This window comes from Marilutibacter spongiae (assembly GCF_014145325.1).
Lineage (GTDB): Bacteria > Pseudomonadota > Gammaproteobacteria > Xanthomonadales > Xanthomonadaceae > Marilutibacter > Marilutibacter spongiae.
Map to the genome: position 1 here is coordinate 1 of NZ_JACHTF010000019.1, position 81,946 is coordinate 81,946.

The 81,946-nt window shown below is 68.5% G+C and carries 59 protein-coding genes and 1 tRNA gene; 37 read left to right on the top strand and 23 right to left on the bottom strand.

Annotation, left to right across the window (positions count from 1 at the left end; genetic code table 11):
- Nucleotides 1-419: 419 nt before the first annotated feature.
- On the bottom strand, nucleotides 420-1,502 hold the full coding sequence (gene pyrC / locus H4F98_RS14575) for a dihydroorotase (RefSeq protein WP_182688570.1): 1,083 nt from the start codon (nucleotides 1,500-1,502) through the stop codon (nucleotides 420-422).
- 366 nt (nucleotides 1,503-1,868) lie between these two features.
- On the opposite strand from pyrC, the gene H4F98_RS14580 reads away from it, so the two are divergent.
- The gene (locus H4F98_RS14580) at nucleotides 1,869-2,378 is read left to right on the top strand and encodes a hypothetical protein (RefSeq protein WP_182688571.1); all 510 of its coding nucleotides are present in this window, start codon (nucleotides 1,869-1,871) and stop codon (nucleotides 2,376-2,378) included.
- A gap of 230 nt (nucleotides 2,379-2,608) precedes the next feature.
- Entirely contained in the window at nucleotides 2,609-3,652 is a 1,044-nt protein-coding gene (locus tag H4F98_RS14585; protein WP_182688572.1) for a hypothetical protein, read from the top strand.
- Between the two features lie 74 nt (nucleotides 3,653-3,726).
- On the opposite strand, the gene H4F98_RS14590 is transcribed toward H4F98_RS14585, so the two are convergent.
- From H4F98_RS14590 to H4F98_RS14610, 5 genes are all read right to left on the bottom strand, one after another.
- A complete protein-coding gene (locus H4F98_RS14590; protein WP_182688573.1) occupies nucleotides 3,727-4,095 on the bottom strand; it encodes a hypothetical protein in 369 nt (122 codons plus the stop codon).
- Nucleotides 4,096-4,240: 145 nt separating this feature from the next.
- On the bottom strand, nucleotides 4,241-4,912 hold the full coding sequence (locus H4F98_RS14595; RefSeq protein ID WP_182688574.1) for a DUF6988 family protein: 672 nt from the start codon (nucleotides 4,910-4,912) through the stop codon (nucleotides 4,241-4,243).
- Between the two features lie 136 nt (nucleotides 4,913-5,048).
- Complete coding sequence (locus tag H4F98_RS14600) at nucleotides 5,049-5,633, bottom strand: hypothetical protein (RefSeq protein ID WP_182688575.1); 585 nt, start codon at nucleotides 5,631-5,633, stop codon at nucleotides 5,049-5,051.
- Nucleotides 5,634-5,737: 104 nt separating this feature from the next.
- Nucleotides 5,738-7,015: a hypothetical protein gene (locus tag H4F98_RS14605; RefSeq protein ID WP_182688576.1), complete on the bottom strand. Its 1,278-nt coding sequence runs from the start codon at nucleotides 7,013-7,015 to the stop codon at nucleotides 5,738-5,740.
- Nucleotides 7,016-7,423: 408 nt separating this feature from the next.
- On the bottom strand, nucleotides 7,424-8,269 hold the full coding sequence (locus H4F98_RS14610; RefSeq protein ID WP_220479238.1) for an N-acyl homoserine lactonase family protein: 846 nt from the start codon (nucleotides 8,267-8,269) through the stop codon (nucleotides 7,424-7,426).
- 146 nt (nucleotides 8,270-8,415) lie between these two features.
- Here H4F98_RS14610 and H4F98_RS14615 point away from each other — a divergent pair, with 146 nt between their 5' ends.
- Nucleotides 8,416-9,345, top strand: coding sequence for an SOS response-associated peptidase family protein (locus H4F98_RS14615; protein WP_182688577.1), 930 nt, complete (start codon nucleotides 8,416-8,418; stop codon nucleotides 9,343-9,345).
- A gap of 131 nt (nucleotides 9,346-9,476) precedes the next feature.
- Here the strand turns inward: H4F98_RS14615 and H4F98_RS14620 are convergent, their stop codons facing one another.
- From H4F98_RS14620 to H4F98_RS14630, 3 genes are all read right to left on the bottom strand, one after another.
- Nucleotides 9,477-11,393 carry a UvrD-helicase domain-containing protein gene (locus H4F98_RS14620; protein ID WP_182688578.1) on the bottom strand — a complete coding sequence of 639 codons (1,917 nt, stop codon included), beginning with the start codon at nucleotides 11,391-11,393 and terminating at the stop codon, nucleotides 9,477-9,479.
- Entirely contained in the window at nucleotides 11,390-13,669 is a 2,280-nt protein-coding gene (locus tag H4F98_RS14625; protein WP_182688579.1) for an ATP-dependent nuclease, read from the bottom strand. Before H4F98_RS14625 ends, H4F98_RS14620 begins: the two co-directional genes overlap by 4 nt.
- 280 nt (nucleotides 13,670-13,949) lie before the next feature.
- Complete coding sequence (locus H4F98_RS14630; RefSeq protein ID WP_182688580.1) at nucleotides 13,950-17,729, bottom strand: methylmalonyl-CoA mutase family protein; 3,780 nt, start codon at nucleotides 17,727-17,729, stop codon at nucleotides 13,950-13,952.
- Between the two features lie 141 nt (nucleotides 17,730-17,870).
- On the opposite strand from H4F98_RS14630, the gene H4F98_RS14635 reads away from it, so the two are divergent.
- From H4F98_RS14635 to H4F98_RS14685, 11 genes are all read left to right on the top strand, one after another.
- The gene (locus H4F98_RS14635; protein ID WP_182688581.1) at nucleotides 17,871-19,118 is read left to right on the top strand and encodes a 2OG-Fe(II) oxygenase; all 1,248 of its coding nucleotides are present in this window, start codon (nucleotides 17,871-17,873) and stop codon (nucleotides 19,116-19,118) included.
- A gap of 405 nt (nucleotides 19,119-19,523) precedes the next feature.
- Nucleotides 19,524-20,627, top strand: coding sequence for a Glu/Leu/Phe/Val dehydrogenase (locus H4F98_RS14640; protein WP_182688582.1), 1,104 nt, complete (start codon nucleotides 19,524-19,526; stop codon nucleotides 20,625-20,627).
- 201 nt (nucleotides 20,628-20,828) lie between these two features.
- Complete coding sequence (locus H4F98_RS14645) at nucleotides 20,829-21,986, top strand: isovaleryl-CoA dehydrogenase (RefSeq protein ID WP_182688583.1); 1,158 nt, start codon at nucleotides 20,829-20,831, stop codon at nucleotides 21,984-21,986.
- Nucleotides 21,987-22,158: 172 nt separating this feature from the next.
- On the top strand, nucleotides 22,159-23,340 hold the full coding sequence (locus tag H4F98_RS14650; protein ID WP_182688584.1) for a thiolase family protein: 1,182 nt from the start codon (nucleotides 22,159-22,161) through the stop codon (nucleotides 23,338-23,340).
- 148 nt (nucleotides 23,341-23,488) lie between these two features.
- Nucleotides 23,489-23,866 carry a hypothetical protein gene (locus H4F98_RS14655; protein WP_182688585.1) on the top strand — a complete coding sequence of 126 codons (378 nt, stop codon included), beginning with the start codon at nucleotides 23,489-23,491 and terminating at the stop codon, nucleotides 23,864-23,866.
- A 173-nt stretch (nucleotides 23,867-24,039) separates the two neighbouring features.
- Complete coding sequence (locus H4F98_RS14660) at nucleotides 24,040-24,435, top strand: hypothetical protein (RefSeq protein WP_182688586.1); 396 nt, start codon at nucleotides 24,040-24,042, stop codon at nucleotides 24,433-24,435.
- A gap of 976 nt (nucleotides 24,436-25,411) precedes the next feature.
- Nucleotides 25,412-27,022, top strand: a complete 1,611-nt coding sequence (locus tag H4F98_RS14665; RefSeq protein ID WP_182688587.1) for a carboxyl transferase domain-containing protein — start codon at nucleotides 25,412-25,414, stop codon at nucleotides 27,020-27,022.
- Between the two features lie 53 nt (nucleotides 27,023-27,075).
- Nucleotides 27,076-28,764: a molecular chaperone HscC gene (locus H4F98_RS14670; RefSeq protein WP_182688588.1), complete on the top strand. Its 1,689-nt coding sequence runs from the start codon at nucleotides 27,076-27,078 to the stop codon at nucleotides 28,762-28,764.
- Complete coding sequence (locus H4F98_RS14675) at nucleotides 28,764-30,251, top strand: hypothetical protein (protein ID WP_182688589.1); 1,488 nt, start codon at nucleotides 28,764-28,766, stop codon at nucleotides 30,249-30,251. Before H4F98_RS14670 ends, H4F98_RS14675 begins: the two co-directional genes overlap by 1 nt.
- A gap of 172 nt (nucleotides 30,252-30,423) precedes the next feature.
- Nucleotides 30,424-30,978: a bactofilin family protein gene (locus H4F98_RS14680; protein WP_182688590.1), complete on the top strand. Its 555-nt coding sequence runs from the start codon at nucleotides 30,424-30,426 to the stop codon at nucleotides 30,976-30,978.
- The gene (locus tag H4F98_RS14685; RefSeq protein WP_141517590.1) at nucleotides 30,975-31,346 is read left to right on the top strand and encodes a hypothetical protein; all 372 of its coding nucleotides are present in this window, start codon (nucleotides 30,975-30,977) and stop codon (nucleotides 31,344-31,346) included. Before H4F98_RS14680 ends, H4F98_RS14685 begins: the two co-directional genes overlap by 4 nt.
- 1,146 nt (nucleotides 31,347-32,492) lie before the next feature.
- On the opposite strand, the gene H4F98_RS14690 is transcribed toward H4F98_RS14685, so the two are convergent.
- Nucleotides 32,493-32,582 (bottom strand) — tRNA-Ser (locus H4F98_RS14690).
- 52 nt (nucleotides 32,583-32,634) lie between these two features.
- Nucleotides 32,635-34,032, bottom strand: coding sequence for a class II fumarate hydratase (locus tag H4F98_RS14695; protein WP_182688591.1), 1,398 nt, complete (start codon nucleotides 34,030-34,032; stop codon nucleotides 32,635-32,637).
- 128 nt (nucleotides 34,033-34,160) lie between these two features.
- Here H4F98_RS14695 and purB point away from each other — a divergent pair, with 128 nt between their 5' ends.
- The 12 genes from purB (at nucleotide 34,161) to H4F98_RS14755 (ending at nucleotide 48,035) form a co-directional block, all read left to right on the top strand.
- Nucleotides 34,161-35,534: an adenylosuccinate lyase gene (purB, locus tag H4F98_RS14700; protein ID WP_182688592.1), complete on the top strand. Its 1,374-nt coding sequence runs from the start codon at nucleotides 34,161-34,163 to the stop codon at nucleotides 35,532-35,534.
- Between the two features lie 53 nt (nucleotides 35,535-35,587).
- Nucleotides 35,588-35,986, top strand: coding sequence for a VOC family protein (locus tag H4F98_RS14705; protein WP_182688593.1), 399 nt, complete (start codon nucleotides 35,588-35,590; stop codon nucleotides 35,984-35,986).
- On the top strand, nucleotides 35,983-37,224 hold the full coding sequence (locus tag H4F98_RS14710; RefSeq protein ID WP_182688594.1) for a cupin domain-containing protein: 1,242 nt from the start codon (nucleotides 35,983-35,985) through the stop codon (nucleotides 37,222-37,224). Before H4F98_RS14705 ends, H4F98_RS14710 begins: the two co-directional genes overlap by 4 nt.
- A 5-nt stretch (nucleotides 37,225-37,229) precedes the next feature.
- Nucleotides 37,230-38,138: a GNAT family N-acetyltransferase gene (locus tag H4F98_RS14715; protein WP_182688595.1), complete on the top strand. Its 909-nt coding sequence runs from the start codon at nucleotides 37,230-37,232 to the stop codon at nucleotides 38,136-38,138.
- 162 nt (nucleotides 38,139-38,300) lie between these two features.
- On the top strand, nucleotides 38,301-41,126 hold the full coding sequence (locus tag H4F98_RS14720; protein WP_182688596.1) for a 2-oxoglutarate dehydrogenase E1 component: 2,826 nt from the start codon (nucleotides 38,301-38,303) through the stop codon (nucleotides 41,124-41,126).
- Between the two features lie 70 nt (nucleotides 41,127-41,196).
- Nucleotides 41,197-42,420 (top strand): dihydrolipoyllysine-residue succinyltransferase, encoded by a 1,224-nt coding sequence (gene sucB / locus H4F98_RS14725; protein ID WP_182688597.1) that lies wholly within the window; start codon nucleotides 41,197-41,199, stop codon nucleotides 42,418-42,420.
- 186 nt (nucleotides 42,421-42,606) lie between these two features.
- On the top strand, nucleotides 42,607-44,049 hold the full coding sequence (gene lpdA / locus H4F98_RS14730) for a dihydrolipoyl dehydrogenase (protein WP_182688598.1): 1,443 nt from the start codon (nucleotides 42,607-42,609) through the stop codon (nucleotides 44,047-44,049).
- A 90-nt stretch (nucleotides 44,050-44,139) separates the two neighbouring features.
- Nucleotides 44,140-44,997, top strand: a complete 858-nt coding sequence (locus tag H4F98_RS14735) for a class I SAM-dependent methyltransferase (protein ID WP_182688599.1) — start codon at nucleotides 44,140-44,142, stop codon at nucleotides 44,995-44,997.
- The gene (locus H4F98_RS14740; protein WP_182688600.1) at nucleotides 44,994-45,593 is read left to right on the top strand and encodes an LOG family protein; all 600 of its coding nucleotides are present in this window, start codon (nucleotides 44,994-44,996) and stop codon (nucleotides 45,591-45,593) included. The genes H4F98_RS14735 and H4F98_RS14740 overlap by 4 nt, the downstream gene beginning before the upstream one ends.
- 203 nt (nucleotides 45,594-45,796) lie before the next feature.
- Nucleotides 45,797-46,315 (top strand): GIY-YIG nuclease family protein, encoded by a 519-nt coding sequence (locus H4F98_RS16995; protein ID WP_343064776.1) that lies wholly within the window; start codon nucleotides 45,797-45,799, stop codon nucleotides 46,313-46,315.
- Between the two features lie 266 nt (nucleotides 46,316-46,581).
- On the top strand, nucleotides 46,582-47,583 hold the full coding sequence (locus H4F98_RS14750) for an oxidoreductase (RefSeq protein WP_182688601.1): 1,002 nt from the start codon (nucleotides 46,582-46,584) through the stop codon (nucleotides 47,581-47,583).
- Between the two features lie 86 nt (nucleotides 47,584-47,669).
- The gene (locus tag H4F98_RS14755; protein ID WP_141518001.1) at nucleotides 47,670-48,035 is read left to right on the top strand and encodes a response regulator; all 366 of its coding nucleotides are present in this window, start codon (nucleotides 47,670-47,672) and stop codon (nucleotides 48,033-48,035) included.
- A gap of 67 nt (nucleotides 48,036-48,102) precedes the next feature.
- On the opposite strand, the gene H4F98_RS14760 is transcribed toward H4F98_RS14755, so the two are convergent.
- The gene (locus H4F98_RS14760) at nucleotides 48,103-49,014 is read right to left on the bottom strand and encodes a DnaJ C-terminal domain-containing protein (RefSeq protein ID WP_182688602.1); all 912 of its coding nucleotides are present in this window, start codon (nucleotides 49,012-49,014) and stop codon (nucleotides 48,103-48,105) included.
- Between the two features lie 245 nt (nucleotides 49,015-49,259).
- On the opposite strand from H4F98_RS14760, the gene H4F98_RS14765 reads away from it, so the two are divergent.
- Together H4F98_RS14765 and H4F98_RS14770 are read left to right on the top strand one after the other, a co-directional pair.
- Complete coding sequence (locus tag H4F98_RS14765) at nucleotides 49,260-49,739, top strand: peroxiredoxin (RefSeq protein WP_182688603.1); 480 nt, start codon at nucleotides 49,260-49,262, stop codon at nucleotides 49,737-49,739.
- Between the two features lie 3 nt (nucleotides 49,740-49,742).
- Nucleotides 49,743-50,237, top strand: a complete 495-nt coding sequence (locus H4F98_RS14770) for a GNAT family N-acetyltransferase (RefSeq protein ID WP_182688604.1) — start codon at nucleotides 49,743-49,745, stop codon at nucleotides 50,235-50,237.
- 13 nt (nucleotides 50,238-50,250) lie between these two features.
- Here H4F98_RS14770 and pbpC read toward each other — a convergent pair whose 3' ends face one another.
- A complete protein-coding gene (gene pbpC, locus H4F98_RS14775; protein ID WP_182688605.1) occupies nucleotides 50,251-52,617 on the bottom strand; it encodes a penicillin-binding protein 1C in 2,367 nt (788 codons plus the stop codon).
- Nucleotides 52,618-52,691: 74 nt separating this feature from the next.
- Nucleotides 52,692-57,641: an alpha-2-macroglobulin family protein gene (locus tag H4F98_RS14780; protein ID WP_182688606.1), complete on the bottom strand. Its 4,950-nt coding sequence runs from the start codon at nucleotides 57,639-57,641 to the stop codon at nucleotides 52,692-52,694.
- A gap of 139 nt (nucleotides 57,642-57,780) precedes the next feature.
- Here H4F98_RS14780 and H4F98_RS14785 point away from each other — a divergent pair, with 139 nt between their 5' ends.
- The 6 genes from H4F98_RS14785 (at nucleotide 57,781) to H4F98_RS14810 (ending at nucleotide 64,583) form a co-directional block, all read left to right on the top strand.
- The gene (locus tag H4F98_RS14785) at nucleotides 57,781-58,314 is read left to right on the top strand and encodes an ECF-type sigma factor (protein ID WP_182688607.1); all 534 of its coding nucleotides are present in this window, start codon (nucleotides 57,781-57,783) and stop codon (nucleotides 58,312-58,314) included.
- Between the two features lie 87 nt (nucleotides 58,315-58,401).
- Nucleotides 58,402-58,788 carry a hypothetical protein gene (locus tag H4F98_RS14790; RefSeq protein ID WP_182688608.1) on the top strand — a complete coding sequence of 129 codons (387 nt, stop codon included), beginning with the start codon at nucleotides 58,402-58,404 and terminating at the stop codon, nucleotides 58,786-58,788.
- 3 nt (nucleotides 58,789-58,791) lie between these two features.
- A complete protein-coding gene (locus tag H4F98_RS14795; protein ID WP_182688609.1) occupies nucleotides 58,792-61,539 on the top strand; it encodes a serine/threonine-protein kinase in 2,748 nt (915 codons plus the stop codon).
- 82 nt (nucleotides 61,540-61,621) lie between these two features.
- Nucleotides 61,622-62,743 carry an OmpA family protein gene (locus tag H4F98_RS14800; protein WP_182688610.1) on the top strand — a complete coding sequence of 374 codons (1,122 nt, stop codon included), beginning with the start codon at nucleotides 61,622-61,624 and terminating at the stop codon, nucleotides 62,741-62,743.
- Between the two features lie 56 nt (nucleotides 62,744-62,799).
- A complete protein-coding gene (locus tag H4F98_RS14805; RefSeq protein ID WP_182688611.1) occupies nucleotides 62,800-63,306 on the top strand; it encodes a hypothetical protein in 507 nt (168 codons plus the stop codon).
- Nucleotides 63,303-64,583 (top strand): hypothetical protein, encoded by a 1,281-nt coding sequence (locus H4F98_RS14810; RefSeq protein WP_182688612.1) that lies wholly within the window; start codon nucleotides 63,303-63,305, stop codon nucleotides 64,581-64,583. Before H4F98_RS14805 ends, H4F98_RS14810 begins: the two co-directional genes overlap by 4 nt.
- A 75-nt stretch (nucleotides 64,584-64,658) precedes the next feature.
- Here H4F98_RS14810 and gyrA read toward each other — a convergent pair whose 3' ends face one another.
- The 9 genes from gyrA to H4F98_RS14855 form a co-directional block, all read right to left on the bottom strand.
- A complete protein-coding gene (gene gyrA, locus H4F98_RS14815; protein WP_182688613.1) occupies nucleotides 64,659-67,289 on the bottom strand; it encodes a DNA gyrase subunit A in 2,631 nt (876 codons plus the stop codon).
- A gap of 235 nt (nucleotides 67,290-67,524) precedes the next feature.
- A complete protein-coding gene (gene mtnA / locus H4F98_RS14820; RefSeq protein ID WP_182688614.1) occupies nucleotides 67,525-68,583 on the bottom strand; it encodes an S-methyl-5-thioribose-1-phosphate isomerase in 1,059 nt (352 codons plus the stop codon).
- A gap of 35 nt (nucleotides 68,584-68,618) precedes the next feature.
- A complete protein-coding gene (locus H4F98_RS14825) occupies nucleotides 68,619-69,404 on the bottom strand; it encodes a DUF3011 domain-containing protein (protein ID WP_246373265.1) in 786 nt (261 codons plus the stop codon).
- Nucleotides 69,405-69,533: 129 nt separating this feature from the next.
- On the bottom strand, nucleotides 69,534-70,520 hold the full coding sequence (epmA, locus tag H4F98_RS14830; protein ID WP_182688615.1) for an EF-P lysine aminoacylase EpmA: 987 nt from the start codon (nucleotides 70,518-70,520) through the stop codon (nucleotides 69,534-69,536).
- Nucleotides 70,517-72,889, bottom strand: a complete 2,373-nt coding sequence (gene ligA / locus H4F98_RS14835) for an NAD-dependent DNA ligase LigA (protein ID WP_182688616.1) — start codon at nucleotides 72,887-72,889, stop codon at nucleotides 70,517-70,519. The genes epmA and ligA overlap by 4 nt, the downstream gene beginning before the upstream one ends.
- Before the next feature lie 70 nt (nucleotides 72,890-72,959).
- Nucleotides 72,960-73,694 (bottom strand): cell division protein ZipA, encoded by a 735-nt coding sequence (zipA, locus tag H4F98_RS14840; RefSeq protein ID WP_182688617.1) that lies wholly within the window; start codon nucleotides 73,692-73,694, stop codon nucleotides 72,960-72,962.
- Nucleotides 73,695-73,763: 69 nt separating this feature from the next.
- Nucleotides 73,764-77,267 (bottom strand): chromosome segregation protein SMC, encoded by a 3,504-nt coding sequence (gene smc / locus H4F98_RS14845; RefSeq protein ID WP_182688618.1) that lies wholly within the window; start codon nucleotides 77,265-77,267, stop codon nucleotides 73,764-73,766.
- 190 nt (nucleotides 77,268-77,457) lie between these two features.
- The gene (locus tag H4F98_RS14850; protein ID WP_182688619.1) at nucleotides 77,458-77,766 is read right to left on the bottom strand and encodes a BolA/IbaG family iron-sulfur metabolism protein; all 309 of its coding nucleotides are present in this window, start codon (nucleotides 77,764-77,766) and stop codon (nucleotides 77,458-77,460) included.
- Complete coding sequence (locus H4F98_RS14855) at nucleotides 77,763-78,062, bottom strand: YciI family protein (RefSeq protein ID WP_141519347.1); 300 nt, start codon at nucleotides 78,060-78,062, stop codon at nucleotides 77,763-77,765. The genes H4F98_RS14850 and H4F98_RS14855 overlap by 4 nt, the downstream gene beginning before the upstream one ends.
- A 529-nt stretch (nucleotides 78,063-78,591) precedes the next feature.
- Between H4F98_RS14855 and H4F98_RS14860 the strand changes: the two genes are divergently transcribed.
- From H4F98_RS14860 to H4F98_RS14870, 3 genes are all read left to right on the top strand, one after another.
- On the top strand, nucleotides 78,592-79,425 hold the full coding sequence (locus H4F98_RS14860) for a segregation and condensation protein A (protein WP_246373267.1): 834 nt from the start codon (nucleotides 78,592-78,594) through the stop codon (nucleotides 79,423-79,425).
- 76 nt (nucleotides 79,426-79,501) lie between these two features.
- Nucleotides 79,502-80,455: an SMC-Scp complex subunit ScpB gene (gene scpB / locus H4F98_RS14865; protein WP_425487611.1), complete on the top strand. Its 954-nt coding sequence runs from the start codon at nucleotides 79,502-79,504 to the stop codon at nucleotides 80,453-80,455.
- Nucleotides 80,452-81,946, top strand: a 1,495-nt coding sequence (locus tag H4F98_RS14870) for a pseudouridine synthase (RefSeq protein ID WP_182688621.1), incomplete at its 3' end; no start/stop codon positions are given. The genes scpB and H4F98_RS14870, both read left to right, overlap by 4 nt.

The window sequence follows — 81,946 nt, forward strand, 5'->3', positions numbered from 1 at the left end:
CGGCCTCGACCTCACGCAGGAAGCCGATGATCTGCTCTTCGGAAAAGCGCTTCTTCACGTCCAATCTCCTTACTCTGGGGAATTGGACTCCAGATCGCCGCGCTACTCAAAACCGGGGGGACGTCGCCTCCGCCTGATAGACGGGGAAACCTGTCGAGAACCGCCGGAAAGGGCCGAATTCTGGTTAACTCAAGGTCGATCGAGCGCTCGACGCTGAAATCCAGGCATCAGAGCGCTTTGATCAGACCTTCCCTAGAGCCTTTTGATCGGCTCAGGAAGAATGGGAGCAAGCAAATCTTCTACCGCCTCCGGGCCATTGCGACGTATTGGTCCAACGCTCCGCGATCCTCGAGGCCCGTGGCCTTCCCAATTCACCGGATAAATTAACCTGAATCCATTCTCGGTGCGGAACGCGCGTGTCAGGCCACCAGCTGCCAGCCCAGCGTTTCCCCGTGGGCCAGCGGGGCGATGTGGCGGTCGCCGTAGGGCAGCACGTCGGGGATCGTCCACTCGCCCTTGCGCAGGGTCACGGTGCCGGTGTTGCGCGGCAACCGGTAGAAGTCCGCGCCGAAATGGCTGGCGAAGCCTTCCAGGCGGTCCAGCTTGCCGGCGGCCTCGAACGCGGTCGCGTACAGCTCCAGCGCGTGCAGGCCGGTGTAGCAGCCGGCGCAGCCGCAGTCGGCTTCCTTGTCGCCGCGCGCGTGCGGGGCGGAGTCCGTGCCCAGGAAGAAGCGCGGATCGCCGCTGGTGGCGGCCTCCAGCAGCGCCTGGCGGTGCGTCTCGCGCTTGAGCACCGGCAGGCAGTAGTAATGCGGCCGCAGTCCGCCGGTGAACAGGGCATTGCGGTTGTACAGCAGGTGGTGCGCGGTGATCGTCGCGCCGATGTCGCCGCCCGAATCGCGCACGTAGTCGGCGGCATCGCGGGTGGTGATGTGCTCCAGCACCACGCGCAGGCCGGGGAAATCGCGGCGCAGCGGGGCCAGCACGGTTTCGATGAACACCCGCTCGCGGTCGAACACGTCGATGTCGCGGTCGGTCACCTCGCCATGGACCGCCAGCACCATGCCCAGTGCCTGCATGGCCTCCAACGCCGGATAGGCGCGCCTGGGGTCGGTGAGTCCGGAATCCGAATTGGTGGTCGCACCCGCCGGATACAGCTTGACCGCGTGCACGAAGCCGCTGGCGTGCGCGCGAAGGATTTCCTCGGCCGGCGTGTTGTCGGTGAGGTACAGCGTCATCAGCGGCTCGAAGTCCGAGCCCGCCGGCCGCGCGTCCAGGATCCGCTCCCGGTAGGCCGCGGCCAGCGCCGTGGTGGTCACCGGCGGCCGCAGGTTCGGCATGACGATGGCCCGGCGGAACTGCGCCGCCGTGTGCGGCAGCACCGCGGCCAGCTGCGCCCCATCGCGCAGGTGCAGGTGCCAGTCGTCGGGGCGGGCCAGCGTGAGGGTGGTGCCGGCAGGTGCCTGGGCGGGATCGGGAACGTGGTGGGCGAGCGAAGTCACGAGGGCGCGGATATCGGGGCGGCTGGGGCGCCTACCCTACCGCAGCGGCGGCGCTGGGTGCAGGGGGGCCATTTCCACGGGTCGCCGGCGCCTGGTGCGCGGCGCCGCTCGCCACTTCGGGGACAGATGAACCTGACCCCTTCCGGGCCGTTTCACAACGGCGTCGCGACCCCGTTCATCCGGTATGCGCATCCAGCCTCATCCTGCGCCGCGAAGGGGTGACGCGCTTGTCCGCCCTGCCGCAACCGTGGCGACACATCCGTCGTGAGCACGGCACGGCGACTCGTTCCCCTGCTGCTGTTCTCACTCCGGGCGTCGCGTCCGCCGCTGGCGGAGCCGGCCCGGACCCCATCCCGGAAAAACCCCATGCTCTGGAAGAACACGAAATGCGAGCTGCTGCTGAAGAACGCCCAGACCCTGGGCGTGACCGAACAGGGCGCGGCGTTGTACGACCTGGTCCAGCGCCTGCCGCCGGCGCCGGCCGAGATCCGCCCGCTGTTCGGGGCGGCCAGGCAGGTGCTGGTGCTCTACGCCGATCGCAAACGCTACAAGGCGCATATCGCGGCGATCCGCGACTACATGCTCAAGGGCAGCATCCGCTGCCGGTTCGACGCCCTGGAGCGCGCCCAAGACAGCGACGGTCCGTCGTTCACCCAGGCATTGATCCAGCTCACCAATGGTGAAGGGGATGCGCGCAGCATGCAGTTGTCGGGGTCCCCGATGGCAGGCCATTACCCGATCTGCCTGTTGCTGGATAGCGACGAGATCGACCTCTCCCGACCCCGCCAGGTCCTCGCGTTCTGCATCGGCGAACCGATTTCCGGTATCCGGACGCCCCGTCCCGGAGAAGCCCCGGCCGCCGCCGGGATCGCCTGAACCCAAGCCACGCATCCATCCGGATCGCTGTCGCCCGGGCCCCATGGCCACGCATCCATGCCATCGGGCTTGCACCCTTTCCATTCACAAGGAGACGCATCATGTTCGTAGCCAGGCATGGCCGTGGCATCAGCCGGATATCGGTGAGCGGTGCAGGGTATTGGCCGGCACACGGCCGCTGGTGGCCGGGGTCGCAGCAGGCGTCGAAGCGATGGATTTCCGTCTCGGTGATGCCCAGTACCAAGCTGCAGGACTACTGGGCATTCCAGCAGGAGCTGCTCGAGGTCTACCCCGCACGCGAGCTTCGCTTCGCGTGGCCGGACCTGCCGTCCAGCACCCGGACCGGCAAAGACAGCATCGCCGACGCCGTGGACGCGGGCACGAAGCTGTTCACGGACGAAATGGAACTGGGCGTCATCATCAGCGCAGCGAGCGAAGACACGCTCTTCATGTCCGACATCGAGTACCGGGACGCGCTGCTGCGAAAGATCGAGCTGTGGCGCGCAACCGGTGCCGGCGCCTTGTCGAGCCTGGTGGTACGGGGAAGCCAACGCCCCGCCTACGGGGAACCGGCGATGCAGGAACGCGTGGACGAGCGCTACCGCCAGGCATGCGGGATCCTCAAGGATGCCGACGTCGCGCTGTGGCTGGTGGCCGATCTCTACGGCGAGTCCAAACATGTCCTGGGCGGCCTGGACTTCAAGCTTTCCATGCAACCGTCCTGCCTGGTGGTGCAGCCGATCAAGCACTGGGCCGGGGTCACCCGCGAGACCCGGGAGGGGCTGGCCAGGCGGCTCAAGCACTTCGGCGGGCTGCTGCAACTGGTGCAACTGGAAGAAACGATGGCATTGATCGCCAACCATCGGCGAACTCCGGACACGCTCCAGGTCGGGACGGGCGGTCGCGACCTGTACGTCTACGACCCCGACGTGCCCGGCCTGGTGGAAAACCTGGGCAAGGAGCGGATCGAAGCGCTCAACGTCGGCATCGCCCGTTGGGTGCTGGGACCGTTCCTCAAGAACGACAAGCCCCATGATTTCTGGTGGACGCGCGTGGGCATGGGCGTGGGCATTGAGTTCTCCAGGCGCCTTGCCATCATGGACAAGGCGTCGCCCGTGTTCCAGGTGGATGCCTCGAACCCCAGGGAGTTCGAGCGGATGTCGGCCTATATCGACCGATCGAAACGCGGCTTCACCGACGCGGAACTGCGCCAATGGCTGATCGACCAACAGCTGCGGACGAACTACGATTTCAAGCAGCTGATGATCGAATGAGGGGTGAGGCGGCCCCGGTGCGCCTACCGGGGTAATGGGGCGCGTTGCCTGTCGGTCAATGCGCCCTGCGCGCCCTACTGCAGCGGCGCCAGCCGATCGGCCGCGTCCTGGCACACCACCACCCCACCCTCGCCCGTCGCTTGGCCCACGGCCTGCACGCGCATGCCGACCGCCAGCGCCTGCACGTCCACCGGCTCGGCCTTGCACAGGTTCCAGCGCGCCGGCAGCTCCACCCGGACCGCACCCCGTCCCGATACGTCCAGCTGAACGATGGCGTTGCCGTCATAGGCCCAGGGCTGCGTGTCGATGGAGGTGATGGTGCCTTCGACGCGCATCCGCCCAGCCTCCGGTCCCGACGTATCCGGTGCGGTGGCACAGGACGCCGCGACCAGCGCCACGACGAGCGCCAGGCTGGCGGGAAGGACGGGGGCGATACGAATCATCTGGCGCTCTCGCTGGGACGGGGGTCAGCGCGAGGGTACTTCATACGGTGTAGCGGTACGTGTTCACGGCCGAACTGATCGCGAACGAGCTGGAGGACCATCAAAGGAGCCGGATCTAATCAACCGTACTCAGTTCCCCACTATCCTACGGGCCTTCGTGTACTTCTATCGACGGCAAACAGTCGGCAAACTGGGCCTGCAGCGTAGGCAGCATCGGCGAACGCAAACCATGCGCCATACGCACGGCGTTGGTGGCGAGGAACAACATCCCGTTGGCATTGCGCAGCAGAGACCCTGCCTCCTTGTGCGGGAACGGCGCGAAGCTCTGCACCAAGGGGCGGATGCCGCCGTGGACATACGAGTGCATCGCTCGCCATGTCGCCTCCTTCATGGCCAAGAGGGGCGCGTGGATTTCAGCGGGATGTTGGACTGCGATCGCCTTTAGCATGGTCGCAACGTCGGGTCCCATTCGGGTCTCCCCACCCGATGCGAGGGCTGCATCATTCGGCGTCAAGAATTGCGTGATCCAGTCTTCATCAGCACCGCGCATCGACCATATGACGCGAAGCAGGGCCTCATAAGTGGGCCTCACCAGTGCGGCCGCCGAAACGTCCAGCTCGCGCTGCACCAGCACCAATTGAGCGACCACGTGGTGCCTGACGATGTTCGCGAAACCACGAATCACCAGCTCACGACGGCTCGACGGATCGGGCAGCTCATCCCATAACGGCTCCAAAGCGGTATGGAGGGCGCGGGTGCCGTAACGGATGGTGTCGAGGCGCCTCATGTCGTCCGTCGCGTCCGATTGCTCGCTCATGCTTGCCGTCCTGGTAGTCCAAGGCCAAAAATGGGGACCTGTTCAGTGCCCATAACAGGCGCAGGCGGAGGCGGAGGTAATCAACTTCACATAAATCCATCCGCCCCCCTTTTGTTGCCCTTGTTTGCCTGATCCCTTACGTCATCCCTAACCATCTACGGACCACCTTGTGAGCGTCGCGGAGATTGTCCCCGTACATCAGGGCACCCAGAGCAACTCCACCGCTCAGCAAAACATATGCCCATGCGATCCAAAGGGTCCTTCCATCGAAGCTTCCCGTCAAACACAAGTACGCGAGAAAAAGGGAGATCGAAGCTAACACGAAATACACGATGGCCAATACACGAATCAGCACCAAACGTGCTTTGACCGATCGTAGGATCTTCCGCCTCCAAAACAACTCGCCAGTTTCATCATCCATATCGATGAAGTCCCATGCGTTCGCAACTTCGAGTAGCGCTCGTCCAGGCTGTGGGCCGGACATCAACTGCCTAATCAGACTTGCGGGCAAGTAGGCGCCGAACACATGTCGAACCGAAACAGTGATCCAAAGATCAGTTTCGTCATTGCCGGCTCGGAACAGATCAAGAAAATCCTTACGATCCTGGCTCCTAGAACGCGAAAAACTGAAAAGCCCCTTCGCCAACGCCATCCCCACTGACACCACAATCAGCGGGACTATTAGTTTTCCATCCCCGATCTCAAGCAACTTTTCGATCATTTTTCAAACTCAGTCGGGCTTCCGCCCCTCATCAATGTCACTAAAACTGCAAGTGAACCGGACGTACTTCCCCGGATCATCTTTTCCTGCAGAGATGCACTTAACTAGGTATCTCCAGAGCTTCCATCACCGAGAGCATTTCGTTCTGACACCCCTAGCTCAGCTTCCTTCTGCATCGCCTCCGTTCCGACATCCACCGGGTCCGCTCGGGACTCCTTGATCTTCGGAGCCTGGGGCTGCCAGGCCTTCAAGTGCTGGCCCACCTGCTCGTAGAAGTCGGGGATGGCCTGTTCCAGATCGGCCACGAAATTCTTGCGCTGGGCGAAGCGGCCCGCAAGATCACGTGCGTAGACCACCTCGAAGGAAGACACGACCTTTCCGCTCTCCTCCGCCACCTCTGGGCGCTCGCGCAGGACCGTCAAGGGATGTTGCGTGCAGGCGCCCCTCCCGGGCCAGTAGAACCGGACATGCACGCTCTCGGGCTTGGACTTCGACAACTGACGTAGCAGCCAGGTCAACCTTGCCTTGGTCGACTTCCGGTCTCCGGGCGCCGCCACGCGCATCGACGCATAGACCGAACGCCTATTGAAGTCCACGGCCACCTCAATGGCAGCTGCCGTGTTTGGGACGGAGAAGATACTGCGCAGGCGGCACTCTTGAGCAAAGCGCTCAGCGTCCTCTTTTATTCTCAGCCCGGGATCCGCGACATGGGCTCTGGGAACCTTGACGGATACCTCCTCGCCAAGCTGCCGACTGAGGATCAAGCTCAGGTCCCGGGTCTCCTGATACCAGGCCCCCACGACCTCTTGCACATCACTGGACTTGGCCGACATCGTGCCTCCCGCCTGTACCGCATTGGCCACTGCGGTCCAAGCTGCGGGCATCTGGTCGAAACCCTTCACGCCAGCACTAGGATGACTGAGGAAACGAATCATCTCATTCAGGATCACGCGTTGCTCGCGGTCCCCGACGTCGCCATTCTCCAGATGAAGCGTGGCTTGCGTCAGTACATACATCCAAGACCAGTGCCAGAGACTCGCCTTCTTCAAGGAAGCACCGCTCAGTGCAACCGGGTGGTGACTCGGCAACGGGGCGAACTGGTTGGAGATGGTCAACAGCGCATCGATGCCATTGAGTCTGGCAAGTTCCAAATACGATTCGAGTTGTTGGGCGGTGAGATCGGTATTTCCCACCTTGGCCTCCACCAGCGCGGTCCATCTAGTAGCTCCGGAACGCAGCACCAGCAGCCCATCCGGTCGGACCTTCGCGTCGCCCCCTTTTTGCAGGACAACCTCTGTATAGGCCTCCAGCCGCGTTCGCGCTCCGGTCTTGATGCCAAGATCGGAAAGAAGAGCCTTACCGAAGTCCTCGACGGTTTCCATGCAGGCCAGCACGATAGATAGAGTCCGGCCCTCCTTCGACGTGTCAGCCAATACGGGAAAGAGCCTAGCGCGCTCGCCCCGGACAAGAAATTCAGGCCGATCTTCCATGCCATACCCCCTTGCCAAGCCTCGAATCAGGCTTTGATCATGCCACGATCTCAGCAGGGTTACTCGAGAGGCGTGCCGAACAAAAAGCCGGGGTCAGAGTAGGCTTTCCCCGCACGACGAAGCGCCGTTGCCGATTCCTAGGATGAGAGCGATCTTCCAGCCCGAGTGGCTCCTTCCATGGACACGCTCAAGTCACGGCAGTCCCGCATGGCCACTCGCATTCGCCAAGACGTCCTGCAGCGCGGGGAGGAGGAAAGGCCACGAAGGTAATCCAATGCGCTCGATTGCCTGCGACCTCTTTTACTCGGCGAACTCCGGAAACGCGGGCAGCTTCCCGACGTCGCGTGGATCGTGCTGGATGACCACGGTCGCCTTGAGGTGTTCGGCCATCTTCCGGAACCTGTCGAGCGAGGCGAGCGAGTCGGCGCGGTCGGTGTTCCAGTTGGGGACGCCGTCGGTCGCGTAGTTTTCGTGGAAGTGGGTCACGTCGCCGCTGAGCAGCACGTTGCCCTGGCCCGCCAGCTTGACCAGCAGGCCGTGGTGGCCGGGCGTGTGGCCTGGCAGGCTGACCATCACCACCGTCCCGTCGCCGAACACGTCATGCTGCGGCTGCGACAGCGGTTGCACCGTGCCCTCGCCCGACGTCCAGTGCGCCAGGGGCGCGCGGCGACGGGCATAATCCGCGGCCGGCATGCCATCGGGCGGCGTGTCCGGGCGCACGGCGTCCCAGTCCCCGCGGCCGATCAGCAGCGTCGCGTCGGGGAGCGAGGCGAGCTGCCCGGTGTGGTCGTTGTGGTAGTGGCTGAGGCCGACGAAGTCGATGTCGGCCGGGTCGATGCCGGCCGCGCGGAGCTGGTCGACCAGTGCGACCTTCGGCGCCCGCGGCGAACCATCCGCCGGCTGGCCCGTGTCCCATACCAGGTAGCGGTCACCGTGGCGCACCAGGTAACAGCTGTACACCAGTTGCAGCTTCAGCTCGGGATAGGCGTAGGTATCGGAGAACGCAGCGACGCTCTGCGGCGCCGGGGCGCCACCGCAATCCAGGCGGGACAGGGCGACATCGGCGGCGTGGGCGGGAAGGCCCAGCAACGCGAGCAGCCCGACGGCGGCCCCCATCCGCAAGGGCGAAGCAAGTGCGATGGACATAGCGATCTCCGTTCGTGGCATCCAGTCGCGACTATAGCCCGACGGCAGATCGAAGCATCACCGGGGTTTGAGCGGGCGCGTGCCCCTCGATCCCGGCGTCCCACCAGCGTGGCCAAACTGCTCGAACGGTGCGCTAAGCTCGTGCCATGTGCTACTCCGCCCTGGTCAAAGCAGAGTTCACCCGCTTCGTGCGCGAGTACGGAGCCATCATGGACATCGAGACCTATGTGAAGACGTACTGGGGCGACGATGGCCGGCCGGTGGGACGCCGGCCCAAGGTCCCCCGCGCGGCGGAGCGCGACATCCTCGAGCACGGGCCACCGGAGGTGGCCGAACTCATCCGCCAGTGGGACGCCGCTGAGGTCGACGACCTGACCCGGGAGCTCTTCAATCAACGCAAGCGCGTCGCCGATGGCGAGCGGGCCCTGCAGGCCAAGGCCACGAAGAAGGCCGCGGATGACGTCCGGATCGGCACGAACAAGGTGAACGCGGCCCGCCGCCGGCTGGACACGATCGCCGGGAAGGCGTCAGAGCAGGACCACCGGATCTACCCCGGGGTCTACTGCCCGGTGCTGGTGATCGAGGACGGGAAGCGCCAGGTGAAGCTGATGCGCTACCAGTGCCGGCCGGCGGGCAAGCCATCGTTCTACGACCGCAAGTTCCCGGGCACCTACAACGCCAGGCGGGACAACCTGGAGGGCTTCTGGAAGGGCCAGTTCGGCTACAGCCACGGAATCATGGTCGCCGACCGGTTCTACGAGAACGTCGAAGGGCCGGACGGCACCAACCAGGTCCTCGAGTTCGAGCCGCGCACCGGCGAGCCGATGCTGGTGGCCTGCCTGTGGTCCCACTGGACCGACCCCATGGGCAAGGAACCGGACCTGCTGTCGTTCGCCGCCATCACCGACGAGCCGGAGCCCGAGGTCGCCGCGGCCGGTCACGACCGGACGATCATCAACATCAAGCCCGAGCATCTGGACGCCTGGCTGCAGCCCGACCCGGCCGACCTCGCCGCGCTATACGCGATCTTCGACGACAAGCGGCACCCCTTCTACGAGCATCGCTTGGCTGCGTAGGGCGCGCCATATGAAGGATCAGAAGGGGAAATCAAAGGGGACATTCAATTACCTCCGTCCCCTTTGATTCCGGCTTCGGATACCTCGTTCGGCGCATTGCCTGTTGGTTAATGCGCCCTACGGGGCCTGGGTCAATCGAATGCCGCCTCAGTGAATATCTCATCGTCCGGAAACAATCTCATCGCCCGGACGGCCTGCTCCGCATTCTCGACGTCATCCGCAAAGTAGACAACAACGAGATCTTTCATCGCACGCGTGCAACACACATAAAAGAGACGGCGAGTTCGTTCGACTTGGGTCTCCGCCCCTTCGTCAAGGCTCTTTCTGTCGCTAGGCGAAAGGCCTTTGACTCCAAAATACTTGTCGTAGGAAAACTGAAAATGTGAGCTTTCAGCGTCATCAGCAATGACAAGCACTCTGTCAAACTCGGCACCCTTGATGCCCTGCTGCGTAGAGAAAGGCGAAAGCTCTTCGATATACTCTCTGTAGCCCCAAAGTTCCGACGCCTTGCACGCGAGAAATGCATCCATTGCGCGCATTTCTATCGACGCATCCTCATTGTCATCCTGGGCTGATTGTTCGTCATCCTGTTGACCCGGCATGGGCACGCCTGAATCTAGAAAGCTCTCAACTCGAGGATCGAGAGCCATTAATCTCGAGTCACGCATGTGCTCAAGCACTTCACGAGTTGTTGCTTCAGTCCCAGGTCCCATCAACTCTGCCAACTTCGCAGCGGCTTGCCGAAGGTCGGCGAGAAGAGAAGAAATGCCATTCGTAGGCATGTTTTCTCTTGCTAGCATTGGTGAGAAGCTCCGCAGAAGAGTCATGGCATCGAACTCGCGCCCCTCGATTGTCGCGGCAGCAAGTGGCAACGCCAAAGCCATAAAAGGTCGAAGTGGCCATGAGCTGGCATCAAGAAATCCATCCTTGAATGCAGCTGGTGCCTTAGAGTTCATCGCCAAATAAAGATCATCAAAGCCTAGCCGCCTAGCTGCCATACGATGCACAATGACGAGATACTTGATCGGACCGTCTCTCCAGGCTTGATCTTTGTTCTGATTCGCGACCCAGGCGCGAACCTTTGCGATGTTCTCGTCGCGACGCTCGTCAGCTGGCAAGACAAACATTCGCGCCGTACCTGCGACCTGAATCTCGTCACCCTCTGGCGTCGTGCTCATTCGCCCTCTAGTTTGCTCTAGCCTGTCATCGTCGCGGCGAATAGCGTTCGCGACGGCTAAAACGGTTGTCGGGCACCGGAAGTTCTCTTCCTTTGTGATCGTAAGCCAGCCATCCTCGGCTTCAATCCGTCCGGCACCCGTCATGTAGATCTGCTGCATGGGGTCGCCAAAAAAGCCGAGGCAGAACTTACCCTGGGATTCCGCTGCGACCGCCTTTAACGCCGCCACCACGTCATCTGTGGTGTCTTGGCTTTCATCAACGAATACAAACGGGAACTGCTGTGCCAGCAGCAACCGGAAGAGAGGGCGTTGATCTAGGAAATCCGTCGCACACCGCAGCACGTCGTCGTGGCCCAAGATGCCTTTCGTATAATCGCTGCCTGCCCCATACTTAAATGACTGGACTCGATCAATATTCTCCAAAGACTCTTGGAGGCGAGCCAGATCGCGTTGATCCTTATCCTTCGTCCTCTGATGGACGCGTGGGCCATAAACCTTCTCCTGAAGCGCTCGGATCTTATCTTGGATACGCGACGAGACCCATCTACGAATGTCACTCTGAAACGGGCGAACTAACATCCACATGAAGCTATGAATAGTCGACACATGGACAATATGACTGTTACCGACATCACCCCAAATTTCTTGAGCTGCAATCTCAGTATAGGTAATACACGCGACACGTTGGCGACGCCCTCTCAAATCCGGACCGTGAAGCTCGATTATCGCTGAGATCGCCTTTATAAGAGATGTGGTTTTACCAGAGCCTGCGCCTGCGATCATCACGAACGAACGGCGTAGCTTGGAGGAAACGCACTCTCTCAATTCGATGTCGGCGGACGTGTCTGGCTTACCTACCCGCCCGCTCATTGGGCCTGCTCCGGACTTTGTGCCAATTCAACCATCTCGGCCGGAATCGTTTCAGCAGCGGCTTCAACCTCTTCTTCAATTTCTAGGATAATGATCTTCTCTAGCCATTGAAGGCCTTCTTGGATGTAAAGAGGCACCGTCCATTGCTCTTCCTTGCGAGCAAGGACGCCGAGCGCGAACTTCGTCTTGTCAAAGTATTGCCCGATGACGCGCTTATGTAGACCGGTGGCCAAGGCCGCTGGTGTTGCGATCTGTCCGCGCATTTTCAATCCTAGCGACTTCCGATCCGGATTCTGGCACCATTCCGCATTTTGTAAACCAAAACTAACTTCCAAGGTACGACCACAGACTGACTCCGAGACATCCTGCCAAGTGACATCGACAACACCTTGGTAGGCAACACGCACCTTCGCGTTGTCGGTACCCGGAATTTCTTCGATTTTCTCGTTCTCCGTTGCCGCAAGCAGATCAGCGATCGTCCTCTTCTTTGGAAGCCACTGGATGAGCGTCTGATTAGCCGTAGCCGCGCCCTCCTCAAGAGGCTCGCAGGTCTTGCCAAACGTCTTTATGAACTGCCCGCCGTCGTCCTCTGCAGGAACTTCAAATTCCTTCTCGTTCTCCTCTTCGTCCTCGCTTGGAGCTTCGACGATAGCAACGCTGTCCAAATCGGTAATGAGCAGCGTACTGATCCCGAGAAAGCGGATCAGTTCTCGAAAACGGTGCCCAAATGCTCCTCCGACCTCTAGCACCGACAAAGATGCGGCGGTCAAGCCTTTTGCAACCTTTTCTATCATCAGAGGCAACAGTAGCCGCTCCACGTTTCCTTCTACCAAAATTGCGGCGTCGGCGAAGAAAAGATCGCAGTGAGTTAGCTTCAAGTATCGCTGTAGGAATTCGCGATCTTTTGGCGCGTCGCCTGCTTGAAACGTCGACAGATTGAGCACCTGGGTGGACTGCTCGCCATCGGTGATCCGCCGACGGAAGTACCTGATTGGTGTGAACCCCCTTTCGTAAAGTATGTGCGGCGAGTGCGTGGTAACCACAAGCTGCGAATGGAAGGCACTGTCTTCCTCCCCCTCAACCTTCAGTAGCTCCAAAACATTACGGATGAATACCTGCTGCAACTGTGCATGCAAATGAGCTTCCGGCTCCTCCACAAAAACAAGATGCAGTGGAGGCCTGTTCTCTTCGAGCCTCCACTTCTCTTGACTGTCGAGAATCTCGACAACCATGTAAATGAGATTCTTAAGGCCCAGTCCGTTGTAGCTGTCAGGCAGCCGCAAAGGCATGTCTTCGCCTAGCACGTAATGAACTCTTGCGTCCTGGCTCATTACGGTCGCCGGGTTCAGGCCCGACGCGATCTCAAGACGTGGATTGTGTATGCCTGGATAGCCGAGCTTGGCGATCCGATCCAATGTCGGCCTAAATACGTCCATCAAATGCTCGTTGAGGCTCGCTTCGGAATCGAAAAGAGCCTTCAACGCAACATGATCATCTGGCCTTTGCGCGAGATTGCGCTCGTAGAAGCGACTTAGGCGACGCGACAAATCTTCCGCACGCCCTATCCCTCCAGCATTATTTGAGTCTGGATCAGCTAGGTGGCGTTGTGCATGCAGGTAATCCACACGGACCAATGAGCGTAGAATTGCCCCGCCGCCCGGCTCCGCAGCTATCGATTGTGGATTGTAGTCGGCTTCTAACTCAACATAAGCATCGTTAAATTGAGCCCGATCAAGAACGAAGTAGCGAAATTCAAACTCTCTTCTTAGTTCCTGCTCAAGAAAGTTCGTTAGGCTTTTCGGCCAAGGCGTATATGTCCCTGCGTTCTCCCCCAGCGCCTCGATCTGTTCAGCCGCTTTCTGCTGCGCATCCCGAAAACGACTAAGCGTTTCGAATGCATTGACCACTCCAAACTCAACACGAATACCCACCTCGTTACCCTGCCACGCCGAACTGGGTAGGATAGGCAAGACTAGATAAAGATCTTCCTCGGCGACATCGAACCAAAGGTCTAATGTGATAGATGGAAGCGCAGCCTCCGCATCGTTGGCGAGCGGAGCCTCTCCGATCTCGTTCAACTTCTTCCAGACACTGGAACTGAAGTCGAATAACGAGATTTTCTCTTTCCGCCCCGAGAGGAACAGTGGAAGTGCCTGAGTAGCAGAAGTCTTTCCGCTGTTGTTAGCCCCAACGAAAATTGAGATATCCGAGGCTAGTTCAATGTGAACGTCGCGCAGCCGCCTGTAGTTTTGAAGGCGATAAGACTTGAGATGCATATTCCCTCCATAGATACCTCAACTGAGCGGGCTGCAGTATCGATGGCGGATAACCGGACCCCTCCTCGAGATCTGACGCAAAGCAACCGTACAACTACGCGCTTTGATACCGCCTTAGCCGAACGACAGTCTGAAATCCCAGCGTCGACTCGACACCTCTCCACCCCCAAAATGCACCAACTATTTATCCACCAACACAGTCGGTTCCCGCTTGTCCCAGGCTGACCACACCAATCCGAAAACGTGTGCAGCACACACTTCGTCTGCGGCTTACCAGGTGCTACATATTCCGTCGATACTCCCCACCCACGTCATACAACGCGTGCGAGATCTGCCCCAGGCTGTGGGTCTTCACCGCCTCCATGAGCGATTCAAACACATTCCGGCGCTCGCGGGCGGTGGCTTGGAGGTAGGAGAGTCCGTTGGTGGTCGGCCCCTCACCCCCGGCCCCTCTCCCGCCGGGAGAGGGGAGCAAGGCCGCGTTGCGGTTGGCCTGGAAGCCCGCGACGTTGTCGATCTGCTGGCCCTTCTCCCCTTCGGTCGAGCGGATCAGTTCGATCTCGGTGACGATGTCGCCGCCGTGGTCCTTGGGCAGGAAGGTGTTGACGCCGACCAGGGGCAGGCTGCCGTCGTGCTTCTTGTGCTCGTAGTAGAGGCTTTCTTCCTGGATCTTGCCGCGCTGGTACATGGTGTCCATGGCGCCCAGGACGCCGCCGCGCTCGCTGATGGCCTCGAACTCCTTGTAGACGGCCTCTTCGACGATGTCGGTGAGCTTGTCGACGATGAAGCTGCCTTGCCAGGGGTTCTCGCAGAAGTTCAGCCCCAGTTCTTTGTTGATGATCATCTGGATGGCCACGGCGCGGCGCACGGATTCCTCGGTGGGCGTGGTGATGGCCTCGTCGTAGGCGTTGGTGTGCAGGCTGTTGCAGTTGTCGAACAGGGCGTACAGGGCCTGCAGGGTGGTGCGGATGTCGTTGAACTGGATCTCCTGCGCGTGCAGTGAGCGGCCGCTGGTCTGGATGTGGTACTTCATCATCTGGCTGCGGGCGCTGGCGCCGTAGCGCTCGCGCATGGCGCGGGCCCAGATGCGGCGGGCGACGCGGCCGATGACGGTGTATTCGGGGTCCATGCCGTTGGAGAAAAAGAACGACAGGTTGGGGGCGAAGTCGTCGATCTTCATCCCGCGCGCGAGGTAGTACTCGACGATGGTGAAACCGTTGCTCAGGGTGAAGGCAAGCTGGCTGATCGGGTTCGCGCCGGCCTCGGCGATGTGGTAGCCGGAGATCGACACGGAATAGAAATTCCGCACGCCCTTGTCGACGAAGTACTGCTGGATGTCGCCCATCATGCGCAGGGCGAACTCGGTGCTGAAGATGCAGGTGTTCTGGGCCTGGTCTTCCTTGAGGATGTCGGCCTGGACGGTGCCGCGCACGGTCTTGAGGGTCTCGGCCTTGATGCGGGCGTAGGTCTCGGCATCGACGACCTGGTCGCCGGTGACGCCCAGCAGGCCCAGGCCGAGGCCGTCGTTGGTGTCGGGCAGGCTGCCGGAGTACTCGGGGCGCTTCTTGCCTTCGAAGAGCTTCTCGATGGTGTCGTGGGCGGCATCCCAGCGCGCCTGGTCCTCGCGCAGGTACTTCTCGACCTGCTGGTCGATGGCGGTGTTCATGAACATCGCCAGGATCATCGGCGCGGGGCCGTTGATGGTCATCGACACGCTGGTGGTCGGCGCGCACAGGTCGAAGCCGGAGTACAGCTTCTTCATGTCGTCGAGCGTGGCGATGTTGACGCCGGAGTTGCCGATCTTGCCGTAGATGTCCGGACGCGGCGCCGGGTCCTCGCCGTAGAGGGTGACCGAGTCGAACGCGGTGGACAGGCGCGCGGCCGGCTGGCCGACGCTGAGGTAGTGGAAGCGGCGGTTGGTGCGCTCCGGGGTGCCCTCGCCCGCGAACATGCGGATGGGGTCCTCACCGGTGCGGCGGTAGGGGTAGACGCCGCCCGTGTACGGATAGGCGCCCGGCAGGTTTTCCTTCTGCAGGAAGGTCAGCAGCTCGCCCCAGGCCTTGTAGGTCGGCGCTGCGATCTTGGGCACCATCTGGTGGCTGAGCGACTCGCGGTAGTTCTCGACACGGATGGTCTTGTCGCGGACCTTGTACTCGTTGACCTCGTCGGTGATCGACTTCAGCCGCGCCGGCCACTCGCGGAGCAGCTTGAGGGCTTCGGACGACAGCGACTGCACCGCATCGTTGTAGCGCTGGCGCAGGGTCAGCAGGGTGGCGTCGGGTTTGGCCCCCTCTCCCTCCGGGAGAGGGTTGGGGTGAGGGTTCGCAGCACCTGAAGGTACGACTGCGGCCGAACCCTCACCCCCGACCCGCACCCCGGCCCCCGCGCCTGCATGCGCGGGGGCGTTCGCGGGCTCGCCGCTGCGCGACTCGAAAGCCCCGCTCACCCCGTGGGGAGAGGGGAGCAGGTCTTCGGCATCGAACAGGTCCAGCGCCTTCGGCAGCTTGGCGTCTTCCAGCGCTTCCAGCGCCTGCCAGCAGGCCTGGGCGCGGTCGGCGATTTCGGCGGCGGTCTCGATCTGGCGGTTGATGGCGCGGCCCTGCTCGGCGATCTCGGCCAGGTAGCGCACGCGGCTGCCGGGGATCAGGACGGTGGCGCGCGGTTCCTTGAGCGAGGTGTCGATGTCGGGGGTGAAGTCACAGTGGGGCGACGCGAAGCCAGCACCCGCGCCCTGCTTTGCCTCGTCTCCCGATTCCCCATTCCCCATTCCCCGCTTCTTGAGCAGGCGACACAGGTTGGCGAACATCCAGCTGACGCCGGGGTCGTTGAACTGGCTGGCGATGGTCGGGTAGACCGGCACGTCCTCGTCCTTCATGTCGAAGGCGACGCGGTTGCGCTTCCACTGCTTGCGGACGTCGCGCAGGGCGTCTTCGGCGCCGCGCTTGTCGAACTTGTTGAGCACGACCAGCTCGGCGAAATCGAGCATGTCGATCTTCTCCAGCTGGCTGGGCGCGCCGAAGTCGCTGGTCATGACGTACATGGGGAAGTCGACCAGGTCGACGATCTCCGAGTCGCTCTGGCCGATGCCGGCGGTCTCGACGATCACCAGGTCGAAGCCCAGGCCCTTGAGGAAGGCGATGGAGTCCTTGAGCACGACGTTGGTCGCCGCGTGCTGGCGGCGCGTGGCCATGGAGCGCATGTACACGCGCGGGGAGCGCAGCGAGTTCATGCGGATGCGGTCGCCCAGCAGCGCGCCACCGGTGCGGCGGCGGGTCGGGTCGACCGAGATCACCGCGATGCGCATCTCCGGGAAGCTGGACAGGAAACGGTTGAGCAGCTCGTCGGTCACCGAGGACTTGCCGGCGCCGCCGGTGCCGGTGATGCCCACGACAGGGCTCGTGGGCGGGGAATGGGGGTTGGGGAATGGGGATTGGGAAGAGCGGTTCGCCCACTCCTTTCGCAGTTTGACCAGCTCGGCCTCGGTGTAGACGCCATCTTCGATGGCGCTGAGCATGCGTCCGATCGAGATTTCATCGTCAATGCTGGCCGCGCCCGGCTTTGCCGATTCCCCATTCCCCATTCCCGATTCCCGACCTTCCCTGGCCCTGCGCACCACGTCTTCGATCATCGCCAGCAGGCCCATGTGCATGCCGTCGTTGGGGTGGTAGATGCGTTCCACGCCGTAGGCCTGCAGCTCCTTGATCTCCTCGGGGGTGATGGTGCCGCCGCCGCCGCCGAAGACTTTGATATGGCCGGCGCCGCGTTCCTTCAGCATGTCGACCATGTACTTGAAGTACTCGACGTGGCCGCCCTGGTAGGACGACAGCGCGATGCCGTCGGCGTCTTCCTGCAGCGCGGCGCGGACGACGTCCTCGACCGAGCGGTTGTGGCCGAGGTGGATGACCTCGGCGCCCTGCCCCTGGATCAGCCGGCGCATGATGTTGATCGCGGCGTCGTGGCCGTCGAACAGGCTGGCGGCGGTGACGAAGCGCAGCGGCGTGGTGCTCGGGTCGATGTCCGGGCTGTCGGCCTGGGGGAGTTGGCTGGCGGGCGTGCTCATGGGGCGACTCAATACGTTCGGGTCAATTGCACGATTGTAGCGTGTCGCCCCATGGCCCTCCCCGTCCGAAGGCGTATGGCGGCGCCCCCACGGGCGGACCCGGGCTGCGCGGCGCGCGGCATCGCGGGTAGGCTGTGGGCCATGGATACGCCCCCGGCCAACGACACCCGCGCCCGCGCGGACGCGCTTCACCGCGAGGCCACCGCCTGCGTGGCGACCCGCGACCTCGAGACCGCCGCGGCGCGCTACCGCGAAGCGGCGACGCTGGGCCATCCGGGCGCGCAACTGGAGCTGGCGCGCATGCGCCTGCACGGCATCGACGGCCCGGCCGACGCGGCCGAGGCCGTGCACTGGCTGCAGCACGCCGAGGCCGGCGGCCACCCGGGCGCGGCGTACCTGCTGGCCCTGGTCGCGCTGGGCGGCACCGCCCTGCCCCGCGACGCCCGGATCAACACGCGCATGATGCAGGCCGTCCAGCACCGCCTGCCGCCCGCGCTGCGCGCGGTGGCGATCCACTTCGGCCGCAAGCCCGATCCCGCCGACCAGACGCGTTGCCTGCAGCTGCTGCAGGCCGCGGCCGACGGCGGCGACGTGGTCGCCGCGCAACTGCTCGCCGAGCGCCTGGCACGTGGGGAAGGCTGCCCGGTGCAGCTCGAATCGGCCGAGGCGCTGTGGGCGCAGCTCGACCCGCTGGGGGTGCCGCGCCTGCCGTCGATCGAGGCGCCTGTCCCGGCACAGCCCCAGGCCACGCCCGGCACGCTGACCCTGGAAGACGCGCTGTCGCCGCCGCCGACCGTGTCGCTGGCGACGTCGCCGCGCGTGGGACGCGTGGAGGCCTTGCTGTCGGCCGACGAGTGCCGCCTGCTGGTCGCCAGCGCGCATCCACAGCTGCGCCGCTCGATGACGGTCGACCCGGTCACCGGCGCGGCGGTCGACCACCCCATCCGCAGCAGCAGCGATGCCAGCTTCGATCCCCTGCACGAGGATTTCGCGCTGCGCCTGGTGCAGCTGCGCATCGCCCGTGCCGCGGGCATGGAGCTGGTCAACGCCGAGCAGTTGATCGTGCTGCGCTACGCGCCGGGCCAGGAGTACCGCCCGCATCGCGATTACCTCCCGCCGTCGACCCTCGCGGCCGACCACCCGGCGGCCGGCAACCGGCGGCGCACGATCTGCGTGTACCTCAACGCCGTGGACGAAGGTGGCGCGACGGCTTTTCCGCGCGCCGGCCTCAGCGTGTCGCCGGTGCCCGGCCAGGCGGTGGTGTTCGACAACCTCGACGCGAGCGGCGAGGCCGATCCGGAGTCGCTGCACGCCGGCGAGCCGGTCGTCGCCGGGGAAAAGTGGCTGGCGACCTTGTGGCTGCGGGAACGGGCGTATCGCGCGTTTTGAGGGTGATGACGGGGTACGGAGATGGGTTGCGCTTCGCTTTACCCATCCTACGGGCGCGATTCAGCCGCGATCACCGCAGGGTGCAATGAGCGAAGCGCATTGCACCTTGGAAGGTCACGGCGTGGGACCGTGTCTGGTGCAATTCGCGTTGCTCAACGCAGTCTTCGATTGGCTGAGGCCCCCGCCTCTGCCTGAACGGCCGGGAGGCCCGGAAAACCGGGGTTTCATGCCGCAGCGCAGCATCCGACCATACCTATCCGTATCCGACTAATGGATTAGACTAGCGCCCGCCGGAACGGCTGTTGGCCGCTTCCTGGGCAGCACGAATCCCCAAGATTCAACTACTTACAAAAATCTGCCGACGTTGCGCATCACGCGCGGACATACGCCGGCACGGAGCACCCGATGATTTTCGAAACCCTCGAAAGCTACGGCCACGAGCAGGTCGTGTTTTGCCACAACAAGGACGCGGGCCTGAAGGCCATCATCGCGATCCACAACACGGTCCTGGGCCCGGCGCTGGGCGGTACGCGCATGTGGCCGTACAAGACCGAGCAGGACGCGCTGAACGACGTGCTCCGCCTTTCGCGCGGCATGACCTACAAGAACGCGGTCGCCGGCCTGGACATCGGCGGCGGCAAGGCCGTGATCATCGGCGATCCCGCCACCGACAAGTCCGAGGCCCTGTTCCGCGCCTTTGGCCAGTTCGTGCAGTCGCTGGGCGGCCGCTACATCACCGCCGAGGACGTCGGCATCGACGTCAACGACATGGAATACGTGTACCGCGAGACCGAGTTCGTCACCGGCGTGCACCAGGTCCACGGCGGTTCGGGCGATCCCTCGCCGTTCACCGCCTACGGCACCCTGCAGGGCCTGATGGCCTCGCTCAACAAGCGCTTCGGCGACGAAGAAGTCGGCAAGTACAGCTACGCCGTGCAGGGCCTGGGCCATGTCGGCATGGAGTACGTGAAGCTCCTGAAGGAGCGCGGCGCGAAGATCTTCGTGACCGACATCAACCAGGGCCTGGTCGACAAGGCCGTGTCCGAGTACGGCGCCGAGGCCGTGGGCCTGGACGAGATCTACGACGTCAACGCCGACGTGTACTCGCCCTGCGCGCTGGGCGGCACCGTCAACGAGCAGACCCTGCCCCGCCTGAAGGCGAAGGTCATCTGCGGCGCGGCCAACAACCAGCTGGCCAACAACGCCATCGGCGACGAAGTGGCCAAGCGCGGCATCCTCTACGCCCCCGACTACGCGGTCAACGCCGGCGGCGTGATGAACGTGGCGCTGGAGATCACCGGCTACAACCGCGAGCGCGCGATGCGCATGATGCGGACGATCTACCACAACCTCACCCGCATCTTCGAGATCGCCGAGCGCGACAGCATCCCGACCTACAAGGCGGCCGACCGCATGGCCGAAGAGCGCATCCAGGTGATGGGCAGGCTGAAGCTGCCGATGGGCCGCACCACGCCGCGTTTCCAGGGGCGTATCCGCGGGGGGCATTGACCTGGGCTACGCCCAAGGTCAATCCCAAAGTTTGTCCTGACAAACTTTGGGCCCCGGCCCTGCCTTGCCGAATCCCCCGCCGCTGTCGCGGCGCCCCCCTTTACCAAAGGGGGGCTAGGGACTCCGGAAACGTTGTGATGGTCTGGGGCCCGCTCCGGATACGAATCACCAATAACGAATCACGAATCACGGATACCCCCAATGCGTCCATTCCCCCTGGGTGACGAGATCGATGCGCTTCGCGAGGCGGTGCGCCGCTTCGCCGAGTCCGAGATCGCGCCGAACGCCGAGCAGATCGACCACGACAACGCGTTCCCGCAGGCGCTCTGGCCGAAGCTGGGCGAGATGGGCCTGCTGGGGCTGACCGTGCCGGCCGAGTTCGGCGGCAGCGAGATGGGCTACCTCGCCCACCTGGTGGCGATGGAGGAAATTTCCCGCGCGTCGGGTTCGGTCGGCCTGAGCTACGGCGCGCATTCCAACCTGTGCGTCAACAACCTCTACGCCAACGGCAACACCGCCCAGCGCGAGAAGTACCTGCCGAAGCTGTGCACCGGCGAATGGAAGGGCGCGCTGGCGATGAGCGAGCCGGGCGCGGGCTCGGACGTGGTCGGTTCCATGAGCTGCCGGGCCGAGCTCAAGGGCGACACCTGGATCGCCAACGGCAACAAGATGTGGATCACCAACGGCCCCGAGGCCGACGTCCTCATCGTCTACATGCGCACCGCCAGCCGCGAGCTGGGCTCCAAGTGCATGACCGCCTTCATCATCGAGCGCGGCATGAAGGGGTTCTCGACGGCGCAGAAGCTCGACAAGCTGGGCATGCGCGGCTCCAACACCTGCGAGCTGGTGTTCGACAACTGCGAGATTCCCGCCGAAAACGTGCTGGGCGAAGTCAACAACGGCGTCAAGGTCCTCATGAGCGGCCTCAACACCGAGCGCCTGGTGCTCAGCGGCGGCCCACTGGGGCTGATGCAGTGCGCGCTCGACATCGCCCTGCCCTACGTCCGCGACCGCCGCCAGTTCGGCCAGGCCATCGGCACCTTCGGCCTGATGCAGGGGAAGGTCGCCGACATGTACACCGCGCTGCAGTCCAGCCGCGCCTTCGCCTACCAGGTCGCGCGCGACTACGATGCCGGCCACAAGAGCCGCGTCGACGCCGCCAGCTGCCTGCTGCACGCGTCCGAGGCGGCCGTGCAGGTCGCGCTGGAAGCGATCCAGTCGCTGGGCGGCAACGGTTACATCAACGAATACCCCACCGGCCGCATCCTGCGCGATGCCAAGCTGTACGCGATCGGCGCCGGCACCAACGAAATCCGCCGCATGCTGATCGGCCGCGAGCTGTTCAACGGCAACAGCTGACGCCCCGCGCGCCTGTCACGCGCGCGTCGCCGGGCGCGCGCGATGATGGACGCGACACGGCACGGCGCGCGCCGCCCATCCCCTTCCGCCCCGGGTTTGCCGCAGTGCAGCACCGGGTCGCATAATCGGGGGATCGACCCCCGGGTCGCCCCCGCTTCGCAGGAGTCCCCACATGAGTGACGTTGTCATCGTCGGTGCCAAGCGCACCGCCATCGGTTCCTTCCTCGGCCAGTTCACCGGCGTGCCCACCCCCGCCCTCGGCACCGCGGCCATCACCGGCGCGCTCGAGCAGGCCGGCGTCGCCGCCGACCAGGTCGACGAGGTCATCATGGGTTGCGTGTTGCCGGCCGGCCTGGGCCAGGCCCCGGCCCGCCAGGCTGCGCTCAACGCCGGCCTGCCGACGTCGGCCGGCTGCACCACCATCAACAAGGTCTGCGGTTCGGGCATGAAGGCGGTGATGCTGGGCCACGACCTGATCAAGGCCGGTTCGGCCAGCGTCGTCGTCGCCGGCGGCATGGAGTCGATGACCAACGCGCCGCACCTGCTCAACAACTCGCGCACCGGCATCCGCTACGGCAGCGCCGAGTTCCTCGACCACATGGCCTGGGACGGCCTGACCAACCCCTACGACGGCAAGGCGATGGGCGTGTTCGGCGACGCCACCTGCGCCGAGTACGGCCTGGACCGCGAGGCCGTGGACGCCTATTCGGCCGAGAGCGCCGCGCGCGCGCAGAAGGCCCAGGCCGACGGCGTGTTCAAGGACGAGATCGTCCCGGTGACGGTCAAGACCCGCAAGGGCGAGGTCGTGGTCGACAGCGACGAAGAGCCCGGCAAGATCGACGCGTCGCGCATCCCCACCCTGCGCGCCGCATTCGGCAAGGAAGGCGTGCTGACCGCGGCGTCCTCCTCGAAGATTTCCGACGGCGCCGCCGCCACCGTGCTGATGAGCGCCGACGAAGCCGCCCGTCGCGGCCTGGCCCCGGTCGCGCGCATCGTCGCCCACGCCGGTCATGCGCAGGCGCCGGAGTGGTTCACGACCGCGCCGGTCAAGGCGATCTCCAACGTGCTGGAAAAGGCCGGCTGGAAGGTCGAGGACGTGGACGTGTTCGAGATCAACGAGGCCTTTGCCTGCGTGGCGATGGCGCCGATCAAGGACCTCGGCATTCCGCACGACAAGCTGAACGTCCACGGCGGCGCCCTGGCCCTGGGCCACCCGATCGGCGCCAGCGGTGCGCGACTGATCGTCACCTTGCTGAATGCGCTCCAGAAGCGTGGCGGCAAGCGCGGCGTGGCCTCGCTGTGCATCGGCGGCGGCGAAGCGACTGCCATCGCGATCGAGCTTCACAACGCTTAACCAATAATTAACTTAACAGGGTGTCCACCTCGCTGAAGATCGCATGCCGGAAGCCCACAAGCCGCTTGACACGCGTAATCGGCTTGTCATCATGTTATCGGCGCGCTTCTGCGCGTTGCCCAAAATTAAACGACGAGGATTTTGAATCATGACCATGAACAAGGCACTGCTTGCCCTTGCCCTGGGCTTCGCCCTGGCAGCCTGCTCCAACCAGCAGCAGGCCGAGAACGCCGCTGCGGACGCTTCCGAAGCCGCGACCGAAGCCGCTGAAGCCGCCACCGCTGCCGCCGAGACCGGCGACAACATCGGCGCCGACGCTGCCCAGGCTGCTGCCGACCAGGCCGCCGAGGCTGCCGAGGCTGCTGCTACCTCGGCCGACGCTGCTGCCGCCGCCGGCACCGAAGAGGCTGCCGACGTGGCCGCCGACATGGCCGACGAAGCCAAGAACGTCGCCGAGGACGCGAAGGACGCGGCCGAAGACGCGAAGGACGCGGCTGAAGACATCCAGGACGCCACCGAGCACTAATCGCGTCCATTGATTGTCCCGGGAAGGGCCGCCGGCCAGCCGACGGCCCTTCCTTGGTTTCAGGTCCCGCGTTTTTACGATCATGCCCCCGCACGCACGGCTCAGTTTTGTCGACAGTGCATTGACGGCAGGTCCGTTCTAATCGACTCAGCCCTTACCGATCTGGAGACACCATGAACAAGAAGCTTTTCATCCTCGCCGCTGCCGCCGTGTTCGCCCTGTCGGCCTGCAAGAACGAAACCCCGACCGCCCAGAACGAAGCGGCTGAAGCCGAAGCCGCCGCCCAGGAAGCCGGTGCCGCTGCCGCCGACGCCGTCGACGCCGCTGGCAACGCCGCTTCCCAGAGCGTTGACGCCGCCGCCGCCGCGACCGGCGAGGCTGCTGCCGAAGTCGGCAACGCCGTGGAAGACGCCACCGCCGAAGCCCGCGCCGCTGCCAACGAAGCCAAGGCCGACGCTGCTGCCGCCACTGCCGAGGCCGCCGACGCGACCGCCGACAAGGCGCAGGAAATCGCCGACGACGCCGAGGCCGCTGCTGCCGAGGCCGACGCCGAAGCCGACAAGCACTAAGCCATCGCTTGTCGACACCGCTGTACGAAAGGCCGCGCACCGCGCGGCCTTTTTTTTGCCCGAGATTTCATGGCGGGCGTGCCCTGCCCACCTGCAGCGATACCCATCACCCACCACCGGCGCGCGCTCAAACGCCACGCCAAAGGCTGGATTCCAGCGTTCGCTGGAATGACGGCCTGGGGGTCCCCGTAGCAACCGTGTTCGTCAGATGGCGATGTAGGGTGGGTAGAGCCGAAGGCGAAACCCACCGTCGCGAAGCTGCACGCACGACGCGCGATGGGTTTTCCTTCGCGCTACCCATCCTACGAGGCGCGTAGGATCGCGAGGCAACCGCAGAGGCGACTCGCCCCCGGGTAAGCAAAGCGCACCCACCGAGAGTTGGAAAGGCCTCGTGCAACAAGCGAAGCGCATTGCACCATGGGCCGCCGCAGACGCCCCAGGCCCTCGCATCCACAGGATGGGTCGAGCGAAGCGATGGCCACCGCAGGCGCGCGCACGACCGCCACCCGAAAGGCTGGATTCCAGCGTTCGCTGGAATGACGGCCTGTGGGTCCGCCGTAGCAACCGTGTTCGTCAGATGGCGATGTAGGGTGGGTAGAGCCGAAGGCGAAACCCACCGTCGCGAAGCTGCACGCACGACGCGCGATGGGTTTTGCTTCGCGCTACCCATCCTACGAGGCGCGTAGGATCGCGAGGCAACCGCAGAGGCGACTCGCCCCCGGGTAAGCAAAGCGCACCCACCGAGAGTTGGAAAGGCCTCGTGCAACAAGCGATGCGCATTGCACCATGGGCCGCCGCAGACGCCCCACCCCATCTCAACCGCGGGATGGACCCGGCAAAGCAATGCCCATCGCCCCATCCGACAGGCCGCGCCGCCCCTACCGCGCCTGCCATGCCCCGCCCCCGGGCGCAAGCGCGAACTGGCCGCGCCTCCCGGCTATCATGCAAGGCTGCTTCTCACGGATCGATACAGAAGATGCCCGCCATCCAGTCGCAGCTAGACCCGCGTTCGCAGGACTTCCAGGACAACGTCGCCTTCCATCGCGCCCTCGTCGATGAGCTCGACGCCCGCCTGGCCCGTGCCGCCGGCGGCGGTGGCGAGAAGGCCCGCGAGAAGCACACCGCGCGCGACAAGCTGCTGGTGCGCGATCGCATCACCGCCCTGCTCGACACCGGCTCGCCCTTCCTGGAAATCGCGCCCCTTGCCGCCGAGGGCATGTACGACGACGCCGCGCCGGCGGCCGGCATGGTCTGCGGCATCGGCCGGGTCATGGGCCAGGAGGTGGTGATCGTGGCCAACGACGCCACGGTCAAGGGCGGTACCTATTTCCCGATGACGGTGAAGAAGCACCTGCGCGCGCAGGAGATCGCCCGCGAGAACCGCTTGCCCTGCGTCTACCTGGTCGATTCCGGCGGCGCGTTCCTGCCGCTGCAGGACCAGGTCTTTCCCGACAAGGAACACTTCGGGCGGATCTTCTACAACCAGGCACGGCTGAGCGCGGAGAACATCCCGCAGATCGCCGTGGTGATGGGCAGTTGCACCGCCGGTGGCGCCTACGTGCCGGCGATGTGCGACGAGTCGGTCATCGTCAAGGAACAGGGCACGATCTTCCTGGGCGGCCCGCCGCTGGTGAAGGCCGCGACCGGCGAGGTGGTCGATGCCGAGACCCTGGGCGGCGCCGACGTGCACACCAGCGTCTCCGGCGTGGCCGACCACTTCGCCGAGGACGACCGCCACGCGCTGGAGATCGCGCGCGACATCGTCGGCACGCTCAACCGCACCAAGACCCTGCCGGTCACGGTGCGCCCGGTCGTCGAACCACGCTACGCGGCCGAGGAGCTGTACGGCATCGTGCCGCGCGACACGCGCCGGCCCTTCGACATCCGCGAGGTCATCGCGCGCGTGGTCGACGGCAGCGAGTTCCAGGAGTTCAAGGCCCGCTACGGCAAGACCCTGGTGACCGGTTTCGCCCACATCCATGGCTACCCGGTCGGCATCGTCGCCAACAACGGCATCCTGTTCGCCGAGAGCGCGCTCAAGGGCGCGCACTTCATCGAGCTGTGCAACCAGCGCGGCATCCCGCTGGTGTTCCTGCAGAACATCACCGGCTTCATGGTCGGCAAGAAATACGAGCAGGCCGGCATCGCCAAGGACGGGGCGAAGATGGTCACCGCGGTGGCCTGTTCGCACGTACCCAAGTTCACCGTGGTCATCGGCGGCAGCTTCGGCGCGGGCAACTACGCCATGTGCGGCCGCGCCTATGGCGCCCGCTTCCTGTGGATGTGGCCGAACGCGCGCATCAGCGTGATGGGCGGCGAGCAGGCGGCCAGCGTGCTGGCGACCGTGCGGCGCGACGGCATCGAGGCCAAGGGCGGCCAGTGGAGCGCCCAGGAGGAAGAGGCGTTCAAGCTTCCCATCCGCGACCAGTACGAGTCCCAGGGCAGCCCCTGGTACGCCACGGCGCGGCTGTGGGACGACGGCATCATCGACCCGGCCGACACCCGTCGCGTGCTCGGCCTGGGCCTGTCGGCCAGCCTGAACGCGCCGATCGAGGACCGCACCCGCTTCGGTGTGTTCCGGATGTAGCACCGGCCACCACGACGACGACTGGACTTGGGCAATCGGGGGATTTGCAGGGGATGATCGTAGGCATCGATCTGGGGACCACGCATTCGCTGGTCGGCGTGTATGGGGAAACGGGGAGCCAGCTGTTCCCCAACGCACTGGGAGACGTCCTGACGCCTTCGGTGGTAAGCGTGGACGAAAGCGGCGTGCTGGTGGGACAGCCGGCCCGCGAGCGGCTGATCAGCCACCCGCAGCGGACGGTCGCGAACTTCAAACGCTGGATGGGCTCCTCGCGCGAGACCCGGCTCGGCGACCGCGGTTTCCGGCCGGAGGAGCTCTCGGCGATGGTGCTGCGCTCGCTGGTCGCCGATGCAGAGGCGGCGCTGGGCGAGCCGGTCCGCGAAGCGGTGATCAGCGTGCCGGCCTACTTTTCCGACGCGCAGCGCAAGGCGACGCGCACGGCGGGCGAACTGGCCGGGCTGAAGGTCGAGCGACTGGTCAACGAACCCACCGCGGCCGCCCTGGCATACGGCCTGCAGGACCGCGAGGGCGAAGGCCGTTTCCTGGTGTTCGACCTCGGCGGCGGCACCTTCGACGTGTCCATCCTGGAACTCTTCGACGGCGTGGTCGAGGTGCATGCGAGCACCGGCGACAACTACCTGGGCGGCGAGGACTTCCTCGACGCACTGGTCGAGGCGTTCGTGCGGGACCATGCCATCACCCTGCGCGACCTGGCCCCGCACGAGCTGGCGCAGCTGCGCAGGCGGCTCGAACAGGCCAAGCGCTCGCTCGGCCAGGACGGCAGCGCATCGGTCGAGGTGAGCCTGCAGGGCCGCGCGCTGGAGTGGCGCATCGACGAAGCGCGCTTCTCCAGCCTCGGCGAGCCGTTGATCCAGCGCATGCGCGCACCGGTGGAGCGCGCCATGCGCGACGCCCGCCTGCAGCCGGGCCAGCTGGACGAGATCGTGCTGGTCGGCGGTGCGAGCCGCATGCCCCAGGTGGCGCGGCTGGTGTCGCGGATGTTCGGGCGGCTGCCGCTGCGCCACGTCAACCCGGACCAGGCGGTGGCCCTGGGCGCGACGGTCGCGGCCGGCCTGAAGGCGCGCGACGCGCGCCTGGAGGAGATCATCCTGACCGACGTCTGCCCGTACACCCTGGGCACCCAGGTGTCGCGCCGCGAAGACAACGGCCAGGTCCGCAATGGCTACTTCCACCCCATCATCCCGCGCAACAGCACGGTGCCGGTGAGTCGCGAAGACGACTTCTACCCGATGAGCGCCGAGCAGAAGCAGCTGCAGATCGATGTCTACCAGGGCGAGAGCCCGATGGTGGCCAACAACATCAAGCTGGGCGAGATCAACGTCCCCATCGCCGCCCATGCCGCGCCCGAGCAGCGCGGCGTGACCGTGCGCTTCACCTACGACGTGAACGGCCTGCTGCAGGTGGAGGTCCGCGAACACGCCACGGACAAGGTCCACGAGCTGGTGCTCGAGCAGAACCCGGGCCTGCTGGGCGCGGACGAGATCCGCGAACGCCTCGCCGCCCTGGAAGCGCTGAAGGTCCACCCGCGCGAGCAGCAGGAGAACCTGCAGGCGCTGGCACGGGCCGAGCGCCTGTACGAGGAACACCTGGCGCAGCGCAACCTGCTGCAGGAATGGATCGCGCGCTTCCGCAGCGTGCTCGAGACCCAGGACACGGCCCTGGTGGACGCGCATCGTCGCCAATTGCACGAGGCCATGGACGACCTGGAGGCGCAGGCCTGATGTGGGCTTTCGCCGAACTCGGCCTCGACGCCGATGCCGATGTCCGCACGGTCAAGCGCGCCTATGCGGCGCGCCTGAAGACCACCCGGCCCGACACCGATCCGGAGGGTTTCCAGCGCCTGCACGCCGCCTACCAGGCCGCGCTGGCAGCGGTGCAGGCCGACGCCCCCGCGCACGCGCAGGCAACGCCACCCGAAGTCGAGCCCTCGCCTCCGCCTGCGCCGCCTACCCCGTCGGCCGGGGCGTCGACCGATGCCCCGGCCGAGGTCACCGACGACACGGTCGAACCCGCGCTCGAAGCCTTCGATGCCGACGCCTTCCTGGCGGGCTGCATCGAGCAACTGGTGCACGGCGAACCCGACGACGTGCGCCGCTGGCTGGAGGCGCAACCGGCCCTGTGGTCGCTGCAGCTCAAGGGCCAGCTGGGCTACTGGCTCCTCAACCAGCTCCACGAGCGCAGCCCGCCCGTGGCCGAGGAGAACCTGGACGCGCTGCTCGGCTTTTTCGACCTCGACCATGTGCTGAGCGGGGTCGACCCCGACGCGCTGGCGCAGCTGCGCAGCCGGCTGGGGTTCCGTCGCGACCTGCAGCCTGGGCGCGAGCGCTCGCTGGGCAACCGCATCTTCCAGGCCCGCCCGGTCCACGATCGCCACGAACCGGCCCTGAGGATGATGCGCCAGCTGCGCCGACCCCTCCGCTGGGCGCAGGTGCTGGCATTCTCGGTACCTTCGCGCCGCGCGCTGGAGATGCGCCACCTGGTGCTCGCACTGGACGATGGCGACCTCGACAGCCTCGGCGACCTGATCGACCTGCGTCAGGCCCGATTCTGGCTCGCCGCCGGCGATGCCGGCCGGCAATCGAAGGCGCGTCGCCTCGTCGCGCTCGCGCGCTGTCTGGTCGCCGCTGCCTGCATGGGCACGGTGTTCGGACTGGTGCACTGGCTGACCGGCGACCTGCCCGGCCGCGCCACCCTGGCGCCGGCGGCGGGCTTTGGCGCCGCGACCTTCGGCTACGCGCTCTTCGGCCTGTACGCAGCCTGGGAGGCCTGGGTGGCGGTCGCCGGCTATTTCAACTGGCAGTCGGCGCCGGACGAGGGCCCCACCGCCCGGCCGATGCTGCGCCTGTTCTGGGTGCCGTTGCTGGCCGCCCTGACCGGGTTGTTTTCGCTGCTGCCGGCACCCCATGACGCGCTGGCGATGTCCGCCGGCAGCCTGGCCGCGCTGACCGGCCTGGTGCGCTGCTTCCGCCGAGCGGGGCTGCGCCTGAATTTCGGCGGCTGGCGGCTGATCCTGGTGATCCCCTTCCTGAAGGGACTCGCGGGGCTGGCAGCGCTCGTCGTCGCGACCAGCAGTAAGGCGCTGGGACTCGGCCTGGCCGCGACGGGCCTGCTGTTGTGGTCGATCGATGCCTGGCGGCAGCGCGCCTCGTGGTGGCCGATGCTGCGCCTGCGCCTGCCATGGCGCGCCAGCGCCGAACCCGGCCGCTGACCCGGCATGCCGTCGACAACGCGATCGATCCCGATCACGCTATGCGCCGTTCATCGGAAATGCTGTCGGTTATCGCGACATCTCGCACGAAAGCGGTAAAGACGGGGTGCTAGCCTCGGAAGTCCGAGCTGTTTCGTGCAGTCGGCCAGTCCCGTCAGAGGAAATCCGCCCCATGGCTATTTTTGGCAACCAGCCCACGTCCCAGAAGTCCGATTCCCCCGCCCCGCCGCAGGAAGTGCCGCGTGCCCAGGACAAGCGCGCCGAGCCGGCCTCGTTCGGCAGCCCCGCGCCCGCCAGCACGCCCGCCGCCGCCCCTACGCCGACGCCGTCCACCCGCAGCGCGGGCAGCGAGGGCAAGGAGTCGGTGATCGCGTCCGACCTGACCATCGAAGGCAAGATCGAGGGCTCCGGCCACGTCCGCCTGGCGGGTAAGTTCAAGGGCGACGTCAACGTGCAGGGCGACCTGACCATCGAGGTCGGCGCCAAGCTCAACGGCGGCGTCAAGGCGCGCAAGGTGATCATCGCCGGCGAGCTCGAGGGCAACATCGATGCCGCCGAGCGGGTCGAGCTCCTCGACAGCGGTGCCATGGTCGGCGACATCAAGGCCGGTTCCGTCACCGTCGCACCGGGTTCCAAGATGCGCGGCCAGGTCGAGTTCGGCTGGGGCAAGGACGGCCACAAGGCCAACGGCAAGGGTAGCGCCGGGGAGAACGGCTCCGGCTCATGAGCTCGATCCGCGCGGGTTCGCCCGGCGCGACGCGTACCTGCCCGCACTGCAAGACCACGATCCTGGAGAGTGCGAGCGTCTGCCCGGCCTGCAAGCACCACCTGCGATTCGACTCCGACGCGGCCGCGTCCAAGCTGGCGCGGTCCGTGCCCCTGCGCGTGGAGGGCACCATCCGACCCCAGCCGACCGACAACGCGCTGGAGTACTCGATGGTCGTGTCGATCCGCAACGAACGCGGCGAGGAGATCGACCGACAGGTGATCGGCGTCGGCGCCCTCTACCCCGGCGAGGAACGCAGTTTCACCCTCGCCGTGGAAGCCCAGGAAGTGAAAGGCTACCGCGCCGGCAAGGGCCGCAGCCGCCATTGAGCGAGCGATGACAGGGGCGATCCTTCGAGGGTCGCCCCTGAGACCGTTGCGGCGAAGCCACCACGCACGCCGGCCGCCTCGTGGGATGCGTCGCATCGTAGGGTGCAACAAGCGAAGCGCATTGCACCGTCTCGAGCCCAAGCCTGCAGGCCTCGTAGGATGGGTAGCGCGAAGCAAAACCCATCGCCTGCGAAGGTGTGGAAGAACGACGATGGGTATCGCCTGCGGCTCGACCCATCCTACGGCGTGGCTGCCCGAGCCAACGTACGCGCCCACACCCCGCTCAGCCCGCCAAACCGTCATCCCGGCATCGCAGGGTGCAATAAGCGAAGCGCATTGCACCGTCTCAAGCCCAAGCCTGCAGCCTCGTAGGATGGGTAGCGCGAAGCAAAATCCATCGCCTGCGGACGGGTGGAAGATCGATGATGGGTATCGCCTGCGGCTCGACCCATCCTACGGCGTGACTGCCCGAGCCAACGTACGCGCCCACACCCCGCTCAGCCCGCCAAACCGTCATCCCGGCATCGCAGGGTGCAGTAAGCGAAGCGCATTGCACCCTCGCAAGCGCGCAGCCTCGTAGGATGGGTAGCGCGAAGCAAAACCCATCGCCTGCGGACGGGTGGAAGATCGATGATGGGTATCGCCTGCGGCTCGACCCATCCTACGGCGTCGTCGCATGATCCCGCGTACCGACCCAATCTCCGCCCATACCGCTCGAACCGTCATCCCAGCGCACGCTGGGATCCAGCTTTTCGCCTTGAAGGCGTGCTCCCGGGTTGGGCGAAATTCGATGGTGCAATGCGCTTCGCTTATTGCACCCTACGGCGTCTTGCCGGTCCGTCGAACCCGGTGGGGCGAGACGCGGCCGCTTGCGAGCCAACGGCTCGCGCCGCGCCGAGCGCCCGCAGTCTGCGACTGCGGGCCGGGAATCCCACGAATGGGCTCCGGCGCTATTGAAGGCTCTGGAACCTTCCAGCGCCCTCGCTCAATCATGGCGGAAGCGGTGGGGCGAGACGCGGCCGCTTGCGAGCCACCGGCTCGCGCCGCGCCGAGCGCCCGCAGTCTGCGACTGCGGGCCGGGAATCCCACGAATGGGCTCCGGCGCTATTGAAGGCTCTGGAATCTTCCAGCGCCCTCGCTCAATCATGGCGGAAGCGGTGGGATTCGAACCCACGAACGGTTTGACCCGTTGCCGGTTTTCAAGACCGGTGCCTTCAACCACTCGGCCACACTTCCGTGGCGCACATTGTCGCATGGGGCCGGGGCGGATTCACCGGGTGGGACGGGGTCAGGCGCCGTCGCGCGACGGGACGCCGCCGCGGGTGAGCGCCAGCGGGTCGAGCAGGCGCTTGAGTTCCCGCGTCGACATGCCAGTGGCCTCGCGGGCGACGTCCAGGACCGGGCGGCCTTCCTTGTAGGCCTGCTTGGCGATGGCGGCGGCCTTTTCGTAGCCGATGATGGGGTTGAGTGCGGTGACCAGGATGGGGTTGCGCGACAGCGCCTCGTCCACCCGCGCCTGTCGCACCGTGAGGCCATCGATCGCGTCGTCGGCGAAGTGGCGCATCGCCCGCGACAGCAGGCCGATGCCGTCGAGCAGATCGAGGGCGATCAGCGGCAGCATCACGTTCAACTGGAAGTTGCCACTCTGCCCGGCCACGGTGATCGCCGTGTGGTGACCCATGACCTGCGCGCAGACCATCGCCACCGCCTCGGGGATCACCGGGTTGACCTTGCCGGGCATGATCGAGCTGCCGGGCTGCAGGGCAGGCAGCTCGATGTCGCCCAGGCCGGCCAGGGGACCGGAGTTCATCCAGCGCAGGTCGTTGGAGATCTTCATCAGCGCCACCGCGAGCGCGTTGAGCTGTCCGGACATCTCGACGATGTCGTCCTGCGCGGCGATGCCTTCGAAGCGGTCGGCGGCGGGTTCGAAACGCTGCCTGGACAGACTCGACAGCTGTCGCGCCATGCGCGGCGCGAAGCGCGGGTCGGCATTGATGCCGGTGCCGATCGCGGTGCCGCCAATGGGCAGGCGGCGCAGGCGCACCAGGCTGTCGGCGATGCGCGCTTCGGCCGAGGCCAGTTGCGAGGCCCAGGCGCCGAACTCCTGGCCGAAGGTCAGCGGCATCGCGTCCATCAGGTGGGTGCGCCCGGTCTTGGCGACCCGCCCCAGGGCACGGGCGCGGCGCTCGACGGTCTTCCGCAAATGGACGAGGGCCGGCTGCAGGTCCTCGCGCACCGCCAGGCAGGCCGCCACGCGGATGGACGTGGGCACCACGTCGTTCGAACTCTGCCCCAGGTTCACGTGGTCGTTGGGATGGACCTTCAGGCGCTTACCGGCCGCCAGGTGGGCGATGACCTCGTTGGCATTCATGTTGCTGGAGGTCCCCGAGCCGGTCTGGAACACGTCCACCGGGAACTGCGCGTCGTGGGCGCCGGAGGCCACCTCCAGCGCGGCCTTGCGGATCGCGGCGGCGGTGGTCTTGCCGAGCAGGCCCAGGCCGCCGTTGACCTCGGCCGCGGCCGCCTTGACCAGGCCGAGGGCGCGGATGAAGCCGCGCGGCATCGGCCGCCCTGAAATGCGGAAGTTCTGCACCGCACGCTGGGTCTGCGCGCCCCACAGGGCGTCGGCGGGCACCTGCAGCTCGCCCATGCTGTCGTGTTCGGTTCGGGTGGTGGGCCTGGCCATGCTGTCCTCCTGGATCGATCCGCCCAGCCTACCCGGGACGGCGTGCCCGGGCCGTGAGACGGCCCACGACCACGCCGCCCGCCCGACGGCGTTAGAATGCGCGCCCAACCCACGATCCCGTCCCGCCAATGTCCGTCCAGACCCAGTTGACCGCCCTGTCCCCGCTCGATGGCCGCTATGCCGGCAAGGTCGACGCCCTGAGGCCGATCTTCTCCGAGTACGGGCTGATCAAGGCGCGGGTGAAGGTCGAGGTCGAATGGCTGCTCGCGCTGGCCGCCGAGCCGGGCATCACCGAGCTGGCGCCCTTCGGCGATGCCGCCGCCGCGCGCCTGCGGGCGCTGGCCGACGGGTTGTCGGTCGACGACGCCGCGACGGTGAAGGCCATCGAGGCGACCACCAACCACGACGTCAAGGCCGTGGAGTACTTCATCAAGGAACGCTTGAAGGACGACGCCGAGCTGGGCCCGGCGCTGGAGTTCGTGCATTTCGCCTGCACCAGCGAGGACATCAACAACCTCAGCTACGCCCTGATGCTCAACGAGGCGCGCCAGCACGTGCTGCTGCCCAAGCTGGACGAGCTGATCCAGACGCTGCGCGCGATGGCGCACGAGCATGCCGCGCTGCCGATGCTGTCGCGCACCCACGGCCAGACCGCGTCGCCGACGACGGTGGGCAAGGAGATCGCCAACGTCGTCGCGCGCCTGCAGCGCCAGGGCGAGACCCTGGCCGGGGCCCGCATGCCGGGCAAGATCAACGGTGCGGTGGGCAACTACAACGCGCACGTCGCGGCCTATCCCGAGGTCGACTGGCCGCGCTTCTCCGAGCGTTTCGTGCATTCGCTCGGGCTCAACTGGCAGCCCTACACCACCCAGATCGAGCCGCACGACGGCATCGCCGAGCTGTGCGACGCCCAGCGCCGCATCGACACGATCTGCATCGACCTGTCGCGCGACATCTGGGGCTACATCTCGCTGGGCTACTTCAAGCAGGCGGTGAAGGCCGGCGAAGTGGGCAGCTCGACCATGCCGCACAAGGTCAATCCGATCGACTTCGAGAACGCCGAAGGCAACCTGGGCATCGCCAACGCGCTGTTCGAGCACTTCGCGGCCAAGCTGCCGATCAGCCGCTGGCAGCGCGACCTGACCGACTCCACCACCCTGCGCGCGCTGGGCACCGCCTTCGGCCACGCGCTGATCGGCTTCGACGCGCTGCTGCGCGGCCTGGGCAAGCTCAGCGCCAACCCGGTGCGGCTGGCCGAGGACCTGGACGCCGCCTGGGAGGTCCTGGCCGAGGCCGTGCAGACGGTGATGCGCCGTCACGGCCTGCCCAACCCCTACGAACAGCTCAAGGCCCTCACCCGCGGCCAGCAGGGCATCAACGCCGCCTCCATGCGCGCCTTCATCGAGGGCCTGGACCTGCCGGCGGAGGCCAAGCAGCCGTTGATCGACATGACCCCGGGCAGCTACACCGGCCTGGCCGAGCGCCTGGCCCGGGAGATCTGAGCCACCCCGACCCACCCGCGCGGCGCGATCCGCCTCCCCCCGGACGTCCGACCATGAACCTGCTGCTCAACATCGACGTGCCGGACATCGCCACGGCCGAGGCCTTCTACGCTGCCGCCTTCGGCCTGCACGCCGGACGCCGCTTCGGCGACGACGGCGTGGAGATGCTGGGCGCGGCGGTCCCCGTCTACCTGTTGCGCAAGGCCGCCGGCAGCACAGGCGCCGCGTCGCGCGCGCGCGATTACGACCGCCACTGGACGCCCCTGCACGTCGACGTCGTGGTCGACGCGCTCGAACCCGCCCTCGACCGCGCGCTCGCCGCCGGCGCCACCCGCGAGGGCGACATCCGCGAAGCCCGCTGGGGCCGCATCGCCACCATCGCCGACCCCTTCGGCCACGGCTGGTGCCTGCTGCAGTTCCTCGGCCGCGGCTACGACGAGATCCTCCCATGAGCCCCAAGCCCCGCCCCACCGCCACCGGTGCGCGCAAGCGCGTCGCGGCGCCGCCGATCGAGGTCGACGCACGCCGGCAGCCGCCGCTGGGCATGCCCGCGGCGACGTTCCTGCGCGACTACTGGCAAAAGCGCCCGCTGCTGCTGCGCAATGCCTTCCCCGGCTTCGTCTCGCCGCTGGAACCCGAGGACCTCGCCGGCCTGGCCTGCGAGGAAGCCGCGCTCTCGCGGATCGTCAGCCACGACCGCGCGGCGGACCGCTGGCAGGTGCGCACCGGGCCGTTCGACGAGGGCGAGTTCCCCGGCATGCCCCACCAGGACTGGACCCTGCTGGTGCAGGACGTCGACAAATGGGATGCCGACGTCGCCGCGCTGCTCGCGCATTTCGACTTCCTGCCGCGCTGGCGCATCGACGACATCATGGTCTCCTTCGCCGCCCCCGGGGGCTCGGTCGGCGCCCATGTCGACCAGTACGACGTGTTCCTGCTGCAGGCGCAGGGCCACCGGCGCTGGCAGATCGATGCCGGCGACGCGCCGCCGCTGGACTTCCGCCACGACGTGGAGCTGAAGCTGCTGCGCGAGTTCACCCCCACCCACGACTGGGTGCTGGGTCCGGGCGACATGCTCTACCTGCCGCCGGGCGTGCCCCACCACGGCGTCGCCGAGGATGCCTGCCTCACGTTTTCGGTCGGCATGCGCGCGCCTTCGGCCGCCGAGCTGCTGGGCGACTTCGTCGACACGCTTGCGGCCGAGGCCGACGAGCGCCTGCGCTACCGCGACCCCGACCTTGCGCCGCCGGCCGATCCGGCCGAGATCGACGCCGCGGCGATGGACCGCGCGGTCGAAGCGCTGAACATGCTGCGGATGAACGACCCCGAGCGCCTGGGCGACTGGTTCGGCCGCTTCATCACGCTCTACCGCAGCGCGGGCGAGGTCATGGCCGGCGGCCCGTCGCGATCGCGGATCGAGGTCGAGTGGGACCTGCGCAACGGCGCCACTCTCGCCCGCCATCCGTGGTCGCGCATGGCCTGGCGGCGCGGTGCCTCCGGCGGCCCGGCGCGCCTGTTCGTCAATGGCCAGGCGGCCGACGTGGACGCGGCCGACGCCTCGGTCATCGCCAACAACGCCCGTCTCGACGGCACCACCTACGCGACGCTGTCGCAGGCGGGCCAGGACCGCGTGTTCGAACTCCTCCAGGATGGCCATTACCATCTGCTCACCGAGGACGACGAGGCCTGATCCGCATGAGCGATTCCGCACCCGCCTTCCGCGTCGAGGCCGTCGACTACGCCAGCGCCCTGCCCGAGTTGCGCAGCGTGCGCGAGACGGTCTTCGTCCAGGAACAGGGCGTGCCACTGGACCTCGAGCTCGACGCCATGGACCCCCAGTGCGACCACGTGCTGGCGCGCGATGCCGAGGGCCGGCCCATCGGCACCGGCCGCCTGACCCCCGAGCGCCGCATCGGCCGCATGGCGGTGCTGGCCGGGCATCGGGGCCAGGGCGTCGGCGAAGCCATGCTCGAGGCCCTGCTGGAACAGGCACGCGCGCACCGCTGGCCGTCGGTCAGCCTGCACGCGCAGGCCGACGCCATCGCCTTCTACAGCCGCCACGGTTTCCTGCCGCGCGGCCCGCGCTTCGAGGAAGCCGGGATCGTCCACCAGGACATGCACCGCTCCCTCGGCGTGCCGACGCCGGTCGAGGGCTTCGAGGCCGCCCGCGCGGCGCTGCTGGGCCTGGTCGCGCGGGCCCGGCGCGAGCTGTGCCTGCATACCCGCGAGCTCGACCCCGGCCTGCTCGACCGCCCGGAGGTCATCGAAGCGATCCGCCGATTCCTGCAGGACGGCGGCGAGCTGCGCGTCCTGCTGCGCGACCCCAAGGCCGCGCAGGACGCGCTGTCGCCGTTGATCAGCCTCGGCCAGCGTCGTTCCTCGGCGATCGCGTTTCGCGTGATCGAGGAGCCGGTGGACCTCAATTTCGCCGGCGCCTACGCCTTCAACGACCGCGGCGGCTGGTATTACCGCCCGCTGGGACACCGCGTGGACGGCGAAACCCGCATCGACGACCCCGCCCGGGTCCGCCAGCTGCGTGCCGCGTTCCAGGAAATCTGGGAGCGCGCCCGGCCCTGCAGCGAATTCCGGGCGCTCGGACTCTGAGCCCCGCTTAACCCGCGACCGCCCATCGACCCCATTCGACATAAGGGTGGTGGCCGAAGCCCCCCCGGCTAACGTTATAATTCCGTGTCTTGGCCCCCGTTAATGTCTCCGCACGCGTTCGACGCGGGCTGCCCCCCTCCCCTAGAGTTTCCCGATGCCATCGTGGATAGCCTCCTAAAGCAGTTTTCCCAGTCGTCGCAGCTCGGCGCAAACGCCGCCTACATCGAAGACCTGTACGAGCAGTACCTGGTCGATCCCGACAGCGTCGGGGCCAAATGGAAGGCTTACTTCGATGACTTCAAGGGCCGCGAGGCCGGGGACGTGCCGCACTCGGCCGTGCTCGACAGCATCGCCGAGGCCGGCCGACGCGCCGCCCGCGGCGCCGCCGCTTCCGGGATGGGCGACGAACGCGAGCGTTCGGTCGGCCGCCTGATCACCGCCTACCGGTCGCGCGGCCACCTCGCCGCCGAACTCGACCCGCTGGGCCTGTTCGAGAAGCCCGACGCGCCGGACCTGGACCTGCCGTTCCACCGCCTGAACAAGAGCGACTTCCCGGCCGAGTTCAGCACCGGCGGCGTCGCCGGCAAGGAACGCATGAAGCTGGGCGACCTGCTCGACCTGCTCAAGGCGACCTACACCGGCCCCATCGGCGCCGAGTTCATGCACATCTCCGACGCCGAGCAGCGCCGCTGGGTGTACGAGCGCCTGGAGAAGGCCGGCGGCAAGTACGGCCGCAGCAGCGAGGACAAGAAGCGCATCCTCGAGCGCCTGACTGCCGCCGAAGGCCTGGAACGCTACCTGGGCACCAAGTACGTGGGCCAGAAGCGCTTCTCGCTGGAAGGCGGCGACGCGCTGATCCCGCTGATGGACACCATGATCCGCCGCGCCGGCTCCAACGGCGTGCAGGACATCATCATGGGCATGGCCCACCGCGGCCGCCTCAACGTGCTGGTCAACACGCTCGGCAAGCCGCCGCGCCAGTTGTTCGACGAGTTCGAAGGCAAGTTCGAGCACGTCCAGGACGACCGCGCCCACACCGGCGACGTGAAGTACCACATGGGCTTCTCGGCCGACATCGCCACGCCCGGCGGTCCGGTGCACCTGGCGCTGGCGTTCAACCCCTCCCACCTGGAGATCGTCGACCCGGTGGTCGCCGGCAGCGTGCGTTCGCGCCAGGTCCGCCGCGGCGAGAACGGCCGCGCGCAGGTGCTGCCGGTACTGATGCACGGCGACGCCGCGTTCGCCGGCCAGGGCGTGGTGATGGAGCTGCTGCAGATGTCGCAGGCCCGCGGCTTCGCGGTCGGCGGCACCGTGCACATCGTCATCAACAACCAGGTCGGCTTCACCACCAGCGACCGCCAGGACGCGCGCTCCACGTTGTACTGCACCGACGTCGCCAAGATGGTCGGCGCGCCCGTGCTGCACGTGAACGGCGACGACCCGGAGGCCGTGGTCTTCTGCGCCGAGCTGGCGCTGGACTTCCGCAACACCTTCGGCCGCGACGTGGTCATCGACCTGGTCTGCTACCGCCGCCACGGCCACAACGAGGCCGACGAGCCGGCGGCCACCCAGCCGCTGATGTACCAGAAGATCCGCAAGCACCCGACGCCGCGCACGATGTACGCCGAGCGCCTGGTCGCCGAGGGCACGGTGAGCGCGGACGAGGCCCAGGCCCTGGTCGACGCCTGCCGCGACCGCCTGGACGCCGGCGAAGTCGCCACCGAGCTGGCCGAGACCAAGTCCGACGAGTTCACCATCGACTGGCCGACCTTCCTCAAGGGCAAGCTCAGCGACCCGGTCGACACCACCTTCGACGGCAAGGAGCTGCGCCGCCTCGCCGGGGTGATCAACGACATCCCCGACGAGGTCAAGCTGCATCCGCGCGTGGCCAAGATCTACGAGGACCGTCGCAAGATGGCCGCCGGCGATCTGTCGGGCGACTGGGGCTTCGCCGAGAACCTCGCCTACGCGACCCTGCTCGAGGACGGCTACAAGCTGCGCCTGGTCGGCCAGGACTGCGGCCGCGGCACCTTCTTCCACCGCCACGCGATCCTGCACGAGCAGACCACCGACGAGTACATCCTGCCGCTGCGCCGGCTGGTGGACACGCCCTCGGACGTGACCATCATCGACTCGCTGCTCAGCGAGGAGGCGGTGATGGGCTTCGAGTACGGCTACTCGACCACCGACCCGATGACGCTGGACATCTGGGAAGCCCAGTTCGGCGACTTCGCCAACGGCGCGCAGGTCGTGATCGACCAGTTCCTGTCCTCCGGCGAGGCCAAGTGGAGCCGCCTGTGCGGCCTGGCGCTGTTCCTGCCGCACGGCTACGAAGGCCAGGGCCCCGAGCACAGCTCGGCGCGGCTCGAGCGCTTCCTGCAGCTGTGCGCGCTCGACAACATGATCGTCTGCACGCCGACCACGCCGGCGCAGGCCTACCACATGATCCGCCGCCAGATGCACATGACCACGCGCAAGCCGCTGGTGGTCATGACGCCCAAGTCGCTGCTGCGCCACAAGCTGGCCGTGTCGACGCTGGACGAGCTGGCCAAGGGCGGGTTCCAGCAGCTCATCCCGGACAACGACGCCGACCCGAAGAAGGTCAAGCGCGTGGTGGTCTGCGGCGGCAAGGTCTACTACGACCTGCTCGAGCAGGCGCGCAAGGACGAACTCGACGACGTCGCGATCGTGCGCGTCGAGCAGCTCTACCCGTTCCCGCGCGAGCTGCTGTCGGCCGAGCTCAAGCGCTTCGGCAAGGCCACCGACGTGGTCTGGTGCCAGGAAGAGCCGCAGAACCAGGGCGCGTGGTACCAGATCCGCCACCACCTGACGCACTGCCTGCAGGGCAAGCAGGCGCTCCACTACGCCGGCCGCCTGCGCTCGCCTTCACCGGCGGCGGGGCATTATGCCGACCATGTCGCCGAGCAGGCCCAGCTCGTCGCCGATGCGCTGACCAACCCGCTGCAGGGCGACGCCAGCCCCGAATGACGCGGGCCCGGCCCGCGTCCCATCCCCCGCCACACGACATTCCATCTACGCAATCCAGGATGCCCGCCCCATGAGCACCGAGATCAAAGTTCCGGTACTGCCCGAGTCCGTCTCCGACGCCACCATCGCCACCTGGCACAAGAAGCCGGGCGACGCGGTGAAGCGCGACGAGAACCTGGTGGACCTCGAGACCGACAAGGTCGTGCTCGAAGTGCCCTCGCCGGTCGACGGCGTGCTCAAGGAGATCAAGTTCAACGAGGGCGACACCGTCACCAGCGAGCAGATCCTGGGCCTGGTCGAGGAAGGCGCCGCCGCCGAGGCCGCGCCGCCCGCGCAGAGCAAGAGCGCCGAGCAGGAGGCCCGCAAGCAGGAGGCCGACGCCAAGCCGGTTCAGCCCAAGGCCGAGGCCGCCAGGGCCAGCGCGCCGAAGGCCGCCGGCAAGACCGACGACCTGCCGCCGGGCGCGCGCTTCACCGCCGTCAGCCAGGGCATCGACCCGGCCGGCGTCGAGGGCACCGGCCGTCGCGGCGCGGTGACCAAGGAAGACCTGCTCAACTACGCCCGCAACGGCGGCGTCGGCCAGGCCGGCGGCGCGCGTCCGGAAGAGCGCGTGCCGATGACCCGCATGCGCAAGCGCATCGCCGAGCGCCTGATGCAGTCGAAGGAATCGATCGCCATGCTGACCTCGTTCAACGAGGTCAACCTGGGCAAGGTCATGGCCATGCGCAAGCAGCTGGGCGAGGCCTTCCAGAAGGAGCACGGCATCAAGCTCGGTTTCATGAGCTTCTTCGCCAAGGCCGCCGCCAACGCCCTCGCCCGCCACCCGGCGGTCAACGCCTCGGTCGACGGCGACGACATCATCTACCACGGTTACGCCGACATCTCGATCGCGGTGTCGACCGACAAGGGCCTGGTCACGCCGGTGCTGCGCAACGTCGAGCGCATGGGCTTCGCCGAGGTCGAGCAGGGCATCGCCGACTTCGCGACCAAGGCGCGCGACGGCAAGCTCTCGCTGGACGACCTGCAGGGCGGCACCTTCACCATCACCAACGGCGGCACCTTCGGCTCGCTGATGTCGACCCCGATCGTCAACCCGCCGCAGTCCGCCATCCTCGGCATGCACGCCATCAAGGAGCGCGCGATCGTGGAGAACGGGCAGGTCGTCGCCGCGCCGATGATGTACATCGCGCTGAGCTACGACCACCGCATCATCGACGGCAAGGACGCGGTGCTGTTCCTGGTCGACATCAAGAACCAGCTCGAGAACCCGCACCGCATGCTGCTGGGCATGTAGTGCTTCAAGCCCCTCTCCCACCGGGAGAGGGGTTGGGGTGAGGGGCGATCGCGTCGCGGCTCCCACCATCCCTTGCCTGGCCCCACATGCTTCATGGCGCTCGTGGCAACGCCGCTTCGCCGACCCCTCATCCGCCCTCCGGGCACCTTCTCCCGGGGGGAGAAGAAAAAAGCAGGAACCCATGCAATGAGCGAACAGCAGACATTCGACGTGGTGGTGATCGGCGCCGGCCCGGCCGGTTACCACGCCGCCATCCGCGCCGCCCAGCTCGGCCTCAAGACCGCGTGCATCGACGCCGCGCTCGGCAAGGACGGCAAGCCCGCCCTCGGCGGCACCTGCCTTCGCGTGGGCTGCATCCCGTCCAAGGCGCTGCTCGACTCCTCGCGCCAGTTCTGGAACATGGGCCACCTGTTCGGCGACCACGGCATCAGCTTCAAGGACGCGAAGATCGACGTCGAGGCGATGGTCGGCCGCAAGGACAAGATCGTGAAGCAGTTCACCGGCGGCATCGCGATGCTGTTCAAGGCGAACAAGGTCACCCCGTTCCATGGCTTCGGCACCCTGCACAAGGGCAATGTCGTCAAGGTCAAGCAGCACGACGGCAGCGAAGTCGAGCTCAAGGGCACCAACGTGATCATCGCGGCGGGCTCGGATTCGATCGAACTGCCCTTCGCGAAGTTCGACGGCGACACCATCGTCGACAACGTCGGCGCGCTCGACTTCACCGAGGTGCCCAAGCGCCTGGGCGTGATCGGCGCCGGCGTGATCGGCCTGGAGCTGGGCAGCGTCTGGAAGCGCCTGGGCGCCGAGGTGACGATCCTCGAAGCCCTGCCGGACTTCCTCGCCGCCGCCGACGCCGAGGTCGCCAAGGCCGCCGCCCGCGAGTTCAAGAAGCAGGGCCTGGACATCCAGCTGGGTGCGAAGGTCAGCAAGGCCGAGGTCAAGGGCAAGGGCAAGAAGAAGGAAGTGCACCTGACCTACACCGACGCCAAGGGCGAGCAGAGCCTGGTCGTCGACAAGCTGCTGGTGGCCGTGGGCCGTCGCGCCGCCACGAAGAACCTGCTGGCCGACGACACCGGCGTTAAGCTCGACGCGCGCGGCCTGGTCGAGGTCGACGAGCACTGCCATACCGGCGTCGACGGCGTCTGGGCGGTCGGCGACTGCGTGCGCGGCCCGATGCTGGCGCACAAGGGCTTCGAGGAAGGCATCGCGGTCGCCGAGCTGATCGCCGGCCTGCCCGGCCACGTCAACTTCGACACCATCCCGTGGGTGATCTACACCGAGCCGGAGATCGCCTGGGTCGGCAAGACCGAGAAGCAGCTCAAGGACGAAGGCACGCCGTACAAGGCGGGCAGCTTCCCGTTCGCGGCGATCGGCCGCGCGGTGGCGATGGGCGAGCCGGCCGGCTTCGTCAAGGTCATCGCGCATGCCGAGACCGACCGCGTGCTGGGCATGCACCTGGTCGGCGTGGGCGTCTCCGAGCTGGTCCACGAAGGCGTGCTGACGATGGAGTTCAAGGGCTCCGCCGACGACCTGGCGCGCATCTGCCACGCGCACCCGACCCTGTCGGAGGCCATCCACGACGCCGCGATGGCCGTGGACAAGCGCGCCATCCACAAGGCGAACTGAGCCCGTCCGGAGCCTCGCTCCGGACGCGACCCCACGAAGCCGCCTCGACGTCCAGCGCCGCAGGCGGCTTCGTCATTCGAGGCCCTCGCGATGTCCGACCCCCGCCCGATCCGAAACGTGTCCGACACCGCGCTATGGGTCGCGATCTACCGGGCGATGGAAAGCGAGCGGCCCGACGCGCACTTCCGCGACCCCTTTGCCCGCCGCCTGGGCGGCGAACGCGGCGAGGCGATCGTCCGCTCGATGCCCAAGGGCACGTCGATGAGTTGGCCGATGGTGGTGCGCACCGCCGTCATGGACGAATTGCTGCTCGCGGCGATCGACGACGGCGTGACCACCGTCCTCAACCTCGCCGCCGGCCTCGATGCCCGCCCCTGGCGCCTGGACCTGCCGCCGACCCTGCGCTGGCTGCACGTCGACCTGCCGGACATGGTCGAGTACTTCCGCGGCCACATGGCCGGCGAGACCCCGCGCTGCGAGGTCGAGTTCATCGCCGCCGACCTGCGCGAAGCCGGTCCGCGACGCGCGGCCATCGCCCGCGCCCTGGGCCACGGCCCGGTGCTGGCGATCACCGAGGGCCTGCTGGTCTACCTGGAGAGCGAACAGGTCGCCGAACTCGCGCGCGAGATCCATACCCTCGGCCAGGGCACCCTGTGGCTGAGCGACCTGGCCTCGCCAAGGCTGCTGCGGATGCTGGCGCGCAACTGGCAGCGCAACCTGCAGCAGGGCAACGCGCCCTTCCGCTTCGGGCCGGAGGAGAACACCGGCTTCTTCGCGCCCCTGGGCTGGCGCGAACTGGCGTTCCGCTCGACCTGGGCGGAGGCCCTGCGCCTGAAGCGCACCATGCGCGGCGCATGGATGTGGCAACTGCTTTCGCACCTGCAGTCGGCGAAGCAGCGCGATGCCATGCACCGCATGTCCGGGATCATGCTGTTGGAGGCCGAATGAAACCACGCACGCTCTGCGTCTATTGCGGATCGAACTCCGGTTCGCGACCCGCCTACACCGAACGCGCCATCGCCCTGGGCACGCGCCTGGCCGCCGATGGCATCGGCCTGGTCTACGGTGGCGGCAACGTCGGCCTGATGGGCGCCGTCGCCGACGCGGTGCTCGAGGCCGGTGGCGAGGTCACCGGTGTGATCCCGGAGCAGCTGGTCGGCTGGGAAGTCGCGCACCGTGGCGTCACCCGTCTGGAGATCGTGGCGAACATGCACGAGCGCAAGGCGCGCATGTTCGACATCGCCGACGGCTTCGTCGCCCTGCCCGGCGGCTTCGGCACGCTGGACGAGATGTTCGAGATGCTCACCTGGCGCCAGCTGGGGATCGGCAACAAACCCTGCGCCTTCCTCGATGTCGAGGGTTTCTACGCGCCGCTGGTGGCGATGATCGACCGCATGGTCGACGAACGCTTCCTGCACCCCGACCAGCGCGCCGACCTGTGGCACGGCGACGACCTCGACGCCATGCTCGCGTGGATGCAGGACTACCGCCCGGCGCAGGCGGACAAATGGATGGACGAAAAGCGGCGCGGTTCGCTGCGTTGAGGCGGTGCGGGTTCGAACCTCGCCGCACGCACGCATTTTCATCGGTCGCCCAAGCGCCCGCCTCAGGCTGGATCCCAGCGTTCGCTGGGGTGAGGCAAGGCCGTTTGCGCGGCACCGCCGCGCGGTCTTGCCGAACGCCCGGCGCGCCGCGCCGGGCCGGGGGCCAAGTCTAATGCAAAGGCTAGATCCCAGCGTTCGCTGGAATGACGATCAAGAGCAGAAGCAAAGGCAAGAACAAAGGCAAAGGAAAGAAACAAAAACAAGGACAAAGGCAAAGGCAAAGGCAGAGGCTGGCCAAGCGAATGTCCCGTCATCCCAGCGAACGCTGGGATCCAGCTCTTGCTCCTCCACTGGCCACAGCCATTCGTTCCACCTTGTTTCGCGTCGAGTGCTATCGTCGCGTCTGTCGACGACAGGTCTCCAAGGAGGGAGCCATGAAGCACCCTTGTGTGTACATGCTGGCCAGCGACCACCACGGCACGCTTTACGTGGGGGTGACTTCAAACCTTCTCACTCGTGTCTGGCAGCACCGGAACGACGTGACAGAGGGTTTCACGCGGAAGTACGGTGTCCATGACCTCGTGTGGTTCGAATCTCACGAGAGCATGGCGCCCGCCATCCAACGGGAGAAAACCATCAAGGCCTGGCGGCGCGAATGGAAGATCCAGCTGATCGAGGAATGCAATCCGCGGTGGCTGGACCTGTACCCCACACTTCTCTAGCAGGCACGCAAGCAGTGCATCGCGGTGTTGCTGAATGCCCGGCGCGCTGCGCCGGGCCGCGGCGTCAAGTCCAATGCAAAGGCTGGATCCCAGCGTTCGCTGGGATGACGATCAAAGGCAAAAAGCGAAAGCCCATGGCCCGCTCATGCGAGATTCGCTCCAGTCCCATGGCTGGTAAAGTGCCCCCGAACGCCAGCGACACGAGGCTCCGTCCCGACCCGCTGCATGAGCCCTCTGCAGCGCCTCGCATTTCCAGGACCACCAGCATGACCCTCCCCACGCAATTCAACGCTTTCCGCATCCACGACGACGACCAGGGCTACCGCAGTGGCATCGAGCGCCTGTCGCTCGACGACCTGTCGCCGGGCGAGGTCGTGGTCAAGAGCGCCTATTCGTCGGTCAACTTCAAGGACGCGCTGGCCGGCACCGGCAAGGGCAAGATCCTGCGACGCTTCCCGCTGGTCGGCGGCATCGACGTGGCCGGGCACGTGGTGGCGTCGAGCGATCCGCGCTTCCGCGAGGGCGACGCGGTGCTGACCACCGGCTGCGGGCTGAGCGAGACGCGCGACGGCGGGTACTCCGAATACGTCCGGCTGGAGGGCCAATGGGTCATCGCGCTGCCCGACGGCCTGGACCTGCGCGAGAGCATGGTCCTGGGCACTGCCGGCTTCACCGCCGCGCTGGCCCTGCTGCGGATGACCGAGAACCGGCAGACGCCCGGGCTGGGCCCGCTCGCGGTCACCGGGGCCACCGGTGGGGTGGGCTCGCTGGCGCTGGACATCTTCAGCCGCGCGGGCTTCGAGGTCCATGCCGTCAGCGGCAAGACCGACCAGGCCGAGTACCTCAAGGCGATCGGCGCCACCGAGGTGGTCGGGCGCGACGCGCTGGCGACCACCCGGCCAATGGAGTCCACCCGCTTCGGCGGCGGCCTCGACAACGTCGGTGGGCCCATGCTCGCCAGCCTGCTGGCCCAGACCGCCCCCTACGGCAACGTCGCCAGCGCGGGGCTGGCCGCCACCCACGCGCTGGACACCACCGTGATGCCCTTCATCATCCGCGGGGTGTCGCTGCTGGGCGTGGCCTCGGCAGGGACCGCCCGCGACATCCGCGAGACGGTCTGGCAACGCCTGGCCAGCGACTGGAAGCCGCGGCACCTGGACCGCATCTGCACCCGCGTGGTCGGCCTGGACGGCCTCCCCGGGGTGTTCGACACCATGCTCGAAGGGGGTTCGTTCGGTCGTACCCTGGTGGACTTCCAGGCGGCCTGAGCGCCCGCCGGTCGATTTTGGCGCGAATGAACTTGCGGAGTGCCCCGCCCCGGATACAATCGTCTTCAGGTTATTGGGGGAACACCATGGCGCGTATCCTGATCGTCGACGACTCTCCGTCCCAGCTGATGGGCATTCGTCGCATTGTCGAAAAGCTGGGCCACGATGCGGTCACCGCCGAAGACGGTGCCGCCGGCGTGGAGGCGGCCAAGCGCGAGCTGCCCGACCTCGTCCTGATGGACGTGGTGATGCCCAACCTGAACGGGTTCCAGGCGACCCGTTCGATCTGCAGGGACGCGACCACCAAGCACATCCCCGTGGTGCTGGTGACGACCAAGGACCAGGACACCGACCGCGTCTGGGGCATGCGCCAGGGCGCCAAGGCGTACATCACCAAGCCCTTCAGCGAGAACGACCTGGCGGAAGTCATCGGCCAGTTGATCCCCAACTGAGCGTCGCCTTCCTCCGACACGGAAAAGCCCCGGCCAGGCCGGGGCTTTTTCGTTGCCGGCTACCGGCTCAGGCGCGGCGCCAGTCCTCGCCGAAGGCATCGCGCAGGGTGGCGTAGGCCTCGCGCTGGGCGTCGGTGGCCGGCCGTGGCGCAAGCACTTCCAGTTCGACGATCTGGTCGCCGTCGGGGCTGCCGGGCAGACCGCGGCCACGCAGGCGAAGCTTGCGCCCGGCTTCGGAGTCGGGCGGGATCTTCAGCTCCACCGCACCGCCCAGGGTCGGCACGCTGAGCGTCGCGCCCAACGCGGCCTCCCATGGGGCCAGCGGCAGCACATGGATGACGTTGCGGCCGTCGACCTCGAACTGCGGATGCGCGGCGTATTCGATTTCCAGCAGCAGGTCGCCCGCACCGCCCTGCCCCGCGAGGCGGATCACCTGGCCCTCGCGGATGCCCTTGGGCACGCGCACGTCGAGGGTCTTGTCGTTGACCGAGATCCTTACGCTGTTGCCGGTGTAGACCGTCTCCAGCGACACCGCCAGCTTGGCGCGGGTGTCGCGCGGCGGCGCCGGCCCGCGGCCCATGCCCGGACCCGGCCCGGGTCCCGCGCCACCGGGTCGGCGGCCGCGGCCGAACAGGCCCTCGAAGAAATCGCTGAAGCCACCGCCTGCGCCACCGCCGGCGAAGATCTCCTCGAAGTCGACGCCACCGTAACCGCCGCCGCCGAAGCCGCCGGGCGGCGGTTGCACTTCGTCGCCCGGGCGGTAGCCTCGCGCGCGCAACTGGTCGTAGGCCTTGCGCTTTTCGGGGTCGCGCAGGGCCTCGTAGGCCTCGTTGACCGCCTTGAAGCGCTCCTCGGCATCGTCTTCCTTGCTGACGTCGGGGTGGTACTTGCGGGCAAGGCGCCGGTAGGCGGTCTTGATCTCCGCGTCGCCCGCGCCCGGCTCGACGCCGAGAATCTGGTAGTAATCCTTGAACTGCATCCGGGTCTCCCATGCCGGCCGGCCGCGAGCGGCGGCGACCGGGGTTCCAAAATCCGTCGATGCGCGGCGGCGGCCGGGCGCATCCCGAGGCACCCATCCTACCGATCCGCCGCGAAAACGAGGTCATCACACAGGTAGGCACGGCGCGGCCCGCTTTCAAGCCGGTCATGACCAACGGACGATGGGCCTTCACGCTGCAGCGCCTACACTGCCAGGCTCCCGCCTCCCCCAAGCAGGTACCTTGCATGAGCATCCAGATCGGCGACACCCTCCCCGACACCGTGGTCCAGCGCGTCGGCGCGGAGATCGAACCCGTGCAGTCGCGCGCGGTCCTCGGCGGCGCCCGCGCGGTACTGTTCGCGGTCCCGGGGGCGTTCACCCCGACCTGTTCGGAAAAGCACCTGCCCGGCTTCGTCGAGCACTTCGGTTCGTTCCGCGACAAGGGCATCGACGTCGCCTGCCTGTCGGTCAACGACCCGTTCGTGATGCAGGCCTGGGCGCAGGACCAGCACGTCCCGGACGGACTGTCCATGCTCGCCGACGGCAACGCCGACTTCACCCGGGCACTCGGCCTGGAACTCGACGCCACCGGCTATGGCATGGGCCTGCGCGCCAAGCGCTTCGCGCTCTACGCCGAGGACGGCGTGGTCAAGCAGCTGTTCGTCGAAGCGCCGGGCGAATTCCGCGTCTCCTCGGCCGAACACGTGCTGGCGGAGATCGGCTGAGCCATGGCCGGGGCCGCCCCGGTCGCCGGATCGCTGCGCATCAGCACCGATCCGGCCGAACTCGACGTCGACCTGATCCACCACTTCCTCGCCACCCAGAGCACCTGGGCGCGCGGCATTCCGCGCGCGCGGGTGGAAACCTCGATCCGCCACTCCCTGTGCTTCGGCGGTTTCCTCGGCGAGGGCCAGGTCGCGTTCGCCCGCGTGATCACCGATCGCGCGACGTTCGCCAACCTGGTCGACGTCTTCGTGCTGCCTGCCTTCCGCGGGCGCGCCTACGCGACCGCGCTGATGCAGGCCATCGACGCCCACCCCGACCTTCAGGGCCTGCGCCGGTTCACCCTGGCGACGTTCGACGCCCACGCGCTGTATCGCCGCCACGGTTTCACCGCCCCGGCGGCACCGTCGACGCTGATGGAGCGCTACGTGCCCGACATCTACGCGCGCGGCGCCCGCGCCGAGGACGGCGAGGCAGGCACCGGCCTCACCCCGGCCTGAGCGCTTCGCGCGCTCAGCGACCGGGTCGCGGCAGCACCCGGAACTCGACCCGGGCCCAGGCCCCGGTCTCCGCCAGCGCGGTGAGCGTATGCGTGCCGGGTTCGCCGAAGTCGTGCTCGAAACGCCCGCCGCCCACCGACTCGCCGACCAGGCGACCGTCCAGCAACCAGCGGATGCGCGCATCGCTGCCCACGGCCCGCAGCGACAGTCGCAGGCCGCGCGCGGCACCCGGCGCGGGCGCCAGGATCGCGCGGTCGTCCAGGCCTTCGATGCCCAGGTTCTCGTGGCCATCGCGTCCGTCGTCCGTGCAGTCGGCGGCCAGCGGCGGCAAGGCGGCCGCACGACGTTCGGCGCGTGTCAGCCAGGGCGACGCCAATGCCGGCCATCGCGCACGCTCGGCGGCGACCCGTCGATGCGGGCGCGCACAGTCGGCGGACAGGCGCTTGCCGGTCGTGCCATCGACCTGGAAACGCTCGATGCCCGCGTTCCACAGGCGGGCGCCGCGCTCGGCGGCGGTGGGCGGCACCACGCCGGCCAGGGTCCACGCGTCGCGCTTGCGGCGGCATAGCGAGGGCGCCCGCGGGTCGAAGGCCAGGCCCAGGGGCCAACAGGCCTGGATGGCCTCCACCCCGGGGGGCGGTGGCGAGGCGGCGGCATCGCCGCGGTGGCGCGGCAAGGCGTTGACCACCTCGAACAACAGGGGCAAGGCAGTGACCGCGCCGTACTGACCCGGCAGCGGCGTGCCGTCGGGCCGCCCCACCCACACGCCCACCGTATGCCGGCGGGTGCCGCCGAGCGCCCACGCATCGCGGAAGCCGTAGCTGGTCCCGGTCTTCCAGGCCACGCGGGCGCGCCCGCTGGCGTCGAAGCTGTCGACGATGCCCGGACGGGGATTGTCCTCGAGGATCCCACGGACGATCCACGCCGCGCCGGGCGACAACAGGCGCCGGTCCGCGCGGGGATCGTCCGGCCGATAGCGCACCCGCCCGGCCAGCCCCCCGCGGTTGAGTGCCGCGTGCGCGCCGACGAGGTCCTCCAGGCGCGCGCCGGTACCGCCCAGGATCATCGACAGGTTCGGCGCGGCCCCGCGCGGCCAGTGCAGGTCGATCCCGGCATGCGCCAGGCGGGCGGCGAAGCGTACCGGCCCGACACGGTCGAGCAGGTCCACGGCGGGCACGTTGAGCGAGAGTTGCAGGGCCTCGGCGGCGCTCACGGGGCCGCGGTAGGCCGCGTCGAAGTTGCCCGGTCGGTAGTCGCCGAACGACTGTGGTGCGTCGACCATCAGGCTGCCGGAGTGGATCAGGCCATCGTCGATCGCCAATCCGTACAGGAAGGGCTTGAGGGTCGAGCCCGGCGAGCGCCAGGCGCGCACCATGTCGACGTGGCCCAGCCTCTCGGCATCGGCGAACTCGACCGAACCCACGTACGCGCGCGCTTCCATTGTCGCGTTGTCCACCACCAGCAGGGCCGCCGAGGTCCGCGGCGGCAGGTCGGAGAAGTAGCTCGCGACGCGCGCCTCCAGGGTGCGCTGGAGGTCGATGTCGAGGGTCGAGACGATGCGGCGCTCGCGCGGATGCGCCTGGCGCAGGCGGCGTGCCAGCAGGGCGGCGTGGCGCGGCGCATGCAGGCTGCGGGCGACGACCGGTTCGATGCGCGCGTCGGCCACCTCGCGCGCCGTCCATGTGCCCGTGGCCGCCATGCGGTCGAGCACCTTGTCGCGCGCGGCGCGCGCCGCCTCGGGCTCGCGGTCGGGGCGCCAGCGGCTGGGCGCCTGCGGCAAGACCACCAGCAGCGCCGCCTCGGCATCGGAGAGCTTCGCCGCGGACTTGCCCAGGTAGGCCCAGCTTGCCGCCTCCACGCCCTCGATGGTGCCGCCGAAGGGCGCGCGGTCCAGGTACAGGCCCAGGATCTCGCGCTTGGACAGGTGGACCTCCAACTGCAGCGCGCGCAGCACCTGCCGCGCCTTGGCCCAGGCGGTGCGGCTGCCGCCGGCCGGCGGGTCCAGGATCCTCGCCACCTGCATGGTCAGGGTGGACCCACCCGAGACCACGCGGCCATGCCGCAGCCATTGCCCGCCGGCCCGCAGCAGGGCGAGCGGATTCACCCCGGGGTGGCGCCAGAACCAGCGGTCCTCGTACGCGAGCAGGGCCTCGAGGTAGCGCGGCGATACCTCGCCAGGCTCCACCGGATAGCGCCAGATGCCGCCGCGGTCGGCGAAGGCGCGCAGCGGGGTGCCGTCCGCGGCGAGCACCACCGCCCCGGCGTCGCCCGCGTCGGGCAAGGGCAGCGGGAAGGCAAGGTCGAGCAGCATGGCGATCGTCGCCAGCAACAGGCCGGCGAGCGTGGTCTTGAGCAGGCGGCGGCGGGCGGTGCGGGTCATGCCGGGGCGATCCAGGACCTCATGGTCGCCCTGCCCCGCCCGCCTCGTGCGGCGGGGGGACGGGCGAGCCTGCGTCAGTGCGTGCCGGGTGGCACCACGTCGACCGTGGCCGGCGAAGCCTTGCCGATGCCGCGCAACTCGGGGCGGTACATGTCCTCGACCATCGGCGGCGGGACCGTGTAATGCCCCGGCGTCACCGCGCGGACCAGGTAGAACAGCCGCGCGGTATTGCCGCGGTCGAGCTTCACCGCGGCGACGTAGCGATCATCGCGGAACTCTTCGTGCCGGACCTGCGCGGCGTCCTCGCGCTCGCCGAGGTTGATGCCGTCGATGACCACGTCGGCCCACTGCGCGGCGTCGCCGAGGTTGAAGTTCTCGATCTCCAGGCCCGCGGGCAACAAGTCGGTCAACAGCGCGTCGGGCATGCTGCGGTCGCTGGTGATGCTGACCGCGGCCACCAGCACCTCGCCTTCCTCGAGGTCGCCCCCGGTCCAGGGCTTGCCGTCGGTGCGGTACCAGCGCCGGACGACCTTCAGGACCGAGTCGTCGGCGGCCGGTGCCGTGCGCGGCACGCCGACGACCTCGAAGTTCGCGAACAGCGGCGTCGAGCCCTCCGGCTCGAACGCGATGCCCGCGGCCAGGGCGTCGTGGTCGAAGTCGCGACCGATGAAGCGCGCCAGCGCCGCCTTCGTACGCGCATCTCCCACCGTCCACTCGCCCGACAGCTCGCGCGACTGGTCGGCCAGCAAGGCCTTGCCCAGGCGCGCCAGCGCGACCTGTTCCTGGGTGCTCAGCCACAGCCAGCCGCGATTGCGACGGGCATCGAGCTCGCGCGCCAGGTCGACCGAGCGCGCGTCGAACTCGGGCCGGGCGAGGTCGTGCTCGTGCAGCAACGCGATCATCAGGGCGTCGTCGCGCACCAGGCTGCCGTAGTCGCCCAGGTAGCGCGGCCGCTTCGCGCGGTCGCGGGCGAAACCGGCGGCGATCGCGCGGCCGCCGCGCGCCTTGTCGCCCTGCAGCGAGAGCGCCAGGCCCAGGTGCACGAGCGGCAGCCCGGTCAGGCTGCGGTCGCGGCGGTCGTCGAACATCGCCCGCAGCGTCCCCAGCGGCGCCCGGTTGACCCGGGCGAGCACGTAGCCGGCGTACGACTGGTAGGCGAAGCGCATGTGCTCGCGCTCGTCGTAGCCGTGGAAGCCCTGGTTGCCCGACAGCAGGTCCTCGCTGAGCACCTTCAAGGCCTTCTGCAGCATCGCGTCGGGGACATCGAAGCCGGCCTCGCGCGCGTCGAGCAGGAACTCGACGATGTAGGGGGTGACGATCGGGTTGACGTAGTCGCCGTTGCCCCACATCGAGAAGTGGCCCGAGCTGACCTGCATGGACGACAGGCGCGCGAACGCCCCTTCCATGCGCGTCCTGCGCATGGCATCGCCCAGGCCGGCGACGCCGAGCATCCGCGCCGTCGCCTCGTCCAGCTCCAGCGCGGCATAGCCCTTGCTGGTGGTCTGCTCGGCGCAACCGTAGGGATAGCGCAAGGCATCCTTGAGCGCCGATGCGAACGGGATAGGCGGCATGGCGCTGACGGACAGGCGCGCGGTGACCGAATCGGGCATCAGCCCGCTGGCCAGGCCGGCGTCCATCCGCAGCGTGGCCAGCTCGTCCAGGACCTGGGTCCGCGCCCGTAGCACCGACGGCCAGCCTGCGCGCACGGGCAGGTCGTACTTGCGGTCGACCTTGAAGCCGTTGCCCTCCACCCGCACCCGCACCTGCGCCGTGGTGTAGCCCTCACGCGCCTGCAGGGGGAAATCGAGGGTGGTCTTGCCGTCGACGGCGAGCGACGCGGTGCGGCTGGGTTCGCCGACCGACAGCGGGCCGACGCCATCGACGCGGACCTTGAACGCGCCGGGCTTGCCGGTGAAGTTCTGCAGGTCGAGCGTGAGCTTGCTGCGGTCGCCCGGCGCGAGCACGCGCGGCAGGCTGGCCTCGGCCAGGACCGGCGCGCGCACCACCACTTCGGCATCGCGGCTGCCGTAGCGGTCGCCGGCGAAAACCAGCGCCGACACCCGCAGGGTGCCGTTGAAATCCGGGACCGGCAGCTTGATCCGGGCGATGCCGCGGGCATCGAGCTTGACCGGCCCGGCGAACAGGTCGACCGTCTGCACCCGCGCGGTGGGCCGCCGGGCCTGCGCCAGCGGCTGCAACGCCATGTCGCCACCGAATCGGATGCGCGCCATCGCGCCGTCGAAGCTCTCGATCACGCGCCCGTACACGTCGTAGGCATCGACGCCGAGGCGACGCTGGGCGAAGAAGTGGCGGGCCGCGTCGGGCACCGGGAAGCGGGTGATGTTGAGGATGCCGACGTCGACCGCGGACACGGTCGCGTAGGACTCCTTGCCGGCCAGCTGCGGCGCGCTGACGGTCACTGCGAGGTCCTGCTCGGGCCGCATCATGTCGGGCACGGCAAGGCCGACGGCCACCGTGCGGTCGCGGCGATCCATGGGCACGTGGGCCACGCCGACCGCGCGCGCGGGGGTGATCTTGCTCGGTGCGCTGCCGCCGCGGAACACCAGCGCGGTGACGTAGACGTCGTGCCGCTCCCAGTCTTCGGTCACCGGGATCGACACGGTGGTGCCGGCCTTGGCTTCCACGCCCTGCACGAACAGCATGCGGTCGCTCTCCACCATCACCAGGCCCTTGCCCTCGTGCGGCGGCGTCAATGTCACCTCCAGCGTGTCGCCGGCGCGGTAGGCGGTCTTGTCCAGCGCGAGCTTGACCTTGTCGGGGCGCGCGTCCAGGCCGCGGTTGTCGTCGTTCCAGCTCCAACCGGCGGTGAACGGATACCGGGTGGCCAGGCCGGTGGCGGGATCGACCACGTCCAGCCGGTAGTCGCCCCACTCGACGGGGAAGTCCAGCTTCAGCGGCGCATCGCCGACGTCGACCGTACGGGTCTCGATGTCTTCGTAACGACGCGTGAAGTCGTGGTCCCAGCCGCCGTCCTCGTCGTAGTTCCAGTGGTAGTCGCGATGTTCGCGCACCAGGGTCACGCGCAGGGCCTTGCCCGGTCGCGGCGCGCCCCCGGCATCCACGCGCCTGAGCTCGAAGCCGGCCGGGGCATTGGCATCGGTCCCGTCCTTGTCGTCGAACAGCGGCCGGATGCCGACCAGTGCGTCGGCGGGCCACAGCACGCGCTTGAGCGTGCGGTTGACGCTGCGGCCGCCGGTCTCGAACAGGCTGCCGGACACGATCGCGGCCACCGGGGTGTCGCCCTTGACCTCGTCGGGCAGCGCGATCGAGGCCTCCAGCCGGCCCTTCCCGTCGAGCGTGGCGTCGATGACGTCGCGCGCCTCGCGCGGCAACGCCCGCGTGGGATCGCCGAAGAAGTAGCCCGGCAGCGATTCGACGGGATGCTGCTCCACGGCCACCGCCAGCTTCGCGGTGAAGCGGTTGCCGTCGGCGGGCGCGCCATACAGGTAGGCACCCGCGACCTCGAGCTCCAGCGGCTTGCCCGGCGCCAGCGTCGGCTGCGCGCTGTCGAGTTCGAGCTTCATCCGTTCGGGCAGGAACTCCTCGATGCGCAGGGTCATGCCCTGCACGGCCTCCTTGCTGTCGGGATCGCTGCGGAACTCGATCTTCCAGCGCCCGGTCGCGGCGTCGGCGGGGATGGCCTGTTCGTGGCGCACATAGCCCTGCGCATCGGGCGTGACGCGCGATTCGATCAGCGCCTTGCCGTCGGGCTGCACGTAACGCACGTACAGCGGCTGGCGCGCCTTGTCGCCCAGCGGGCGGCCGTCCTGGTCGCGCAGCAGCGCCGACACGCGAACGGTCTCGCCGGGACGGTACAGGTCGCGGCCGGACCATGCGAACACGTCGAACCAGGCCTGCTCGCGGCCGGCCACGGCGAACTCCGACAGATCCAGCGCCGGCTGGTTGAAGGGCAGCATGGACACGTCGCTGCCGCGCTGCGCGACGATCACGTGGCCGGCGTCGAGGCGGTAATCGAGCATCGCGTTGCCATGGCGATCGGTCTCGCCGGTCAACACCGGCTCGCCCCTGGCGTCGAGGATCCGCAGTTCCGCGGTGCTGATCGGCGCGCCGCTGGCCAGCGAGGCCGCGTGCACGAACAGCTTGTCGCCGTAGGCACGCACGTGCAGGCCGAGGTCGCTGACGGTGAAGAACGCGGTCTCCATCTGCTCGCTGAAGCGCCCCACCCGCTTCATGACCGCGAAGTACAGGCCCGGTTCCTGCAGCTCACGGATGTCCTGCAGGGGCAGGTAGGTCAGCACGCGCTCGTTGGGCTTGCCGTCGAGCGCGAAGCGGTTGACGTAGACCGGGTCGGCCATCTCCGCCAGCGGCACGTTGTCGCCATAGTCGGCGTCGAGCTCCCAGCCGCTGCGACGCCCGCCGCGCTGGTACTCGCCGAAGAAACGCGGCAGCGATTTCTCGCGCACGCGCAGGAATTCCACGTCGACCTCGGGTACGTTCACCGAGACCACCGGGAGGCCACGGCTCTCGCGCGCCGGCAGCACGCTGCCCTGCGAGGCGAAGCCCACCACCGGCTCCAGCGGGCCGGTGTGCACGGTCAGGTCCAGGGCGCGATCGAGGCGGTCGCCCCGCGCCGCCACCAGGCCCGCCTTCACCGCGACCTTGTAGTCCTTGTCCGCCTGTACGTGCGGGAAGCGCAGGATGCGCGCCTTGTCGTCCAGCACCCAGCCGCCCTTCACCACCGCGCCCTTGTCGTCGGTGACGGAGACCAGCGCGTCGAAATCCTGCGAGTCCACCAGCGGCTGGGTGAACTCCAGTGCGATGCCCAGCTCGCCATCGACCTCGTCGGGATACGCCGAATCCAGCGCGAAGCCCTCGATCGCGGCCTTCTCCGCGCGCACCGGCGTCCCGGTGGTTTCGGGCAATTGGCCGTCGGTGTCGCGCCGGCAACCGGCGAGCAAGGCCACGCCCAGGACCACCGCGAGGCTCCAATGCCAGGTGCCGTGTCCGCCCGATGACCGTCGATTCCAAGCCTGTCCCCGCATGCCGCGCTCCCTTTGTCCCCGACTGATGCTGCATCCGAGTATAGGGACGCCGGCGCGCGTACAGTAGCGGCCACCGCGCGCGACAGCGCGACGACGGGCGGGTACGATGCGTCGGAGCGCGCCAGGAACGGGGAAAGGCATGGACATCACGCTGTTGCTCGACCGTGCGCGTGCCGGCGACGGCGAAAGCCTGTCGCGGGCCTATGGCCTGCTGTACGACGAGATGCGCAAGATCGCGCGCGGCCTGTTGCGCGGCGGCGAGGCGACCCTGACCCCGACCGTCCTGGTCAACGAGGCCTACCTGCGATTGAACGGGGCGAAGCTGTCGCCGGAGAACCGCAAGCACTTCTTCGCCACCTCCGCCCAGGCGATGCGCTGGATCGTGATGGACCACGCCAAGCGCTCCCGCGCGGCACGCCATGGCGGCGGGCTGGTGCGGGTCGAGCTGGACGGCGACTTCCCCGCCGAGTTCGACGCCGGCCGGATGCTCGCCCTCGACGCGGCGCTCGAACGCCTGGGCCGGATCGATCCCGCGCGTCGCGAGCTGGTCGAGCTGCGCTTCTTCGCAGGGCTGGACTATGCCGAGCTCGCGCCGCTGCTGGGACGCTCCGAACGCACGCTCAAGCGCGAGTGGGCGGCGGCCCGCGCGGCACTGCAGGCGATGATGGAGTAGCGGTGGCCCGCGCCCCCGCCGGATGTCGAGTGTCGAAGGGAGGCCGCGCCGCGGCCCCTTCCTTCCGCATACGGAGCCGACACCGTCATGAATACCCGACACCCCGCCTGCCTGCTCGTGCTGGCGATCGCCATTGCCAATCTCGCCGCCCCGCCGGTCCTTGCGCAGGGCCGTATGACCAGCCGACCTGCGCCGCCACGTCCCCCGACCAGCCAGAATGGATGCATGCTCGAGTCCGTCAGCGGCTGGCCCGGCGACCGCTACCGGATCAAGCGGCGGGCCGAGGACGCGGCGCGCGACCAATGGAAGGCAATGGTAAGGAGGACCCATGGCGATGACTTCGCCCGTTGGAAGCTGTCGAACCCCCATACCCGGCAGATCGAGTGCAAGGACTACCGAAACGGTTATGCCTGCTGGGCCAAGGCCACGCCCTGCGACGGGTCCGAGCCGCGCCTGTACGACCAGAGGCGATGAGCCATGAGCGGCGGGGCTCCACCGGACGACGCCTCCGTGCCCTGGCTCGCCGCGCTGGCCCTGGTCGAACGCGTGCTCGAACTGCCGGCAGAGCAGCGCCAGGCGGCACTCGACCACTTCGGCGGCGATCCTGAAACCCGGGCACTGGCCCGCCGCATGCTCGCGGCGAGCGAGTCGACCAGCGTGCTCGACGCCCCGCTGCCGCCCCTGGCCGAGGCGAGCGAGGCCGACGAAGCGCACCACGCCTTGCTCGTCGGACAGCGCCTGGGCCGCTGGCTGCTGACCGGGCTGCTGGGCCAGGGTGGCATGTCGGCGGTCTACCGGGCGCGCTCCCTCACGCCGCCGGTCGGCCAGGAAGCCGCCCTGAAACTGCTCTCGCTGGCAGCCGCCACGCCGGAAGGGCGCATCCGCTTCCAGCGCGAGATCGACATCCTCGTCCGGCTGCGGCATCCGGGCATCGCCCCGGTCCACGACGCCGGCTTCGCCGCCGACGGCACGCCCTGGTTCGCGATGGGCCTGGTGGAAGGGGTGGACATCGCCACCTGGCAGCAGGAGCAGGGCCTCGACGTCAACGACTGCGTGGAGCTGTTCCTGCAGGTCTGCGACGCGGTGGCCTACGCGCACCGGCACCTGGTGGTCCATCGCGACATCAAGCCTTCGAACGTGCTCGTCGATTCCAGTGGACGGGCGATCCTGCTCGACTTCGGCATCTCCCGGTTGCTTGAAGGCGACATGCAGGACGCCACGTCGACCGGCCTGTATGCGTTCACACCGCGCTACGCCGCGCCCGAGCAGCTCAACGGCGGTGCGATCAGCACGGCTACCGACGTGTTCGGCCTCGGCAGCCTGCTGCACTTGCTCCTGGTGGGCAGGCCGCCGCTCTTCGACGCCAGCGCGGCGGACGCCGAATGCCGGGCGCCGGCCACCCTGCTCGACCGTCGCAACGATCGGAACCGGCGGCGCCTGTTGGGCGGCGACCTGGGCGCGATCCTGCAGCGCGCGCTCGCCCGAGACCCCGCGCGGCGCTATCCCGGCGCGGCGGAACTGGCCATGGACCTGCGTGCCTGGCGCGAAGGGCGGCCGGTCAGCGCACAGCGCGACGGCAAGGCGTACCGCTTCCGTCGCTTCGTCGCCCGACATCGCGTTTCCAGCGGCCTGGCGGCGGGACTGGCGATCAGCCTGCTGGCCGGCCTGGCCGGCTTTGCCTGGCAGGCGCACCACGCTCGCCAGCAAGCTTCCATCGCACGCGACGCCGAACGCGTCGCGGCCGACGCCCAGGCGCGCGCCGAGCGCGAACTGCAACGCTCCGAGGCCGTGCGCGGGTACATCGGCGAGATATTCGCCGTCGCCAATCCCGGCAGCGGCCGCGAGATCAATCCAACCGAGTTCGTCGCCTCCGCCGACGCCCTGGTGACCGACGACATGGAGGCGACGCAACCCGAACTTGCCGCGGACCTGCACATCTTCATCAGCGGTCTGCGGAGGGCAACGGGCGACTACGAAGGCGGCATGGCCTCGCTCACCGAGGCGGTGTCGGTGCTCGACGCGGCGGGCGTGCAGGCGCCCGGCCTTCGCGTGCGCGCCTGGAGCGAGGCCGGCAGTACGTCGCGCACACTGGGCCGGCAACGCGAGGCCTTCGACTTCTTCGGCAAGGCACTCGCCGCCGCCGATGCGGCACGACTCGGCGACGACGCCCGGACGATGCTCGCGCTCGACAGGCTCGCTGCGGAGTCGGCGTTCTCCGGCAAGGACCAGCCCGTCGATGCCCTGTCGACGCTTCTGGGGCGGATCGAGTCCGACGATGCATTGCGCGGTACCCGGGTCCACATGACGGCACTGGATTACCTGTCGACAGCGGTGCGCCTGGCGGGTGGCGACAACTTTCCGCTCCAGGGCAGGCGCCTGGCCATCGCACCCGCGGTCTATGCCGACGAACCCGGTTGGCTGGCCTTCACCTATGCCGACGCCGTGCCCACCTACCGCGCCCGGCGCGACTTCGAGACCGCGGGGCGGCTCGCCGCCGAGGCAATCGAGATCGCCGATCGCGTCTACCAGGCGCCGAACGTTGTCGCCGCCATCGTGTACTGCAATGCCGCGGGGCTGGCGCTGCAGACCGGTCGCAACGCCGAGGCCAGGTCCTTGATCGAGCGGGCCATCGCCATCGACGCGGTCCTGCAACGGCGCTACCTGCATGCCGCCTCCTGCCTGTTCCACCAGGCCGAAGCAGCGATCGCGACCGGCCACCCCGGCCCGGCGCTCGAGGCGCTGGATGCCACCGACGCCATGCTCGACGCGCTCGCCACGGCCCCTGACGCGTCCCTGCGCGGCGAGAGTTGCGGCCTGCGCGCCCTGGTGCACCTGCGCTCGGGCGACGCGACCGCCGCGACACGCGCCCTGTCCGCCTGCGAGGCACTCCACGGCCGCATCAACCGCTACCTGCCGCCGGCCCTGGCCTGGCGCGCCGCGTGGATGGGCGACCCGGGCGAGGCATCGCGGGTGCTCGCTCCCTGGCTGGAGGCTCATCCCCTTCCACACGACGCCCCCGACCGGCTCATGGGCTGGCAGCTCGACTGGATGATCGCCTCGCTCGGGAACATGCCGGACGCCGACGCCAGGCGCCAGGCATTGCGTGCATCCGTGGCGGCGATTCCCGGAAAATGGGACGATCGCGACGCGCTGCTCGCCTGCCTGGATCGTGGCGACGGGCGGGCGGGATGCCTGGCCCAAGCCGGGGAGCGGCGGGCACGCTGAAACCCGCGTGGCCCCTTTGGCGGCGAAACCTCGAATGTCGGTGCGAGCGGAACGAATCCGCCACCGACCCGAGGAGTCCGCCATGCAACGATACACCCGTTCCGTCCTGGTCCTGCTGCCGCTCGCGATGCTGCTGGCGGCGCCCCCGCCGGCCGATGCCGGCGAGTGGTTGCGAAAGCTCAAGCGCGTCGCCGGGGATGCCGTGCAGCAGGAAGTCGAGGACAAGGTCGACGAGCAGAGCCGCCGCGTCGCCCGCTGCGCGATGGGCGACGAAGCCTGCGTGTCGCGCGCGCAGGCGCGCGGCGACATCGTCCAGATGGAAGTGCAAGGCGACAGCCCTGCCCCGCTGCCAGGCGCTGGCCCGTCCACCGACATTCCCCTGGTCAGTCCCTACCCCGGCTCGGTGCGGACCGACCGCGACGTCCAGGCCCATGCAGACTACGTCCGCATCACCGGCTTTGCGAACCGACGGCCCACCACCGAGCCGCTCGAAGGCAGGCTGACCTACGTGCGCTACCGCAACCCGGCCGGACGCTCCACGCTCGAGATCCTGCGCCATTACCGCGAAGCGCTGGTCGCGCAGGGGTTTCGCCTCGACTGGGAATGCGCGTCGAGGAAGGCGTGCGGCAGCACCGGCTTCCACGACGGCCGGTCCTACTCGTGGAAGGACATCAACGGCCTCAACCCCGGCATCGCCGGGGACACGCGCTATTTCACCGGACGCACGTCCCATGAGAACGGCTTCGCGTACGTGTCGATCTCCATCAATCCCCAGGTCACCGACCTCCAGGTGCTCGAGACTCCGGCGGTACAGGCGAAAGGAGGCGGCGTGACCGCCGATTCCCTCGCCAGCGGCCTCGCGAAGGACGGCAAGGTCACCCTGGATGGCATCCATTTCGACACCGGGCGGGCGACGCTGCGGTCCGAATCCGGGCCCGCGCTCGACGCGGCCGCGCGCCTCATGCGGGAGCAGCCGGCGCTGAGGCTGGCCGTGGTCGGCCACACCGACAGCAGCGGCGATCCAGCGGCGAACCTGCAGCTCTCCAGGCAGCGCGCCGGGACTGTCCTCGCGGCGCTCGTCTCGCGAGGCGTGCCCGCGGCGCGCCTGAGCGCGAGCGGTCGCGGCAGCGGCATGCCGGTCGCGAGCAACGCCACCGAAGCGGGACGTGCACTGAACCGCCGCGTCGAACTGGTGAAGCCGTGATGCGCGCGCCTCCGATCACTTGCACGGGCCTCCTGCTGCTGGCGCTCCCCTGGCCAATGGCCTCACACGCCGCCGATGCCGCTCCCTCTGCATGGTGCGATCGACTGCTGCCCGTCGCGGCGATCGCCGAGGCGGTGGGCGCGTCCAGCACCGGGCTCGAGCGCGTCGCCACCGGCGTGGTGGCCGAGGACGACCGGCACTGCCATCGCCGCTACCGGATCGGCCAGGTGCCCGCCAGCGACGAACTGATCCTGATGGTGACGCCCGCGCGCGACGCGGGCGCGGCCCGTGCCGCGGTCGACGGAATGGCTCGCGACGCCACGGCGGCGCACTACTTCGGTCTGTCGCGACCCACGGGGCTTGGCGACGCGGCCGTCCACTACCGCCGGCGCGACCCCTTGAGCGAAGCTCGCATGGGACTGCACGTGAACTTCGCGATGTCGGGCCAGGTCGTCGAGCTGGCGTACCACAACGTCGACGACGGCGAACGCAACAAGTTCGTGCAGGCCAGCAGCGAGGTCGAAGCCATCGCGCGCGGCATCGCCGCGAGGATGACGCCATGAACCGCCGCGTCGCCGCCGGCAGCGCGGGCCTGGCCCTGCTCGCCGCGGCGGCGGCATGGGCCTGGGCGAGCGGTGCGATCCCCCACCCGTTCGCACCGGCGGACCCGCCGATCGAATTGGTCGAATCAGGCTCCTCGAAGGCCCGCGACCTGGGCGAGCGCTTCGAACCGTCGCCCAAGCCTTCCCTACCCGACGGCACCCTGCCAGGCACGGCCGATCCCTTCCATGTACCGGACCGGCTGGTCGACAAGCCTCCGCGGCCCGCCGACGACCCGCCCGGCTGGCAGAACCCCTTCGACATGCCCAGCGACCTGGTCAAACCCGCGGACCTCACGGCGGAGGCCTGGCAGCGGCGCAAGCGCGCGCGCGAAGCCGCCTTTGGCGCGGAAAGCCGCTTCCCGGCCAATCCGCAGGACGACCGGGGCAGCTTCCGCTTCGACTGGGCCATCGTGCACACCGTCGACAGCGCCGACCTGCTCGCGGATTTCGAGTACCACGTCAACAGCGCGGACGGCAGCGCCCTCGTCGCCGGGGATGCGATCCGCCCCCTGCTGGGGCACCTGCCAGCGGCCGCAGACATCGATTTCTTGCTCCGCAAGGCGAACGGCGACCTCCTCGCCTGCGGGACGCACGATCGCGTCGGCAAGGCTTGCCTCAAGCTCGGCGAGGACCTGCCCGCGGCCTTCGCCTGGCTGGGCCACGCCACGCGCACGGGCGCCTTCCTGTCGAGCATCGCCTCGACACCGCAGCGCCTGGGCAGCCCGCCCCCGGGACGCGCGCGCGGTGCGCGCGGACGCGTCGACATCGACGGCGAGCCGCACTATCTGCAGGTCTGGGTCGCACCCGGCGCCAGCCCCGTCGCGACGCAGGTGGCGTGGCTCGGCATGGGCTCGGGCGTGCTCAAGGACACGCGCTCACGGATCAACCGCGAGGTCAGGCGGGTGCGCTACGAAGGCATCGATCGCGACGGCGGCGACGTGGTGGTCGACACGGAATCGATCCGGCCTTCGGTCGCCGCCCGGGACACGCGCGACTACAGGATCGTCACCGCGTTCGGCTCTTCCGCCCTGGCCGAGGCCACCGCCATCGGCGCGGGCATGCAGGAGGTGGCCGCGCGCGAGGTCCAGGCCCTGGACCGGGCATTGCGGGAATGCCTGCCCGGCGATGCCGGCCGCGCGTGCCGTCGCCTGTACCGCGAGAAGATCAAGGCAGCGAACGCGGCCAGTCGCGACGAAGCGCTCGACTGGGCCCGCCAGCAGGGCCTGACCGTGGACTAGGCCGCTCCGGGCTCGTGGATGGCAGACGAGGCCTGCCCCGGGAAAAAGGGTCCCGGGGTCAGGCACCCGATCCGGTCAAGCCTGCGGATCGGTCGCTGGCGCGTCCGGGTCGGCCACGGGCTGCACGGGTGCCAGGCCCTCGGCAAGCTCCGCGTCGGCGGTCTCGTCGTCGGCGTCCAGCGATGCATCCAGGCGTTCGATCGCCTGCAGGGTCTCGTCCTTGGCCAGGCGCATCAGGGTCACGCCCTGGGTATTGCGGCTGACCTGGGAGATCTCCGCCGCCCGCGTGCGCACCAGCGTGCCGCCATCGGAGATCAGCAGGACCTCGTGCTGTTCGCTCAACTGCACCGCACCCACCAGCTTGCCGTTGCGGTCGGTGGTCTTGAGCGCGATCACGCCCTGGATGCCACGGCCCTTGCAGGGATACTCATCCAGCGGCGTGCGCTTGCCGTAGCCGCGCTGGCTGGCGGTGAGGATGTCGCCATCGCCCTCGACCACGATCAGGCTGACCACCTCCTCGCCATCGGCCAGGCGCATGCCGCGCACGCCGGTGGCGGTCCGGCCCATGGAGCGCACTTCGGACTCGCCGAAGCGCACCGCCTTGCCGTTGCTGGCGAACAGCATCACGTCGCGCTCGCCGTCGGTCATCTCGACGCCGACCAGGGCATCGCCCTCGTCGAGGTTGATCGCGATCTTGCCGCGCTGCAGGCGATAGGCGTACTCGGTCAGCGGGGTCTTCTTGACCGTGCCATGGCGCGTGGCGAAGAAGACGAAGCGGTCCTCGGCGTACTCGCGCACCGGCAACACCGCCTGCACGCGCTCGCCCTCCTCGAGCGGGATCCAGTTGATGATGGGGCGACCGCGGGCGTTGGGGCCGGCATCGGGCAACTGGTGCACCGGCAGCCAGAACACGCGTCCCGTGCTGGTGAAGGTCAGCAGGGTGTCGTGGGTGTTGACCAGCCAAAGCTGGTCGATGAAATCCTCGTCCTTGGTGCTGGCAGCGTTGCGGCCGCGACCGCCGCGTTTCTGGGCACGGTAGGCCGTCACCGGCTGGCGCTTGGCATAGCCGGAGTGCGACAGCGTGACGACCACGTCCTCCGGCGCGATCAGGTCGAGGATGTCGAGGTCTTCCTCGCTCTGGCGGATCTCGGAGCGGCGGGCGTCGCCGAACTCCTCCTTGACGTTGCGCAGCTCGGTGCGGATCACTTCCATCAGCACCGTCGGATCCTCGAGGATCTCGATCAGGCCGCGGATGGTCTCCAGCAGCAGCTTGTATTCCTCGGTGAGCTTTTCCTGCTCCAGGCCGGTCAGGCGGTGCAGGCGCATCTCCAGGATCTGCTGCGCCTGGTTCTCGGTCAGCTGGTAGCGGCCGTCGACCAGGCCCACGCCCTGTGGCAGGTCTTCGGGGCGCGAGGCCTCGGCGCCGGCGGCCTCGAGCAGCGTGCCGACCAGGCCCGGCTCCCAGGTGCGGGCGAGCATGCGCTCGCGCGCCTCGTTCGGGTTGGCCGAGGTCTTGATCAGCTCGATCATCTCGTCGATGTTCGCGAGCGCGACCGTCAGGCCTTCCAGGATGTGGGCGCGCTGGCGCGCCTTGCGCAGCTCGAAGATGGTGCGGCGGGTCACCACCTCGCGGCGGTGCCTGACGAAGATCTCGATCAGGTCCTTCAGGTTCAGCAGCTGCGGGCGTCCATCGACGATCGCCACCATGTTGATGCCGAACACCGACTCCATCTGGGTCTGCTGGTAGAGGTTGTTCAGCACGACCTCGGCCGAGTCGCCGCGCTTGACCTCGATGAAGATGCGCATGCCGTCCTTGTCGGACTCGTCGCGCAGCTCGGAGATGCCTTCCAGCCGCTTCTCCTTGACCAGTTCGGCGATCTTCTCGATCAGCCGGGCCTTGTTGACCTGGTAGGGGATCTCGGTGACGACGATGGCCTCGCGGCCGGTGCTCTCGTTGACCTCGACTTCGGCGCGCGCGCGCATGCGCACGCGGCCGCGGCCGGTGCGGTAGGCATTGATGATGCCCGACGTGCCGTTGATGATGCCGGCGGTCGGGAAGTCGGGGCCGGGCACGTATTCCATCAGGCCGTCGACGTCGATGTCGGGCTGGTCGATCAGGGCGATCGTCGCGTCGACCACTTCCGACAGGTTGTGCGGCGGGATGTTCGTCGCCATGCCCACCGCGATGCCGGCCGAGCCGTTGACCAGCAGGTTCGGCACCCGGGTCGGCATGACCGTGGGTTCGAGTTCCTTCTCGTCGTAGTTGGGCTGGAAGTCGACGGTTTCCTTGTCGATGTCGGCCATCAGCTCGTGGCTGAGCCGCGACATGCGCGCCTCGGTGTAGCGCATCGCCGCGGCGCTGTCGCCGTCGATCGAGCCGAAGTTGCCCTGGCCGTCGATCAGCATGTAGCGCAGCGAGAACGGCTGCGCCATGCGCACCAGGGTGTCGTACACCGCCGAGTCGCCGTGCGGGTGGTATTTACCGATCACGTCACCGACGACGCGCGCCGACTTGTAGTAGGGCTTGTTGCTGTGCGCGCCGAGCTCGTTCATCGCGTACAGGACGCGGCGGTGCACCGGCTTGAGTCCGTCCCGGGCGTCGGGAAGCGCGCGTCCCACGATCACGCTCATGGCGTAATCCAGGTAGCTGCGACGCATCTCGTCTTCGAGGTTTACCGGGATGATTTCCTTGGCGAGTTCGGCCATCGGGTTTCCGTTATGGGCGGTGGATCAGCCCCCTCCCCCGACCGTTCCCGCCGCCCCGGCCGCAAGGCGGCGGCGAGGCGTGGCACGGGCGCTGGAGAGCGCATGAAAAAGACGTGAAATCATACCACGAACCGCCCCCCTGCCCCCGTCCGGGCATGGCGGGATTCCAACGCAAAAACAAGCACTTGCGCGAGCCGTCCGGGATAGCGCCGCCAATGCGGCCCCCGCCGTGGCTTCAGCCGCCGAACGCGGCCCGCATCGCGGCGGCGTCGGGGCGTTCGATGACGCCCTTCTCGGTGACGATGGCATCGATCAGTTCATGCGGGGTGACGTCGAACACCGGGTTCCAGGCCACGATGTCGTGGGCGGCGGTCCGCACGCCGCCGATGGCGAACATCTCGCCCGGGTCGCGCTCCTCGATCTCGATGGCCTCGCCGGACGGGGTATCCATGTCGACGGTGGACGACGGCGCCACGACCATGAACTTCGCGCCGTGGTGGCGGGCCGAGATCGCCAGCTGGTAGGTGCCGATCTTGTTGGCGGTGTCGCCATTGGCGCAGATGCGGTCGGCCCCGACGACGACCCACTGCACCGCGCCGGTCTTCATCAGGTGCGCGGCCGCCGCATCGGCGACGAGGGTCGGCGCGATGCCGTCCTGCTGCAGCTCCCATGAGGTCAGCCGGGCGCCCTGCAGCCAGGGCCGTGTTTCGCCGGCGTAAACCTTGCCGATGCGCCCCTGTGCGACGCCCGCGCGGATGACGCCCAGCGCGGTGCCGAATCCGGCGGTGGCGAGCGAGCCGGTGTTGCAATGGGTCATCACGCCGCTGCCCGGCGCGATCAGGGCAGCGCCCAATGCGCCCATGTGGCGGTTGGCGGCCAGGTCTTCATCCGAGATCGCCTGCGCCTCGCGCGCCAGCACCTCGCGCCAGTCGGCACCGGCGCTGGCGAGGACGCGGCGCATGCGCGCCAGCGCCCAGGCCAGGTTGACCGCGGTGGGTCGCGCCGCGTTGAGGCGCTGCATCGCAGGCTCCAGCAACGGCAGCGCCTGCGCACCGCTGTCGGCCTGCACGTCTCGCGTCGCCAGGACCACGCCCCAGGCGGCGGAGATGCCGATCGCCGGCGCGCCGCGAACCGTGAGCGCGTGGATCGCGGCGGCGACTTCGTCGCTGTCGGCGCAGCGGACGTAGTCCACTTCGAAGGGGAGTTTGCGCTGGTCGAGCAGCTCGAGGGCATCGCCGGTCCAACGGATGGGGCGGATGCGGTCGTAGCGGTCGAAATCGATGTCCTGGCTCATCGCGCCAGTGTAACCGCCCGGGTACGGCGCCCGCGTCAGCGGATGCTGAACTCCGCGCGGCAGCCGCTGCCGACCCAGATGCCGTTGGCATCCCAGCCCCAGCTGCTGCCGCGGATGCACGGCGAGTTGGACAGTTGCCGGACCAGCGTGGCCTGTCGGCGGATCGTGGCATTGCAACGATGCTGGCGTCCGTCCTTGGATTCGCATCGCAGGATCTGCGCCGGGCCGGGCCCCGGATTGGGGCGATGGCCACCGCCCCCGCCCGTCGCGAATTCACCGCGGCAACCGGCGGTCACCCACACCTGGTTGGCGTCATGGCCCCAGGTGCGGCCTTCGATGCAGTCCGTCGACGACAGTTGGCGGACCAGGCGCACGCCGCCGCGGGTATCGACCGGGCACCGGCGGGTACGCATGTCGTCGGACTCGCAACGCACCCGGTCGCTGCCGCCGCCCACGGGATAGCCGCCTCCACTGCCCTGTCCGGCGATGAACTCGGCGCGGCAGCCCTCGGTGACCCAGACGCCATTGCGGTCGGCATCCCAGGTGCGCCCGCGGATGCAGGGCGTGTTGGACAGCTGGCGCGTCATCCGCACGCCGCCGCGGGTGTCGGCGGGGCAACGGCGGGTGCGGTCGTCGCGCGACTCGCAACGGAACGGCGCGCCGTAGACCGCGCCATCGCCCGGGTAGGGATGATCGCCGCCGACCGGGTAGCCCTGGCCGGGGTACGGATAGCTGCCGCCGCCGAAGATGCCGGGATCGAGCACGCAGCCCGCGCACGCCAGCATTGCCGCGATCACCACACCCCTGAACAACCTGGTCATGCACGTCCTCCTCGACACCTGCCCCCGGCAGGCGCGGTCACGTCCGGAATTCCCTCGAGTCCATCCGAGCTTATCGCGTGCGCATGATGAATGCCCGGTGCACGCGAAGGGATGGACGACGGAAAGGGTTCAGGCTCGTGAAAAATCGAAGGCGAGCACATCGGCGATGCGATCGCTGTCCAGCATCGCCATCAACAGCCGGTCGATCCCCAAGGCCACGCCGGCGCAGTCGGGCAGGCCCGACTGCAGCGCGGCCAGCAGGCGGGCGTCGGTGGGCGGCGACGCCTGGCTGCGCGCCTCGCGCACCCGGCCATCGTTCAGGAACCGCGCGCCCTGCTCGCCGGCGTCCGCCAGTTCGTGGTAGCCGTTGGCCAGCTCCAGCGGTCCCAGGTACAGCTCGAATCGCTCGGCGACGGCCACGCCCTCCGGCGCGTCGCCGGGGCGGATGCGCGCCAGCGCGCTCTGGCTGGCCGGATAGTCGATGACCGCCAGCAGCCGCTCGCGCGGGAAGGCCGGCTGCAGGCGATGGGTCATCAACAGGTCGAGCCAGTCGTCGCGCGTCAGGCCGTGGGGATCGATCTGCACGTCGCCCAGCGCCGAACGCATCTCGGCGATCGACGCGTGCGCCGGGTCGATCCCCAGCTCGCGCAGGTACAAGGCGTGGTAGCCGACTTCGACCAGTTCGGCGCCGCGCCCGACCAGGGCCAGCGCCGCCTGCACCAGAGCGGCGGTCTCGCCGACCAGGCGCCGGTGGTCCCAGCCCAGCCGGTACCACTCGAGCATGGTGAACTCGGGGTTGTGGCGCCCACCGGCTTCGCCGTCGCGAAACACGCGCCCGAGCTCGTAACAGTCGCCGAAGCCCGCGGCCAACAGCCGCTTGAGCGGGAACTCCGGCGAGGTCCGCAGCCAACGCCTGCGCGGCGCGCCGTCGGTACGTCCGCTGAAGTCCAGCGAGAAAGAGGCGATGTTGGGATCCGTGTTGCCGGCCATCGACATCACCGGGGTCTCGACCTCGATGACGCCGCGATCGGCGAAGAAGTCGCGGATGCGGGCGTTCAGGCGCGCGCGCAGGCGCAGCGCGTCGAACGAGGCCCCGGGACGCCAGTCCGGCGTCATGCCTCGCCGCCCTGCCCGTGCGACGCGAGGAAGTCGAGCAGGCGGGCTTCGTCCCAGACCTCCACCCCCAGCGCCTCGGCCTTGGCCAGCTTGGAACCGGCGGCCTCGCCGGCGACCACGAAGTCCGTCTTCTTCGACACGCTGCCCGAGCTCTTCGCGCCGAGCGCCTCCAGGCGCGCCTTGGCTTCGTCGCGCGTCATCGCCGACAAGGTGCCGGTCAACACGACCGTCTGTCCATCGAGCGGCCCGGCCGGACGGGTGTCCTCGGCCGGCAGGCGCGAGAGCAGTGTCGCCGCGGCCTCGCCCGTGGCGGCGAGCAGGCGGGCGTGGCCGGCGTCGGCGCGCCAGTCGACCAGCGCGCGCGCGGTGTCGGCCGGCAGGCCGGCCGTCACGAAACCATGCTCGGGCGCCTCGAGCACGGCCCTGGCATCTTCGAAGGCGGCGGCGACCTGGCCCGCGCGCAGCGGCGTGAGGCGCGGGATGTCCAGGTCGGCGAGCAGCGTCGACCAGGCCAGGCCCTCGCGAAGTTGCGGACTGGGCGCATGCGTATCGCCGATGCGGACGCCGCGCTCGAGCAGTGCGTCGATGACCTGCTGGTTGCCGGGCTGGTCGAAGAAGTGGCCGATGCTGCGCGCCACCTCGCCGCCGATGTCGGGCACCCGCTTGAACACGGGCCAGGGCAGGCGCCGCACCAGGGCGAGGTCGCCGAACCAGTTCGCCAGCGCCTTGGCCGTGCTCTCGCCCACGTGCTGGATGCCCAGCGCGAACAGGAACCGCTCCAGGCTGGCGTCCCGGCTGCGGTCGATCGCCTCGATCAGGTTCTCGGCCCACCTGGTGGCGACCTTGCCGCCCTTGACCGTTTCCGGCGTGGTGCCGTCGCGTTCGTCCGCGCGCCGCTTCATCTCCAACAGGTCGGCCAGCGAAAGCCGGTACAGGTCGGCGACGCTGTCGAGGTAGCCCAGGTCGGTCAGGTCCTCGATGTAACGCTCGCCCAGCCCTTCGATGTCCATCGCGCGTCGCGAGGCGAAGTGGCGTACCGCTTCCTTGCGTTGCGCCGCGCAGGCCAGGCCGCCGGAACAGCGCCAGGCCACGCCGCCTTCGTCGCGCACCAGTTCCGAGCCGCAGACCGGACAGGTCGCGGGCATCGTCCACGGCGCGGCTTCGGGCGCGCGTTGCTCGGGCACCACGCGCACCACTTCGGGGATGACGTCGCCGGCACGGCGGACGATCACCGTGTCGCCCGGCCGCACGTCCAGGCGCGCGATCTGGTCGGCGTTGTGCAGGGTGGCGTTGGTGACCACCACGCCGGCGACCTGCACCGGCTGCAGGCGCGCGACCGGAGTGGCCGCGCCGGTCCGGCCGATCTGGATGTCGATGCCCTCGAGCAGCGTCGACTGCTCCTGCGCCGGGAACTTGTGCGCGATCGCCCAGCGCGGCGCGCGCGAGACGAAGCCCATCTCGCGCTGGCCTTCGTAGTCGTCGAGCTTGTAGACCACCCCGTCGATGTCGAACGGCAGGCCGTCGCGGGCCTCGCCCATCCGCCGGTAGTAGTCGAGCAGGCCCTCGGCGCCTTCCACCACCTCGCTCTGGGCGCTGACGGGGAAGCCCCAGTCGCGCAGGCGGGCGAGCGTCGCCGAGTGGGTGTCGGGCAGCGTGCCGCCCTCGACGGCACCGATGCCATAAGCGTAGAAGGCCAAGGGCCGGCGCGCGGTCACGCGCGGATCGAGCTGGCGCAGCGAACCGGCCGCGCCGTTGCGCGGATTGGCCAGCACCTTGTCGCCCCCGCCCTTGCCGGCATCGGCGAGCGCACGCGCGTTGTAGGCCTTGAACGCCTCCAGCGGCATGTAGACCTCGCCGCGGACCTCGAGCACCCCGGGCCAACCTTCGCCGCGCAGCGCCAGCGGGATCGCCTTGATCGTGCGCAGGTTCGCGGTGACGTCCTCGCCGGTGGCACCGTCGCCACGGGTCGCGCCCCGTACGAAGCGGCCGGCCTCGTAGCGAAGGCTGATCGCCAGGCCGTCGAGCTTGGGCTCGACCGAGAACCGCGGCGACTCGCGACCGATCCGCTCGTCGATCCGGCGCACGAAATCGCGCACCTCCTCCTCGCTGAACGCATTGCCCAGCGAGAGCATCGGGATCGCGTGACGGACCTCGTCGAACGCGCCCGACGGCGCGGCGCCGACGCGCTGGGTGGGCGAGTCGGGACTGGCGAGCCCGGGATGCGCGGCCTCCAGCTCGTCGAGCTCGCGCAGCAAGCGGTCGTACTCGGCGTCGGGGATCGCCGGGTCGTCGAGCACGTGGTAGCGGTAGTTGGCGTCGTTGAGCTGTCGGCACAGCTCGGCGATACGCGCGGCGGGATCGGGGCTCATGGCGGATTCCGTGTCGGTGCGATCGGCCGCGCCCCGTCGCGACCCCGGGGCCGGGCGGCCGGCGTTGCGCTTACCAGCGGCCAGGCTTGCTCAGTGGCGGCGCCTCGCGCTGGCGGTCGTAGGCGCGCAGCTCGTCGCGGATGTGGGCCACGCGCTGGCGGCCCAGGGCATTGCGCTGCTCGTCGAGCACGACGCCGTCGAGCAGTTCGGCCATGCGCTGCGCGGTCGGCAGCATGGCCTCCCAGGCGTCGAGCGCCGGCACCGGCGCGGGCAGGGTCAGGAAGAAGGCGATCGCCGGCGTCTGCAGCGACTGGATGTCGGCCATGTCGAAGCTGCCGGGCTTCATGATGTTGGCCACGCTGAAGACCGGACCTCGTTCGGGGTGGTGCTCGTCCAGGCGATGGAACACGCTCATGTAGCCATAGACCAGACCGGCCTTTTCCGCCGCGACCACGATATCGGGGCCGTGCAGTTTCTCGCCCGCGCGGGCGGCGAGGTAGAGGGTGACGATCTTGTCGAATTCCTCGCTCACGCGGCGGCCGGCGTCCGCGCCCGGCGTGGCCGTCCGCGCGGGCTCACCGAACATGTCGGCCTGGGAGAGCGGCTCGGCGGCGTTGCCGGCATCGGCGCCCCCGGCATCCAGGCGTTCGCTGAAGGTCGGCTCGCGGCGCGCATCGTCCCGCGGCTCGCGCGGCTTGCGCGTGCCCTGGCCGGGCTTGCTGGGCCGGCCGAAGAAGTAGATCGCCGCGACCAGCAGCAGGCCGGCGACCAGGATGCCGATGCGCAACAGCCAGACTTCAGACATCGGATGACCTCCTTGCGTGGGCGCAGGCCACGATCATAACGGCGGGATGCGTCCCGGGCATCGCGGCGGTCATGCCGCGCCCACCAGGCGCGCGGCCTCGGCCAGGTCGACCGAGACTAGGCGGCTGACGCCCGGCTCGCGCATGGTGACGCCCGATAGCTGCATGGCCGCCTCCATCGTGGCCTTGTTGTGGGTCACGAACAGGAACTGTACCTGCTCGCTCATCTCGCTGACCATCGCCGCCAGGCGGCCGACGTTCGCCTCGTCGAGCGGCGCGTCGACCTCGTCGAGCAGGCAGAACGGCGCCGGGTTCAGGCGGAAGATCGCGAAGACCAGCGCGACCGCGGTCATCGCCTTCTCGCCGCCGGACAGCAGCGAGATGTTGGACACGCGCTTGCCGGGCGGGCGCGCCATGATCGCCACGCCGGTGTCGAGCAGGTCCTCGCCGGTCAGTTCCAGGTAGGCATGGCCGCCACCGAACAGGCGCGGGTACAACTCCTGGACGCCGCTGTTGACGCGGTCGAAGGTGTCCTTGAAGCGGCCGCGGGTCTCGCGGTCGATCTTGCGGATCGCTTCTTCCAGGGTGTCCAGCGCGCTCGTCAGGTCGACGTCCTGGGCATCCAGGTATTCCTTGCGCTGGGCGGCCTCGGCGTGCTCGGCGATGGCGGCCAGGTTGACCGGCTCCAGGCGCCGCAGGCGCGCGTCGATCGCGGTCACCGCCGCGCCCCAGGTCTGCGCGTCGGCCTCGTCGGGCAGGGTGTTGGCGACGTCCTCGAGGGTGAAGCCTTCCTCGACGATCGCCTCCACCAGTTGCTCGGCCTTCAACACCAGGGCCTGCTGGTCGAGGCGCCGCTGGCCGATCGCCTCGCGTTGCTGCAGGGCCTGTTCGTCGCGCTGCTGGCGGACCTGCTCGAAGCGACGCAGGTCGGCGTCGATGCCGTCCACGCGGGTACGCGCCTGGGTCAGCGCCTGCTCGGCCGATACCCGTTGCTCGAGCGCGACCTGGCGCTGGGCCTCAAGGGTGTCGACCGGGGAATCGCCTTCCATCAACTGGCTGGTCAGCTCCTCCAGCCGGCTGTCGAGCTGGCCGCGCTGGCCGCCCATCCGGTCGAGCGCCTGCGCCAGGCTGGCGATCTGGGTGCGCTGCGATTCCAGGGTCAGCGCCAGCGCATGTGCGGTGTCGCGCGATTCGCGCGCCAGCGTGCGGGCCTGGTCGCGCGCCTCGCCCAGGCGGTTGCGTTCGGCGTCGAGCTGCTGGCGGGCGTCCTCCAGCTCGCTCATCTTCATGACCGCCTCTTCCTGCCGCATCCGCGCTTCGCGCGACTGCTCGCGACTGGCGTCGGCGGTCTCGGCCAGTTGCGCCAGCTCGGCGTCGATCTTCTCGATGCGACCCCGCGCCGAGTCCAGCCGGCCCTGCTGGCTCTGCAACTGGCCGGCCAGTTCGGACACGCTGCGGTGGGCCATGTAGAGGGTGCGCTGGGCGTCCTCGCGCTGCTGCTCGGCCGCCAGCGCGCGATCGCGCAGTTGCACCTGCAGCGACTCCAGCTCCTGCTCGCGGGCCAGCAGGCCCTCGATGTCGCTGCGCAGCGACTGGATCTCGCGCTCGCGCAGCAGGGCACCCTGCTTCGCCGCACCGGAGCGCAGCACGCGCAGCCAGCCGGCGCCCAGGCGTTCGCCCTCGCGGGTGATGATCGACTCGCCTTCGCCCAGGCCCGGCAGCAGCGCGCGCGCGGCGCCCATGTCCTCGGCGGCGTGCAGCGGGGCCAACAAGCGCAGGATCGCGCGCGGTCCCCTCACCCGCGCGGCCAGCGATGTCGGCGCGCAGTCCACGTCGCCGGTGGCGGGATCGACAAGCGCCAGGCGGTCGTCGCCCAGCTCGCCGATCGCGTCGACCAGGCTTTCCGGCGCCTCGACCAGCACGCCCTCGATCAATTGCCCGAGCGCGGCCTCGACCGCGTTCTCCCAGCCCGGGTCGACCTGCAGCGACTCGCCCACGCGCGCCGCCGAGTCCAGGCCACGCGCCCTCAGCCAGTCGAGCGCCGCACCCTGCTCCTGGCCGAGCGCGGCATGCTGCAGGGTCTCCAGCGAGGACAAGCGGCCACGCGCGGCCTGCGCCTGCTTGCGCACCTCGGCCAGCTCGGACTGGGTGCCGCGCTGTTGCTCCTGGAGTTCGCCGACCGCGGCCTTGCGCGCCTCCAGCGTCTCGCTGAGCGTATCGAGCGAGAGCTTCTGCGTTTCATGCTGTTCCTCGATGCCGGCGAAGGCTTCCGACAGCGCGTCCAGGTCCAGGCCGCGGCGCTCGCTGGCCAGGGCCTCGCGGCGGCGCTCGGCGTCCATCGCCTGGCGGTCGAGGTGCTCGATGCGGGTGCGTTCGACGTCGGCCGCACGCACCGCCTCGGACTGGGCGCGGCTGTGGTGCTCCCAGCGCTGCTGCCAGTCCGACAGCCGGGCCTCGGCGTCGCGCAGTGCGTCCTGGCGCGCGCCGTCTTCTTCGCGCAGCTGCTCCAGGCGCGGCTCGGCCTCGGCGACCGAGGCCTGCAGGACTTCCAGTTGCGACTCGTCGTTGCCGATGTGCCGGGCGATCTCGCTGAGCGCGGCCTGGGCTTCGTCGCGGGCACGCTGCAGGCGGGTCGACATTTCCTTCTGGTGCTGGATCTGCTGCTCGATCCGCGCCAGCGCGCCGCTGACCTCGTAGCTCGCGGCCTGGGCCTTGCCCAGGGCCTCGGCGGCCTCCTCGCGGTTGACGCGGCCGGTCTCGATCTCGCGTTCGGCCTCGCGCTGCTCGGCGATCAGTTGCTGCAGCCGGGTTTCCTGCTGGGCGAGCTTCTCGCGCTGGGCCTGCAGTTTCTGGTCCAGGGCGCGATGCTCCAGCGCCTTCCACTCCGCGTCCTTGGTCCGGCGTTCCGCCTGCAGGGCCTGGTACTGCTCGGCCTGGCGCGCCTGCCGGTTGAGGTGTTCGAGTTGCTTGCCGACTTCCTCGCGCAGGTCGTTCAGGCGGTCCAGGTTCTCGCGGGTGTGGCGGATGCGGATCTCGGTCTCGCGGCGGCGTTCCTTGTACTTGGAGATGCCCGCGGCTTCCTCCAGGTACACGCGCAACTCCTCGGGCTTGGCCTCGATGATGTTGCTGATCATGCCCTGCTCGATGATCGAGTAGCTGCGCGGCCCCAGGCCGGTGCCCAGGAACAGGTCGGTGATGTCGCGTCGACGGCACTTGGCGCCATTGAGGTAGTACTGGCTGGTGCCGTCGCGGCTGACCGTGCGCTTGACCGAGATCTCGTCGTAGGCGCCGTACTCGCCGGTGATGGTGCGGTCGGCGTTGTCGAAGACCAGCTCGACCATCGCCTGCGACACCGGCTTGCGCGCGGAGGAACCGGCGAAGATCACGTCGGTGAGCGAGTCGCCGCGCAGGCGGCTGGCCGAGCTCTCGCCCATGACCCAGCGCACCGCGTCGATGATGTTGGACTTGCCGCAGCCGTTGGGCCCGACCACGCCGGTCATGTTGGTGGGCAGGTGCAGGGTGGTCGGGTCGACGAAGGATTTGAAGCCGGAAAGCTTGATCGTGGACAGACGCATGCGGCGAAGAGGCCTCTGGCGGGTGCGTCGGCACCGCGCACTTGATTTCAATATGGATTAATTATGTCGCGCAAGTCATTGATTGACTTAAACGATACGCGACCCATCGGCCGCGCTTCCAGCGAGTATAGCGGCCCGCGGAGCCGGCTGCCGAGGGCCGCTGCCCGCGCCGCCGCCGCCTGCTCCGGGTTCAGCCGGCGCCACCGTCCGTACGCTCGGCCGGGGCGCGGGCGTCGATCGACAGGGCATGGATGTCGGTCTCCATCAGGTCGCCAAGCGCGGCGTACACCGCGCGGTGCCGGGCCAGCGGCGGCATCCCCTCGAACGCCGCGCTGACCACGTCCACGTTGAAGTGCCCGCGCCCGTCGCGCGCGCCGGCATGGCCTGCGTGGCGGGCGCTGTCGTCGACCACCTGCAGCTCAAGCGGCGACAGGGCCCGCTCCAGGGCGGCGCGGATCGCGGCGACCCGCGCCTCGCGCGGGAGCGGCCCGCCGTTCACGGCAGCACCTTGCGGAACGGGCGCACGTCCACGCGCTCGTAGACGCCCGCCTCGACATAGGGGTCGGCGTCGGCCCAGGCGCGCGCCTGCTCCAGCGAGTCGAACTGGGCGACGACCAGGCTGCCGCTGAAACCGGCCGGGCCGGGGTCCTCGGCGTCGATCGCCGGACACGGGCCGGCCAGCAGCAGGTGCCCGGCGTCGCGCAGTGCGACCAGGCGGGCCAGGTGTGCCGGTCGGGCGGCCGCGCGCCGGTCGAGCACGCCTTCGCCGTCATGGCCTTCGATCACGTACCACATCTGCCTGCCGCCTCCTCGTCGATGCCCGGCGACATGCCGGGAATGCTGAACGGATTGTACGGCCCATGGGGCGCGACGCGCCGGGCGCTGGACACCGTTCATCCAAGCCCGTACCCTTGGCTGCAATTGTATGTGGCCGGTTGCAGCGGCCCGTCGCGACAGGCCCCACGCCGTCGCCACGCCTCGCACCCCGGTGCGTCGCTGCCCCTCCCCGGCCCGGGACCATGACTTCCTGTTCCACCTCGCCGCCGCGGATGGCCCGCGCATGCCGGCGCGGATGACGGGGCCTTGTGGTTTCCGCATCGACACTTTCGCAGTCCGTTGCACCCGGCGGCCGCCTCTCCGGAGCGTCCGCGACATCCATGTCGTCGTGCCGCGCCCCGCCGGGCCGGCACGCGGATCGCATGGCCCCCGGAGGGGCCAGCCACGCATGACCAGCCCGACCGCGTCCGAAGTGACCGAGCAGACAGAAGCTCAGCCCGCCGAGGCCGTACACAACACGCCCCCCGTGCCCCCGCAGCAGCAGGAGATGCCGCTGGCGATGGTGCATGGACAGCCGGTCCTGCAAATTCCCCAGGACCTGTACATCCCGCCGGATGCGCTGGAAGTCATCCTCGACGCGTTCGAGGGCCCGCTCGACCTGCTGCTGTACCTGATCCGCCGGCAGAACCTGGAGATCCTCGACATCCCGGTCGCGGAGATCACCCGGCAGTACGTCGACTACATCCAGGCCATGCACGAGATGCGTTTCGAGCTGGCCGCCGAATACCTGGTGATGGCCGCCATCCTGGCCGAGATCAAGTCGCGGATGCTGCTGCCGCGGCCGCCGAGCGAGGAAGGCGAAGAGGAAGACCCGCGCGCCGAACTGGTGCGGCGCCTGCAGGAGTACGAGCGTTTCAAGAAGGCCGCCGAGGACCTGGACACCCTGCCCCGGCAGGATCGCGACACCGCGCCGGCCGCGGCCTTCGTCCCCGACCGCGCCGCCGTCCGCGTGCCGCCGCCGGTGGACCTGAAGGAGATGCTGCTGGCGCTGCACGACGTATTCAAGCGCGCCGAGCTGTACACCCAGCACGCGATCAAGCGCGACGCGCTGAACGTCCGCCAGCGCATGGGCGAACTGCTGGAACGGCTGAACGATGGCCAGTTCTACCGCTTCGAGCAGCTGTTCACCGTCGAGGAAGGCAAGCTCGGCGTGGTCGTGACCTTCCTGGGCCTGCTGACCCTGGCCAAGGAGCAGCTGATCGACATCGTGCAGGAGGCGCCGCTGGCGCCGATCTACGTGAAATCGCTGGCGATCCTGGACGATCCCAGCCAGATCGAGCTGAGCGACGAGTTCGATCGCGACGACGCCCCGACCGGCTGAGGCGGCCCGCCCGCCCCAGCCCCACCGCGCGACGGCCACCGCCGTCGACCACGAGAACCGCAGACAGACGCATTCCATGGATCAATCGCTGGACCAATCGCTCATCAACCGGATCGTCGAAGCGGCGCTGCTCGCGGCGCACCAGCCGCTGACCCTCGCCCAGTTGCACGCGCTGTTCCCCGAGGACCAGCCGGCCCCGGCGGGCAGCGTCGAACAGGCGATCGAGACCCTGCAGGCCGGCTGCGCCGAACGCGGCGTGGAACTGGTCGAGCTGGCGTCGGGCTTCCGCTTCCAGGTCAAGGGCGACGTCCACGCCTGGGTCGCCCGGCTCTGGACCGAGCGCCAGACCCGTTACACCCGCGCCACGCTCGAGACCCTGGCGTTGATCGCCTATCGCCAGCCGATCACCCGCGGCGAGATCGAGCAGGTCCGCGGCGTGGCGGTCAACAGCAACATCATCAAGGCGCTTGAAGAGCGCGAATGGATCCGCGTGGTCGGCCATCGCGACGTCCCGGGCAAGCCGGCGCTGTTCGGCACCACCAAGGCCTTCCTGGACTACTTCGGCCTCAAGCGCCTGGACGAGTTGCCGCCGCTGTCGGAGCTCAAGGAGATCGGCGAGCTGGAGCCGCAGTTCAAGTTCGACGGCGATGCTGGCGACAAGCCCGCCCCGGCGGCCGACGCCGCGATCGAAGCCGGCGGCCTCGGCGCGGGCACCGCGCAGGCCGCCAACGATGCCGACGGCGACGCGCAGGACACGCGCGACGCCGCCGGCGAACACACCCATGACGCGGACGCGGGCGACGACACGTCGACCGCGCCGCACCACCCCGAAGCCGCGCCGGGCGAGCGCGCGGCGGACGAGAACGAACAGGGGTCGACGCCCGAAAGCGACGACGCCCCTTCGGCAATCCCGGACGCGGACCGGGGCGACGACGTCGACCCCGCGCCCGCTTCCAACGCCGTCGAGACGACGACCGTTCCCGAGTCTGAGGCCGCCTCCGAAGAGGACGCGCCGGAGCAATTGAAATGACCCAAGAAAAGAGCCGCAAGCTCACCCTCAAGCGCAGCAGCGAGGACAACGCTGCCGCACCCCGCCTCGAAGAACGCCTGCACAAGGTCCTGGCCCAGGCCGGACTGGGCTCGCGTCGCGCGCTGGAGCAACGCATCGCCGATGGCCTGGTCAAGGTCAACGGCGAGGTGGCCCAGGTCGGCATGTCGATCAAGGGCGGCGACAAGATCGAGCTCGACGGGCGCCAGTTCGTCGCCAGCGCGCTGACCGAGCCGTCCCGCGTGCTGATGTACAACAAGCCCGAGGGCGAGGTCACCACCCGCGAGGATCCCGAGGGCCGCCCGACGATCTTCGAGGCCCTGCCCGCGCTGAAGGGCGCGCGCTGGATCGCCGTCGGACGCCTGGACATCAACACCACCGGCCTGCTGCTGCTCACCACCGACGGCGAGCTGGCCAATGCGATGATGCACCCCTCCTTCGAGGTCGAGCGCGAGTACGTGTGCCGCGTGCGCGCGCCGGAAGGCCAGGAACAGGTCCCCGACAACATCCCCGACCGCCTCAAGCGCGGCGTCGCGCTCGACGACGGTCCGGCGAAGTTCGACGAGGTCGAGCGCATCGGCGGCACCGACTCGCACGACTGGTTCCGCGTCGTGGTCAAGGAAGGGCGCAACCGCGAAGTGCGGCGCCTGTGGGAATCGCAGGGCTGCCAGGTCAGCCGCCTCAAGCGCATCCGCTACGGCAAGGCCAGCCTCCCGCGCGAACTGCTGCGCGGCCAGTCGCAGGAGATGGCGGCCGACAAGGTCGAGGCCCTGCGCAAGGAACTGGGCCTGGAGGACGGCACGCCGTCGGCGCTGACCCTGCAGCCGGTCATCGGCCAGCGCAAGGCGGCCAAGTCGACGATCAACCTGAGCGGCAACGACCGCTCGCAGGGCTACGTGGGCGGGCCGAGCCGTGCCGACGAGGGCCGCGAACTGCGTCGCTTCGACAACGTCCGCGAGGACCGCGGCCGCGGCCGCGGGGGCCCGAAGCGCCATGGCGGCCTGACCGTGAGCGGCGAAACCGCCGCCAAGCAGTCGCAGAAGCCCTTCAAGCAGCGCAAGCAGAAAGGGCAGTCCCTGCCCGAGGGCAGTCCGGCCGCGTTCCGCACCTGGTACGTGCCCGATGGCGTCGAAACCGGGCCCAACGGTCACCGCAATCCCGGTGGCGCGCGCGGCCCCGGTGCCAAGAAATTCGGCAACAAGCCGCGTCCCGGCGGCGGCGCCGGCAAGCCCCAGGGCGGCAACAAGGGCCAGCGCGCGGCGCATCCCTACGGCCATCCGGCGGGCGCCGGCATGCATTTCCCCTCCGACCACGCCGGTGGCGGCGCCTCGCCGTATGGCGACAAGCCGCGCGGTAATCGCCCCGCCGGCGCGCGTCCGCAAGGCGGCCGCGGTCCGGGTGGCGGCGGTGCGCGCGGCCCCGGCGGCAACCGTGGCGGCGGGCGGGGCCCGGGTGGTGGCGCGGGGCGCGGCC

Bases quoted from the DNA above. Each gene is read 5' to 3' on its own strand.
- H4F98_RS14685 (WP_141517590.1), top strand. From the start codon at position 30,975: ATGAGCTCGATCCGCGCGGGTTCGCCCGGCGCGACGCGTACCTGCCCG.
- H4F98_RS14585 (WP_182688572.1), top strand. From the start codon at position 2,609: ATGCCCAGTACCAAGCTGCAGGACTACTGGGCATTCCAGCAGGAGCTG.
- H4F98_RS14715 (WP_182688595.1), top strand. From the start codon at position 37,230: ATGAGCGATTCCGCACCCGCCTTCCGCGTCGAGGCCGTCGACTACGCC.
- H4F98_RS14640 (WP_182688582.1), top strand. From the start codon at position 19,524: ATGATTTTCGAAACCCTCGAAAGCTACGGCCACGAGCAGGTCGTGTTT.
- H4F98_RS14760 (WP_182688602.1), bottom strand. From the start codon at position 49,014: ATGCAGTTCAAGGATTACTACCAGATTCTCGGCGTCGAGCCGGGCGCG.
- H4F98_RS14615 (WP_182688577.1), top strand. From the start codon at position 8,416: ATGTGCTACTCCGCCCTGGTCAAAGCAGAGTTCACCCGCTTCGTGCGC.
- H4F98_RS14800 (WP_182688610.1), top strand. From the start codon at position 61,622: ATGCAACGATACACCCGTTCCGTCCTGGTCCTGCTGCCGCTCGCGATG.
- H4F98_RS14705 (WP_182688593.1), top strand. From the start codon at position 35,588: ATGAACCTGCTGCTCAACATCGACGTGCCGGACATCGCCACGGCCGAG.
- H4F98_RS14665 (WP_182688587.1), top strand. From the start codon at position 25,412: ATGCCCGCCATCCAGTCGCAGCTAGACCCGCGTTCGCAGGACTTCCAG.
- H4F98_RS14605 (WP_182688576.1), bottom strand. From the start codon at position 7,015: ATGGAAACCGTCGAGGACTTCGGTAAGGCTCTTCTTTCCGATCTTGGC.
- H4F98_RS14650 (WP_182688584.1), top strand. From the start codon at position 22,159: ATGAGTGACGTTGTCATCGTCGGTGCCAAGCGCACCGCCATCGGTTCC.
- mtnA (WP_182688614.1), bottom strand. From the start codon at position 68,583: ATGAGCCAGGACATCGATTTCGACCGCTACGACCGCATCCGCCCCATC.
- H4F98_RS14645 (WP_182688583.1), top strand. From the start codon at position 20,829: ATGCGTCCATTCCCCCTGGGTGACGAGATCGATGCGCTTCGCGAGGCG.
- smc (WP_182688618.1), bottom strand. From the start codon at position 77,267: ATGCGTCTGTCCACGATCAAGCTTTCCGGCTTCAAATCCTTCGTCGAC.
- H4F98_RS14740 (WP_182688600.1), top strand. From the start codon at position 44,994: ATGAAACCACGCACGCTCTGCGTCTATTGCGGATCGAACTCCGGTTCG.
- H4F98_RS14595 (WP_182688574.1), bottom strand. From the start codon at position 4,912: ATGAGCGAGCAATCGGACGCGACGGACGACATGAGGCGCCTCGACACC.
- H4F98_RS14600 (WP_182688575.1), bottom strand. From the start codon at position 5,633: ATGATCGAAAAGTTGCTTGAGATCGGGGATGGAAAACTAATAGTCCCG.
- H4F98_RS14630 (WP_182688580.1), bottom strand. From the start codon at position 17,729: ATGAGCACGCCCGCCAGCCAACTCCCCCAGGCCGACAGCCCGGACATC.
- H4F98_RS14655 (WP_182688585.1), top strand. From the start codon at position 23,489: ATGACCATGAACAAGGCACTGCTTGCCCTTGCCCTGGGCTTCGCCCTG.
- H4F98_RS14710 (WP_182688594.1), top strand. From the start codon at position 35,983: ATGAGCCCCAAGCCCCGCCCCACCGCCACCGGTGCGCGCAAGCGCGTC.
- scpB (WP_425487611.1), top strand. From the start codon at position 79,502: ATGGATCAATCGCTGGACCAATCGCTCATCAACCGGATCGTCGAAGCG.
- H4F98_RS14750 (WP_182688601.1), top strand. From the start codon at position 46,582: ATGACCCTCCCCACGCAATTCAACGCTTTCCGCATCCACGACGACGAC.
- H4F98_RS14805 (WP_182688611.1), top strand. From the start codon at position 62,800: ATGGCCTCACACGCCGCCGATGCCGCTCCCTCTGCATGGTGCGATCGA.
- pbpC (WP_182688605.1), bottom strand. From the start codon at position 52,617: ATGACCCGCACCGCCCGCCGCCGCCTGCTCAAGACCACGCTCGCCGGC.
- H4F98_RS14770 (WP_182688604.1), top strand. From the start codon at position 49,743: ATGGCCGGGGCCGCCCCGGTCGCCGGATCGCTGCGCATCAGCACCGAT.
- H4F98_RS14590 (WP_182688573.1), bottom strand. From the start codon at position 4,095: ATGATTCGTATCGCCCCCGTCCTTCCCGCCAGCCTGGCGCTCGTCGTG.
- H4F98_RS14790 (WP_182688608.1), top strand. From the start codon at position 58,402: ATGAATACCCGACACCCCGCCTGCCTGCTCGTGCTGGCGATCGCCATT.
- H4F98_RS14625 (WP_182688579.1), bottom strand. From the start codon at position 13,669: ATGCATCTCAAGTCTTATCGCCTTCAAAACTACAGGCGGCTGCGCGAC.
- H4F98_RS14855 (WP_141519347.1), bottom strand. From the start codon at position 78,062: ATGTGGTACGTGATCGAAGGCCATGACGGCGAAGGCGTGCTCGACCGG.
- ligA (WP_182688616.1), bottom strand. From the start codon at position 72,889: ATGAGCCCCGATCCCGCCGCGCGTATCGCCGAGCTGTGCCGACAGCTC.
- H4F98_RS16995 (WP_343064776.1), top strand. From the start codon at position 45,797: ATGACGATCAAGAGCAGAAGCAAAGGCAAGAACAAAGGCAAAGGAAAG.
- H4F98_RS14735 (WP_182688599.1), top strand. From the start codon at position 44,140: ATGTCCGACCCCCGCCCGATCCGAAACGTGTCCGACACCGCGCTATGG.
- purB (WP_182688592.1), top strand. From the start codon at position 34,161: ATGTCCGTCCAGACCCAGTTGACCGCCCTGTCCCCGCTCGATGGCCGC.
- H4F98_RS14675 (WP_182688589.1), top strand. From the start codon at position 28,764: ATGTGGGCTTTCGCCGAACTCGGCCTCGACGCCGATGCCGATGTCCGC.
- H4F98_RS14795 (WP_182688609.1), top strand. From the start codon at position 58,792: ATGAGCGGCGGGGCTCCACCGGACGACGCCTCCGTGCCCTGGCTCGCC.
- sucB (WP_182688597.1), top strand. From the start codon at position 41,197: ATGAGCACCGAGATCAAAGTTCCGGTACTGCCCGAGTCCGTCTCCGAC.
- H4F98_RS14670 (WP_182688588.1), top strand. From the start codon at position 27,076: ATGATCGTAGGCATCGATCTGGGGACCACGCATTCGCTGGTCGGCGTG.
- H4F98_RS14810 (WP_182688612.1), top strand. From the start codon at position 63,303: ATGAACCGCCGCGTCGCCGCCGGCAGCGCGGGCCTGGCCCTGCTCGCC.
- H4F98_RS14620 (WP_182688578.1), bottom strand. From the start codon at position 11,393: ATGAGCGGGCGGGTAGGTAAGCCAGACACGTCCGCCGACATCGAATTG.
- H4F98_RS14765 (WP_182688603.1), top strand. From the start codon at position 49,260: ATGAGCATCCAGATCGGCGACACCCTCCCCGACACCGTGGTCCAGCGC.
- lpdA (WP_182688598.1), top strand. From the start codon at position 42,607: ATGAGCGAACAGCAGACATTCGACGTGGTGGTGATCGGCGCCGGCCCG.
- gyrA (WP_182688613.1), bottom strand. From the start codon at position 67,289: ATGGCCGAACTCGCCAAGGAAATCATCCCGGTAAACCTCGAAGACGAG.
- H4F98_RS14785 (WP_182688607.1), top strand. From the start codon at position 57,781: ATGGACATCACGCTGTTGCTCGACCGTGCGCGTGCCGGCGACGGCGAA.
- H4F98_RS14755 (WP_141518001.1), top strand. From the start codon at position 47,670: ATGGCGCGTATCCTGATCGTCGACGACTCTCCGTCCCAGCTGATGGGC.
- H4F98_RS14695 (WP_182688591.1), bottom strand. From the start codon at position 34,032: ATGGCCAGGCCCACCACCCGAACCGAACACGACAGCATGGGCGAGCTG.
- H4F98_RS14580 (WP_182688571.1), top strand. From the start codon at position 1,869: ATGCTCTGGAAGAACACGAAATGCGAGCTGCTGCTGAAGAACGCCCAG.
- zipA (WP_182688617.1), bottom strand. From the start codon at position 73,694: ATGTCTGAAGTCTGGCTGTTGCGCATCGGCATCCTGGTCGCCGGCCTG.
- H4F98_RS14610 (WP_220479238.1), bottom strand. From the start codon at position 8,269: ATGTCCATCGCACTTGCTTCGCCCTTGCGGATGGGGGCCGCCGTCGGG.
- H4F98_RS14825 (WP_246373265.1), bottom strand. From the start codon at position 69,404: ATGACCAGGTTGTTCAGGGGTGTGGTGATCGCGGCAATGCTGGCGTGC.
- epmA (WP_182688615.1), bottom strand. From the start codon at position 70,520: ATGACGCCGGACTGGCGTCCCGGGGCCTCGTTCGACGCGCTGCGCCTG.
- H4F98_RS14635 (WP_182688581.1), top strand. From the start codon at position 17,871: ATGGATACGCCCCCGGCCAACGACACCCGCGCCCGCGCGGACGCGCTT.
- H4F98_RS14680 (WP_182688590.1), top strand. From the start codon at position 30,424: ATGGCTATTTTTGGCAACCAGCCCACGTCCCAGAAGTCCGATTCCCCC.
- H4F98_RS14780 (WP_182688606.1), bottom strand. From the start codon at position 57,641: ATGCGGGGACAGGCTTGGAATCGACGGTCATCGGGCGGACACGGCACC.
- H4F98_RS14660 (WP_182688586.1), top strand. From the start codon at position 24,040: ATGAACAAGAAGCTTTTCATCCTCGCCGCTGCCGCCGTGTTCGCCCTG.
- H4F98_RS14860 (WP_246373267.1), top strand. From the start codon at position 78,592: ATGCCGCTGGCGATGGTGCATGGACAGCCGGTCCTGCAAATTCCCCAG.